Raw genomic sequence first — 115343 nt, 5'->3', positions numbered from 1 at the left:
GCATACGCATAATCGTATTTAATAATTCCTAAATCTAATGGATGTTGAGCTAAACTATCCAAAATTCTTGGTTCGTCTTCTGGCTTACTCGCTAAACGAGCCGCCTCATGCTCTACCTTAGTTGTGTACCATGTATAACTTAATTGTCTGATACACAAGAGACTTAAAATAATTGCAAATGTTGCAATGAGCCATCTTCCTCGCATAATGTTTAATTGATAAATAAATTTTAACGGACAAATATAACAGTCTTAGAAATATTTTCACAATTTTTTAAGAGATATTATATTAAAAAATCCGTATTATAATAGTTTGAATTTTATTTTTTAATCTTGTATTTATATTGATAAATCGTTGCTTTCTTAGAGTCATCATCATTATCTTCACACATATACACGATATACTTTCGTTTATTTTTCTTTTTTAAGGCTAATCCTTCAATTTTTCTATTGTCAACTATTTTTTCCCAACGAACAACATTCATTGTTTCCAAATCTAATTCTCCGATAATAGATCCTTTTATTTCGCCATCATGATAAGTTGTACTGTTCAGTTCTACTGTTGCAGTAAATAGTATTTTTCCATTTACTAAAATAGCATCAGAAAAAGTTGTTAATTCATTTGTAATTTCAGGTAATTCTATTGGAAAAAATTCAACTTTCTTATTTCTTAAATCGTTTATTTTTCCATCAACTCTAAAAATCCCATTTCTCTTAGCTGGTCCATTTCCTCTATTAAAGAAATAAGTTGCATTATCATCAGCTACAATTCCCTCTATATTAAAATCTTTTTCTGATAACTGAGAAACCTCTAAAAACTGACTAAATAGAAATTTATAATTATCATTTTTAATTTCTTTCGTATTTAAATTATATGAAATCAAATCAAAACGATTTTCTTTAGAACCAGAACCTATAACGTAAATATGATCTTCATATTTTGTAATCGCTTCAAAATCGGGTTTATTGCCTTTTGTAATTTCCTGAGATTTAATTTCAGGTTTTAAATCAACATTTTCTACTTTCTTTTTCTTTTTATCGTAGACATATAACGTAGCATCATTATCTGCTATTGTATAAATATATTGCTGATCGATTACTAAACCAGAAGCAGCTCCAGGTCCATTAATTACGAATAAGGTTTTAAGAATTAAATCAAAAAATAACATGGTTATTTATTTTGTATTTATAATGGCTCCAAAAGTAATCAAAAGAATATCAGAAACCTTTATAAACGAAGATTTTTTTGTAAAAAAAGATAGTACCTTTGCAAAAAATTACACCTGAAATAAAATGATGAAAATTCTAAAAATCTACATTGATGCTTATAGCGGTCTTTCTAAGGAATCTTGGATGTTAGCAATTGTAATGTTGTTAAACCGAATGGGATCTATGGTTTTACCTTTTTTAGGTATTTACATGATTTCTGAATTAGGTTTTACATTAGAAAACTCTGGAATTGTTTTAAGCTGCTTTGGTATAGGTTCTGTTGTGGGGTCTTGGCTTGGTGGTTGGATTACAGATAAAATTGGAAATTTTAAAGTGCAAGCAATTAGTTTATTTCTAAGCGCTCCCCTATTCCTTATCTTACCATTATTTAAAACAGTGGAATCTTTTGCTGTAATTATGCTAATTTTAAGTAGTATTAGCGAAATGTTTCGACCTGCGAATTCTGTTGCTATTACTCGTTATGCAAGAAAAGAAAACATAACGCGTGCCTTTTCTTTAAATAGAATGGCTGTTAACCTTGGTTTTTCTATAGGTCCTTCTCTTGGAGGTTTCTTATCTTATTACTCATATGATTTACTTTTTTATTGCAATGCTGGTGCGGCTTTAATTGCAGGAATTGTATTCTTTGTATTTTTTAATGGTCGAAAAGAAAGAAATACTGGAAATACAGAGGAATTAGAATTAGATAAAACTGTAAAAGAAAGAAACGCTTATACAGATGTTCCATTTTTAGTTTTTAATTTATTCTGTATATTATTTTCTATTGCATTCTTTCAAATACTTAACACGTTACCTCTATTTTATAAAGATGTCGTGAAATTAACACAATCAGAAATTGGATTGTTAATGGGATTCAGTGGATTTTTAATTGTTGTTTTCGAAATGTTATTAATTCATTACACAGAGAAAAAATTCACTGTGACACAATTATTAGTTTTCGGATCATTTGTTACGGCAATTAGTTATTTCATCTTTGTATTTAATCATACATTAGGATTTTTATACCTAGGTATTGGATTAATGTCTATTGGAGAAATGTTAGTTTTACCATTAATGTCTACTGTAACAGCATTTCGTTCGCAGAAAAATAATAAAGGAGCCTACATGGGATTGAATGGAATGTCTGTTTCTGTTGCATTTATTGTTTCGCCTTTTTTAGGAACACATGTGGCTACATCTTACGGTTTTAATACACTTTGGGTTATTACTTCTATCATATTATTTGTAGTTGCAATCGGGTATCATTTTTTTACGAAACCTCTTTTACAAAAAAATGTGTAAGATTTTCTTATCTTAGACCTTTATAATAACGCATACACAATGAAAGTATATACAAAAACAGGTGACAAAGGAACAACTGGACTTTATGGAGGAACAAGAGTTTCTAAAAATAGTTTAAAAATAGAGTCTTATGGTACTGTTGATGAATTGAACTCTTATTTAGGTTTAATTCGTTCTTATGAGATTAATCCTGCTTTAGAAGAAGAAATAATTATCATTCAGAAAGATTTATTTAATCTAGGAGCTGAATTGGCAACTCCTGTCAATAAATTATATTTAGCAAACGGTAAACCTCGTATTCCAAAAACAGTTTCCGAAGAAGATATTACACAATTAGAAGATTGGATTGATGATTTAGAAAGTCAATTAGAACAATTAACTCATTTTATTTTACCTGGTGGAGATTTAGCAGCTTCTCACGCACACGTAGCGCGTTGTATTTGTCGCCGTGCAGAACGTTTTACAGTTGGATTAGCTGAAGTTGAAGAAATTCGTCCTGAATTACAAAAATACCTTAATCGTTTATCTGATTATTTATTTGTTTTAGGTAGAAAAATTGCTTTAGACAATAAGCACGAAGAATTAAAATGGATTCCAGGTGAGTAAAAAAGCACTCTTATTTCTGAATGGTGAAGTGCCAACAATTATTCCTATTGTAGAGAATTATGGAAAAGTTTTCTGTACAGATGGGGCATTTCACTATTTAGAAAAATTAAATATACAGCCAGATGTAATTGCTGGTGATTTTGATTCTGTTAATCCAAATGATTTTCCAGAGACAATAGAAATTATTCAAACTCCTGATCAAAATGATACAGACTTTGCTAAAACTTTAGCCATTATCATCTCAAAAGGTTTTGATGCTGTAGATGTTTTTGGAGCAAGCGGACAACAACAAGATCATTTTATAGGTAATTTAAATGCTGCATTTCGTTTTAAGAATCAAATAAAAATTACATTCTACGATAATTACAGCACTTACTTTTTTGCAGATAAAAAAACTACATTAACTGGATATTACGATCAAACAATATCTCTCCTTCCCTTTCCCGAGTGTAAGAATATTGTAACAAAAGGTTTAAAATATCCTCTTTATAAGGAAGATTTAAATTTACTTTCTCGTATCGGAACAAGAAATAAAGCGGATGACGATAGTATCGAAATTGAATTTTCCGAAGGCGATTTAATCATTTTTATCATCAACCCTGATTATCCTATTTTATTGGCATAATTTTTCGTAGATTTATTCTAAATGAACATGTTGTGTTTTTTAATTAAAACTCTTCTATCCTATTCTAATAAAGAATTTTTAGAAGGAAAAAATCATTTCAAAAAAGCACATACAATAAACCAAACGAATTAAATTATGAATAAATTTTCAGCAATTGTTGCAGGTATTTTGGCTATAGGGTTAATTATTGCAGCATGTATTTTAGGCAATGCTTATAAATACAAATTTAGAACCAGCGAATCTATTAATGTTACGGGAAATGCTTTAAAAGATTTTAATGCAGATTTAGTAAAATGGAGAGCAACATATAGTCGTAATGATTTTGATTTAAAAGTTGCATCGGATCAATTAAAAAATGATCAAGAAATGGTGAAAAATTTCCTTTTATCACAAGGAATTAAATCCAATGAAATTGTTTTTAAAGCTGTCAATATTTCTAAAGATATCCGTTATGGAACAGATGCAAATGGAAATTCTACTTCTCAATTCAACGGGTATATTCTTTCGCAAGATGTAACAATAGAATCTACAGATTTAGATAAAATAGAAAAAGCTTCTCGAGAAATTTCAAATTTAATTAGTCAAGGAATTGAGCTTAATTCATCTAATCCGAATTTTTATTATTCGAAATTAGAAGATTTAAAATTAGAATTAATTGCTCAAGCTTCTGAAAATGCCAAACAACGAGCAGAAAACATTGCAACAAAATCTGGTGGAAAATTAGGAAGCCTTAAAAAAGCCGATTTAGGAATTTTTCAGATTACTGGTAAAAATGACAATGAAGAATATTCTTACGGAGGAGCTTTCAACACAACTTCTCGTCAAAAAACAGCACAAATTACAGTAAAAGCTAGTTACGGAGCGAACTAGATTAGTGGTTAGTGGTTAAATAAAACAAATTCTTATCTGTCAGTTCGAGTGTTTTTCGTAGAAAAATGTATCGAGAACTTAGGCAGATAATCTCAAAATATTATTGAAGTTGGTTAAATTAATTATTGACTATATAATTTTATTTTCTGTCATGTTGAGCCTGTCGAAACATTTTATAAAATGCTTTATTATTCTTCGACAAGCTCAGAATGACAAACGGAATAACTTCAAACAAGCAAAGTTCTATCTGTCAGTTCGAGTGTTTTTTGTAGAAAAATGTATCGAGAACTTAGACAGATAACCTCAAAATATCTAATTTCTCGATACAAAATTCTGAACGAATTTCACTCGAAATGACATTTTGAATAATTTCAAACAAACAATTTCTTATCTGTCAGTTCGAGTGTTTTTCATAGAAAAATGTATCGAGAATTTAGACAGATAACCTCAAAATATCTAATTTCTCGATACAAAATTCTGAACGAATTTCACTCGAAATGACATTTTGAATAATTTCAAACAAACAATTTCTTATCTGTCAGTTCGAGTGTTTTTCGCAGAAAAATGTATCGAGAACTTAGACAGATAACCTCAAAATAGTATTACAAAAATTGCTGTAAAGCAATCCTATTCCCTTCACTATCTAAAAATTCTGCAACTAGGAATTTATATTTTTCATTCTTTGTTACTGGATAAATAATTTCTCCTTTTTGTGAAATTACATTTCGTAAAGCTTCGTCAATATCATTAGTTCTAAAATAAATAATAACACCATCGGTTGTTGGTTTGTAAACATCACCTTTTGCTAAAGCACCCGAAATTCCCATCTCATTATCATAAAACGGAAATAATGCCATTTCATATTCATCAATTATCTCTTCTTCAAACTGAAAATTAAATACGTTTTTATAGAATTTCACTGCCCTTTTTAAGTCATTAACAGGAATTTCAAAATAAATAACAGGATTCGATTTTTGCATTGTTTTATGAATTATTTAATCAAGATAAAATTAGTTCTAAATACTTAAATCTTCTTTAACGAAAAGTGAAAAAATAAAATAATACTGCTGAATTCAACGAAATCTACTAATTTTGTGTTATGCTAAACAATGATACAATTTGTGCATTAGCTACGGCTAATGGAATGGGTGCAATTGCGGTGATTCGTATTTCTGGACCAGAAGCAATTACCAAAGTTGCAGAAATCTATCAATCAAAATTTAATTCAACTAAATCTTTGACTGATGCAGCTTCGCATACCATCAATTTAGGTTATATAATGGATGGTGAAACAATTGTTGATGAGGCTTTATTTTCTATTTTTAAAAACCCACATTCTTATACAGGAGAAGATGTTGTAGAGATTTCTACACATGGTTCTATCTATATTCAACAAAAAGTTTTAGAACTTTTAAATAAAATTGGTATTCGAAATGCTAATCCTGGAGAATATACTTTCCGTGCTTTTTGGAATGGTAAAATGGATTTAACACAAGCAGAAGCTGTGGCAGATCTTATTGCATCAGACTCTAAGGCATCCCACGAAATTGCAATTAAACAAATGCGTGGAGGATTCTCTAATCAGATAAAAGATTTAAGAGATCAGATGATTAATTTCGCTGCGCTAATGGAATTGGAATTAGATTTTTCTGAGGAAGATGTAGAGTTCGCAGATCGTACACAATTTTATGCATTACTAAATCAGTTACAAAATATCCTAAAACGTTTAGCAGATTCTTTTGCTTTTGGAAATGTGATAAAAAATGGTGTTCCCGTAGCAATTATTGGTGCGCCAAATGCTGGTAAATCGACTTTATTAAATGCATTATTAAACGAAGAACGTGCTATTGTTTCGGACATAGAAGGAACAACACGCGATACAATAGAAGAAACTATTTACATAGATGGAATTGGATTTCGTTTTATTGATACAGCAGGAATTAGAGAAGCTGGTGATTCGATAGAACGTATTGGAATTGAGAAGACATTCGAAAAAATAGACAATGCTTCAATTATTATTTATTTGTATGATTCGAATATCACAGAAGATAATCAAATTGCGAATCAGTTAGATGATTTACAACGTCGTGGAAAAATTCTATTCAATGTTGCAAATAAGATTGATGTTTCGAACACAGAAGCTGTAATTCCGGCCGCTATTAAAGAAGAATTTAAAGATGTTGTTCATTTAGAAATCTCTGCAAAAGATCAGTTTAACATCGAAGCTTTAAAAGAACAATTAATTCATCAAATAAAGTTAAAAGGAACTAATCAAGACGATACAATTGTTACAAATTCTCGTCATTTGGAGGCTTTACAAAATACGCTATCACAAATCGGAAAAATAAAACAAGGTATGGACATGGGACTTCCTGGAGATTTATTAGCAATGGACATTCGTGAGGCGTTAACTTATTTAGGTCATATTACTGGCGAAATAGATGTTGACCAAGATATATTAGGTACCATCTTCGGAAAGTTTTGTATTGGGAAGTAGAAAATATTTGAAAAAACATATAACAAAAACAGCGGTAAACTTTTAGTTTATCGCTGTTTTTGTTTTTATTATGGTTTTCCATAAGAATATATACTTGGTTATTTCTTTATTTGTATTTTAGTATTAATGTGTTTTTATCAATAATCAATTTAATAAAAAACATAAATTATCTTAATATGAATATTAATTTGTCTTTTCTAAACTTCTTCAATAAAAAAAAAAAGTTGATTCTCAAAAAACAGAATCTATAATAAGTTCTTTGGCTCCTAAAATTTTAAAGGATGAGAAAGATATAGAAAAGATACAACCTTATTTGGATAAACTAAATGAGACAATAGATACTAAAGGTATTAATAATATAGCTCTAACAGGTGGGTATGGTTCGGGAAAAAGTACTATTATTGGAACTTTTAAAGAATTAAATCCTCAATAAGAATTTTTTAAATATATCATTAGCTTCATTTAATAAGAAAAAAAGTGATGATGTATTAACTTCTACTGAAAAAAAATTACAAAAAGAAGAATTAGAAAGATTATTAGAAGTCAGCATATTACAACAAATATTTTATCACGTTAAACCAGATGAAATTCCAGAATCTCGTTTTAAAAGAATTATTAATATTCCTGATTGGAAAATATGGATTATTTCAATTAGTTTTATTCTATGGGTTTCAAGTTCAGTTTTATTGTTGAAGTACGATTATTTGGATAAAATCAATCCGAATAATTGGAATACTAAAGACAGTTTTGATTGGTTTGCTCTCTTCATATTCATCATTGACATTAGATGGCTGTATTTCATTTCTCAAAAGCTCATTCTAATTGTACATAAAACTCTGTAAGATAGAAGATTTTAATCTATGACTTTGCTTAGTTGCTATCTAATAACATTTTCATTTCTTCTATCTTTTGATTGGATATTTTACTTTTATCGTAAGCAAGATAAATTGTATTTTCGGCTTTGGCTTTGCCATTCCAAATCGAAATGACTTTTTTTTCTTTGATATAATCTTTTGCAAGAAAGTCTGAAACAACACTGATACCCGAACCTTCACTCATAGATTTGATAATGGTAATAAGGTTAGGAACAATGTACTTTGGAATCAGGACAGGTCTTTTATTAAAATTCTTAAGCCAAAATCTTCGTATGTAAGCAAGATCTGCGCTATATGCAAACCAATCCTGCTGTAATAGCCATTGTTCTGCTTCGATAAAATTCTCTTGCTCAATATAATCGTTAAATACTTTAATATCCAATGTTTTATCAGCTATAATGATAAAATTTTCCTTCAGGATTTCTTCATAAACAATCTGTTTGTGATCTGCTGTTTTCTGACTGGCAATAATAAAATCAAGGTCTCCATCAATAAGCTGTTGAGTAAGTTCTTTAGCAAGACCAAATGTTGCGTGTATTTGAGAAGTAGTTTTGTTAAGGTTGGGGGTAATTTCAGAATAAAAAAACTCAATGGGTGCACCTAATTTTATAACAGAACGTTTTACTAAGGCTTTCTTCGTAAATAAAGCCTCTATCGATGTCAGATTTTCTACTGAACCGATTACTTGAGTGTACAATTGTCTGCCCGACTCAGTAGGCACCATTTTACGAGGCATTCTGTCAAATAGTTTATCTCCCACATATTGCTCAAGCGCAGCCAGATGAACACTCACGTTAGGTTGTGAAATTAATAATTCTTGTGCAGCTTTCGTTAAATTACCTTTTTGATAAATTGCTACAAAAGTCCGGTACCATTCAAAATTAACCATATACAAATCTATTAAAATTTTAATAGTTATTGCTAATTTTTAATATTATTATTATAAGTGTATTATACAGAAATTTGTACCATAATTAATTCATCAAAAAAATGAAAAATAATACAGCATTAATTGTAGGAGCAAATGGTATCATCGGAAGACATCTTACCGAGCATCTTACAAAATCTGATGATTGGAATGTAATTGCATCAGCACGCCAGTCATTAAACTATGAAAGTACTGCCGACTTTATTGCATTGGATTTGGAAAATAGTGAGCAGATATATTCTTTTTCTGAACAACTGAAGAATGTAACCCATATCTTTTTCAATGCTTATACTGAAAGAAAAGATCCTTATCAACAGGCTGAAGCTAATGTAAATTTACTAAAAATCTTTATCCCTGCTTTGGAGGAAATAGCACCTAATCTCAAGAGAGTATTATTCATTCAGGGAGGTAAAGCATATGGTGCACATTTAGGTATTTATAAAACTCCGGCATACGAAACTGATCCTCGTAGTATGACTCCTAATTTCTACTATGATCAGGAGGATTTTCTTCGCCAGCAATCTCAAGGTAAAAATTGGTCATGGACAGCATTAAGACCAGACATAGTAATTGGATTTACAGTTAATACACCTATGAATTTGGCTAATCTTATTGCAGTTTATGCAACCATCTGTAAAGAAGAAGGAATTCCAATGCGTTTTCCGGGTTCTTATAAGGCTTACAATGCCTTAGTTAATGTAACAGGTGCGGATGTTTTGGCTAAATCACTGGAATGGGCTTCACTTGAAACTAAAGCAGAAGACGGAATATTCAACATCACAAATGGAGATGTTTTCCGCTGGTCACAGATTTGGCCAAAAATAGGAGACTATTTTGGGGTTGAAGTAGCCGAACCACAAACATTTTCTCTTACCGAATATATGCCTGGGAAATCTAAAATTTGGAATGAAATAGTAGAGAAATACAATCTAGATCCGCACAGTTTAGATTCATTGGTTCAATGGGGATTTGGTGACTTTATTTTTAATGTTGAAGTAGATGCTTTTCTTGATGTAAACAAGGCGAGAAGATTTGGCTTCCACGAAATGAATGGAGATACATTAAGTAATTTACTGAGTACATTCCAGAATCTTAAAGATAAAAATATAATTCCTTAATAGCTATGGACAGACAAGAATTATTGAAACAGCATAAAGGATTTTCTCAGGTGTTTCGTCCGGGAAAATTAACTTTTGGTTTTGTTGCCCCAATGGCAGGTTATCCTGATAGTCCCATACCAGATGCAGAAGGTTTTGCAAATACCGTAAAAGCAGCAGATGAAGGTGGTATCGATGCAATTTGGCTGCGTGATGTTCCTTTCTTAGATCCCAATTTCGGAGATACTGGGCAAATTTATGATCCAATGGTTTATGGCGGAATTTTGGCAGCTACAACAAAACGGATAGCGATTGGAACAGCTGGCATAGTTTTACCGCTGAGAGATCCTCTGATTGTTGCAAAGCAAGCAACGACTTTAGATCAGCTTTCTGGAGGACGTTTTATTTTAGGACTAGCTTCAGGAGATCGTTACAATGAATATCCCGCATTCGGAAGCAATTTCGAAAATCGTGTTGAACGTTTCCGCGAAGCTCGCGAAGTTATTCGTAAGGTTACGGAAGAAAGCTTTCCTTCCTTTGATACTGAGTTTTACGGATCATTTAATGGCTCTATTGATTTAATTCCAAAACCGCTTTCCGGTATCATTCCGACAATATCAATAGGCCGTGGAGGACAGGATCTGAGTTGGATTGGGGAGAATATGGATGGATGGCTATGGCACGGAGAGAATGCCAGAAAAGTTTCTTTAAGAAGAGATCTGTGGAACAAGGCCACTAATGGAGTTGATAAACCTTATGGTTATGCTCATTTTTTTGACCTCAATGAAAACCCAGATGCACCAATATTTTTTGCGGGAAATTATGTTCAGGGAGGCCGAAAAGCTTTAATTGAGTTTTGGGAACAACAGCAACAGGAAGGGTTGTCACACGCAGTCTTAAATCCAAAACCGACCCGAAGACCTGCTGAAGAGATGATACAGGAGTTCAGTGAATACATCATACCACAATTCAGATAATTACTTATATAAATGGAAAAACTAACATTATTAAAAGAATTCAATAACAATAATTTAAACCTTAAGAATAAGGTTGTAATGGCACCTTTAACGAGAACAAGGTGTAATAATGAAGAATTAGCACCTGAAGAACTAAATGTCGAATACTACAGACAAAGAGCTTCTGCCGGATTAATAATATCTGAAGGAGCTCCCATAAACAGCAATGCAACAGGGTATATTGATGTACCGGGTATTTACTCCGAAGCACAATTAGAAGGCTGGAAAAAAGTAACCGCAGCTGTCCACGAGAAAGGAGGTAAAATCTTTGCTCAATTATGGCACGTAGGAAGAATTTCGCATCCTGATCTTTTAGATGGAAAGTTGCCGTTAGCTCCATCAGCAATAAACCCAGATTTTCAGTCTTACACTAAAAATGGTTTTACAGATACAGTAACTCCAAAAGAAATGTCTATTGAAGATATAGAACAGACAATTTTAGATTTTCAGCAAGCAGCGGTAAATGCTATAAAAAGTGGTTTTGACGGCGTAGAGATCCATGCGGCCAATGGCTATCTTTTGCATCAGTTTTTTGCGAAATGTTCTAATCAAAGAAAAGATCAATATGGAGGAAGTATAGAAAACAGAGCAAGATTTTTGTTTGATATTTTAGATAGTATAAAAGAAAAAGTTAGTTTAAATAAAGTTGGTGTCAGGATTGCGCCGGATCTTACCAATACTTTTGGTATTGTAAAAGACGATGAAACAGTTGCTTTTTTTGAATATATCTGTAAAAAGCTGAGTGATTATGGATTGGCTTATCTTCATATTTCAGGATTTTCACTTGATCCGGCGAATAAGGAGAAAAATATTATTGAAACGGCGAAATATTACCGTAAGCTATATACAGGAACTTATATGATTAATGGTGGATTCACCAGAGATTCTGCAAATAAAGCATTGGAAGAAGGCTATGCAGATTTAGTCTCTTTCGGTGTTCCATTTATTGCGAACCCCGATTTAGTTGAACGTTTTGAGCAGAATGCTCCGTTAAATCAGGCAGACAGAACAACTTTCTACGGAATGGGTTCGGTAGGATATACTGATTATCCATTTCTTCATCAAACCAAATAAGGTATCGACTTGAAACCTTAGTGTTAATTATTGTGTACAAACAATATAAAAGTATGGAAACGACACGATATCATCGTTCTGATATTGAAATCTTTCTAAAAGATTTTATAAATCATTGGGCAAATTCAGACGAAAACAAAATTGCAGATGATCTTGCTCCTTTTGTGAATTTTAGAAGTAATGTTCATGGGGTAATTAAAGGAAAAGTAAATGTTGCTAAAAATCTGTTTGAAGATAGATCAAACCATTCATTAAGCTTAGCAAGCAGTAATCATTTTATAGCAGGCATCCCTGATGGCAAAGAAAATAAAGTGGTTTTCAGTTTCTATCTATATGGAATAATTAGTGATGAAAATGACAGTATCGCAACTTTTGGAGCGACATCAATCATTGAGATTCTAATGAAAGATTCAGAGACAATGGAAATAACTGATTTCAAATTTTCCGTTAACTGGATTGAAGGTGATGCACATTTACTTCAAAAGTGGTCTCCAATAAGAGGGCAGAGATTTTGGCAACCTGGTGATACTACTCCTGTGATTGTAAGTGAGCTAGATGCACCCTGGAATAAGTACAAAAATTTGATTCCAATAGGAACAGAAAAAGATTGGATTATGGAAGCTTATTCAAGATATTCATGGGCGATTGATCAAAATGATATTGGTTTATTAATAAGTACATTTTCTAGAGCTGCTGAAGGTAATTTAACACCAATGGGAGATTTGAAAGGTTTATCTAATATTATTGGGCAAATAAAGGATTTTAGACAACCGTGGACACAGATGCAGCATTTTGCGGAGCCGATTAAGGTTGCAATTAATGATGACGAAATTAGTGCTCATATGATTGTCGGTAGAATAGTGCCACAGTATTTTGAGAAATTAGAAGAAGAGAAGAATTATGCAGCGTTTTATCCATTAACAATGGTCAAAGAAGATGGTCAGTGGAAAATGGAAAAATTCAATTACATACCACATAACTTCAGAAGTTTTGCAGGTTTAAAAGATTATGCTGATCGATTTATATAATTTTAAAATAAGAAATAGAAATGTTATGACAAAACAAGAATTTAAAGAATCAATTGATTCAGAGATATTGACAGGAATAAAAGCTGGTACAGATGATCATCGTTTTCTAGACATTTGGATGGTAATAGTAGATGATAGAATTTTCGCAAGATCGTGGGGAATAGCTGAACGAAGCTGGTACAATACTTTTTTAAATAATGAAAATGGTAAGATTAAAAGTGGAGATAAAGTATTTAATATAAAAGCGAAAATTCCTGAAGACTTATATGAATTGGAAGAGCCTATCAACAATGCGTATATGAAAACGTACGATTTTGGCACTAATGCTTTTTTTGCGAAAGGTTTAGCCGGGAAAAAGCATGTAGAAAAAACAATGGAGTTTATTTTGGAAGATGAGGTAGTTTGAGTTAAGTTGTGTTAGATCCTCCTAATTTAGGAGGATTTTACTCTCGTTAGTGATAATTATTATTTGTTAAATTGAAGCATATTAACATAATTACATCTAAATAATTTATAGCAACCATATATTTGTATGTACCAAATCAAAAAAATATATACTATACTTCTACAATAATTTTGTTATCTGTAGAAAAGTAGAAAAATATTGAGTAATTAAATGTTAAACTTTAATAAATTTCACTTCACCAAAACTACACCTCACTCCCCTACACTGTTCATTAATAAAGGGATTTACACTTTCTGTATTGGGAAGTAAAAAATATTTGAAAAAACATATAAAAAAAACAGCGGTAAACTTTTAGTTTATCGCTGTTTTTGTTTTTATACTTATTTATAATCACTTTTATTATTTAGGATTACGGTTTTCCTTTAGGATTTATTGGTTCGTATGTTTTTATTTGAGTTTTTATTATGTAAGAATATCAGAAATTAATAAATAGCTAAAAAAGCACAGAAAAAATCTTTTAGGATTCAGCAAACATAATTCCAAATTATGATAAGCAAGTAGTATTCCTATTGATATATAATTACACTAAACTAAAACTCACACAATTGTAAACGTTATTGTTAAGTCATTTGATAACGTTAGAAAGATAAACTAAAATTACTAGAAAACATAGATTATGGAAAGACAAAGAGTATCATCAAGTAATATCCGAAGTATAGGATATCAAAACTCAATTTTAGAAGTGGAATTTAATAACGGAAGAGTTTACCAATATTATAATATTCCTGAGAATATTTATCATGGATTAATGAATGCATCTTCACATGGTTCTTATTTAGCTTCAAATATTGTTAATAAATTTAGATATCAAGAATTGTAATGTATTTAGAAGAGGTAGTAATTATAAATTATAAAAGCTGTAAAATATTAGATATCAAGCTAAAAGAAAATAATCCGAATATTTTTATTGGATTAAACGATTGTGGGAAATCTACTTTGTTAAAAGGGATAGAGTTATTATTCAATAAAGTTAATTGTTCATTTAGTCAAGAAGGAAATAATAAAAGTGATTTATCAAATTCTACATTAGATCAAGAAGAATTTGTTTCTATTTTCGAAGAAAGGAATTTACCTGTTTTTGAAGAATATGATAATACCAGCATATATGTATTAGGTAAATTACGATTACAAGAAAATGAATTAGATTTATTTGAAAGTATAGATTTATCTAACAGCTTAAGTTGGATGTTAGAAAATTTGATTGATAATTCCATTTGGTTAATCAAGAAGATTAATGCTAATACATCAACTGGATATTTAGCTCAAAATTCAAATAATGATTACAAACATATTTATAGTGAGACAGCAGCGAAATTAAATATAATAAAAAGAGAGTTGAATATTACTTCTGACGATATTACTAATTCTAATGCCCTTGGAAGATTTTCTAATTTGGAGTTAATAAGAGCTATTAATAGTAAAATAGAATTAGAAAGATTTTGGATTGAATATAAACCTGCAAAAAGTGATTCTGATATTTTTCCTGAGTATAAATATTTTGATTGGAACTGTTCTATGGAAGAAGTTATTTCTATAGCAACTAGTTTGATGAAAGACAAAATAGAAGAATTTATTCAGCCTATAAAAGTAACAGCTCAAGAAAAAGCACAATTAGCAGAGGAAGCTATAAATGAAGAGTTCAACAGAATTCAAGAAACTATTTCCTCTGTAGCACCAGAAATACAGTCAATTAATAGTAAAATTCATTTTGAAGTTAAAGAAAAAGTTTCTGATATAATGGTACAAAAATTACAAAGTGATGGATTGATACATTTAGATAACCAAGAAGAAGGTTTAAAAAGAAAAATTTGGTTTTCTTTAATTAAGGCAAAAGCTGAAAGATCAGAACAATCAGGAATTAAAAACCATATTTGGGCATTTGACGAACCTGAAACTCATTTGTATCCTGGTGCGCAAAGAGAGTTTTTTGATAATTTAAAAGGGTTATCTCGAGGAAACGTTCAAACTTTAATAAGTACTCACTCAACAATATTTATTGATAAAGCTAATACTAATGATATTTTGAATACATATAAGTTAGAATCAGGATATACAAACTTATCAAGTTGTGAAGATGTAGAAAGTATTTTTGATAGTTTAAAAGTTAAAAATTCTGATTTCTTATTTCATGATAAATTTCTAATTGTGGAAGGAGATACAGAACAATATTTAATACCCGCTTTATATAAAATATATACTGGTAAAACTTTTATTGAAGATAATATTCAATTAATTAATATTGAAGGAAAGGATAAGTGGAGATTAAATAAAGAAGTTTTAAGAGCCATAACACAAGGATTCAATAAAATTGAAAATTCAATGATTCTTCTATTCGATAATGATATGAGTTTTCAAATGGATGCTATTGATAAAACTGAGAATGTCTTTTTTGTTGGAAAACAAGATATTGAAGATTCAATTGCAATTGGTTTGTGGACGGAAATCGTAAATCAGTTTTATGATGAAACGTTAATTATTAACGATAGTTTTATACAAACTATTTTTGACTCTATTCCTGAAGGAGATAATGTTCAAAGTAATAAAAAATTTTTTAAGAAGTTATCATATGCTTTAAAAACTAAATGGCAAGAAGATGGAAATGATATAGATAGTTTTATCTCTATACCAGACAAGGGAAATGAATCTGCCGAATTTATTTTAAATGTAATAAATCATCAAGAACATATTCCTGTCAAAATAAAAGAAGCTTTTGATAAATTAATTTCTTTAAATTAAACAAAATTCGTTGAATATTAACCAGAACAAGTATTCAACATCATGGTTTAAGAAAAAACTAATAATTAGAATTAACTACTACAAGATTATGGACGATGTAAATAATCATAACGGCTTTAAATTAATCGGTATAGTCCCCCTTAAGGATTGTAACCAGAAATTCCGGAAAAATTTAAAAATTGGAACTCCGTATTTACTATATAATAATTATACTGTCGAACTTAATGATAAAAATTCCTCAGTAAATGCCATTACAGTAAATAGATGTAATGTTCCAAATACTATGTACAATCTTGATAATGGAATCAAGATAAATATATCTGCTGTTGTTGGAAAAAACGGTTCAGGTAAAAGTGCGTTAATAGAGCTTTTTTATTATTTTGTGTATGCGATTTCTTCTTTGAAAGAAGATGATGAAATCGGATTACAGAAATATTCAAATATTGTTCAAGATAAATTAAAATTATTAGAGAGAGATATTAAATTTATAAATAGTGAAAAAGAGAATTATTCTCTAGGGATTCAATATCAAGAAAAATATAATATCCAAGTAATTTTAAAAAATAAAAAATCAAATTATAAAAATTCGCTTCTTCAATCTTTAAATGACAAGTTGCATTTAATTAAAAACACCTACAATGAAGCTTTAGAGAATGAAAATCTTATACAAAAGGAGCTTAACATGGCTCTAATTTATGAGTTAGAAAATCATATTTATATATTAGAATTTATAAATGGAAAATTGACTTGTAAGGATTATAAAGGTTTAAATATCAGTTCTAATTTTAAATTTGATAAATTTTTCTACTCAATCAATTTAAACTACTCACATCATTCATTAAATTCAAATATTATAGGGGGATGGATTGACACGTTATTTCATAAAAATGATGGATACAAAACTCCTGTTGTAATAAATCCTATGCGTGATGAAGGTATTTATGATATAAATAATGAGCTAAATTTATCTAAAGAAAGATTAATGTTTAATTTGGCTTATTATCTTGTAAAAAGTCAGAATAACAAAGAAGAATACAAGCTATTAGACAAATATAAAATTAGAACAATTAACTTTTCTATTAAACCTAAAAGCTATCCGGCTTTATTGAACTTTAATAATGATGGATTACAGCAATCAAGTTCTCACTTTTTAATAAAAAACATTGTTAATGAAAATAATTTTGCAAAGATCAAGCACTTTGATATTGCTGTGGGGTATTTAGAGAGAAAACTAAAGAAAATTAGACGGAATTATCATTCTATAATCTTTAAAGAGTTTGATAGTTCATCCCAAAGTGAAGAAGAATATTTTCAAAATTTTATACTTGAAGATAATTCACACATAACAAAAAAAATAAAACAAGTTGTAAATTATATTAGGTACGCAGAAAATTCTAAAAAACTTGACGCTATCTTCCAACTTGAAGTCCTTAAAACATGCTCATTTACTAGCGATGAATTTGTTGCATTCATTCTTGAAAATAAATCTCATTCAGAGGAGGAGAAATCAAATTCATTAAATGTACTAGAATTAATGAATTATTTGCCGCCAAGTATTTTTAATATCGATTTTGAATTATCCATAGTTGATAAAGAACGTATTCTCTTAAGTCAATTAAGCTCAGGTGAACAACAGATGATATTTAACATTAACACTGTCTTGTATCATCTTTATAATCTTCAATCATCATTCTCTTCAAAAAATACAAGATTGGTTTACAAGAATGTAAGCATTATTTTGGACGAAATTGAATTATACTATCATCCTGAAATGCAAAGGCAGATTCTTAAAAATATATTAGATTCATTAGAATTAATTAAAACTAAAGAAAATGAAGGAATAGAATCAATTAACATTTGTTTTCTAACCCACTCACCGTTTATTCTTTCAGATATTCCATCTCAAAATATTTTGAAACTTAATGAAGGAAAACCTGAATCTACTGATAAAATCAATTCCTTTGCAGCTAACATTTATGACTTATTGAAAGATGAATTCTTTCTTGAAAATGGTGCAATTGGTGCTTTTGTATCTAAAAAGATAAATGATATTTTAATAAAAGATCCAATAGAGGAAGAAGATTGGTCTATAATTAATCTTGTAGGAGATCCATTTCTTAAAGGTGTTATCAAAAAGAAAATTGAAGATAAGCTATCTGATGATGCATTAAAAAAAGAGATAGAGAGATTACAAAAAATTAAGCAAAAACGTTCTAAAAATGATACAAATTAATGAAAATAAATTTACTAACCTCGACAAGGACTTGATAAATAGATATAAGAAAATTGATAAAAAAATAAAAAAAAAATTAATAGAGTTAAAAAAATACTCAATAAGTAATTTAACTACTTTTTTTTCGAGTTTAGAAAATGTAATTTCAATTGACGTTAATTCAACGGATTCTTTTGTAATGGCTAATTTAGAAACAGTAAAAAAATTAAATCAAATTTCTCTTGAAAATATATCATTTCAAAGAAAAGAATTGAAAAATGATAAAAAAATAAAAGATTTAGAAAAACAAAAGAATGACACTAATTTAAATTCCAATGAAAAGTCTAAAATAAATAACGAATTGAATGAACTTTTAAATTTAAATACTTATTTAGAATCTGTATTCAATTACTCTGAAAGAAAAGATAGATTGATTTTATATTATTCGAAACGAGAAGCAAGTAATTGCCATTACTGTTTAGCACAATATACTACAATTTATACAGGAAAAATGAAGATGTATTTAAATGGGAATTTAGATCATATATATCCTAAAAGTAAAAATGCCCTAATCAGTGTAAGTTTAAATAATTTAATTCCTGTTTGTTCTCTTTGCAATCAAAGAAAATCAGATGCTACCGATAATAATTTTAATTTTAATCCATTTGATAATCATCAAATTCCAAAGTTTAATTTTAAAAATGTTATTGATATTAGCAATGGAGAAGCGAAACTTAACAAAATGGATGATTTAATCATAGATAATATCAATCCAACATTGGAAAGTAGATTAGAATTAACTTCGTTATATAAAGAATATAAATCACCAATAGTAAATCTATTGGATAGATACAAAAAATTTAATTCTCCATCTTATAAAATGCAAATTTCAAAACTAACTGAAAAAGATATTTCTGATAATTTAGAATCGTTTATTTCTGAAACATCGTATACAGACAAGAATATACAAAATATACCTTTACATAAATTCAAAAGTGATTTTTATAAAGAACTAGAAGAATATAAAAGTAATGGGGATATATAATTCTCATAATCTGAGTTTATAGATGAATTATTTTTAGTTAATTTTTTATAAATATAACTACACCTCACTCCCCTACGCTTTAGATAAATAAAGGAATTCACACTTTCTGTATTAAGAAGTAATCAAATCAAACATATTATAAATATAGATAAAAACCTCATCAAAATAATCTGATGAGGTTTTTATTTCAAATAAATCCATATTCATCAATTTGAAATAGAAAACTAAATTAATATAAATTAAAATTTTATATTTACCGCCTCTACAAACAAGACGAAATAATATAGTATAGAGGTATTGGTTTACAAAAATGGACAACTTCACTTTTAAAGAAATAGCTGCTTTTATAGGAATTTTTCTTGTATTTGTTCTTGCATTGTTTTTGGTAACTGTAAAAACCAAGAACAAACTATCCAATTGGTTGCTTGCTCTTTTTCTTTTTACAACTGCTGCAGATGGATTGAAGTTTTTGATACGTGATTTTCCCATCAATTACATCAACCTCGAGGCATTTCGTTGGAGCACTAACTACATAGTTTCAGCATCATTTTATCTGTATGTAGTATCTGTATGTTACACCAATTTTCGTTTTAAACCGAAACACATCATACATCTTATTCCATTTTTGGTATTCAATGGGTTTATGATGTGGGGAATTTATTTTAATGATAGACCTGCTAAAATAAAATTCATTAATGGCATGAACGATATGCCGTTCTTTCAATTTTTGCTCTACCTTTTCGAAGTCCTGTTTCAAGTCTATTTTATTGCCTCATTTTTGGCAATTAGAAAGGCTAAAAAAGTGTATCTCGAGAATTATACAAACCCAAATATTTCAGCACTTAATGCTCTTTACAAAATTACCATTCTCTATTACGTTTTACATTTTATTGTCTTAACAAGATGGTTGGTTACCTATATTTTTGGATTTGGCGAAATTAGAGCATGGATTGTTACTATTGATGGATTTGCATTTTTGTTTTGCACGTGTTGGTATCTTTTTGTAGCATTAAACAATCCTGATTTTTTCCGAGGAGTTAATTCAGATTTAAAACCGATAGAAGAAGTTGTTTCCGAAGAAAAACCATCTTTAGAGATAGATGAAGAAAAGAATACGCAAATTGAAACGTTAAAAGAGTTTATGATTAAAAATGAACCTTATCTCGATTCTTCATTAACGATTCAGAATTTGGCAGAGCAAGTAGAAATGCCCGTGAAAGAATTATCGGCTTTGATTAATTTATACATGAACAAACATTTCTTTGATTTCATTAATGAATATAGAATCGAAAAAGCCAAAGAAATTTTAAAAAATCCATCTAAAAAAGAACTCACTATTTTAGAAATTCTTTATGAAGTAGGTTTCAATTCTAAATCGTCGTTTAGTACATCATTCAAAAAATATACGGGAACAACTCCCACAGATTTCAGAAAAAATCCAAAATAATTTGTCTTTTTTCCTTACAAATGCGTTCGACTATTTTTAGTCGGTCGCCTATCACAGCTTTTCACAGCATATTTGCAAAAAGTTTTTTAAAAATATCATTCAATCTAAAAAATGTATATGAAAAAAATAATTGCATTTATTTCACTTCTATTATCATTCAACTCATTTGCTCAAAATTTAAGTGATAAAATCAAATTACTCGAAACCAATCTTAATCATTGGGACAAATCCAGAAATAAAAAATCGTCTTTAAAAGAACGTATGTCATTTTACAATGCAAACGCCGTTAGTATAGCACTCATTAAAGATTATAAAATAGAATGGGTAAAAGCCTACGGTTTTGCTGACGTTTCTGAAAAAAGATCAGCAACAGCAGAAACTCTTTTTCAAGCGGCATCTATAAGTAAATCACTTAATAGTCTTGGGATTTTAAAATTAGTGGAGCAAAGAAAATTAAGGTTAGATAATGACATTAATAATTATTTAAAAATTTGGAAATTTCCATATGATTCTATTTCTAAAGGGAAAAAAATTACAATTGAAAATTTGTTAAATCACAAAGCGGGTTTATCTGTTAATGGTTTCGGAGGTTATGAAAGAGAACAAAAATTACCAACAATAATTCAAATTCTTAATGGTGAAAAACCAGCTAATACTCCTGCTGTTCGTTCTATATTTGAACCTAATCTAGAATTTAAATATTCTGGTGGAGGTACTACGATTAGTCAATTAATTCTCGAAAATACAACCAATGAAAAATACGAGGATTATATGTTGAAGAATGTATTAATTCCTTTAGGAATGAAGAGCAGTTTTTTTAATCAACCTCCATTAAAAGATAAAGAAAACTCACTTGCAACAGCCTATATCAATGGAAAAGAAGTTGAAGGAAAGTATCATATTTATCCAGAGCAAGCTGCTGCTGGATTATGGACTACTCCGACAGATTTAGCTCATTACATGATCGAAACACAATTGTCTTTGTTAGGAGAATCTAATAAAATCTTAACCCAAGAAATGTCGCTTCAAAGGCTTGAAAATAATCTTGGGGCATTTACACAGGACTATAAAGGAATAAAATATTTTGGTCATAGCGGCGGGAATTATGGATTTGTTTGTCATTATGTGGGTAGTTTGGAAAACGGAAATGGAATTGCTGTAATGACAAACGGAAACAATATAAATCTTGTTTATGAGATTGTGAATAGTATTGCGAGCATTAATAATTGGGAAAACTTTCCTTTAGAACCTATTAAGGAGTCTATTTATTTAACGATAAGAAAAGTTGCCCAAAATGATGTGAATAAAGGCATTGAACTTTATAAAAAATTAAAGAAAAAGGAACCAGATTTTTATAACTTCTCCAATCAAAATGAATTAAACACCTTAGGATATGAGTTTTTGAAAGATGGCAACATCAACTCAGCTATCAAAATTTTTAACTTAAGTGTGAATGAATTTCCAAATTATGCAAATGCTTATGATAGCCGAGGTGAAGCCTATTTCAACAATAAAGATTACCAATTGTCTATAAAAGATTACCAAAAGGTATTGGAATTAGAACCAACCAATCAAAACGCAAAAGAAATGCTTTCAAAAATTAATCAAATCTTATATTCAAAATAATCTTCAACATGAAAAATCAGTTTTTTTATTTGTTAATAGCCGTTTTATTCACCAATTTTCTTTTAGCTCAAAAGCCGATTGAACAAAAAAATGAAATCAATCAAATTAATGAATTAATGACTAAATCCTACGAAAAAGGTTTATTCAACGGAAATGTTTTGGTTGCTAAAAAAGGAAAAATCATCTATCAAAAATCGTTTGGTTTTACTGATGAAACTAAAAAAACACTATTAACAGAGAATTCAATTTTAAATTTTGGCTCTATTGCAAAGCAGTTTAATGCGGTTGCTATTATGATGTTAGCTGAACGCGGACAGTTAAATCTTGATGATCCTATTTCTAAATATAATTTTGACTTACCAAAATGGTCGGAAAAAGTAACGACAAGACATTTGATTAATTACGTCAGTGGAATTCCCAGATTAGAGAATGGATTAATTGTTCCGAAAAATGATGATGAAGCTTGGAAGATTTTGAAAAAAACGGACACCTTGTTATTTGAACCTGGAAAAGGTTACAGATATGATAATGGTAATGTGTTTTTGCAAAGAAGAATTATTGAAAAGATAACAGAAATGACTTTCCAAGATTTTGTCACTAAAAATATTATCAAACCATTGAAAATGAACAATTCCGTTTTTGATGCAAAATCGGGTTACAAAAACCGAACATCTTGCTACGATATGGATAATGTGCGATGTCCAGAAATGGAATTTATCAGCGGTTGGCTTTGGTTAGATGTTAACGATATGTACAAATGGATTGATGCGATGAATCATAATCGTTTAATTTCTAAAAAATCCTTTGAAACATTATTGAATAATCCATACGCAAAAGATCAGGGCGGATCACTTGGTCGATTCTATGAAGAAGATAAATTTCAACTTCACAATGGTATTTCGTATAAATTTGAATCTATTTTATTAAACGATATTAAAAATGATATCATTGTAATCCTAGCATCAAACAATCGCAATAAAGTTTGGGATTTAGGTCATATAATTCGAGATATTATGCTTGGAAAAGCTTACGAAATTCTTAAAAAATCGGTTGCTCAACTCTTAAAAAAAGAAGCTTTTGTTGATGTAAATAAAGCGATTGAAACTTACTATAAAGTGAAAAAAACTTCTGAAGAAGAATATAGTTTTAATAACCCAAGCGAACTAAATTCATTAGGTTATGAATTACTAAGAGCAGGTAAAATAAATGAGTCCATCGAAATTTTTAAATTAGTGGTAAAAGAATTTCCAGAAAATTCCAATGTAATGGATAGTTTAGCAGAAGCTTACTACACCAATAAACAATATGATTTAGCAATAAATTGTTATAAAAAAGCCATAGAATTGGGTGGAACTAATGGCAACGCAGAAAAAATGATTGAAAAAATACTGCAGGAAACTGAAAAAAATAATGAGTAAAATAATTTCTTAGAACAATTATATGCTAAGATTAATTCTGAAATAAAGAAAACTAATTATTAGAAAAACTAAAAAGCTGAAAGAACTTTTAAACAATAGATTCTTTCAGCTTTTTTCATTAAGGTCTATTACCTGTAATTAATCTGTAAAGTATGGCAATAACTGCTAATACTAAAAGGATGTGGATAAATTGACCTACGGCTTCACCAAAACCAAAATAACCAATAGCCCATAGAATAAGCAAAACAACGGCAACAATTGATATTAAATTTCTCATATTAATGTTTTTTATTTATTATAAGGTTTACAAAATCTATTCCGAAAAATATTTAAATTATTATTTTATAAAGTTTTATTAGTTTTTAAGCATTTAAAATATCATAAAATTGAGCAGTGACATATTCTACTAAACCAGACTTTTCTTTGATGGAATAAAGACCTCCTTCATTATCTTCAGGTTTTCCTCCTTCGCTTAATATCACTCCTTCTCTTGTATCAACTTTACAATCTTCATTAACCTCAGCTTTACCTTCATTATATCCTAATTCGAATACTCTATCATAGAATTGATTCAATATATTTTGAATTTCGTCTCTATTTAAACTATGTACATCAATATGTTTCATGGTTATTGTATTTTGATTAAACAATATTCTTACTATAAATTTAAAATTTTATAAGAGTTGTAATTTATGAGCAGAGCCATAATTTCTTAAATTACATTCTATATATTATTCATTATAAATAATATATAAGCACATTCTATCATTAATTCTTCCCTCCTTTCTTCATCATATATAACCCAAATCCTATCACAACTCCTAAAGTCACTATCCTTTTAGTATTTTTAGAAGGAACAGGCAAACTCGTTTCTCCATAAATTTGATGAGGTTCTCCTGATGGTTTCAAGATATTGCCTTCGTCCTCTTCTCCATGTTTCATTTTCATCATTACACGCATAGCGGTATGGGCTATATTCGTAATTATTTGTGGAAAAAAATCATGAACGGATTTTAATAAGTAAGAACTAGCATCTGGAAAGTTATCATTTTTAGGTTTTTTAGTTAAATTAACCATAAGTTGAGCTGTATCTGTTGGATCTGCTGCAAATGGAGGTATTTTAAAATCTAAACCAGAATATTTTGCAGAATGCATATTTCCTGTAGATTGTTGGACTTGAGGGTAAATATTACAAATATGAATCTCTGGATAAATAGAATACTCACTTTGTAGACCAGCCATTAATCCTTTTATCCCGTATTTTGTAGCAGAATATACCGCACTAAAAGGAGCTGGCATATAACCTGCAATGGAAACATTATTAATAAGAATTCCTTTTTCTTGTTTCTTAAAAACTGGTAAAACATAATATGCACTATGCATATATCCCATTAAATTTGTTTTGATAACTTGTTCGGAAACTTCCATAGGAATTTCTTCGAATTTACCACTTGCCATAACTCCTGCATTGTTTATCCAGAAATCTATTTGACTAAAATGTTTTAATGTGAAGTTAACCAACTCTTCTATTTCTTCTGCATTTGAGGTATCTGTTGTTTTATACACAACAGTAGCTCCTAGATCTTTACATTCTTGTAATGCTTTTTTTAAAGCCTCTTCTCCTCTAGCAGCCAAAACTATTTTACACCCTTCTTTTGCAAACGCAATTGCCGTAGCTAAACCTACACCACTCGATGCACCAGTAATTACAACTACTTTACCACTTATACTTTTTTTTGTTTGAAATAAACTCATAATTTAGGATTTAGGAAAAATTATTAATGGATTACAGGTATAGGTTAATGTATCTTTTTCAACTATAAAAAAAGAATTCCTATTTACATAGGAATTCTCCTAACACAAATACTTCTTTTATCTACTTCTTTTAATAGAATCTACTTTATGAGATATACTATCAACTGGAAGTATAGTACTTGTAGAGTCAGGGTACATTGGGGTCTCTCCTGACATGATACTATCGTGTGGGACAATATCTGTGTTATTTCGTTTCATTTCATTTGTTCTTTTACAGCTAAAAACTATTAAAGCAAATAGAAATGTGATAGTCGCAATAGATTTCATAAATTATCTTTTTGTGGTTAAACAAAGTACATTTATAAATGACATTCATCATATATAGTTTCAAAATTAAAAGTAGAAAAACTATAAGTTTATGATTGAGATCATATTGGATTTTCATATAATATGCTTATAAAGTATTACAGTAAAATTGAATTTTATAAGAGTAATGCTACTTTTTCAACTCAAAAGATTAAGTATAAATATGATTGCACTCATAAAAACAGCAATAATGTAAACGTACTTTAGCTAATACTTCTAAGACAAGATAAATTGTCATTTTTTAACCCCTTATAAAACTTACTATATGTTAATAGACAAAAAATTATTATTTGAATTTGGAGCAATCCAAAAAACATATAAGGAAGGAGATATGATAGTGGAAAAAGGAGATAATGCAAAATTTTATTTTCAACTATCACGTGGAAGCGTAAGAAGAGACAATTTTAATCAGGAAGAAATTATTTTAGAGACCAGCCTTGTAAATGGTCAAAGTTTAGGAGAATCTTTTTTATTCTCGGAAGATTGTTACTCAATAGCTATTCAAGCAATTGAGGATTGCGATGTTATTAGATTAGAAAAAATAAACTTTTTCAATTTATTAGAAATGCATCCTTATTTATATCTTATTCTATGCAAATGTATGGGTGAAAAATTGATTTATCAGTTTATAATGATGCAATATTTCTCTATAAACGCTGTACGAGAAGAAGAAATTTTTGAAGAAGTATAAATTGATTTTGAATAATAAAAACAATACGATATGAAAAAAATAAATCAAGAAAGTCAACAGCAAAAGCGACCAGGTGAAGAAAAAAAAATGAAACCTGTACCAGAAACTTCTCCAATTGATTATCAAAAAGAAGGCAAATTAGCTGGTAAAATTGCTTTAATTACAGGAGGAGATAGTGGAATAGGAAAAGCAACTGCTTTGCTTTTTGCTCAAGAAGGTGCCGATTTAGCTATTGTTTACTTAAGTGAAAAACATGAAGCGTCAAAAACCAAAAAAGAAGTAGAAAAATATAATGTTAAATGTAAACTAATTAAAGTTGATTTATCTATTGAAAAGAACTGTGAGAAAGCTGTAGAGCAAACTATAAAATCGTATCAAAAAATTGATATTTTAATCAACAATGCCGCTTTACATTGGGAAAGTGAAAGTTTAGAGGAAATAAGTACTCAACAACTAGAGAAAACTTTTAAAAACAATGTCTTCTCATGTTTCTGGGTAACAAAATATGCTTTGCCATATATGAAAAAAGGAAGTTCTATTATCAACACAACTTCTGTTACAGCTTACAGAGGAAGTCCAAAGTTAATAGATTATGCTGCAACTAAAGGAGCTATTGTATCTTTTACAAGAAGTTTAGCTGCTAATTTAGTCGAAAAGGAAATTAGAGTGAATGCTGTTGCTCCTGGACCAGTTTGGACTCCATTAATTGTTTCTTCTTTTGAGCCAGAAAAAATTGAAAAATTTGGAACTGATTCTCCTATGGGAAGAGCAGGTATGCCAAATGAAATTGCTCCTGCATTTTTATTTTTAGCGTGTGAAGATTCACGATTTATTAGTGGACAAGTTATTCATCCAAATGGTAGTGAAATAGTTAATGGATAAAAAATAAATTCAAAAATTTGCTATATGAGTATAATTATAAAAATAACCCAAAAAGATCATGAATTTGTAGACTTCATTCATGAGTTTATTTTTGGTTCTACAACAAATCATTTATTGCACGATCTTCCTTTTATTATACAATCTATAGACAAAATGAGCCAATTAACAAATTGCCAAGAAAAGAAGGAATTTTTAACGAATTTAGTAATAGCGTATAAATCTCAAGCAATTGATTTCTTGAAAGCAAATAAACAACATAATCAAGAGTTAAAACCAAATATCACAAAAGAAACATTGATAAATTTATACTCAAAATTTGCTTATTTTAAAGTGCAAAAAGAACAAGAAATTCTCTTTATGTTAAGAGAAAAATTTGAGTGAGACATACTCTGTAGCAGATTTTAAATTAAAACAAAAATCTGCTTCTTGTACATATTAATAAAAAATATCGGAATAAAATAATGTAGTTATTAGTGATATAGCAGTTGAAGAAATTACATCGTAATTAATAAAGTATTTTTCCTTTTTTTAACCTCAACATATTCTGAGATTCCATTAGCTTAACGGTCCTAATTACTGTTTCTACGCACATCCCTGTTAAACCTGCCAATTGTTGGCGTGTTAAATCTATTTTAAATGAAAAAGGAATTGCTGCATCTAAAGTCTCATTCTTTAAATAATCTAGTAATCCTTTTAATCGAATAATTGGACTATTAATCGAATTATTTTGCATTAATAAAAATCTATGATATAACTCTCCAGACATAAATAAACTAAGGTCTTTGTATAAGTAGGGATAGAAATTTAATAGCTCTAAAAATTTTGTTTTACTTAATTTTAAAAGAACTGTTTCTTCTAAAACCTCCGCATTCATAGGATAAAAATTGTCTAAAAATAATAAACACTCTCCTATACTCTGTCCAGGCAATATAATATTCTGAATAGATTCTTTTCCTTCTTCGTTATAATGATTGAGTTTAACTTTTCCAACTACAATCTGATAATAGAAAAATGGACTCATACCTTCATTAAAAATGATATCTCCACTTTTATAGAACATTCTTTCAGCTCCATACTGATATAATAATTTCTCGTCAATTAACATAGCTTGTTTTTTTAGTTTGTTTTTATTTGGTCTGTTACATTTGGTATTTGGTATTTTAAGTCAAAGTAATTTAGCTCAACAAACATACCATAAGCGACAATAAAATGTTAAAAACATTAGTAATTAAACTTTTACTTAAATAAAAAGATCTCTTATTAATATTTTCAGAAATAAAAAATAAAAATAAGAGACCTGATAGAGAACTAATCTTCTTCCTCAGCTTCAAAATTAATTGAAGTCTCAGCAATATCGGTTAGGTTATAATCCGTTTCTTCCTCTTCAAATAATGTTTTTTCAAGTAGATTAGCTATTTTATCATGTTTCATTGTTAGTGCTAATTGAACTAGACCTCCATAAGTCGCAATTTCATAATGTTCAATTTTTTGGGCTGCAATAATTAAAGCTGCATCACGTGTCATTGTACCTTCTTTAGTAGATTTTATAATTTCTTCTGCTTCTTTTATTAAACCTTTAATAGCTTCACATTCCTTTTTTTCTGCTTTTTCATCTAATAATGTAAAAACCTTCTCTAAACGACTAATATGTTTTTTCGTTTGTAATTGATGATCTTCAAAAGCATCTTGTAACTCTTCTGTTGTAGCTGATTTTTGCATTTTATCTAAACCATCAACCAGTGCATGCTCTGCGTAGTAAATATCTTTTAATGCAGCTAAAAAAAACTTATGTAGTTCAGACTTTTTCATGTTCGTATCTACATTTTCTTTTGGCATTTCTGTTGTAACAGTTGTGCTTGAATCTTTCTTTACCATAATTTTACTTTTTTTAGAATAAAATTGCCTCTTCTTGTAGAAGAGGCAATACAAAACAATTAACCATTTCTTCTACCTCCGAATCCTGAACGGCTCGAATTTGAAGATTGGTTACGTCGGTTTGATGAATTACCTCCTCCATGAGATGCTTTTCCTCCCATACGCGCTATACGTATACGTTCAGCTTTACTCAATGAAGCAAAACCTCTTTTTGAAGAGCCTGTTCCACTTCCTGAATTTCTGCTATTCCCGCTTCTCGATGCATTACTGCGAGAATTAGAGCTAGAATTAGAAGAAGATCTTCTGTTATTTGATTGTGATGATGAAGAGCGACCTCCACGACCAGAAGAACGATCATCAGAAGAAACAAATCGCCCTCTATTGTCTCTTTCTGGCATGTTTCTTCTATTGTTTCCTCTTCTATTGTCCTGATAATCGCTTTCATCATAATCATAATCAACGTCATAATTGTCGTCGTCATCATAATCATCGTCGCCGTAGTTATCCTCGTTATAACCACTTGCAAAATTGTCATATTCGTCTTCATAATCAGAAAAATCATCATCATAGTCTTCGTCCTGAGATGCGTCGTTAAAACCATGATCATAACCCAACTGATAGATTTCTTCTAACGTAGACTTTGCATTATGGGAATTGTTGTGTGAATTGCTTTGCGAATTGTGATTGTTTGAATTACTCCTTTTCATAATTGTAGTTTTGTAATTTATCTCATAAATGGACTAGTATTTACTTACGCTATAAATTGGATTAAACTTTTATCGAAATACTAATTAGATTTCTTTGTTTAGCTAAATTATCAAGATAAGCATGCCTTGTTTATGATTAAGATCATAAACACTCTTAAACATTTAAAGCTCTTAAAATTAATGTATTAAAGTACACTAACATTTGCTTGTTAGTATACTTTTAGAATAATAAATAAATGTAATAAGTAAAGTGAAAATAAGTTTTATTTAATTTTTCTTCTTTCTATTAAGAATCAATTGAAAAAAAATTAGTCGATTGGCAGTTTTAAATATACTGGTTAATCGACTAATTAAAGTAACACTACTTTACTCTCTATTCTCTCTGTTCTTTTTATTTCTTTTCTTTTTTCTAAGCCAAAAGAAAAGAAAAAACCATCCACCTATAAGTAAGAGTATATAGGCAAAAATATGTAAGCTAGATAAAAAGAACTCTTCAAATTGTGGAAACATAACGATTAGTTTTAACTGTTATAAGTATTCTATATCTAATAGAGTCTTTAGCTCTAAACCATCATTCAATTAATCTACTTTTAAGATTAATAATTGAATTGCTTTGCTTTATTAAAATTTATAAAGCAATTTGTCTGACATACACAGGTGAAGGTTGTTAATTAAGTAGAGATTATTTTTTATAAAATTATAAACGAACGCTTCGTTATGATTAAGAATATTCAATAAACATACCATATACGGTATAAATGTGTTAAATACAACACAATTAAGAATTCTTATTTACTTCTACTCAATAAAAAAATAGTAGAAACTATGCACAAGCTTCCTATCCAATCTATGATTTGAAAAGGAATATTTAACCAAGTAACAGATAAAACTACAGCAACAAGTGGTTCAACAGAAGCTACTAAACTTGCTTTCTGTGGACCAATTATTTTTGTTGCAGTTAAATAGGAATAAAAGGCTACTAATGTCGCTAAAAAGACAATAAAAATTATTGATAGGAGACTTTCTAAATCCCATTTCCCTTCTATTTGCCAAGGAGCTTTTACAAAACTAAATACTATTCCTCCTATCAGCATTGCCCAACCTACAATAGCTGTTGAATTATATTTTATTAATAATTCTTTTGCTTGTAGGGAATATATTGCCAGTGTAACAGCTGAAGCTAATCCTAAAAATAATGCTAAAGGACTTATAGAAAGACTATTTAATTTTCCGTGAGTTACGAGTAAGAATGTTCCTAAAACAGCTAAAACAATAGCTAGAATTTCTATTTTTTTTGGTAATGTTTTATATTTTATGGCTAAATAAATTGCAATAAGAATTGGACCTATAAATTGTAAAACGGTTGCTGTAGCAGCATTAGAATGTTTTATTGCGGCAAAATAAGTATACTGTACTCCTAGCATTCCAACAATACTAAATACGATTAATTGAACGCTATCTTTTTTATTCGTCCATATTTTAAAAAGATCATTTTTTCTATACTTTGCAAATAACAAAAGGCAAATACCAGAAATCAATAAACGTATTGTTATCAACCATTCAACATTTATTTCTTTTTCTTCGAAAAGAAACTGACCTAATGTTCCAGATATTCCCCATAATGTAGCTGCTAGTATTCCTAAAATAATTCCTTTTTTCATTTAACTCTGATCTTAATTTTATTATATAGCACGCAAAATTATATCAGTTATAGTTGTCTTTTTTATTAAATTTGGATATCATTATGCAATTTTGTTTCGTGTTATGCTTGATATTTTAGATTATAAAATTTTAGATATTCTACAAAAAGATAATTTAACTTCACAACGAGATATTGGTGAAGCAATTGGTCTTTCTGCTCCTGCTGTACAAAGACGTATAAAAAAATTACGTGAAGATGGAATTATTGAAAAAGATGTTTCTGTTATAAATAGAGATAAACTAGGTAATAAGGTTACTATATTGGTAGAGTTATTTCTTGAATGTGAGAAAATAGAACAGATTGATGCCCTAAAAGAACAATTTTCTTTAGTTCCTGAAATTCAACAATATTTTTATGTCACTGGTGAATCAGATTTTTTCTTAGTAATAGTTGTTCCAACGATGAAAGATTATGAAATACTTTCTCGAGAACTATTTTTTAGCAATAAAAACATTAAACGATTTCGTACAGTTGTAGCAATGAGCGTTGATAAAAATAGTTTAGAAATCCCATTGAATTTCAACTTTCTTAATCAATAAAGTGTTATCAATCTAATAATTCTCCTTTTTTAATACGAGAACAAAATTCAGTACCTAAATAAAGAGGATTACCATGTTTTTCTGACCAAAACCCATCTAGAATATCTTTATTAATACAACGATAAACAGCAACACCTTTGTAAATTTTATTGTCTCCAGTTTCGTAATTGAAATTAATCACTAAGATTTGATCTTTATAAAAACCTGTTCCATTTTGTACGGTATCGCCAATTACCCATTGCGCAATGATACGATTGTTCTCATCAAGAGATAAAGTAAGAATACCGTGATAGGTATCGTTTGTTTCGTCTTGATTAGTCCCTTCAATAAAATAATCTCCTATTAAATCTTGTATAGTCATGTGTGTTGTGCGTTGAGTAAATTTATAAAATTTGAAAACTTGTTTAATGAAGATGAATTAGCAAATCAACAAAAGTCGATATTCGTCCTTATTTTCTTTTGGAGCTCTATGTACACAAGGTAAAACCTCTTGGTCTGGATGATCTACAGCTAATCGCCAAAGGTGACCTAATCCTAAATTTACAGATTGTGCATTTGGTTTTGGTTGATAATGTAAATCAAAGTAATTATCTTTTAAAAAATTCTCAAAGTCATCTTCTGTACCTTCATGTAGTTTTTTCAGCGCTGCTCTAACTTCTGGAATTAATATTTTTTGTTCAACCTCATCATTTGGAATAATATCACTCGAAGCGCCATAATATGTACATAAAAACGTATCTGTTCCAATAGGTGAACGATCCACATGAAATGAATAAACATCCGTAGAAATAAAATCAAACTCATCGTCACGGTCATACGCCTTTAATAGATTGAGAGTTGGCATAGCTCCAAAAGCAGTTAAATTAACCAAATCATCTATAATGATTTCTCTTGCTCTATTTCCTTTATCGGATAAATTTAATTGTTTTAAATCTTCAATAGAAATTTCAGTAATATTCTCTTTTAATTGTAGTTGAGAGACTATTTCTTTAAAATCTCCTTCTAAGTTTCTTTGCCAACATAATGCATTTATTTCTCCATGAAAATGTTTTGTGATTAGCTCCGAAAAAGAAGAAACAGTTGCAACTTGTTTATGTGCTGAAAATAGATTTTCCATTGTCTAAAGATAGCATAAGATAAATAAAAAGCTGTTCTTTTCAGAACAGCTTTTTTTGATTATTTAAGTGTAAACTTAATTTTAGTTTTTATATTATCAGAAGAATTTCCAATTAAAGCTTCAAAATCTCCTGGTTCTGCAACCCAAGCATGTTTATCAGCATCAAAATAACTTAATGCAGCTTTATCTACTGTAATTTTAACTTCTTTTTCTTCTCCTGGTTTTAAGTAAACTTTCTCAAAACCTTTTAATTCTTTTGTTGGACGAAGAACAGACGATTTTACATCTGTAATATAAAGTTGAGCAACTTCGGCTCCTGCAACGTTACCAACATTTTTCACAGTAAATGTAAATGTGATTTTATCGTTTTGACTAATTGTTGTTTTATCAGCCTTTACTTTACCAAACTCAAATGTTGTATAGCTTAATCCATGTCCAAAACTGAAAAGAGGTTTAATCTTTTTAGTATCATGCCAACGGTAACCAACTAAGATTCCTTCGTTGTATGTAATGTTAATCGGATTTTGTTGATCTTTACCTTTTCCGGCTGCTAACTCTTCTTTATTCCCAGGATATTCTCCTAATTGATGAGCAGAGTTATCTTCTAATTTAACTGGGAATGTAAATGGTAATTTTCCAGATGGATTTGCATCTCCAGCTAATACAGATGCTAAAGAGTTTCCTGCTTCAGATCCTAAATACCATGTTTGTACAATACTTGGTACATCTTTTATCCAAGGCATTGCAACTGCATTACCAGATACTAAACTTACAACAAGATTTTTATTTGCTTTTGCAAGTTCTTGTATTAACTTGTCTTGATTATATGGTAAGTTATAACTTTTTCTATCATTACCTTCAGAATCCTGAAAATCCGCTTTGTTTAATCCTCCAACAAAAATAACAACATCAGCAGATTTTGCTAAAGCAATTGCCTCGTTAAAAAGTTCTTTTTCTGAACGCTTATCTTCTAAATTTTGACCAGATTTTACACCATTATATTCTCCTCCTGGATCTCCAACATAACCTCTCGCATATTTTACTTCAGTTTGTTTTCCGAAACGAGATTTAATTCCGTCAAGAGGTAAAGTTTCATATTTTGCTTTTAATGAAGAAGAACCTCCACCAACAGTCATCATCTTAATGGCATTCTCTCCAATAACAGCAATAGATTTTACTTTATTTGCATCTATTGGAAGAATATTATTATCATTTTTAAGTAAAACAATTCCCTCCTCACCTATTTGTTTTGCAACAGCTATATGTTCTTCAGATGCTACACTACCAAAAGGTTTATTTTTGTTCATTGTTGTTTTGTAAGCCAAACGTAAAATACGTGTAACTTTATCATCTAATTCTTTTGTTCCTACTTTTCCAGATTTAATTAAATCTAAGTATGGTTTTGCTAAATAATAATTATCATATGCATTGCTTGTACCTGCTGAAAGACCATTTGTCCAGCTTCCGAATTCCATATCAAGACCATTTTTAATAGCCTGCTCGGTATTATTTACAGCTCCCCAATCAGATACAACAACTCCTTTATATCCCCATTCTCCTTTTAGAATGTCATTTAAAAGGTATTGATTTTGACTAGCATATTGGTCTTTGTATTTGTCATAAGCACCCATAATCGTCCAAGAATCTCCTTCTGTTACTGCTGCCTTAAAAGGTGGAAGATAGATTTCATACAACGCTCTGTCATCTAATTTAACATTACTTGTATGACGAAACATTTCTTGGTTATTTAACGCATAGTGTTTTACACTTGTTGCTACTCCATTAGACTGTACACCTTTAATATAAGGAACTACCATGATAGATGTTAAATAAGGATCTTCTCCCATGTATTCGAAGTTTCTACCATTAAGTGGAGTTCTGTAAATATTTACTCCAGGTCCTAATAAAACATCTTTTTTACGGTATCTTGCCTCTTCTCCAATTGCTTTTCCGTAATTCCAAGACATTTGTTTGTTCCAAGTTGCAGATAAAGCTGTTAATGCTGGATAAGCAATAATAGAATCATTTGTCCATCCTGCTTGATCCCATTCGTCCCATTGCACCTCTGCTCTTACTCCATGTGGTCCATCTGTTGTCCAAAATTCTGGAATACCTAATCTTGGAACACCTGCAGAACTAAATTTAGATTGTGCATGTAACATTCTCACTTTTTCCTCAACAGTCATTCGAGATAGAGCGTCTTTAATACGATCTTCGACTGGCTTAGATTCGTCCAAATAGATTGGAGTTGTTTTAGTTTGTGCTATTAAAGCTGTATGTGTAAAGTTTAATAAACCTAGAAAGATAATTTTCTTTAGCATATAAATTGTATTGTAGTTTTCACAAATATAAAAAAAACTTGCTTTTTAACCCTATGTGAAAAATCAAGTTTAATGTTATATTGTAAGCAAAATCATACATCTTTTTAGATAAAGAGTCTGTTCTAAAAAAACGATAACATTTTCAACTATTCAGTTTACAATTTCAACTCCTATTTGTTAAACATAATATAGCAAAACACACGTATTTTTGAATTATCAATTAATTATTTACTTTATTGACAAATATTATATCTCATTTAGAAAATAAATTTTTTCCGCATATTACTTTTGCCTGCAATTAATCGTAATAGAAATGTCAACACAAAACAATTCCGCAGTCAATAATAATAAAAATGTATGGATCATTATTACAATCGCTTCATTAGGCTATTTTGTAGATATCTATGATTTAATTATTTTTTCGATTGTAAGAATTACTTCTTTCCATGATATTGGCGTGCCATTAGATGAAATGAGAACTAAAGGGGAATTTGTTCTTAATATGCAAATGGGAGGTTTATTAATTGGTGGATTAATTTGGGGAATTATTGGTGATAAGATGGGACGAATGAAAGTCTTATTTGGTTCTATCTTAATGTATTCTTTGGCCAATATTGCCAATGGTTTTGTGAATGATGTTACAACTTACGGAATAATTCGTTTTATAGCTGGAATTGGTTTAGCAGGAGAATTAGGCGCAGGAATAACGCTTGTATCGGAAACCATGCATAAATCTAAACGTGGATATGGAACAATGTTAGTTGCTTCTATCGGTGTCTTGGGTGCATTATTAGCGTATTATGTATCAAGTGAATACAATTGGCGAATTGCCTATTTTGTTGGTGGAGGAATGGGTCTTTTACTATTACTTTTACGTTTTGGATCTTTGGAGTCTGGTCTTTTTAAGAAAGAAGAAAATACAAACGTTAAAAAAGGAGATGTAACCATGCTATTCTCTAATAAAGAGCGTTTAAAAAGATATCTTAATTGTTTGTGTATTGGATTACCTATTTGGTTTGTGGTTGGAGTTTTAGTTACACAAGCACCAGAAATAGGTAAAGCACTTGGAGCTGAGGTAGAATTAAATGCTGGTAAAGGTGTAATGTTTACTTACATTGGTATTTCTTTGGGAGATGTTTTAGCAGGTTTATTTGCTCAGGTTTTTAAATCTCGTAAAAAAGTTGTTTTTATTTGTCAAGTTATTATCATCATTAGTTCTACGTGGTATCTTAGTTCTACAGGAATTACAGAAACTAAATTTCTTTGGTTGGCTTTTTTCATGGGACTTGGTGTTGGTTATTGGGCAACTTTCGTTACAATATCTGCCGAACAATTTGGGACAAATCTACGTGCTACTGTAGCAACAACAGCGCCTAACTTTGTTCGTGGAGCATTAATTCCTTCTACAATTTTATATGGATATATTGTAGATCAATTCGGAATTATTACTGCTGCTTTTGTTATGATCTTTTTATTATCTGGAATTGCAATATATTCTCTCACTCAATTAAAGGAGAGTTTTGATAAAGATTTAAATTACATTGAAGAATAAATCCTGATTAAAAATCAACTCCTTTTATTGTAGCATGATGTTCTATTGGGAAACTACAAGAATTGGCTATAAAACAAAGTTGATTAGCCTTTATATGAAGCGATTTTGCTAATTCGGATTGATTAATATCTGCAATTGTAACAACTGGATTTAAAATAACTTTTACAATTTTACCGCTTCCATCTTCATTTACTTCAAGAAAGGCTTCAGAATTATCTGTATAAGCAACAACTTCTATATTATGCTGTGTACAACAGTATAAATAAGACATCATATGGCAAGATGTTACACTACTCAATAATAAATCTTCTGGATTATATAAACTTGGATCTCCTTTAAAAGCTTTTGCAGCAGAAACATCTAAAATTGGTTTTCCTTCAATACTTAATTGATGATTTCTACTGCATTTTTTTGAAGCATTAGTAGAATCCATCTTCCAATCTAATCCTACTTTAAAAAGATGTTTAAAGACCATTTTTATTTCAAAATTAACCAAATACTTTATATAACAAGAATAATTATTTTTAAACAATACTTGTTTTTATTAATATTATTTTTAACTTTATTAAATATTAGTTTAATTTTATTTAAAAATGAATAAAAAATTACCTGTTTTATGTCCAAGTTGTACAGAAGAACTTTCTGTAGAAAAATTAATCTGTAACAGTTGTGAAACGCAAGTTGTAGGAAATTACAAACTCCCTTTATTCTTGAAATTATCTGCGGAAGAGCAAGATTTTATTATGCAATTTTTTCTAAGTTCTGGTAGCTTAAAAGATATGGCAAAACAATTAGATGTAAGTTATCCTACAATGAGAAATAAAGTTGATGACTTAATTAGCAAAATAAATTTAATGAAAGATGAATAAAGTGTTTTAATAAAATTAAAGTCAAACTTAATTTTATTTATTTCATATCACTCAAAAATTAATAACGACACTTATATTAATTGACAATCACTATTAACACTTTAAAAAATGATGAAAAAATTACTTAATCCTCTCGCCTATTATAATGCAAAAACTCTACTATTTATCGGCATTATAACGCATCTACTTTTCTGTTATATTGCTTATGTTACTCATTCATTCTTTCCAGATTTTTTGAGTATTAAAAAATCAACTATCGATTTTAAGTTTATTGATATTCTATATCAAAATACAAGAAGCATAGCTATTGCAATTCTTGTTCTTTTCGCTGTAGGAAAGTTCATCAATTCTAGGACAAGAATTATAGATATTGTAAATGTTGTTTTAATTTCTCGTATTGCTTATTACATGGTTTTTGTAACAGATTTTATTCCTATCATCAATAAAAAAATAGAACATTTAACAGAAGGTGTTGCCTCTAATAACCTAAGTGTATTACAAGATGCCTCTACAATGACAGTTATTGTTATTGTAGCATTTATTGCTATAGCATTCATTGCTTTAATGTTTTATTACTTATACATCAGTTTCAAAACGGTTACCAATCTCAAAACATTACCTCAAGTTTTTGCTTTTATAGCAGCTATTTTATTCATTATAATCTCTACTTCAATTTTATCACTAATAATTCCACAAACAATATGAAAAAAATTATGTTAAGCACATTGTGCATGTTATCTCTAACATCTTTTGCACAAGAGGTAAATAAAAAATCTTTAGATAGTTTATTTACACATCTTAATCAACAAAAAATTGGCGCAGGAAGTGTCTCTATTTTCAAAAATGGAAAAGAAGTATATGCGAATAGTTATGGAAACAGAGATTACGAAAATAGTTTAATCAACAACACAGAAACAAAGTTTAGAATAGGTTCTATTTCAAAAACATTTACAGCAACATTAATCTTAAAATTAATTGAGGAAAACAAATTATCGTTAGATACTAAATTATCTAAATTCTATCCAAAAGTTTTAAATTCAGATAAGATTACTATAAAAGACTTATTGCAGCATACTAGTGGTATTCATAATATTACAGATGATGTTGATTATGATAGTTGGTTATCTACAGATTTTACAAAAGAAGAATTATTATCTAAGATTTATAATTTAAAATCAGATTTTGATCCTTCGTCAGAAGAAGGATATTCAAATCCAAATTATATCTTACTATCCTTTATAATAGAAGATGTTACAAAAAAATCTTACAAAGACGCATTACAAAAATATATTACAACACCATTAGGTTTAAAGAACACAAAAGTTGGTGGAAAAATTTTAGATCAAAAAAATGAGGCTAAATCATATCAATACATTAATAATAATTATGTTTTGCAGCCCGAAACTTCTATGTCAATTCCTTTAGGAGCTGGATTTATTGTTTCCACTTCATCAGATCTAAATAAATTTATGTATAGTTTATTAAGTGGAAAAATTCTAAAAGAAAGTACGCTTCAGTTAATGAAAAAAATTAACGAAACTGCTGGCTTAGGATTATTTAAAGATACAGCGGATAGTTCTATTGGCTTTGGGCACACTGGAGGAATAGATGGTTTTTCATCGTACTCTTTTTGCTTTGACAATAACGAATTCTGTTATTCATTCATTAAAAATGTAGACGAATATTCTACATCAGATTTAAAGAATAATTTATTTAATGCCACACACTCAAAAAATATTTCAATTCCAACAAAATCTACTTCTTTTGCTGTTTCTAATGAAGTTTTAAAACAATACACGAACGACTATTCTTCTGTAGAAATTCCTGTTACAGTAAAGTTTTTTATAGAGAATAATAATCTAATGGCACAGGCTACTGGGCAAAGAGCATTTCCTTTATCTGCAACATCTAATACAGAGTTTGAATTTGCTGCAGCCAAAATAAAAATTGTTTTTGAAGAAAATGGAAACAAGATGAATTTAATTCAGAATGGTAAGACATTCAATTTCAATAAAAATTAAAATCCATTGATATAGATCAATTTATATTAAATTTTTAGGTCATAATTTCGTATATATTTTCTTTTTTATAATAAAGAAATTGAGATTTAAAGTTTGGTTTTGTCTTAATTTTTATTCAAAAATTAAGACGTAAGGTTTAGTTAATATGGTAGAAAAAGAGCGTTTTTTAGACGCTCTTTTTTTCATACATTTACATTGAATTATACAAGAATGAATCAATACAACTCGATTGAGGAAAAATTAAATCAAGATTTTTCTCTCCTAAAATCAAAAAAAAATAAATTAAGTAACATTAGATTTTCTTTATTTTTTGTTTCCCTTATCTTATTTCTAATTTATGTAACAACTAGCAACAATTTATTTCTAGGTTTAGCAATAATTCTGTTTGTTATTTTCTTATTTTTCGTTGTTAAAGCATCAAAAGTTAGTACGCAATTAACATATATTACTCAGGCATTAGAAATTATTCGTGAAATAAAATCAATAACTAAGGTTGATTCTTTCCCAGAAGACAATGCAGATTTTAATAATGTATACAACAAAGATTTAGATATTCTCGAAGGAAATTCAATATTTAATCGTCTTAATAAAACACAAACACGTATTGGAAGTTTACAACTAAAACATTTTCTTTCTAATCTTGTTCTTAATGAAGAAGAAATTTTAGAAAGACAAAAAGCATTCTCCGAAATAGGAAAAAAACATGAATGGATTGTTAAGTTTTTAACCTTTACAAAACGATTAAACATGAATCAAGCTTCTGTTTTCATTTTCGAGAATAGAGTTTTCCATCAACAAAATGTAAAATATATACCAATTGTTATTTCTGTTATCAATGTACTAACGTTTATCCATTTAGCAATAATTGGTTTTCCTAAAGAAATTGTTTTTTATTGGATTCTTGGTGCTGTAGCAATCTCTTTTGTAATAAATCTTATATATAAAAATAAGCTGAGAAAAGTAGCTGCTTATACCAATTTAAAAGCTGATGAATTGGTAAATCTTCACGAAGTTTTCTCGCATATCGAACAAGAAAATTTCGAAGAAAAAATTAATAAAGAAGCGCAACATATTTTTCAAAAACCACAATCTTCATCAGCATTAATAAAAGTTATTTCAGCTAGCAAAGAAACTTTAGATGCTTCAAATTTTCCTCTTGTTGGTTTTATTCTTAATACATTCTTTCTTTGGCGCTTGTATTACTCAATTCAATTTGAAAATGACATTCAAAAAACCGTTACATATATCAAGCCTTGGTTAGATGAATTGGCAAAAATAGAGGCTTTTGTTTCATTTGCTATTTTTAATGATTTGCATCAAAATTTTACTTTTCCAACAATTGTAAATCAACCCAATCAATTAGAAATCTCTAATGCTTTTCACCCATTATTAGATGAAAACATTGCTGTAAAAAATAGTTTCGAAACCAATAGACTAAATAATATAGCAATTATTACGGGAGCAAATATGGCTGGAAAAAGTACATTTTTACGAACTGTGGGTTGTAATTTAGTTTTAGCAATGAATGGCGCAAAAGTGAGTGCAGAAAAAATGATATTTTGCCCAATGGATTTGTTTACAAGTATTAGAACTGTAGATAATCTATCGTCTGGTGATTCTTATTTTAAGAATGAAATAAACAAACTTAAAATCTTAATTGATCGATTAGAAAACAATCAGCCTCAGTTTATTATTTTAGATGAAATACTAAAAGGAACAAACTCTGAGGACAAGTTAATTGGTTCTCAAAAATTCTTAGAAAAGCTAATTAAATTTCCTACTCATTTAACTGGTTTTATTGCGACACACGATTTAGAGTTAACTAAAATGGAAGAAGATTTCCCAGAACATATTATTAATTATTCTTTCGAATTAAAAAATGAAAACAACAATTACTATTCGGATTATAAATTGAGAAAAGGAACTACAAAAATGATGAATGCTATTTTCTTGATGAAACAGTTTAAGATTATAGATTAATCATACTCCAAATAAAAAATAAAACCCAACAGATTTCACTTACTGTTGGGTTTTATTTTTGATATTTTTTAGAAGTTATTTCATCTTATTTAGCAGGCATTTCCTTTGCTGCTTCATATAAGATAGAATCTCTTTGCTCTTGCGTTAAATCATATTTATAATTAAAGATGGCAGATTCCCAATCTCCATAACCAACATTTGGTAATACGATGAAACGTTTCCCGAAATCAGCTTTCAAAGTTTCAACAGCATCTGCTCTCTCCTTTTCTGATTTATGATTGTCAAATAAAGAAGAAAAATCCGTTAAACTATCTCCTAAAAGTAAAACGATATCGTAATCTTTCGCGACGTTTTGGCGACGAGCTTCTTTACTACTTTCTTTACTTCTTAAAATTAAGTTATTTGCGCTTTGCACAGGATATTTATACTTCTCTAAATTAGCTAATGTCCCTGGTCTTTCTACTTCGTAACGATTTGTAATATAAAAAATTTGCACACCTTTACTTGCTGCATAGTTAAAGAAATCTAACGAACCAGCTAATGGTGTTGCAACTCCTTTAGATGTCCAATTTGCCCAAGAATCTTGTGACCAAGTTTTTCCTTGTTTGGCCATTTCTACAGCATAATAAGAATTATCTAAAAATGTTTCATCTATATCTGTTACAATAGCCAAAGGTTTTGCTCCTTTTTTAGCTATCGCCTCATCTAAACGTAACTTGGCAATATTGTAAGCTTGTTGACTTAATGCTTGATATTCTGCTGCACGTTGTTGGTAAAATGCTGCATAAATTTTTCCATCAACCTGTAAACTATGATAATTATTTTTTGTTTGTTGCTGCTCTGTCGCTACTTTAGGTGTTTGACATGCTGTAAATCCTAAAAGGATAGCACTTCCTAGCATCAATTGTAATTGTTTCATAAAATATAAATTCTAGAGCAAAATTAAACAATTATTAAGCAAATAAAAAAACACAGAAACTGCAATTCTACAATTTCTGTGTTAATTAAAGTAAGTATTAAAGTAAATGAGTTGAGATTCTATTTCTTAATTAATTTAGTTTGGATTTTTTGTCCGTCTTTTAATATCACTTCTACTAAATAAACTCCTTTATTTAATGATTGAATATTAATTTGAGATGCATCTGCTCTCGAGAATACTTGCTGTCCAGCTAAATTGTAAACATTAACTTTTACAACCGATTGGTTGGCTTTAATATTTACCACATCACTTGTTGGATTTGGATAAATAGAAATATTTTTCTTTGTAACATCATTCGTAGATAAGCTAGAATAAACTTGTTCTTCCGAACTTAAAGAGTGTACAGCTGAAGCGTCTATTGCTTTTACTGACCAGTAAAAAGTTGATGGCATATTTTCTTTATTTAAAAACCAATTTTTGGTTGTTACAACGTATTTTGCGATATCTGCTTTTCCTGAAGCAGAACCTACAGATAGTTCATATTGTAGTGCATTATTTGGTGTTTTATCGTCCGATGCTCCGTCCCAAGAAAAAGTTATTTTATCGTCAGAAACTTGAGTATCAAAAATTGTTGGCGCATTTGGAGCTTCATTTTTTACAGTTGTTAAGTTTCTGTACAATGAAGTTTTTGGATCATAATTTTCATCCGCACTAACTAAAATTAAATCTAAGTTGTTATCGTTATCATAATCGAATAATCGTAAACTAGCAGATATTACATAATTTGCTAAACCAGAGTTTTCATCCAAATTAAATGTATCAGTAGATGGATCGTATAAAAATACTTTTGATGATGGTGAACCTGTTTCATCCTCTCCTACCATTACAAAATCGTAATAACCATCGTTATTTATATCTCCTTTATCAATTGATTTTACAGAGCTAAAATTCTGCACACCTTGTAACAAGTCATGTGTAATAAAATTTCCTGCACCATCATTTTCTAAATATAAAGTTGTTGGAGCATCTTCTACACTTTTTCCGATACCTGTTACAACAAGGTCCTGAAAACCATCTGCATTAAAATCGGCAGAAACCATAGAACCATATAACATTCCATATAATTCTTGACTTTGTACTAAATTTCCATTTTGATTTGTGTAAACTTTGAAAAATGCACCGTAATCTGTTTCGGTTTCATTTTCTCCATTTAAACCAAAAATAGCAACATCAAGTAATCCATCATTATTAAAATCAGCAATTACAAAATCTCCATTTTGGCTTCCTCCAACTAACTCTGAAGAAGTTAATTTAGCACCTTCGTTTTTATATAAATCTAAAACAGTTCGTCCTTGTTCTCCGTGTGCAGCGTTATCTGCACCGTTAAGAAATAAATCTAACTTACCATCATGATCTAAATCTCCTTCACCTAAACTAGCGTAAATTTTTCCAATGTTACTCGTATTATCTAATTCATAATTAGAGCCATTAAATTTAAATTGATGTGTTTTATAAGCCGTAATATTCTCACGATTCTGACCTGTCATTACAATATCCAACGTATTATCATTTCTAAGGTTTACAAATCGTAAATCTCCAAGATATGTACCTTGTTGCAATCCTTGATAAAATTGAAAAACACCGTTATTGTTTTTATATATATCACATTGCGTATTGCTTAAAAAATCGTCTCCACAAATTAATAAATCTTGGAAACCGTCTGCATCAAAATCTCCAACACTTAAAGAAGCATAACCATAATTTGAAATATCAGTTTGCACTTCTTGAAAAATCTGAGCATTAAGCGATACCGTTATTAAAACGAAAGGGATAAATATTCTTTTCATTATTTTTATTTAGTCTAAATTATTATTGCAAATATTTGACAATAATTTTTAAATAAAATAATTTTCTATAATGATATATGTCTTGTTTACTTCAAAACATATTATAAACAAAAAAAGGATTGAAAAAAAAATTTCAATCCTCTAACCATTTTTGATTAAACAAATAATCCCTACTATTAATTCTCTTTCCACTCTAGGAAATAACTTCCTGTTGCAGCTTGCTGATTCCAAATAATTTGATATTCACCTGATTTTGAAAAATCAACTGTAAAAACCTCTTCCTTAGAATCGTTTAAATTACGTTCAAACAAAACGTTTTCATTTTTATCTATAATCTTAAAATTCAAATCTCCTTTTAGTTTAATAACAGAACGAAACTCTACCGACGTTTTCTTTTTTACATCTAACTTTACATAAGTTGTACCCGTAGATTTTTCAAATTTTGCTTTTGTAGAATTAGAATTGTTAGAATTAGACCATTTCTCATCAGAAAAACCTTCAACAAAATAAGTTCCTTGTACTTTTATATTCGGATTTTCTGCTTTTGTATAATGAGCATTTGGATCTATGTCTGCATTTACACGAACAGAAATACACGATTGTAGTGTAAATATTGCGATAATTAAAACTGCTATTTTCTTCATATTAGTATCTTTTATAGTTTATAGATGCAAAAGATAGAAAAAGGTTACAAAAAATCTTTTTAAAGAGAAATCAACTCAAAGATTCGATGTAAATTGCAGAAAATTGTAAAAATGGATTCGAAAATTATTTCGTTTTTAACACAACATTATTCTCAAGAAGTGGCAGATTCAGTTCAATTATTATCTGGTGGTGGTTCTTCTCGAAAATACTATCGATTTTTTGATCAAAATCACTCTTATATTCTTGCTGAAAGTAGTAATATAGAAGAGAATAAAACATTCTTTTATTATACAGATATCTTGAATAAAATTTTACCAAACATTCCGAAAATTTGGCAAATAAGCGACGATTTCACTTTATATACACAAACAGATTTAGGTGATAAAACATTAATGAATGTTTTAGAAAATGATTTTGAAGAAGCAAAGAAATATTATTTCGACAGCATTAAATTATTAGTAAAAGCGCAAATAGAAGCAGGAAAAGAAATTGACTTCAATCAAGCATTTTCTTATCCAAAATTAGATAAAACATTAATTCTAAGAGATTTATTTCAGTTTAAATTTTACTTTCTTAATGTTATAGGAATCGATTTTAATCAAGGTAAATTAATTAAAGATTTTGATTTATTTGCCTCACAATTCGATCAACTTTCACCAAAAGGTTTTGTTTTTAGAGATTTCCAGTCAAGAAATATCATGGTTAAAAACAATGAACCTTATTTCATTGATTATCAAGGAGGTTTATATGGTCCAATTTTCTACGATTTGGTTTCATTAATTTGGCAAGCAAAAGCTAATTTATCAACTGAATTTAAAAATGATTTGTATAATTTTTACCTTCAAGAATTGCAGGAATTAGACAATACAATTGTTCCAATAGATTGTAAAGTATCTTATGAATATTGTGTTGTCGCAAGACTAATACAAGTATTAGGAGCTTATGGTTTGCGAGGAATTATTGAAAGAAAGCCACATTTTATTGAGAGTATTTCTTTTGGTTTAGAGAATTTAAAAGCAATCGTAGATTATCCTATTTTACAAAATTACCCAGAATTAAAACACATTATAACAGTTTTAATTCAACCAGAAACTATAGAAAAAATAAATAATAAAATAAATGGCTAAATTAAACATTAACGTACGCAGTTTTTCATATAAAAAAGGAATTCCAACAGATCCTACAGGAAACGGAGGAGGATTTGTATTTGATTGTAGAGGAATTTTAAATCCTGGTCGAAAAGAAGAATTTAAAACACAAACTGGTAGAGACGAAGCAGTTATTAAATACCTAGAAACGGAAACTAAAATTGCTCTTTTTTTAGAAGGTGTTTTTCAAGTAATTGATATTTCTATCGAAGATTATATTCAACGTGGATTCGAGAATTTAGAAATTAATTTTGGATGTACTGGAGGACAACATCGTTCTGTTTATTCTGCTGATACAACTGCAAAATACATAGAAAATAAATTTCCAGAAGTACAAGTTACCGTACAGCATGTTGTACAAGAAGAAAAAAATTGGATTAACGAAGCATACTAATTAATGAAAGCAATGCTTTTTGCTGCCGGTTTAGGCACAAGATTAAAACCATTTACAGAAAATCATCCCAAAGCGTTAGCTCCTGTTAATGGAAAACCTTTGTTACAACGTAATATTGAGTATTTAAAATCTTATGGTATTACAGAAATTGTTGTAAATGTTTTCCATTTTGCAGATCAAATTATTGATTTCTTACAAGAGAATAATAATTTCGGAATCACCATTCATATTTCTGATGAACGCCCAGAAGTTCTTGAAACTGGAGGTGGATTGGTAAATGCTCAACACTTTTTTGATGATGATTTTTTAGTAATGAATGTTGATATTTTGACAGATTTAAATTTATCTCATTTCATTAAAGCTCATCAAGAAGAAAATGCAATTGTTTCGTTGGCGGTTTCTGATAGAAACTCTTCTCGTAAATTGTTGTTTGATGAAAAAAATCAATTAAAAGGTTGGAGAAATTTATCTTCTAATGAAGAGATTTTAGCAACAGATAATACCGAGAATTTAAAAGAATTGGCTTTTTCTGGTATTCATCTTATACAACCAAAATTGTTTGAATCTATTCATTTCCAAGGAAAATTTTCTATTATGAAAGTTTACATGGAATTAATGAAAGTTGATACTATTTTAGGCTTTGATCATTCGGGAGGAGTCTTAATTGATGTGGGTCGACCATCTAGTGTTTTAGAAGCAGAAGAAATTTTTAAATAATAAAAAACGCTCAATTCATTGAATTGAGCGTTTTTTATTATTTTATTTTTACAACAATCAACTACTCTATCAATATATCTATTTAAAAACTAAACGTTTATATTGCTTTGTTTTATTAAAAACAAGTTATTTTTGCTCAAATTTTTAAATGAAAATATTATTCTATACTATCATTATTGCTTCATTAGTAAGTTGTGGAGCATCAATTAAAACTAATTTTTCTGAAATAAAACCATCTATTTCTAGAGAACAATCATTTGCTTTTTTAGCTGAAAAACATAAAGTTCCAGCTGGATCTGTTAAAATTGGATCTTCACAAGTAAAAGATTCAGGTTTTTCTACAGATTGTAGTTATAATTCTAATTTAGAAAAGCTTAGAAAAATTGCTCGTGATAATGGTGCAAATATTATTAAAGTAGTTAACTCTAAAGGAGCTGATCTATGGAGCACTTGTACTAGAATGGATATTGATTACTATTACTATGATGGAGATATAAAATCTCTTCAGCAGTATAGACTTACACTTGATTAGAATATTTTACTAAAACTACCTATATGAAAAAATCATTTATGATCCTATTCACTGGATCATTATTAGCCTTTACAAGTTGCGCTACAATTGTATCTGGCTCAAAGCAAACTGTAAATTTTAAAAGTACACCATCACAAGCGACTGTTTACATTAACGAAATTGAAATTGGAACTACTCCAATAGAAAAAAAGTTAGAACGTAAAAAGAATTATGATGTAATGATTAAGTTAGATGGCTATAAAACTTACGAAACTAAAATATCAAGAAAATTTAATGCTTGGTATATTGGAAATATTCTTTTTGGAGGTGTCATCGGTTTAATTGTAGATCCAGTTACTGGAGCTTTGTATAAGTTAACACCAGATCAAATTCAAGCTGAATTACATGAAGGTACGGCTTTCAAAACAAAAGGAGATGATGTTTTTATTGCTGTAAAATTAGAAATTGATCCATCTTGGGAAAAAGTAGGACAGTTATCAAATTAAAATTTTTAGCCTCTATTTTCAGAGGCTTTTATTTTTAAAAATCGAATTTACCATCAACATAAAACCACTTCTCTCCTTCTTTTTTAAAGGTTGATAATTCTTCATGCTCATACACATCGCCCAAAGAATCTTGGTAAAATGCTTTAAAATGAACAAAATTATCCCATGCTTTTACAACATCCAATTTTAACCATTTATTTGACTTTGCCCAATGCTCTATTTCTTTTTTAGAATGATAAGGGCGTTGGCTAACGTGTGTTGTTTCTACTAAATAATCAACCAAATGAAGAGCGAATGCAGTATAACGAGAACGCATTAATTCTTCTGGAAATAATGGTAAAGCTTTATTTAAATGATAAGGTTCACAACAATCTTTGTATTTCTTTTGTGAACAACAAGGACAATTCATCGGATAATTTATTTTCTACAAAGATACAATGTTAAAACTGCTTAAACATTCATCAAAATTAAAAACATAAGTCTTTTTCATTTTAGAAAGTTTTTCTACTTTTAAAATAAAATATCTCTAATGAATGAATCATTTATTATCAACGGAAGCTCTATCAGCAACATTTCAGATTTTTACAATGAAATAAATCGTTTATTAATGAAAAACGAAGATTGGCAATTAGGTGAAAGTCTTGATGCTTTAGATGATGCACTTTATGGAGGTTATGGTGAGTTAATAGGCATCGATTCTCCACATTTTATTTGGTTAGATTCAGAGAAAAGTAGAACTGTTTTAGGAATTGATGCTACAAGAGCTTATTATTTGAATAAAATAAATCAGCCTGAGTACTTTAATGTTAAATTGTTCCAAGAAAAATTAAAAAATTTAGAAGAAGGAACAGGAGAAACTTACTTTGAAATATTGCTTGATGTTTTTAAATCACATGAAAATATTACGTTAGTACTTCGTTAAATATGCGTTAATAGTGATAAACGTATCCCTAATTAAGCTTATTTTTACTTTATAAAACATCAATATGAAAAAGATAAGTTTTGCAATTGGAATAATGCTTTTGCTTGGAGCAACAGCTTGTTCAACAAATAAAACAAACAATAGTCAACAAACAGAAATGAAAACTGCTGCAAGTAAATTAGTATCTAGTTTAAAAGCTACACAAGAAAGTTATTCTTTGAATGATACTATTTCTTTAGAGTTTACTGTAACAAATCCTACTAAGGAAATAATTCGTTTTACACAGTACCACACTCCTTTTGAAGGAATGATGAGTAAATTTCTAGATGTAACAGATAGCAATGGAAATGAAATGAATTACATTGGTGCAATGGCAAAACGTATGATGCCACCACCAGAAAGTTCTTACCATACTTTACAACCAGGAGAAAGCAAAAGTGTAAAATTCTCGTTGAAAAAAGGTTACGAAATTGTGAAACCAGGTGTATATAAAATAAATTACAATCAAGTTTCTATAAACGAAATTAAAGGAAGTAAGACATTAAAAATAACTGTTACAGAATAGTAAAGTTGTTTAATATTTAATGATAATATTATTATGTAGCACAATTTTCTGTCAGTTCGAGTGATTTTTTGAAATGAAATGAAAAAAAATTGTATCGAGAACTTAGACAAGAAAATTAATAAACTGTCTAAGTTCTCGATACAAAATTCTAAACGAATTTCACTCGAACTGACAGTTTCTAGCATAAGGTGTCATAGAAATCAGGATGATATATTAGACTGGTAAACTAGACTAATAAATAGTTTAAAAACACCTCGTGTTATGTTGAAAATTCAACACAATTTTCTGTCAGTTCGAGTGATTTTTTGAAATGAAAATGAAGAAAAATTTTATCGAGAACTTAGATAAGAAAATTAATAAACTGTCTAAGTTCTCGATACAAAATTCTAAACGAATTTCACTCGAACTGACATTTTCTATTATAACGTGTTTATGAAACGACATTTCGATTTAGCTCAGGATGCCATTTCGTATGAATAAAAATTAGATAACTTCAAATAATAAAAAAACCGATTTCTTTGAAATCGGTTTTTTTATTATTTATCTTTATGGTAATGATAATGGTCTTGAATAATAATTTGTATAAAATCAATATTACCTAAGCCATCACTTTTCACATCCATAATTTCTTCTAATTTTCTAGTTAATTTTTGTAAAATATCATAATTATTACGATCTAATGCAATCGTAAAATTCTCTTTTACAATGTTTATATCTCTATCCGAAAGTCTATAAACTTCTGGAAAACGAATGGTATAAGTTTCTGATAATTCTGAAAAAATAGTCTGAGATAAATCTAATCTTGGCTTTAAGTCTATTAAACATGTATTGGCTACAATATCACCTAAACGTTGATGATTTTTACTTGCAATAGCTACAACTAAAGCTATTAAACCAGAAAACATATATAGCTCTACAATTCCAATTACCCAACGTAAAAAGTAATCAAAATTATTTGCTCTGTTACCATCCATTCTAATTACTCTAATTTTAAACAACCACTTTCCAATGGTTTGCCCTTTCATTACTATTTCTAAAATCAAAGGATAAAGTAAAAATATAAAACCAATCAAACTGTAAATCCCCATTACAAACCAACCGTCTTGTTTATTAATTGCACCATACGAGAAATATAAAAGCGCAAAGATTAGAATTACTCTTATAATTAAATCTATAATAAAAGCAAGCATACGTTTTCCAAAAGGAGCAATATTGTATGCAATTTGAACATTTTGTGGTGTATTGACTAAAAGTTTATTCATATATTTGGACTACTAACAACTACTCTACAATGAGAGAAGCGCATTTTATTGATAAAAATAAGGCGAAATGGTCGGAGATTGAATATAATTTGAAAAATAAAATTAATGTTCATCCTGATACATTGGCCAAAAACTATATCGAAATTACGAATGATTTGGCATTTGCTCAAACATATTATTCAAAAAGTAAAACAAAAGACTATTTAAATGAGCTTGCTTTGTTTGCTCATCAATCAATTTATAAAGATCAACGTTCTTCAACTAATCAATTAATTGAATTTTTTAAGAATGATGTTCCCAATACTGTTTATCAAAATCATAGAATGTTTTTATATGCATTTCTAATTTTTAGTTTTGCTGTACTAATTGGAATTTTATCTTCTCATTTCGATGCAGATTTTACGCGTCTTATAATGGGAAATGATTATGTAGAACAAACTTTAGTTAACATAAAAAAGGGAGATCCTGCTGCAATTTATAAATCAGGAAGCCAAACAGGTTCCACGTTAGCCATTACAATCAACAATATAAAAGTTGCCTTTTATGCATTTGCAATGGGCTTATTATTTAGTGTTGGTTCTGGTTACATCTTATTTTCTAATGGAGTTATGTTAGGTGCTTTTCATTATATTTTCTTTAAAGAAGGTGTTTTAGGAAAGGCAATGACAGCAATTTGGATGCATGGAACAATAGAAATTTCCGTTATTATAATTGCTGGTGCTTGTGGCTTAATGTTAGGAAATGGGTTTTTATTTCCTAAAACTTTATCTCGAAGAAAGTCGCTTGTAAAAAAAGCAAAAGAAGCAGTTATGATTCTTTTAAGTACCGTTCCATTGTTTATGGTTGCTGGATTTATAGAAGGATTTGTTACTCGATTATACGATGTAAATCTTTACTTCAGTTTAGCTGTAATTTTTCTGTCTCTAATTTTAATTGTTTGGTATTATATTATTTATCCAATTAGAAAAAATAGAGTATCATCTTTTTCGTTTCATCAAACTTATACAACAAATGAAACAACATAGACTACTTTTTTCTTTTCTATTTTTTACGAATCAATGTCTGCTTTTCGCTCAAGCTAAAACAGAAGAATTTAATCAGTTTAAAGAGAAATATTCTTCTAATAAGTTTGATTATACAGAAAAACCTCCAAAAGAAGTTGAACCAGGTTTCTTTATGAAGATTCTTCAAGTTATATTCCAAGTTCTCGCTAGTTTACCATGGACATTTATTTTTTATGCTGTTATTGGTTTACTCTTAATTATGATTGCTTACAGTATTTACAAAAATGGAAGCTTTCTAAAATCCAATGCAAAGAAAATATATAGCGATAGCGATTTTGATTATATCGAAGAAAATTTAGCTTATATAGATTTAAATCATCTAATTAATAAAGCTGAGAATGAAGGGAATTTCCCTTTAGCAATTCGTTATTTGCATTACCAAAGTTTGCAGATATTAAACGAAAAAGGATTAATTGAATGGGACCCGAAGAAAACAAATCAACAATTAATTAATCAGATAGAAGACGAAAATAATCGAATTACATTCCGTCAAAACACAAAAATATTCAACCAAGTTTGGTTTGGTGAATTTGAAATTGATGCAGAAAAATATCAGACTTTTAAGGGAATGTTTAATCAATTTAATCAAAACTTAAGATAATGAAAAAGAAGTTTTTAATTGTTTTAGGTGTTGTTACTTTAATTGGGCTTACTTTATTTGCTTTTTCTAAATTAACTTTGAATTTACCCAAATCTTGGGATGTAAATTTATTACAAGAAAATACAGATCCTTATGGTTTGTATGTTGCGCATAAGGAAGTTGGTAATTTATCTGGCGGAAAATTAAAAGAAGTAGATAAACTCTCTGATTTAAATATTCCTGCTAAGGATGCTAAAAATTATGTGGTGATTGCCATAGGTTCTGACATTCTTTTTGATTCAATTGCAAAAGATCATTTAAGTAATTTAGCTAAGAACGGAGGAGTTGTTTTCTTAGCCGATTATTACGATAATTTTGGTTCTGATGATACTAAGAAATCTAACATAGACACCGTTAATGTAAAAGAAGAAGAAGATAATATCCTATATACTGAAACAGCTAGCATTAAAAATGATTTTGAATTGGCAACGAAAGACAAATTTAAAATCAAAAAGAAGAAAGAATTTGAACATCATTATTTTAGCGATTTAAAGGACGATGATATAGAAGTTATTGGTACAATTACACATGGGAATAAAACTTATCCCAATTACATTAAAATTGGTATAGAAGATTCTAAAGGATATTATTTATATCACGCAGAACCTATTTATTTTTCTAATTATTATCTCTTAAATGAAGACAGTTACTTCTATGCAAAATCTGTTTTAAAACAATTTAAAGGGAAAAACATTTTGTGGTATAATCCGAACAAAACATATTCTGGTGCAAAAAATACATCTACGATGCGCTTCATTATGTCTCAACCTGCATTAAAAACAGCTTGGATAATCTTACTTGTAATGTTGTTTCTTTTCTTATTATTTAGAAGTAAGCGAGAGCAAAGAATTATTCCAATTCTTGAGAAAGAAGAAAATCATACAGTAGAATTTGCCAAAACAATTTCTTCTCTTTATCAAGAAAGTGGTGAAATAAAAGATATTGTAGAGAAGAAAATTGATTATTTCTTATATAGATTGAGAAAGAATTTTAGAATAGAAACCTCAGATCTTACCAATAAACTATTTATTGAAGTTGTTGCTCACAAAGCGAATATAACCGAAGAAGAAGCATTCAAAAATTTCCAATTCATAAAAAGCATTCAAAATAAAAATAAACCTAATGCACATGATTTAAAACAAGTGCATGAAATTATTGAAAACTATAAACTAAAAGCAAACATCTAATGAGCTACGAACAGACATATCAACCATTCGAAAATAGAATTGATTTTACAGATGTACAAGAAAAAATGTATGCTGTAAAAAATGAGTTAAAAAAAGTTATTGTTGGACAAGATGATGTTATCGATCAATTAATCTTAGCATTATTATCTGACGGACATTCTCTTATAGAAGGTTTACCAGGAGTTGCCAAAACAATGATGGCAAAATTATTAGCAAAAACTATTGATTCTGATTTTAGTAGAATTCAGTTTACACCAGATTTAATGCCATCGGATGTAATTGGAACATCTATTTTAAATTCAAAAATTAATGAGTTTGAGTTTAAAAAAGGTCCAATTTTCGCCAACATTGTTCTTATTGATGAAATTAATCGTTCGCCAGCAAAAACACAAGCTGCTTTATTTGAGTGTATGTCGGAAAGACAAGTTACTGTAGATGGAACTACTTATCCATTACAACCACCGTTTTTAGTTTTTGCAACACAAAATCCTATAGAGCAAGAAGGAACTTATCGTTTACCAGAAGCGCAATTAGACCGTTTTATGTTTAAAATTATTGTTCAATATCCTTCTTTAGAAAATGAAATTGAACTTTTAAAAGAACAACACGAACGTAAAGATCTTGACAAAGAAACATTGGTAGAAAGTGTGATTAATGGTACAGAAATTACAGCATTTCAACACCGTGTAAAATCTATTTATATTCACGAGTCTTTAATTAATTATATTGCAACAATTGTTCATCAAACACGTATTGACCAATCTTTATACATGGGTGCATCACCTAGAGCTTCAATAGCAATTTTAGATGCCTCAAAATCTAATGCTGCAATTAATGGTAGAGACTTTGTTATTCCAGAAGATATTAAACAAGTTGCTTATGCAATTTTAGGACATCGTGTGGTGTTAATTCCAGAAAAGGAAATGGAAGGTTTCTCAACTCATCACATTATTCAGCAAATTATTGATCGTGTAGAAATTCCTCGTTAATGAAATTTTTCAGAAGTATTTTTCTTACAGATAGACTGTTCTACGCAGGTTTTTTAGTTGCATTTTGTTTTGTGATTGGATTTTTCCTATCACCATTTCTCATTGTGGCTAAAATTCTTTTATTTGCATTATGTATTTCGGTTATACTGGACTCTTTTTTAATTTTTTTAACCAAAATTTCAATTGATGTTACACGAAATTATCCAGAACGTTTTTCTAATGGAGACGATAATGAATTAGAACTTTTAGTAACTAATCATTATCAATTTCCTATTTATGTAAGAATTATTGAGGAGTTGCCTATTCAATTTCAAATTAGAAATTTGCAATTCTTTAAACATTTCAAACAAAATCAATCAACCAAATTTGGTTATAAATTACGTCCTACAGATCGTGGTTCTTATCAGTTTGGGATTATAAATATTTATATTTCTGTTTTTGGATTAATTGAAAAAAGAATTAAAACAAACGAGCCTTTGACAATAGCTTCCTACCCTTCTTATTTACAATTAAAACAATTCCAATTGTATTCAACTGCTCAGCATCATAATCAGTTTGGAATGAAACGTATTCGAAAAATTGGTACCAATACCGAATTCGAAAATATAAAAAATTATACCATTGGCGATGAATATCGTTTAATTAACTGGAAAGCGACAGCAAAAGCAAGTCGATTAATGGTAAATCAATATCAAGAAGAAAAATCGCAACCCGTTTATTCTATTATTGATGTTGGACGAACAATGCGAATGCCTTTTGATGGTTTAAAATTATTAGACTATGCGATAAACTCTAGTTTAGTAATTGCAAATATTTCTTTACAAAAGAACGAAAAAGCAGGTTTAATCACGTTTAATAAGAACATACAAGATTTTGTAGTTGCTGATAGAAAAAATCATCAAATGCAATTAATTTTAGAAAAATTGTACAATGTTGAAACGAATTTTTTAGAAACTGATTTTGGGCAATTGTATGTTTATCTGAAACGTAAATTAACACAACGTTCTTTATTATTTATTTACACAAATTTTGAAACGATTGATGGTTTAGAAAGACAATTACCTTATCTAAAATTGATTAAAAAATCGCACGTTGTTGTATTAATTTCTTTCAAAAATTCTGAATTAAAAACGCTAACAACACAAAAAGCAACTTCTACAACGGATATCTATAACCAGACAATTGCAGAAAAATTTAGCTATGATAAAGAATTAATTATTCAGAGATTACATCAAATAGGAATTTTAACAATTTATTGCGAGCCAAAAGATTTATCTATAAACTTAATTAATAAATACTTAGAAATAAAAGCAAGAGGACTATTTTAATTTTTTTAGTGAAGCATAGAATTTCAAAAAAAAATGCACAGTTATTGCTTTTGTTCTGAAAATAATTAATTAAAAATGAAAAATCTTTTTGCTATTACTCTTCTGTTCATCATAGGTAATGTATATGGTCAAACAACAACATTAGACTCTATCCCAACAAAAAAACGAATTATACTATTAGACGCAGGTCATGGAGGAACAGACACAGGTGTAAAAGAAGATGGTTTTGAGGAAAAAAATATTGTTCTTAAAATAGCAAAAGTAATTAAAGACGAAAATCCATTTAGTGATATTGATTTTGTTTTATTACGCGAAGATGACGAACAAATTATTAATACCAATCGTGCTAATTTAATTAATGAAATAAAACCAGACTTGGTTTTATCTATACATGCAAATTACAATGTAAAAAATACTAAAAAGGGTACTGAAGTACATATTTCGCCTATGAATCCTCACTTTGAAGAATCTAAAAAATTAGGAGAAATAATAGAAGCTAATATTACAGCTTTAGGACTAGAAAATTTAGGAATAATAGAAACAAATTCTAAAATTCTAAGAGATTCTAAAGTTCCAATTATCATGTTAGAAATTGGTTATTTAACAAATAACGATGATCGAAAATTTTTAATTGATGAAAACAATTATCCAAAAATTGCTCAGAAAATATATCAATCTTTAAGATAAAAAAAGCACCTCGATCGAGGTGCTTTTTTATTTATTAATTATTTAATTCTTAATATTCTCTTAACATTTAATTAACGTTCTATATTTACCTTTGCTGTCCTTTCTCGATATGATTAACGAGAAGGTAGATAGAAATTTGAATGATGATAGGACAGATTGTAGAGATACCAAAAGATTCTTCTATTTATATCCATGAAAAACCGTTCTTCTCTTCTAAAAAAGAAGAACTTACATGGAATGCTTCCCAAAGAGAATATTCTCTTTTTGATGGCTTTCTTGTAGGTGGACATGATGGTGTAGAAAATTTTATCTTAGGACAAAGCAAAGGTCTAAACATTAGTGGAAAAGCAGAATCTGTTTATATTATTGCAATTGATAAACACGATAATCGCTTATTTGTAGGACAAGGAAAAAATCATCCAGGATTATTTTCTACTATTTTTAAATTCTCTTCTAATGATATTACTTGGATAAAAGATTTAAATTTAAGTGATGAATTTCAACTTAAAGTTAATTGTAAATTATTCAATTCAGAACAACCCGCACATCTTTACAAATTTGGAAATGACATTTTTCTAGAATTTGACACAGAGATTTCAATACATTTCAGAAATTACTTAATCGAGCTTTTTTATGAAAATGAAAAAGTTGCAACAATCAATAAATATTAAAACAAATTAGAGCATGAAACTAAGATTTACATTCTTCAGTTTATTTTTAGCATTGTTTATATATGCGCAAACTGCACCAGCATATTATAACGGCGTTAATTTTAGCAAAACAAGAAACGACTTAAAAGAAGATTTAGTCTCTTTAATTACAAGAACTCATACAAATAAAACAACTTATGATGAGTTAAGACAGCTTTTACCTAAAAGTGATGCTGATCCACAAAATCCTAAAAATATGTTACTCATCTATGGTTATTCTGATAGTTCAGGAAAATACCAAAGAAGTAGAGCTAGCTCTCCTGTAAGTAACTGGAACAGAGAACACGTTTTTGCTAAATCTCAAGCTAGTCCAAATTTAGGAACTGCTGGACCTGGTGCAGATGGACACCACTTACGCCCTGCAGATATTTCTTTTAACAGTGAAAGAAGTAATATACATTTTACTGATGGTAGAGGAAATGCTGGTAAAACTGGTGGAGGATGGTATCCTGGTGACGAATGGAAAGGTGATGTAGCAAGAATCTTAATGTACATGTACCTTAGATATGGAAACCAATGTGCTCCTGACAGAATCGCAATGGGAACAAGTACATATTCTTCTGATATTCCTGACGTTTTAATTAAATGGAATGTTGAAGATCCTGTTTCTGATTTTGAAAGACAAAGAAATAATGTGGTTGCAGATTTCCAAGGAAATAGAAACCCATTTATTGATAACCCATATTTAGCTACAGTTATTTGGGGAGGACCAGCTGCTCAAAATACTTGGCCAAGTTCATTTAACGGTGGTGGAGAAGCAGATACTGAAAAACCTTCTACTCCAACAGACTTAAAAACGACAGCTGTTGAAGCAAATAGTGTATCATTATCTTGGACAGCTTCTACAGATAACAACGGTATCGGAGCTTATGACGTTTACGTAAATAATGTATACAATACGACATCTTACAGTAATAGTGCTACTGTAAACGGATTAAACCCTGCTACAACTTATTCTTTCTATGTAGTTGCAAAAGATTTTTCAGGAAATGAATCTGATAATAGTTTAGCTATAGAAGCAACAACTAAAGATGGTAGTAACCCAAACCCAGGAAATCCAGATCCAGGACAAGGAACAAGCTGTGGTACTGAAGATTTTGAAAATATGCCAAATGCTAACTCTTCTTACACACAAAGAGAATGGACTAACAGAGGAATTACATGGAAAGCTACAGATGCAAGAACAGACCAAACAATGGATGGTAGAGCAATCATAATTAGAAATGGTTCTCTTACTTCTTCTACAATTACTAGTGGAATTGGTTCTTTAAGCGTTAGATTATCTTTAATTTACAGTGGAACTTCAGGAACTTTTACATTAAAAGTTAACGGAGTAGAAAAAGGAAAATTAGCTTATTCTGCTGATGCTAAAACAGTAGAAATTAACGATATTAATGTTGAAGGAAATGTTATTATTGAATTAACGAATGATAGTACATCTAATCGTGTATTAATGGATAATGTTTCTTGGACTTGTTATGAAAAAGAATTAGGAACAGATGATTTATCAAACAATAAAAATACATTAACTGTTTATCCTAATCCTATTACAAACAGTGAGTTTTACATTAAAGGACTAGAAAAAAATGAAACAATTGATATTTACAATTTAAGTGGTCAATTGGTACAAACTATTCGTAATGTTAACACAGATAGCAAAGTAAGATTAAACAAATTACCTAAAGGTGTTTATATTGTTAAAACAAAAAAACAATCAACTAAGGTTATTATAAACTAAGAATATTTTATTCTTGCAGAGAAAGGTCAGAGGTTAACTTCTGACCTTTTTTTTATTCCCATATTGGTATTGAGTAAAAATATATTTTACCTAATATTATTATTGTATTAATTTTTTACCTAACTTTATAACTATATATCAACCATTTAAATAATATGCATCATGAAAAACAAATTTATAAGTTATGAAGAGATTTATTATTTTTTTAGTTTTAGGATTATTTTTTCATCCTATTAACGCTCAGGTAGGGATTGGTACTGATAATCCTCAAGCTACATTAGATGTTAGAGGAAACCTTAAAGTTTCTACAGTTCCAACATCAACTACGATGACAAATTATCACGTTCTTGCAATTAACGATGGTACTACAGAAGTTACAATGGTAACACCAGCAACCTTATTCACTACACTCCCAACAACAACAAACACGACAGTTTATGCTGCAAAAAAGACTAGTGGAATGTCTTTATTATCTTTAGGATTATTTCCTTCTGGTTTTAGGGCTGTAAACTTTTTAGCTGCAGAAAGATCTTTGGGTGCTGCAACCTTATTTAGCGATACAGATAATACGTATATTATTCCATCAGATGGTATTTATGCAGTTAATTTTACTTTTAAATATGGTACAGGTTTGCAAGCCTCTTTATTAGCTAACTCTCCAGGAATTGGTATTGTTCGTACCAGGGCTGGTGTAGCAACAACTATAGATAACAGGCCTTTTTCTGGTGCCAATTTAGTTTTATTAAGTTTAACTATTTCTGAAACGGGTATAAGTTCTATATACTCTTTCCAAGCAAATGATAGAATATCATTTGGTTTAACTGGTTCTACGGCATTAGACGTAGGGTTACTCGGTGCTAGTACAGCCTCTTTCTCTATATACAAAATATCAAACTAATTTGAATAACAACTTATAAAGACTATTCTTAAACCTATTATATTTTAGTCGCAGTGATTAACCTATAATCAACTTAAGAGATAAAAAGAGTAATAACCTATTTTATAGTTTATTACTCTTTTTAATTCTAAGCTATCATCATTCAAATAATTCTATGATCTCTTCTGTAGTTACTTTCCCAAAATAGGTTGTCAAATCTTGTTTAAGTAAGACATCTTTTATAACTTTAGTTTCATGTTTAGTATCTATTAATAGACTTTCTAACTCTTCGATAGGTGCTGAAGCAAAGAAGTCTCCAAAGATTTTTGCTTTTTTAATAATTCCTTTTTCAACATCTAAATGAACTTCAATGAAACCAGCCGGTATTTTTTTAGCATTTTTAAAATTATAGTTAGGCGAAAAACCAAAATTCCAATCCCATGTTTGATATTTTGTTTTTATCAACTCTTCTACTCCAACTAAATCTTGATCTGTTAATGTGTAAAAAATAGATTGCTCATCTGATTTAGCAATTTCATCTATCAATAAGCTTTTTAAATCTTCTGTAGTCATTTCAGCTGGCAGATAATCAATTAAATTCGTAACACGAGAACGATTAGATTTTATTGCTTTATCTACATATTTAAGTGGATTAATCTTTAGAGCATCTCCCAATACAGACATATCCGAATTAAATAATATGGTTCCATGCTGAATCATTTTTCCATTCTTTGCTAGTTTCGCATTTCCACTAAATTTTTTACCCTCAATTAATAAATCATTTCTGCCTTCTAATTTAGCTGGCACATTTAATTCATTTAGTAATTTAACGACTGGAGATGTAAATTGTGAAAAATCCATGAAGTCATTTTTACCTAATAAGGTATGAAAGGAAAAATTTAGATTACCTAAATCATGATAAACTGATCCTCCACCAGACATTCTACGAACAACTTTTATATGTTGTTCTTTTACATAATCTAAGTTAATCTCTGCCAATGTATTTTGAAATTTTCCTACAATAATAGAAGGTGCATTTACATATAACAAGAATATATCTTCTGTCGGATATTGATATAATAAATATTCCTCTAATGCAATATTAAAATAAGCATCATGAGAAGGAGAGTCTATAATTAGCATTTGTATTTTATTTAAGTATTAATCCAAAAATAATTATAAACGATTATCTATTTTATGATTTTCTATTTAAATAGATAATCGTTGAATTGAATAACTTTATTCTAATGGAAATTTTGGTCGATCCATTTTAAATTTCGAACCATTCATTGCTTCTAAAAAAGATTTTAAAGCAGCCTTTTCATCTCTTGTTAATGAAAGAGGTTTAAGAAGTGGATCCGTATAAGGATAAAGTGGATCTTTTGCTTTTTCTTCTGCTGTAGGATCTATCATGTGCATTCCACTATTGTACAGATTAATTAATCCGTCTAAATCGTCAAAGAAGCCATTGTGCATCCAAGGACTTGTGTTTAATAAATCTCTTAAAGATGGCGTTTTAAACCTTCCTACATCTTCTGCTTTCTTCGTGATTTCGTAACGTCCTAAATCCTCAAACTTACGCTTGTAATAAGTTAATCCAATATTATGAAAAGACTCATCTGTTAAATATTTTCCGTTATGACAGTTCATACATCTCGCCTTAGTACGAAACAAATGCATTCCATAAATTTCTTGATCTGTTAATTTGTTATAATCTCCATCAATAAACTTATCAAAACGACTTGGTTGACTTTTAATAGATTTTTGGAAAGCTGCCAAAGCATTATTAATTCTTTTATTGGTTACTTTTTCGTCTCCAAAAGCATCTTTAAATAATTTTTTATACCCTTTGTATTGGCTTAATTTTTCTGGCAATTTATTCACGTCCATATCCATTTCATGCAAAGCAGAAAGTGGTCCATTGGCTTGATCTTCTAAAGTAGAAGCTCTACCATCCCAGAAAAAAGAAGTTCTTTCTGCAATGTTGTAAAGTGACTGTGTATTTCTAGTTCCTTCTAAATGATTATTTCCTAAAGAAACTTTTCTTCTGTCTGTCCATCCCATTTCTGGATCATGGCAAGAACTACACGAAATCTGATTAGATCCTGAAAGTTTTGGGTCGAAAAAAAGCATCTTTCCTAATATAACTTCTGGTCTATCATGTGTTGTAAAATAAGCTGTATCTCTTTGTATAGAAGCAAATTCTTTCCATTCAACACCTTTATCAATTGTAGGTTTTGGCCAAAGAGAAATATTTTTCTTGTAACTATTAATAATTTCTTGAATAGTTGGATCTTCTATATTGTTTAAATCATTTTTTACTACTGGAGCAAAACTTACTAAAAAGTAAGCACTGATAATTAAAAAAAGAACAACGACTTTATTTTTCATTTTATTTTAAAAGATAATTCCTACAGATAGTGAGGAATAATTATTATTTTTTGATTGAATTTTTGACTGAATAAAATTTCCACTAACAAACATTGTTGGTAATTTTTCCAATTTTATATCATAGCGCAAGTTAGCACCTATTGTTGTAATATCACTTGCTAAGTAATTAAAGTCATTTAAAATCCATGTATTAATAGATGCCTCATTTGGTCTGCTTAATGCATTTTTTGCTGATGAAACGGACTTATAATCAAAAAAAGGTCGGAAAGAAAGTGTTTGATTTGTTGCGATTTGTTGCACATAATCTATACTTGCTCCTATATTATTGTACTGGAATTTTTGTCCACTGTTAGGATAAACTCTCTGTTCTGTAATTTCCTGAAAGCTATAGTAAGGAATAAATGATAATCTAAACTTTTCTTTATTAAGAGAATAAAACAATGAAAAAGTAGTCGCTTCCTCGTCTCTTTTGTAAGATAAGCGTTTGTAAATAAGCGAGATTAACTGTGTATTATTAGAATAACCATATTCTATTCCTTTCGTTTTTCGAGAAAAATAATTTACTTTTAAACCAACACGGTTCTGATTAAATTGAAAGAATTTTGCTCCTTCAACCTCAACTAAATCTTTGTCTAAGTCTCCAACATAGAAAAAGCGATTTCCACTTCCTCTATAACTTCTCTCCATAGCAGATTGACCAAATTGAGCTAGAATATAAAAATCTTGAGAATTTCTATTACTAATCTTTCCTCCTACTTTATAACTATATTCTTCATTTACTGTACTTAATATAGATGATCCTCCACTAAAAAGATTATTATAAATCCCAAGTCCAGTCATTTGATAAACCAAAGGTTGACCTAATTGACTAACAAAACGTGTTGAACTATTTTGTTGGTATTTATATCCTTCTACAAAAGCACCTAAAGCTAAATTTTTATAAAAATTATAACCTAAACCTAATTGAGCTTTTAACTCAGATGTTGTATTATTTAATCTTGGATCTCGAGATCTAGAACCAAGTTGAGATTGATAACCTATTTGTGCTCCAAAAGATAATTTGTTAAATCTTTGCGCATATCCTCCTAAAAACTGATAACGTTCAACGTCGATATCTCCACCAACAGAATCTGATGAAATATAAGGTGCTACTCGATCAAAATCTAAATTTTCGTTCCATTTTACCTGTTTAAGTTTTAGATTTTCATAAGAAGCATTTCCCCAGATTACTTTTCTGTCATTTAGTTTTTGAAAAGAATTGGTAAAAACACCAAATCCCTTTTCTCCAGAGCCTTTCTGCTGACGATATACTTTATCTTTTTGAGAAAAAGTGGTTGCATTTAATTCGGAAAAAGAAGAAGAACTATAATCCAGCATATTTGCTGGATTATAGTAAATCTGTTGTTTAAAATCTCTTTCAGCATCATATTGATTTTTGAAATTTTGAAAAAGTGATAGACTATCTTGTGCCTTTGTTATTGAACAAAAACACAACGTAATCAAAAAAATTTGAAAGATTTTTAATGTTTTCAACATCAGTTATTTTTATTAATGAACGATACCATTTTTTAAACTAGGCTCAGCACTTCTGATAAAATCTACAGTAGAGTTGTTTGTATCTTTATAAACATTTTTACCATTTTCCATTTTACCTAACGTGTGACGACGTACTGATTTCCCTAAACGATCTGCACTATTCCATGTACCAACACTTGCCCAACCTGCATCTATTGAAGATCCTAATAATAATTGAGCAAAACGATCTGTTACACTATTATTCATTCCATCTACAATCCAAGTATTTGGAATTTCATACGTACTTTTCTTTGTGATATTACCCGCAGAGTTTACATACTCATAGCTGTATTTGTATTTCTCTAAGAAAGTTGTTGAAGTTTCTCCTTCTGGAAAACGAGCAAGTACATAAGATTCTACTCCACTACTGTGTAGGAAAAACATATTAAAATTCATTTGAGAATATATAACTGTTACATTTGGTACTGCTGGATTATCAACTTGACCTAAAGATGGATTTTCTGATGGAAATTCAAAATCTGCTTTACTCAAATCAAATGCTGTACTAGTAACTGAATTATGATTAATTGCATTATCAGCAATTACAATAAAGTCTCCTGGTTGTACTGGGTAATCTGTTCCATTACCTGGTAATACCATAACTCCTTTTACTGCAAAAGCTTTGTCTCTGTTGTAAGGAGTTACATTATTATCTACTTGAGATACAAATTCTGATTGTCCTAAAATTAATTTATCAGCGTATAATACTTTATCTGTATTGTTTGTGATTTTAAAATAACGACTTGAATTGTAGTTCTTTCCTTCTGGTGTTTTTACTCCTGTATAGAAAGCCTCTTCAATAATAAAATCTTCGTTAAATTGTTTAATATATAAAGAAACAGAAAGATTTGCAGTAGCAGCTGTAATGTCTACAGAAGCACTACCTCCTATTTTAACTTCTTCATTTTCTGTTGTAACAACTGTTCCATTAATAGTAATTTTATAAGATCCTTTAGGAAGCTCTAAACTATATGCATTCGCATCTTGAACTGTGTTAGTTGTTTTTGCTCCTGTATTTAATTCTACAGCTTCAATCTCTAATAATTTATATGTTTTGATATTATCTCCTTTGAAAGAAACTGTTAAAGTACTTTTCTGAACAACTTCTGTCCCAAAATCATCATCATTAGAACATGATACTAATGTATAAGTAGCAGATAAAGCTAAAAAGCTTAGTAATAAAATTCTTTTCTTCATATTGTTATTTATTTGTTGTTATTAAAAATTATAGTTTAATTCCATTCCAAAATATGGAGCTGGCTTTCTTTCTTGTTCAACTCTTACATTATTGTAGTAGTAAGGATTTTCGTAATTATATATGCGAGTAACAAACATTGAGGCTCTTAAAGCTTTATATATACTTTTTGTTACTTTAAGATTTACATTTAGTGTGTAACTTGCTTTACGTGAAAGTGGATTTGTAGTTGCCACGTTTCTTATTAACCATTGCTTATATAAATCGCTCTCATCAGCAATTGTATAAGCATGTGTTTGTCCTTCTAAATCTATATATCCCGTTGGTTTACCAATTATTTTTTCTCTTATATTGTGATTAAAGATTGAACCCTGAACAGAAGCTGAAAACGTTAAATCTAAACTTGGTACATACGTATCCATCATTAAATTGTAGTTTAAATTTGAGTTTTTGTAAGAATCATCGTTTTCATAAATTCCTATATAAGGAAATGATCCTATAGCTCCACCAATAGAAACACTTGGTTTTTCGTAAACTGGTATATCATTGTAATACTTTGTTTCGAACCATGCTCCACTTAATGTGAAACGAGTATTTATTCCTTTAAAACGAGGAGAACTATATTGGAACTCGATACCTTGTTTTTTTGTTACACTTCCATTTGCTGTTTGAGAATAAGCAGAATGTTCTGTAACAATACTATAAGGCACATTAGATAAATCTGGTCCGTTTGCTGTCCAATTATTAATATCTACTTTTGTTGCATCATATCTTCTATAAGAGTTAACGGTATATTGGTTAACTGAACGGAAACCATTTCTCATCCCTTCATTGTAATATGACACGAAAAAATTATGATGATTGTAAGTAAAATCTACTCTTATCTCTTTCTTAATATTTTTTGCAGCAGTTAATTCTTTGTTTTCTACAGACTGCACATAAGTCATATAGTTTACATAGCGGTATTGCTCATCATTATGATAATAGTTCAACTGCACATAATCTCTAAACTGCTTATTTGGATATAAATAATAAGTTGTTGGTTGTTTATAAAACTGTCCGTATCCTAACGTTACATCTACTTGAAGAGGTTTACCAGCAATCATAAATTGAGGTAGTCCATATTGGAAATTTAAACGTGGTTCTGCAAAAACTTGTTTGCTTATTTTATAAGATTTATCTACGCCTAATAATTTGCTTACACGTAAACCAGCATACAATGTAAAAGCATGATTGTTTATTTTATAATCTATTTTATCTCCTACAAAAGCTGCTAAATTCTGTGTAGCTGGAATGTCTTTAAAAGCTCTTGGTCGAGTAGTCATTGTAGGACTCGGTGGTTGTGTTACATCATATACATCTCCTCTACCATTATTTTTACTGTATCTCCAATCAGAACCAAGTTCATACGCATGAGTCATTCCTAGCAATACTCTCTTTCCACTTGTACGAAATCTAGCATTTATATCCAGAGGCTTACCATCTGTCATGTAATTTGCTATAAAAGTTGGTTTAGCATAAATTCCTACACTTTCTCCTGCTTCTGTTGAAGTAGGCAAAGCTCGTGGCCCCGAATATTGTACAAATTGTGTTTGCTCTATTCTATCTAACCCTTGCTGTATAGACGTATTAAATGTTACATCGTTGAAAAAGTATTTTTTAGGTAAAGTGTAGATAAAGTTATTTGCTACACTTACTCTTCTCGAGTATGATTTGTAAGAATCTATTCCTGCTAAAGAGTTATCTGGATCTAATTTTACATTATCTAAATTTCCTGCAAAATCTAAATTCGTTTTCCATCTTAATGGATAATTAAATAATTTTAATTTTAAATCTGAACGTATAGAAGCAGAAATACGCTGATAGTTTTGTGTATCATCGCTAGGATCCGATTGTGCATCTAAAAAATCAAAAGACGTATTTAAACTCCAATTGTCTTTTACTTTAAAACCTTTACCTATATAATATTGCTTACTAAATCCATCTACTTTTAGACGTGCTTGTAAAGGTGTTTTTCCTAATTTACGCTCTATTTTTATTAAACCTGTTGTTAAATCTCCATATTCTGCAGAAGGAATACCTCTAACAATTTCCACACTTTCTATATCATTTGTAGATAATGAACGCATATCAACTCCAGTAGCTATTTTATTATGAGCACTTGGTGCATATCCCATTTGTGATTGGTTAATTGATCGTTGCATATCCGAATTGGTATTTAGGATATTATCATCTACCATAAACTGAATTCCTAAAGATGAAGTCGCATAACCAGTTGGAACGCCTGAATTCTCTCTAATTAAAGCACGATTAGTAGAACTAAGATTTGGTGTTTTTGCCAATCCTCCTGGTAGCAATTCCATTAAATCTGAAAAGCTTGATGGTTGTAAATGCTCCATTGCTTTCCTATTAATAATAGATTTTGTTGTTAATCCTTTATCTTCTCTTGCAGTTAAAATAACCTCTTGCAATGCTATGTTATTTGATTGCAATACAATTATGAAAGATTGATCTTTAGTAAGAATTGGATTTATTTCTTTTGAGTGATAGTTATCGTACGATAAATTAATAATATGATGACCTTGTAATAATTCAAGATTTATCTCACCATTTATATCTGTATTAATTTTAGAAGTTTTGTCAATTAATATATTTACATTTTTTAATGCAATACTATCTTCATCAACAACTTGTATATTTATTTTATATTTATTTTCTTGCGCATTTACAGCAACAAAACAACAAATTGTACCTACAAACATTACGCTCTTCACCAACCGACTCACCATCATTAAAATAATTAGGAAGGCAAATTTAAGTTAACATTTTCGTAACATGTTATTTATTTAGACCAAATTTAAATAAAATTGATATAAATCATAATTTAGTCTAATTATAAATAATCTGATTTCTAATTCATTTTTAGGTAATTAAATTATTCTCAGTCGCTATCCTTACCAATTCAATCATATTCTTTGCAGCAAATTTTTGTAGTAAGTTTCTACGATGTGTTTCAACTGTAACAATAGAAATAAAAAGCTTTTCTGCAATTTCTGCAGATGTAAATCCTTGTGCAATAGCTTGTAGAATTTGTTGTTCTCTTTTTGTTATTCGTGGTACTTCGAAATTATTTATTGCAGGTTTTAGCATAATCTCATGTACTTCCCTACTCAAAGCAAGGTCTCCATTAATCGAATTTTCTATACATTTAATAATCTCTTCTGCATCTGCATTTTTCAAAATATATCCATTTCCTCCATTTTCTAAGAATCGAAAAATAATGCTTCTTTCAGCTTGATTACTTATTGCAATTACAATAGTTTGTGGAGATTTTTGCTTAATCGTTTTACAGAAATCCAATCCACTTCCATCGCTTAAAACAATATCAAGTAAGACTATATCAATTTCATTTTCTTGAATAAAATCGACTATAGCAGCTCCTTTTGTAAAAGAGAAAATTGTATAATTTGTATGTTGTAGAAAAAGAGATTTTAATCCTTCTAAGATCATTGGATGATCGTCTACAATAGCTAATTTCATTTTACTATACATAACATTCAACATTTATAGTCGTTCCTTCTCCTTTGGCTGTAATAATATCAACAGTTCCATTTATCAATCGTCCTCTGTTTTCTATATTTTTTAATCCTAAACCTAACACAACCTCATCTTTATTAAACCCAATTCCATCATCTTCTATTGTAAGATTTAATAGATTATCATTCTGACTAATTTGGACAATAACATTACTTGCATGTGCATATTTTATAACATTACTAATTGCTTCTTGTGTAATTCGATAAAGTGCTAATTGTGTCTGAAATGGAATATCATTCGATAAATTAAAAGATTCGAACTGAATAAAAAAGTTTTTATAACTCATCGATTCACAAAGTTCTTTTAGTGCGATTTCTAATCCTAGATTTTTTAATGTTTCGGGCATTAAATTTCTAGAGATTCTTCTCATCTCCGCAATAGACTGATCTATTTTTTCTAACAAATAGATTGATTTTTTTCCTTGAGAAGAAGAAATAGACATTCTTATATTCGCTAACATCCCACCCATGCTATCATGTAAATCTTGTGCTATACGTTGCCTCTCTTGTTCTTCTCCTTGTAAAATAGCTTGTGTTGCTTCGTATTTACGTTCATTATCAATATGCAATAATTTTTGTTGATGGCTAATATTAATCTGTTTATTCAGTTTTTGTTGTTTTTTATAGTTAAGATAAATTAAACAAGCAATTATTAAAGCTAAACAAAGTGCAATACCTAAAAACATAACACGTAAATTTCTATTCTTAACAAGTAGTTGATTGGCCTTTTTATCTTGTTCTAATTGATTAATCGTTTGCTCTTTAACAGATGTTTGATGTAGCATCTCAAACTCATTCATTTTTTCAAGAAGTTTCTCTTGTTGTAAACTATCATTTAATGCACTCGATTTTTTCAACCAATCATAAGCTTGTTTGTAATCTCCTAAAACCTCATTAACAGAAGCTAATTGTGTATATGTAATTTTTCTATTTACAGATTCTTTGCTTAATACATTCTCCTTTAAAATTTTCTCTAATTGTAGACGTGCTTTTTCGTAATCCTTTTGCATTAGATAAACATTATACATTCTAAAATATAACATATGTAATAATTTATCTTGCTTTTTTCCTTGTGCTAATAATGCACCTTTTCTCAAACTAGTTAAAGCTTCATCATAATTTTGCTTTGTTGTATAATACAATCCTTCTTGATAAAAATAATTTGGATAATGTTGTGAATTTGGATAATCTTGAATAAGATTTTTAGCTTTATCTAAATATTTTTTAGCCGTCTGGCTATCTGGTTTATAACAATAGTTACTTACCAAATTGTGGTAAACAATTAAATGAATTGTTTTATCAGTAGGAATTTTATCCAATAATTGTATTGCCTTGGTATGATATTCTTCTGCTGTTTCTAATTGTCCCACAGACATAAATGTTATACCTAACTGTGTATAACTATAGGTAAGTAATTCTATATTTCTAGATTTTTCGGCTAATGGAATACATTTCTCTGTTAATGCTTTTACAAAAAAATCATATCCTTTTTTCTCTATCTGTATATAAGCATCATAATAGATTGCTTTTATTAAATACGCTGTGTTTTTAGGATCTTTTTCAAGTAGCGTTATAGCTTTTTCTAAATACTTCTTTCCTTCTACTTTATTTCCTTGGTTTGCATAAAATATTCCCTGATAATATGCTATAATTCCTTTCGGAATAACATTTTTTTTAGTTGATTGTAAAACCACATTAAGTGCTCTACTACTTTTTACTGGATCTGTTTGTGACCAATATTCTGATAATAAAAGATAGTTTTGTAGTTTAATTCTTTCATCAGTAGAAGAAATATTTGTAGTAATCTCATCTAAATATTTGTCCTCATCTAATGGTACTAATTGTTGTGCTTTAACAACTGTATTAAAAAGCAGAACAATCAACATTAAAAAAATATGCTTAATCATTTTATTGTATAATTAAACGTTAAATATCTGAATAAAAAATATTTTATTGAATGTTGTTTTTAAAAATTCATGGTAAACCATTAGAAAAAAATCATTGTTTACGATTATTGTATTAAAATGCTGGTTTTTTGAAATTTGTTTTATAAATAACTATAAAAACAACAATATGAAAAAAATGAACAAAAGATTTGCTTTCTTAGGAGTATTATCAGTTTTAGCATTTGGAACATTAACAAGCTGTAGTAGCGATGACAATAGTGGTGATATCTCTACTCCAGAAGGAACTAATTATAGAATAACAGTTACATTGGATAACGTTAATCCTGACGAAGATTTTGTTTCTGTTGTTGTATCTGGAGGAACTTTAAATGGAAAAACAGATGTATGGAAAGTTAACCAAGTTGTAAGACCTGGTGAATCTGCAATTGGTTTAAACAAAAATGATTTTGCTGGTGCAACAAAAACTTATGTAATAGAAACAACTCAACCAATTAGAGCTTTTGCTGGTGGAGTACAAATTATTAACTACGGTCCAAGTTTACCAATAAAATATAAAATTGAAAAAGGAAATGAAGTTATCGTAAACGAAGATTTAACGCTTTCTGGAGACGGTGCTGACTTTTCTAAACAATATTCTTTATAAATTGAATATTTAATAAATACGGTATTTAAAACGATTACTATACAATTTAAGTACTATAAAGACAATAGATTATTGACAAGTTTATCAAAAAAAGGTGTTTACAATTGTAAACACCTTTTTTGAATTAAGTTTCTTTAAACTAATTTATTTTATTCAATAATTTTTAATAAAAATCTTGTTTTTACAACGCTCTGTCATGTTGAGGCTCTCGAAACATTTTATAAAATATTATTCTAGCAATTTCCGTCTACATCACAAGAAGCACCATTATTATCAGCATTATCTTGTAAATGATCTTTTTCGTATGCTTGTGTTAATGCAGAAACAAAATATTCTACTGGTTGTGCACCAGACATTGCATATTTTCTATCTACAACAAAAAATGGAACGCCAGAAACTCCAATGTTACGAGCATCTAAAATATCAGAAGCAACATCAAAAACATAAGCATCAGAATTTAACATCTCTAAAATTTCTGTTTTATTTAGACCTATTTCTTCTCCTATTTCTGATAAAGTATTATAATCAGCTACATTTTTTCCATCTGTAAAATAAGCCTTAAATAAAGCTTCTTCTATCTCATTCCCTTTTCCTTTAGATTGAGCAAAATGAATTAATCTATGTGCATCACTGGTATTAACAACTTTAGAATTTTCTTGATTAAAATCTATTCCAACAGTTTTTCCCATTTCTGCAATCTGATTATTCATTCCAACAACCTGTTCTTCAGAAACACCTTTCGACTCTATTAAATACTCCTTAACCGAAGTTACTTCTGTTTTTGATAAATCGGGATTTAACTGAAAGCTTTTCCATTCTACTTCGATTTTATCTTTATATGGAATGTTTTCTAAAGCAGTTTCAAAATGTTTTTTTCCTATATAGCAAAACGGACACATTACATCCGACCAAATTTCTATTTTCATACACAAAATTTTAGGTGTAAAAGTCTGTAAAAATACGTCAATTATTTTAATGCTCTTGGTTATTTTTTACTTAATTTAAACTTTAAAATTTATTAACATTCTTTTGAAAAATAATTGTGCTAATTTGATTATAAAATTTGTTTAAGACGAGGTTTGAGTTACCTTTGCATAGAACCAAAAGAATGAAGTTATCATTTTTATTTCAAAACAAATAACGAAAAAAATAATATGTCAACACACGTAGTAGTCGGTCTTCAATGGGGTGACGAGGGAAAAGGAAAAATTACAGATGTATTAGCCGAAAAATCAGATTACGTTGTACGCTACCAAGGTGGTAACAATGCTGGTCATACGGTTTATGTAGGTGATGATAAATTTGTATTACACTTATTACCTTCTGGTGTTTTACAATGTAAAGGAAAATGTATTATAGCAAATGGAGTTGTAGTAAATCCGGAAGCTTTTTTTAATGAAATTGGAACATTAGAAGCAAAAGGTTTATCTACAGATCATGTGTTTATCTCTAGAAGAGCACATATCATTATGCCTTACCACATTTTATTAGACGAATACCGTGAGGAATTTGCAGGAAAAGATAATCAAATTGGAACAACTAAACGTGGAATTGGTCCTTGTTATGAGGATAAAGTTGCGCGTGTTGGTATTAGAGCAATTGATTTATTAAATCCTGAAGTTTTAGCAGAAAAAATTAAAGAAAATTTAGTGGTTAAAAATGCTTTATTCGAAAAATTATTTGATAAAGAACCATTAAAATTCGAAGATATTTACGAGAAATATTTAGAATATGGTGAGCGTTTAAAAGAGCGTATCTTAGATTCTGAATTAGAAATTAACCAAGCAATAGACGAAGGTAAAAATGTATTATTCGAAGGTGCTCAAGCATTAATGTTAGACATCGACTTTGGTACATATCCATTTGTTACTTCATCTTCTCCAACAACTGGTGGAGTTTGTGTTGGTGCTGGTGTTCCTCCAACTAAATTACAAAATTTAATCGGAGTTTCTAAAGCGTATTGTACACGTGTAGGAAATGGACCATTCCCTACAGAGTTAGATAACGAATTAGGAGAACAAATTCGTAAAGTTGGTCACGAATTTGGTGCATCTACTGGTCGTCCTCGTCGTACAGGATGGTTAGATTTAGTTGCTTTAAAACATGCTTGTATGATTAATGGTATTACACATTTAGTAATTACTAAATTAGATGTATTATCTAATATTGATACAATAAAAGTTTGTACTGCTTACAAAACTGAAGATGATAAAATTATTGATTACTTTACTTCTTCAACTACAAAATTAGAGCAATACGAAGCACAATACGAAGAATTACCAGGATGGACAGAGGACATTTCTGATGTAAAATCTTTTGAAGAGTTACCTCAAACTGCACAAGAATATATTCATTATATTGAACAATATCTTGGTATCGAGGTTTACTTAGTTTCTGTTGGACCAGAGCGTTCTCAGAACATTATTAGAACAACTTTATTTTAATAAATTATAGTTTATAGCCTAACTTTGTTGGGCTATAACTTTTTTGATATATTTTTTATGAATGAAATTTTAGAACGATTAAAGCAATTAGATTTAGGCATAGAAACTATAGTCCCAATAAAAGGCGGCGATATTAACGATGCTTTTCGACTTGAATCGTTTGATAAAAAATATTTCTTAAAAGTAAATTCATCTGCAAACTTTCCTAATCTTCTTAAAAAAGAAGCAAGAGGTTTAGATGCATTAAACAAAACCAATACTTTTTCTACTCCGAAAATTTTAAACATCGGAGAAATAGGAAAAGATTTCCAGTATTTACTTTTAGAATGGATAGAAACTTCTACTCCTACTATTATCGACTGGGAAAATTTTGGAAGAAACTTAGCGAAATTACATCAAAATACAGCGAAACAATTCGGTTGGAATGAAGACAATTATATGGCAATTGTTCTTCAACCTAATAAACAGACAGATTCTTGGAGCGAATTTTATGCAAATAACCGCATTATGCCAATGATGAAGTTGTTGCAAAACAAACAACTTATTACTTCTAAACAAGTAAAATCTGCTGAAAATATGTGTAAACAACTTGGTTCTATTTTTCCTAAAGAAAAACCATCGCTTATACATGGCGATTTTTGGAATGGAAATATTTTAGCTAATCAAGAAGGTGATTTTACCATTATAGATCCTGCCATATATTACGGACATCGAGAAATGGATATTGCACTTGCTAAACTTTTTGGTGGTTTTGATGATGCTTTTTTTGATGCTTATCAAGAAGCATTTCCATTAGAAAAAAATAGTGAAGAACGTTTACCAATTGCACAATTGTTTCCATTATTAATTCATGCATATCTTTTCGAAGGTTATTACGTGAAAGATGTACAAACTATTTTAAAGAAATTTTAAACAAAACAAACAACAATACAATGAACAAATATCAAAATCCTTTAGAATCTAGATATTGTAGCGACGAAATGCTATATATCTTTTCTCCTGACAAGAAATTTTCAACATGGAGACAACTTTGGATTGCTTTAGCTGAGATTGAAAAAGAACTTGGCTTAGATATTACTGATGAACAAATTCAGGAACTAAAAGATAACGCAACAAATATAGATTACGAAGTTGCAGCAGCATACGAGAAAAAATTTCGTCATGATGTTATGGCTCACGTACATGCTTATGGTGATGTTGCTCCAAGTGCAAAAGCGATTATCCACTTAGGAGCTACTTCTGCATTTGTTGGTGATAACACAGATTTAATTCAGATTCGTGACGGATTTCAACATATCAAAGGACAATTAATTAATGTAATTGATGGTTTAGGAAAGTTTGCTCGCGAATACAAAGATTTACCAACATTAGGTTTCACTCATTTTCAGCCAGCACAGTTAACAACTGTTGGTAAACGTGCAACTTTATGGTTACAATCTGTTTTATTAGATTTAGAAGAATTAGAATTTAGAATAGAAACTTTACGTTTTCGTGGTGTTAAAGGAACAACTGGTACAGCTGCTTCTTTTAAAGAATTATTCGACGGAGATTATTCTAAAGTAAAAGCATTAGATAAAAAATTATCAGAACGTTTTGGTTTCAAAAATGTATTTGCAGTTTCTGGACAAACTTATGATCGTAAGGTTGATGCACAAGCATTAGAATTATTATCAAACATTGCACAATCTGCACATAAGTTTACAAACGATTTACGTTTACTTCAAAATTTAAAAGAGATTGAAGAGCCTTTCGAGAAAAACCAAATTGGTTCTTCTGCAATGGCATACAAACGTAATCCTATGCGTTCGGAGCGTATATCGTCTTTAGCTAAATATGTAATGTCTTTGGCTTCTTCTCCTGCTATGGTTGCTGCAACACAATGGTTTGAAAGAACGTTAGATGATTCTGCGAATAAGCGTCTAGCTATTCCGCAAGCATTCTTAGCAATAGATGCTATTTTAATTATCTGGAATAACATTTTAGATGGATTAGTTGTTTATCCTAAAATCATCGAAAAACATATCGCAGAGGAATTACCATTTATGGCAACTGAATATATTATTATGGAAGGTGTTAAAAATGGTGGAGACCGTCAAGAGTTACACGAAATTATCAGAACACATTCTATGGAAGCTGCTAGACAAGTTAAAATGGAAGGAAAAGCAAATGATTTAATTGAAAGAATTATTGCAGACGATAATGTAAAAATTGACAAAGAAAAGTTAGTTGAATTATTAGATCCTAAAAACTTTACTGGTTTTGCATCTGAGCAAACAGAAGAATTTTTAAAAGATTTAGTAGATCCAATTATCGAAGAAAACAAAGCTCTTTTAGGTGCTCATACAGATTTAAAAGTATAAGTTTTAAACTTTTTAAAATATTGAAAATGCTTCCAATAAATTGGAAGCATTTTTTGTTTTATATACCATTGTTTTATCACATTAAGCTTGTCGAAATTTTCAGAATCACATTTTACTCCGATGAAAAGTTAAAAATGTATTGAAATGATAGACAAATTTTTATTTAGTATTCTTTTTATTTTTAAAATATTTGTACGTAATTTTGTACATAAATAAATTATTATGCTAATAGCAAGTGTTTCAGATTTCAGAAAAGATATAAAATCTTATTTAGATAAAGTTTCAAAAAATTTTGAAACCTTAATTATCAACCGTGGAAAAGATTCTGGTATTGTTATAATGTCACTTGAAGAGTATAACTCTCTAATGGCAACAAACTATGAATTATCTTCTCGTATTAACGAATTAAGACTTGATTCAGCCATTGAAAAATTAAAGAGTAATGAATCTTTTGAAAAAGAGTTAATCGAAGAATAAATGAAATACATATTTGTAGATGAACCTTGGGAAGATTATTTGTTTTGGCAAAAAACAGACAAGAAAAAAGTAAAACGAATCAATGATCTCTTAAAAGATATATCTAGAACCCCTTTCACAGGAATAGGTAAACCAGAACCTCTAAAACATAAATATTCAGGTTTTTGGTCTCGAAGAATAGATGATGAACATCGTTTAATATACAAATATGAAGAAGGGCAAATACTTATTGCTAAATGCCGTTTTCATTATGATTAAAAATCTATGCTAACTAGCATAGCCTCATAATTATTTAGGACTTTAAAATGCGACAGCGATTGTAATGGAAATCCTTTTTACGATGCGTGCTAGCGAAGTAAAAAGATTGGAATAAAAAGCGCGGTTGTCGCCCAAAAAGAATTCACATTAAACCATATTTAAATATTATGATTTATTAATTAAAAATTGTTTCTATTTTAGACAAGCAATTTTCAATAATCATAAAATGAAAAAAAATAAAACATATTCTATTCTTTTTAGTCTATTTGTAATGAGTTTATCAATAAACTCTACCGTTGCTTTTGCTCAAACTACTGTTCAAAAATCAACTACTACTAAAGAAATAACGAAAAGTAAATTAACCGAAATTCTTGAGAAAAATAGAACTGCTTACACGAAAGGAAAAGTTGCCGATTATATTCCAGAATTAGGGAAAATGGATGCAAAAGCAATTGCTTTTTCTGTAGTAACAGAAAAAGGAAAAGTGATTAGCGTTGGTGACACGAATAAAAAATTTACGATACAAAGTATTTCAAAACTTATTGCATTGATGGTTGCGGTTAATGAAAAGGGAGAAAAAAATGTATTCGACAAAATGGGTTATTACGGAACAGATAAACCGTTTAATCATTTTGCTAATTTAGAATCAGGGAAACCTCTTAATCCGTTAATGAATGCTGGAGCTATCTTAACTACATCTTTAATAGAAGGTGAAGGTGAAGTTGGATTTCAGAAAATATTGAAAATGATTCGATACATTACAAAGAATGATTTAATTGACTATAGTAAATCTGTTTACGAGTCTGAAAAAGAAACTGGTCATCGTAATCGTGGAATGTTTTACATCATGAAAAATAGTGGTTTAATTGAAGCAAATGATGAAGAAAAATTGAACAATTATTTTAAACAATGTTCTATAGAAGTTACTGCAGAGGATTTAGCTAAAATAGGTTATTTCTTTGCGCATCAATGTACTCGTTTTGATGGTGACACAACCTACAAAAATTCTGAAATATCTACGTTAGTACAATCGCAAATGTTAATTGCTGGAATGTATGAATATAGTGGCGAATATGCCCGTAGAGTTGGTTTACCAAGTAAATCTGGTGTTGGTGGAGGAATTACTGTTGCAGTGCCTAATAAGATGGGAATTGGCGTATTTAACCCATCATTAGATACACACGGAAATTCTGTAGCTGGCTATCAAATGATTTTAGATTTAGTAAATGAATATCATTTAAATTTATTTGAATAAGAAAATATAAAAGCTCAAAATCAAGATTGATTTTGAGCTTTTATATTTAAGCATTTTCATCTAAGATTTCGACAAGCTCAATCTGACAGATTTACTATAAAGTACGAGACTTATACTGCATAATCCTAATTAATTATTTAGTTTTGTCATAGAAATCAATGTAATAAAAACGTAAACACTTATAACTGAACAACAGAAACATAAGTGTCTTAATTCTTACTTTCCTAATCTACTTGCATTACAAAAATTGCAGGACGTTTATGAAAATCATATTTTTCTGTACTCCATTCTTTTGCAGTTAATGTTCTTATATCCTCATCCTCTAATGTGATATGGCAAGCAACACAAATCTTAGTATCTGATTTAAGAATATTTGTTAAATCTTCCACCATTTGATTATTTCGATAGGGTGTTTCCATAAAAATTTGAGCTATCCCTGTTTTAGAACTTTCATTTTCTAAATAGCTTAATCTTTTTTTACGCTCAGTTTTATCTATTGGTAAATAACCATGAAATGCAAAATTTTGACCATTCATTCCAGAAGCCATTAACGCCAACATAATAGATGATGGTCCTACCAATGGAACAACCTGAATTCTTTTACTTTGTGCAATATTCACTAATTGTGCCCCAGGATCTGCTACAGCAGGTAAACCAGCCTCAGAAATAATACCAAGGGAAATTCCTTTGTCTAATAATTTCATTAATTCGAATATCTCTTCTGGTTCTGTATCTTTATTTAAGATATAAATATCTAATTCAGACTGAACTTTTTCTGGACATACTTGCTTAATAAACTTTCGAGCAGATTTCTCATTTTCAACAACAAAAGTTGTCAAAGATTTTATGACATCTAAATTATATAAAGGCAATACTCTACTGTGTTCACTTTCACCTAAAAGTGAAGGAATTAAATATACTTTAGCGGTATTCATGGGAATTTTATTAAAGATTGTATTTTTCGACGATTGCATCTGTTGCATCATCTAGTAATTGATAAACATGCTCAAACGCTTCCTCTCCATCGTAGTAAGGATCTGGAACATTATCTGCATTATTCGTAGCATCTTCTAAGATTAATTTCACCTTATTTTTTTCTTCTTCTGTTCTTGCTAATTGCTTAATATCAAGCAAGTTTTGTTTATCCATTGCAAAAATCAAGTCAAATTCTTCGAAAAAAATTGGATTAAAATGCATCGCACGTTGGTCAGAAATATCAACACCGTATTTTTTTGCTACAGCAATTGATCTTCTGTCTGGTTGTTCGCCAACATGCCAATCTCCTGTTCCAGCAGAATCTATCAAATGTTGTTCACCAACTTTTGATTGTAAAATTCCTTCTGCTAATGGAGAACGACAAATGTTTCCTAAACAAACCATTAATATTTTCATCAGAAAAATAATTTAAATTAATCAGCTATTTTACGAGAAATATCTTCTATATAACCTCGGAAAGCCTTATCTGTTTCTTGTAAGTTTTTAACGGTTTTACACGCATGTAAAACTGTTGCATGATCTCGTTTACCAATTTGTGTTCCAATACTTGCCAAAGAAGCCTTTGTGTATTGCTTTGCAAAGAACATAGCCAATTGACGAGCTTGAACAACATCTCTTTTACGAGTCTTAGATTGAATATCTTCTATTTTTACTTTAAAGTATTCACAAACAGTTTTCTGAATATAATCTATAGAAATTTCTTTACGTGCTGTTTGAACTAATTTAGATAAAGTACGAGCCGTAAGATCTAATGTTATTTCTCTTTTATTTAAAGTTGCTTGTGCAATTATAGAGTTTAAAGACCCTTCTAATTCACGCACATTTGTATCTATGTTTTGAGCAATATAATCCATTACTTCGTCAGGAAATTCAATTCCATCATTTTCTAATTTTTGTTTTAAAATAGAAAGTCGAGTATTGTAATCTGGATTTTGCAAGTCTGCTGATAATCCCCATTTAAAACGAGAGATTAAACGATCTTCCATGTCTTGGATTTCCGCAGGAGACTTATCAGAAGTCAAAATAATTTGATTTCCTCTTTGGTGTAAATGATTAAATATATGGAAGAATACTTCTTGTGTTTTTGTTTTTCCAGATAAAAACTGAATATCATCCATAATTAATACATCTATCATTTGATAGAAATGTATAAAATCATTTTGGTTATTATTTTTTACAGCTTCTATAAACTGTTGTGTAAATTTCTCTGTAGAAACATACAAAACTGTTTTTTCTGGATGCAATTCTTTTACTTCTAAACCAATTGCATGTACTAAATGCGTTTTTCCTAATCCTACCCCTCCGTAAATAAACAGTGGGTTAAAAGAAGTTCCTCCAGGGCGTTTTGCAATAGCTCTACCTGCTGCACGAGCCAATCTGTTAGATTCTCCTTCTATAAAATTATTAAATGTATAATTGTGGTTTAATTGCGAATCAATTTTAAGTTTCTGTAATCCTGGGATAATAAAAGGATTCATCATCTTACCTGCTTGCAAGTTTAGCGGAGCTTCAATTTCTTGAGGCTTTAACTTTTCTTTATTAGAACTAGGGATACGTACAGTAAATGGTTCTCTTCCTTCAGATTTCTGATCCATTAAAATACTGTAAACTAATTTTGCATCAGCTCCTAATTCTTTTTGTAAGGCACTTTTTAAAATTTTAATATAATGCTCTTCTAACCACTCATAAAAAAATTTACTTGGTACTTGTATTGTTAATACATTATTAATTAGTTTACCAGGACGAATAGGTAAAAACCAAGTATTGTATGCGTCTTCTGCAATGTTGTCTTTTATAAAAGACAGACATTTATCCCACACAGAATTTGCAGTTATAGTAGTTATATTATCCAAAAGTGCTAAAATTTAAAGTATAAGTTATTGATTAACAAGCAAGACTTTTTCAGGAGCCTCGTTTACAAAATTGTGAACAAATTTTTAATAAAAAAAATGAAAAGGGTATTGATATTTTAAAAAATACTTTGTATATCGAAAAAAAAGTGACAATTTTTTATATCGCAAAAAGTTGATACAAATGTAATATTTTTAATTAAAATATTTAGTGTAAAACGAATAATTACTACTTTTGTTATATGATGGATATTACACAAGAAAAAATAGATTTAGCACAGCAAAAAATAGAAAATCATTTAAAAGATTTAGGAATTAAAAATAATTTCTCTCTTTTAGAAATTCTGAAAAATGAAAAAGATACTAGTTGGACATTTTGTTATGAAATTGCTAATCCATCTTTCAAGACAATTATTCAAATAGCATACGACTTTGTAAAAGAAGAACAGAAAGATTCTTCTCAAACATCTTTTAGTTGGATGGATTACAAAAAAATTACTGAATAGACTTTTTTATTTTTTTACAGAAAATGAAAAAGTCTTTTTTTTGTTTTCTACTTTTGAACAGAATTTAGAGGCATTGATAAAATGATAGAAAAAACTGAACAAAAAGAATCACTTAATACATTTCGAACAAAAACTAGAATTTTATATAAGCATACCGATCAAATGAAAGTTGTTTATTATGGTAATTATCCTGAATTCTATGAAATTGGTCGTGTAGAATTAATGCGAGAAAGAGGTTTTCCTTATGCTGAATTAGAAGCTATGGGAATTATGATGCCTATTATAGAAATGCATACTAAGTATTTAGGAAGCGCTTTATATGATGAATTAATAGAAATTGAAGCGACAGTAAAAGAACGCGACAAAGGTGTAAAGATTCGTTTTGATTATAACATTTACAATGAAGCTGGTAAAATAATTAACCAAGGTTATACTGTTTTATGTTGTGTGGATGCAGAAACGCGTAGACCAGTTAGAATACCCGAACGTATTTGGGAAAGCTTAGGTTTATAAATACTTTTCTTAATAATTTACTGAAACTAGAATTAAAGAATTATTTCTAGTTAACTTTGCACCTTAACAAAACAGTTTAAAATGTCGACACTTCAAGAAAAAATCAATGATACTATTGTAGATGTAATCGATTTTCCTAAAGAAGGAATTGTTTATAAAGATATCACACCTTTATTTTTAGATGCTACTCTTTCTGGTGAAATTGTAGATGAGTTTGTGAAACAAGCAAAAGGAAAAGTAGATGTTGTCTGCGGAATAGAAAGTCGTGGATTTTTATATGGAATACAAATTGCCCAAAAATTAAACGTTCCTTTCGTTTTAATTCGTAAAGCAGGTAAATTACCTCCTCCTACTATTAATGAATCTTATGATTTAGAATATGGACAGGCAACGATAGAGATTAATCCTAATTATATAAAAGAAGGAGATAGAGTACTTATCCATGATGATGTTTTAGCTACTGGCGGAACAGCAGAAGCTTGTGCTAAATTAATCAACAAATGTGGTGGTAAAATTTCTCAGTTTTCTTTTATAGTTGATCTTACATTTTTAAATGGTAAAGACAAGCTAACACCATTTACAGAAGAAATAATATCCCTAACAGAATATTAATAAAAAAATCCACTTTTCAGTGGATTTTTTTTATTCTTTCTTAGGCTCTATAATTATTTCTGGCGCCCTATCACTTCTAATATCTAATAATGCTTTAATGTTAGCCAAAACCTCTCTAAAACTTTGTTTACCTTCTGTTTTATATGGTCCGCTATCTGCATTGTACCCTACACAATCCAAACCAAACACTTTTCCCAAGAATAACGCTCGCTTTAAATGATAGGATTGTGAGATTAATATTACTTTTTTAAATTTATAAATATTCTTTGTTCTGTAAATAGTACTGTAGGTATCTAATCCTGCACCGTCTAAATAAGTGTCTTCTATTTTAACTCCTCTGTCTAATAAGTATTTCTCCATGACATCAATTTCATTAAAATTTTCATGAATTTTTTCTCCAGAAAGTAAAATAACATCAATTTGATCTTCTTTATATAACCTAATTGCAGCATCTAAACGATCTTTAAGAAATCGTGTTGGATTTCTGTCCGATTGTACTTTTGCTCCAAAAACAACCGCAATTCTATAATCTTGCGGAATATTCCCTTGATAATTATAAATGAAATAGGATGTATATATTTGTATGATAAGTGCTACTAACAATGTAAAAGCTATAACTAACCCTACAAGTAGAAGACTCTTTCTAATAATAAATTTTCTTATTTTGACGAACTTACCCAAAATCTATTTTTTCTATCAGCAAAAATCTGCAAGTTTAATGAGACTAAAAAAAAAATGATGTAAAAGTTATTTTAATTTTTCATCGTAATTTTAGAAAATGAATAATCTAGATTTAAGAACAGTTACTGTGGAACGATATTTACAGCCTTTACGAGAAGGAGGTTCTTTACCAGCATTGGCAGATGCGGATGATGGTTTTAAATATGTTTTAAAGTTTAAAGGAGCAGGACATGGTCCGAGAATGTTAATTTCTGAACTATTAGGTGGAGAAATCGCACGTGTGTTAGGATTTAAAGTTCCAGAATTAGTTTTTGCTTTATTAGATGAATATTTTGGTCAGTCGGAAGCTGATGAAGAAATCCAAGACTTATTAAAGTTTAGTGAAGGAACTAACTTGGCTTTACATTATCTTTCTGGATCTATTAATTATGATCCTGCTGTAATGAAAGTTGATGATAAGTTATCTTCTCAAATCGTATGGCTAGATGCTTTCCTAACAAATGTAGATCGTACTTTTCGTAATACAAATATGCTAATGTGGCACAAAGAATTATGGTTAATAGATCATGGTGCATCTTTCTACTTTCACCACACATGGGATAATTGGGAAAAGTCTGCATTAACACCTTTTCAGCCAATAAAAGATCATGTGCTATTAAAAAATGCTACAAAATTAAATGAGGTTGATACTGAGTTTAAAGCAATTTTAAACGATGATATTATTGATAGTATTGTAGATCTTATTCCAGACGAATGGTTAGAAACAGAAGCTTATAACTCGACAGAAGATGAGATGAGAAATGTTTACAAGACATTTATTAAAACTAGATTACAACATACAGAACTTTTTATAAACGAAGCAAACAATGCAAGAAAAAATCTTATATGAGTATGCAATTCTTCGTTTAGTTCCTAAAGTTGAACGTGAAGAATTTATCAATATTGGCGTAATTCTCTTCTCAAAGAAAGAAAATTATTTAAAAGTAAAATATTTTATAAATGACTATAGAATTAATGCATTCTGTCATGAATTAGATTTAAATTTTATTGATAGTAATTTAAATGCATTGTCAAAAATTGCAGAAGGAATTTACACTGAATCTGCCATTTCTAATTTTGATGTTGCCGAACGTTTTAGATGGTTAACAGCTACTCGTAGTTCATCTATCCAAAGTTCTCGACCACATCCAGGAATGACAAAAAATCTTGATAAAACACTAGAAAAATTATTTAAAGAACATGTTTTATAAAACTTAAGTGTTTAAAATTGAGTAAATTAATTTTAAATTAATAACTTCGTTGTATTAAAGTTTAAAATTATTTATTGCCATGAACACATTAAGAAACAGTGTACGATTAATAGGGAATGTAGGAAACGACCCTGAAATTAGAACATTTGAAGACGACAAAAAGTTTGCTAAATTTAGTCTAGCTACAAATGAGAGTTATACAAATAACAAAAGTGAAAAAATTAAACAAACTACATGGCACAACATTGTTGCATACGGTTCTATTGTTGATGTTATTGAAAACCATGTAGAAAAAGGAAAACAACTCGCTGTTGAGGGTAAGTTAACTTATCGAGAGTATCAAGATAAGGATGGAGTTACTCAAAATATTACTGAAATTGTAATAGACCAAATTATACTTTTGTAGCGTTTCAAATTTAAAAGGGGGATAAATATAATTTATCCCCCTTTTATTATCTTTTAAAATATTATTATCCTAACATTCTTATTGCAGTTTTTAAACCTTCAATAAAAATATCAACCTCTTCTTTTGTATTATAAACAGCAAACGAAGCACGAACAGTTCCAGGTATATTAAAATGTTGCATAATTGGTTGTGCACAATGATGTCCTGTACGAACTGCAATTCCTTTTTTATCTAAAATCATTCCTACGTCTGAAGAATGTACTCCATCTAATTTTAAATTAAAAGAAACGGCTCCAGAGTGCTCTGCATCTTTCGCATATATTTCTACTTCTTCAAACTCAGATAAACGTTGAATCGTATAATCTACCAACTCTTTTTCATAATTATGGATAGTTTCTATACCGATAGAATTAATAAAATCCACCGCAGCTCCTAAACCTATAATACCTGCGATATCTGGTGTTCCAGCTTCAAATTTAAATGGTAAACAAGCATAAGTAGAAACTTCCATAGAAACATCTTTTATCATCTCTCCTCCTCCATGAAAAGGTGGTAAAGAATTCAAGATATCTTCTTTTCCATATAAAACTCCAATACCAGTTGGTCCGTACATTTTATGTCCAGAAAAAACTAAGAAATCACAATCCATTGCTTGTACATCTACTTTTGTATGTGGCGCAGATTGTGCAGCATCAATTAAAACCCAAGCTCCTTTTTGATGTGCTTTTTCAATAATTGTTTCTATTGGGTTTACAACTCCCAATGCATTCGAAACTTGATTAACACAAACTAGCTTTGTTTTATCTGTCAATAAATTATCCAATTGATCAATATCCAATACACCTTCTTTAGTTAATGGAATATATTTCAACTTTGCTCCAGTTCTTTGACATAAAATTTGCCAAGGAACAATGTTTGAATGATGTTCTATTTCTGTAATAATAATTTCATCCTCAGCAGTCAAAACTTCTCTTAGAACATTAGAAATTAAATTAATTCCTTCTGTTGTTCCTCTCGTAAAAATAACTTCGTAATCATTTTTTGCATTGATAAACTGTTGAACCTTACGACGTGCTTCCTCCATTTTATCTGTTGCTTCTTGACTTAATGTGTGAATTCCACGATGTACATTTGCATTGTACTTTTCGTAATACTCATCCAATACATCTAAAACAAATTTTGGTTTTTGAGAGGTAGCTCCATTGTCTAAATAAACTAATGGCTTACCATTAACTTCTCTTGTTAAAACGGGAAATTGACTTCTTATTTCTTGAATATTTATTGACATTTTGCTGTATTTTGTATCAAATAATGTTAGTTCTATTTTAGAAGTACATTATTAAAATTTTATATTTAATAATTTTGTTTTACTAGCTCTGTCATGTTGAGCTTGTCGAAACATTATATAGAAAATTTATTATTCTTCGACAGGCTCAGAATGACATTTAGTATTCATCAAAACTGAGTTTAATAAAAAAGTAAGCATTCAAAAAATTAAATACTTACTTTATATTTTAAAATAAGTTCAATTTAAAAACTTATTACGATTACTCTAAATGAGATCTTATAATTCGAAATCTAAACTAACACCTAATTTTTTAGCAATTAAGGCATTTACTCTATTAGAAATCTGTGGAATTTCTACATGTCTTAAAGCATCAGATGCGAAAGCATATAATAACATTGCTCTTGCTTCTTTTTTAGGAATACCTCTTTGTTGCATGTAAAATAAAGAATCTTCTCCTAATTGTCCTACAGTACATCCATGAGAACATTTTACATCATCAGCAAAAATTTCTAATTGCGGTTTTGTATAAATTGAAGCTCCATCTGATAATAACACATTATTATTTTGTTGGAATGCATTTAATTTTTGTGCTTCTTTATGTACATAGATTTTTCCGTTGAAAACTCCTTGTGCTTTTTCATCATAAATTCCTTTATATAACTCATGAGATTCACAATTCGGGAAGTTATGCTCAACAAATGTATGATGATCTACATGTTGTTTTCCATCAATCACAGTAATACCGTCCATAACAGAATTACAATTTTCTCCATTTTGGTAGAAGTTTAAATTGTTACGAACAATTTTTCCTCCAAACGCAAATGTAAATACATTCGCACGAGAATCTCTTTCTTGATTAATGTAAGTATTATCGATTAATGAAGTTTCGTCTGTATCATTTTGGAATTTATACCAATGTAATTCAGCATTTCTTCCAACATTAACTTCTGTTACAACATTTGTTAAATTTGCTTTAGCATCTAATGTTTGATGTCTTTCGATAATTTGTGCTTGCGCATTATCTCCAATTACAACTAAATTTCTTGGCTGGTACATTGCTTCTTGTGAAGCTCCAGTAGAGAAATACATAATTTGAATTGGCTTAGATAAAATAACATTATTAGGTACATAAATATAAGCACCATCTTTAGCAAAAGCTGTATTTAATGCCACTAAACTTTCATCTTTTTTTGCAATTTTACCGTAATAGTTTTCAATTACACCTTGATGATTTGTTTTGTGAATTGCACTAGAAAGTACGCAAATATCAGCTTCATCATGCGTTGTATTCGATAAAAAAGCTGAGTATTTACCATTAATGAAAACAATAGTATATGTATCGATTTCATTAATTAAATACTTCTTAATGTCTTTGTATTCTACTGCTACTTCATCTTCTGGGAATAGTTTATAATCCACCTTTAATAAAGGAGCAAGATTTGTATATTTCCATTCCTCATCTTTACGTGTTGGAAAACCTTTTTGATTAAAGATTTCGATGGCTTCTTGTCGCATACCTTCGATTCCTTTATTCACTTTATTTTTTTCGTTAAACACCAAATGACGAGAAACTAAATTTTCTTTTAAATCAATCATCTTTTTTTAGATTTTAGACTTTAGATTTTAGATTATAGATTTTGATTCTTAGATTTCGACTTTTAGATTATAGATATATTTCTAGTTTTCTAATCTTCTTTCTCTAACTTCTCATTTCTAATCTCTAATATCTAAATTATTAGATTCCTGCTTCTTCTTTAACCCAGTCGTAACCTTTCGCTTCTAATTCTAAAGCTAATTCTTTACCTCCAGATTTAATGATTTTTCCGTCCGCTAAGACGTGTACAAAATCAGGAACGATATAATCTAATAAACGTTGGTAGTGCGTAATAACTAACACACCATTGTTTTCATTTTTAAATTCGTTTACACCATCAGCAACAATACGTAATGCATCGATATCTAACCCCGAATCTGTTTCATCTAAAATTGCTAATGTTGGATTTAACATTAACATTTGAAAAATCTCATTACGTTTTTTCTCACCACCAGAGAAACCTTCGTTTAAAGAACGAGATAAGAAATCTTTTTTAATTCCTAATAAATCTGCTTTCTCACGAATTAATTTTAACATTTCAGAAGCTCCCATTTCTTCTAAACCTTGTGCTTTACGTGTCTCATTAATTGATGTTTTAATGAAATTAGTAACAGAAACACCTGGAATTTCTATTGGGTATTGAAAAGACATAAAAATCCCTTGTTGAGCTCTTTCTTCTGGAGCCATCTCTAGGATAGATTCATTTTTAAATTCGATATCACCATCTGTTACTTCGTATTCTTCTTTACCTGTAATAACATTAGATAAAGTAGATTTTCCAGCTCCATTAGGTCCCATAATCGCATGAACTTCACCTGGATTAATTTGAAGGTTTAAACCTTTTAAAATTTCGCGCTCTTCTATACGAGCGTGTAAGTCTTTTATATTTAATAACATAATCTAATTTGTAAATTAGTTAATGTGATAATTTGATAATCACTTTGTTTTTGATGTACTTATAATCTTGTTTACTATTTTAGAAATATTAACCAACTTATCGGTTAACATTTCTGAATTTGGATAATTTTCAGATAATTGACATAATTCTAACCAATAATTGGTTTCATCAATTTCTTTTGCTGCAATTTTAAACTTATGAATAAAATCATTCAAACTTTCAGCATTCTGAGCTTCTCTTATATTAGCACCAATAGAAGTTCCTGATTTTAATAATTGATTAGAAATAACAAATTTTCTATTCAATTCAAGTTCTTCACAGTATGCTATAATCAAAAGTGAAAATTCTAAAGTTAATGTCAAAATAATATTCTCTTTCTTCATCATTAACTCATTAAAAAATTATCACATCAACTCATTAAATTCTTATCCTACAGAACCTTCTAATGAGATTTCTAATAATTTTTTAGCCTCTACAGCAAATTCCATTGGTAATTTATCTAATACCTCGCGGCTAAATCCATTTACAATTAAAGCAATTGCTTTTTCTGTATCTATACCACGTTGGTTACAATAGAACAATTGATCTTCACCAATTTTAGAAGTTGTTGCTTCGTGCTCTAACTGTGCTGATTTATTATCTATTTCGATATAAGGAAAAGTATGAGCTCCACATTCGTTACCCATTAATAATGAATCACACTGAGAGAAATTTCTTGCACCCTCTGCTCCTTTCATTACTTTTACTAATCCACGATAAGAATTTTGAGATTTACCAGCAGAAATACCTTTCGAAATAATTGTCGATTTTGTATTCTTACCAATATGAATCATTTTAGTTCCTGTATCTGCTTGCTGATAATTATTTGTTACTGCAATAGAATAAAATTCTCCTACAGCATTATCTCCTTTTAAGATACAAGATGGGTATTTCCATGTAACAGCAGAACCTGTCTCAACTTGTGTCCAAGAAACTTTTGCGTTCTTTTCACAAACTGCACGTTTAGTTACAAAGTTAAATACACCTCCTAAACCTTCTTCATTACCTGGATACCAGTTTTGTACTGTAGAATATTTAATCTCAGCATCGTCCATAATAATTAACTCAACAACCGCAGCATGTAATTGATTTTCATCACGCATTGGTGCAGTACAACCCTCTAAATAAGAAACGTAAGAACCTTCATCCGCAACTAATAAAGTACGCTCGAACTGTCCTGTTCCTGCAGAGTTAATACGGAAGTATGTTGATAATTCCATTGGACAACGAACACCTTTTGGTATATAACAGAATGATCCGTCCGAGAAAACCGCAGAGTTTAAAGCTGCATAAAAGTTATCTGTCGGAGGAACAACACGTCCGATATATTTTTTCACCAATTCAGGATGTTCTTTAATCGCTTCAGAGATTGACATGAAAATAATTCCTTTCTCCATTAATGTCTCTCTAAATGTAGTTTTAACAGAAACAGAATCTATCACGGCATCAATTGCCACTCCAGATAAACGTTTTTGCTCATCTAAAGAAATTCCTAACTTCTCAAAAGTCTTTAATAATTCCGGATCAACTTCGTCTAAACTAGCTAATTCCTTTTTTATTTTTGGAGCTGCGTAATAACGAATAGCCTGAAAATCTGGTTTTTCATAAGTTACATTTGCCCATTCTGGTTCTTCCATCTTTTGCCAAGCACGGAAAGCCTCTAAACGCCATTCGGTCATCCATTCTGGCTCCTCTTTTTTGGCTGAAATAGCACGTACGATATCTTCATTCAATCCAACTGGGAAATCTTCATATTCCATCTCAGTCGACCAACCAAATTCATATTGCTTTTGGCTCGCAAGATCTTCACGTAAATCGTCTTCTGTATATTTTGTGTTACTCATCTTATTATTTATAAAATGTATAGGTAAAATCAAATTGCATTGGTTGTTGTTTATCTGATTTATTACCTAAAAATTTAAACTTCTTTAACCTTTGATTTTGATCTAACTCAACTTCAAATTGAGGTTGATTGTTTTTCAAAATTTGGTACTTATTAGATGAAACCAATTTAATTTCTGACCAAGAGCCTTCTATCAAATTAATTTTCTCTGTTTTTGGATCAACATCTGGTGTAAATTCCTTTACTTTAAATGGCACCTTAAATGCTGAATTGCTATAACAAATCTTGTTAATATCCTGTCCTAATGATTTTGTAATTCTACAATCGTGCATTAATCTATCTTCGAAACCTATTTTTTGTTCTAAATACGTTTTCTTCATCATAACATCTCCTTCTAACCAAATTACATCAAAAAGCTGATTAGCATTTTTTATGTACATTTTATCTTGGTTATAAAAAAACTGATTTACTTTTTTTTCAGCTCCCTTTTTCTCGATTGTTTCTGATGAGATTACACCATCTCTATAGACATAAATTACTTTAGTTGGTTTTGCAACCTCCTCTGTTAATTCTAAATTAACTAGATTGTTCATTTCATCATAGTCTGCTTTATAAGCGACTTTCTTAGTTGATGAATTCGTAATTGTAAGTGTTTTAATTTTTGATTCGTTTGGATGAAGCGCTTTAATAAAAGGTTTCACTCCAAACAAACCAAAAAACATATTTTCTGAATAGGCTTTATTCAATTTTGTAGATGATTCTGATGGTTGGTAAACCATTAAATCTTTTTCTACTATTGTTTGCTGAGCATATGTAAATGCACAACTAAGAAATATAAAAAATAAAGCGATTCTTTTCATGAAATTATATTGCAAAACTTTCTCCACAACCACATGTGCGAGTGGCATTTGGATTATTAAAAACGAAACCTTTTCCGTTTAATCCTCCTGAATATTCTAATGTCATTCCAACTAAGTATAAAAATGATTTTTTATCAACTAATATTCTTACACCATTATCTTCAAACATTTTATCTTCCGATTTTTCTTCTTTATCAAATACTAAATTATATGATAAACCTGAACAACCTCCACTTGTCACTCCTACTCTAACAAAAGATTCTTCTATTGATGAACCTTCTTCTTGCATTAGTGAATTTATTTTTGATTTTGCTGATTCTGATACTTTAATCATAACGATATCTATTTAATGTTACAAAGTTACTTATTTAAAGTGAGATTAAATAAACTACAATATAAATATTAACAATAGCTTGACTAATTCTATCTATAAGGTTATTTTAAACCTAATTTAGTACGTGTTCTTTTTAAAACTTTCTGTGCAACAACTCTTGCTTTTAATGCTCCGTTTTCTAAGAACGCATCTAAAGTTTCTTTGTCATTCATTAATTCATCAAAACGAATACGAGCATCTGCATATTTTTCCATTATTAGTTCAAATAATGCTTGTTTAGCATGACCGTAACCATAACCACCGTTTAAATAATTTTGGCGCATTTCCTCTACTTTTTCTGGAGTTGCTAATAATTTATATAAAGCAAAAACATTATCAGTATCTGGATTTTTAGGCTCTTCTAACGGAGTTGAGTCAGTTTCGATAGACATTACTTGTTTACGTAACTGTTTTTCTGGTAAGAAAATATTAATAAAATTATTTCTTGATTTTGACATTTTGTTTCCATCTGTACCAGGAATCAACATAATATCTTCGTCGATTGCTGCTTGTGGTAAAACAAATGTTTCTCCCATTTGGTGATTAAATCTTTCTGCAACATTTCTTGTAATTTCTAAATGTTGTAATTGATCTTTTCCTACAGGAACAACCTCAGCATCGTATAACAAGATATCTGCTGCCATTAAAATTGGATACGTAAATAATCCTGCATTAACATCTGCTAAATAATCTTGTTTATCTTTAAAAGAATGTGCTAAAGTTAAACGTTGAAATGGGAAGAAATTTAATAAATACCATGTTAATTCTGTTGTTTCTGTAACATCTGACTGACGATAAAAAACAACTTTTGATGGATCTAAACCTAATGCCAGCCAAGTTGCTGCAACTTCGTACGTATTTTGTTTTAAAACTTCTGCTTCTTTAATCTGAGTTAAAGCGTGTAAGTCTGCAATAAAGATAAACGAATCATTTCCTTCTTTTTGAGTTAATTCGATTGCTGGCGATATTGCTCCTAAAATATTTCCTAAGTGCGGAGTTCCAGTCGCTTGAACTCCTGTAAGTATTCTTGGCATTTTATTTAAAAATTTGAACGACAAATATAAACCATAAAGATGATATGGGCTAAAGTATCTTTACTTTTTTCCTTTGCATAGAGAACTATTAAAGCAGTTTATAAAAATTTTGTATAAAATTTAGAAAATATAATTACACAATTCAAATATGTAATTATATTTGAAAACTCTATTAAAACTATAGAGTTAATATATTTAAATACCAACCCGAGTAAAATTTACTCTTTATTTAGAAAAATTACATTCAATATGAAAAAAGCTATTTTCAAGATTAGTTTATTACTTAGTGTTACAGTCACAAACATCAAATTTATTCACGCACAAGAAACAACACCCAAGCCTATTATTAATGATTCTATTATCGGAACTGTAATTGATACCAATACAAAAGAGCCTTTAGTAGGTGTAAAAATTCAATTAGAAGGTGTTACACATCAAACAAAAACAGATACGAATGGTGAATTTAAATTTATAACGGGTCAAAAACTACCAATTAATATTATTGTTTCTCATCAAGATTATGAAAAAAGAACAATAACAGTACAATCAAATGAAACTATTATTGAATTATCTCCTCCATTTGAAAATCTAAACCAAGTCCTTGTAACATCTCGTCGTCGTAAAGAAAAAATACAAGAAGTTCCCATTCCTATTTCTACAATAAAAGGCGCTGCTTTAGAAGAAGCGGGAGCATTTAATGTTAATCGACTAAAAGAAATTGTTCCAACAGTACAATTGTATTCTTCTAACGCTAGAAATACTACTTTAAATATCAGAGGATTAGGCTCTACTTATGGGTTAACAAACGATGGAATAGATCCTGGAGTTGGGTTTTATTTAGATGGTGTGTACATCGCTAGACCGGCAGCTACATGGTTAGATTTTATAGATATTGAACAAATTGAAGTTTTAAGAGGACCGCAAGGAACTCTTTTCGGGAAAAATACTACTGCAGGAGCATTTAATATCACTTCTCGTTTACCTAAATTTTCTCCAGAAGCTAATGTAGAAGTTAGTTATGGAAATTTAGGATTTATTCAAGCAAAAACATCTGTTACTGGTCCATTAGCAAAAAATTTAGCAGGTAGAATTTCTTTTTCTGGAACACAAAGAGATGGAAATCTTTATAATGTTTATACAAATAGAAAAATAAATGACATTAATAATTTAGGTTTTAGAGGTCAATTGTTATTTACTCCTACAAAAGATATAAAACTTGTTTTATCGGGAGATTATTCTGCTCAAAAACCAGATGGTTACGGATGGGCAGTTGCTGGAGTTGTAAAAACACAACGAGCAGACTACAGACAATTTGATGCTATTATAAAAGATTTGGGATATGAAATTCCCTATAAGAATGCTTTTGAACGTAAAATTGATCTTGATACACAATCAAAGGCAGATAATAAACTTGGTGGAATTGCTTTAAATGCGGATATAAAAATTGGAAATGGAACGTTAACTTCTACATCTGCATGGCGTCATTGGAAATGGGATCCTTTAAATGATAGAGATTATTTAGGTATTCCTGTTTACACGGTATCTTCGGGTAATTCAGTACACGATCAATGGTCTCAAGAGTTTAGATATTCTGGAAAAATAAATGAGAAAATAACTGGTGTAGTAGGTGTATATGGTTTATGGCAAGATTTACGAACTGATCCTGTACATATAGAAGAAGCTGGTTCTGCATTATGGCGATTTCAACAAAATAGCGATAGTCCTTTATGGCAAACTCCTAGATTATTTGATGGTTTTGGAATTAAAACAAAATACGGTATTAAAAGTACCAGCTTAGCTGTTTACACACAAATTGATTGGAATCCTTTATCTAAACTTCACATACTTCCTGGTATACGTTATAATTATGACAAAAAAACTGCAAATTATGATCGTCAAACGTATGGTGGTTTAGAGACGAATGATCCTGCATTAATAGCTCTAAAAAACGGAGTATACACCAATCAAACATTTAATGTGAATGCGGATGCAGACAATTGGTCTGGTCAACTTTCTGTTCAATATAAATTTACATCAAATTGGAATGCGTATGCAACCTATTCTATCAGTTATAAACCAATTGGAGTTAATGTTGGTGGATTACCAACAAGTAATGGACAAGTTATGTTAGACTTGGCACAAGTAAAACCTGAAACAGTTAATCATTTCGAAGCAGGTTTTAAATCAAATCCTACACGAAATAGTTTATTAAATGTTACATTTTATCAATCGAATATTAATGATTATCAAACACAAGTTCAAACTCCCGAACCTGGTGTAAATAGAGGTTATCTTGCTAATGCGGAAAAAGTTCGAGTTCGAGGAATTGAATTAGATGGAAATATTTCACTTTATAAATTTTTAAAGATAAATGGAGCAATAGCCTACACAGATGCAAAATATGTAAAATTTACTAACGCGCCAGTCCCATTAGAAGAAGTTGGAGGTTCACAAGCATTTAAAGATGTATCTGGTGGTGTATTACCTGGTGTTTCTAAGTGGTCTTGGTCTTTAGGAACAGAAGCAACAAAACGCGGAAAGTTAATTGGTCTTAATGGATCATATTTTATTGGAGCAGATGTATTTCATCGTTCAGATTTTTCATCAAGTTCATCTCCTTCAAAATACTTAAACATTGATGGATATACTTTATTAAATGCTCGATTAGGATTTAGAGGATCTAATGGTATTTCTATTTTTATTTGGAGTAGAAATTTAACAAACAAAGATTATTACGAACAGTTATTAGCTGCTCCTGGAAGCTATGGACAATATGCAGGAGTAATTGCTGACCCTAGAACTTACGGCATTACTTTTAGATATAATTTTAAGCAATAAGAGATGATGTAACTTGTTGTGCATTTTGATAATTTAAATTTAAAATGCACAACAATTATATTTATCTCATTCAGAAAACACTAGCAACTTGTTTAAACGGCCAAGCGATTGTCCTTCCTACTTTTCTAAAAAATACTTTTCTTTTATAATGCTTAACTATTGCGACCTCCCCAATTAAAGGAAAAGCTTCATCAGACATATTATAATTACTTTTTATTACAATCAATTCACTTGCAACAGAATTAATAACTGTAAATGATTGTTTATTCTCTTTAACAATGCCAAACTCTAATTCATAATTTGATTCATTCTTAGGAATTTTCAATTCAAATTCCCCATTTTCATCTGTATAAACGGTAAATTCGCTTCCTTTTAAATTTACAAATACATCTGCTTCAGGAAAATCATTTACATCATTAATAACTCCTTTTAATACGATAGAATCATTTTCTTTTATTCCTTGAGCATTTGTAATCGATGAAAAACTTAAAAATCCTAATAAAGAAGATAGTTGAAACCACTTTTTTGTTTGATGAGAAATAGATTGAGAGTTTTCAAAAGAATTAAATTGATTTAAATTTCTTCTTTCAATTTTTACGCATGCAGATGAATTAGATTTCATAAAGGTTTTTAACTCTTTAAAAGAATAATTATCCAAATCATGTACAGATTTCGCACACAATTCGCAAAATTTTTCTTGGTTACTAATTAATCCCATTTCCTCCCAGTTTTGCTGGCATTTCTCATCTATTTTCAGTTGCATAAAAAACAATATTATCATCAAAATTACAAAAATTTAAAAAAAATCTCAATCATCAACCAACCTTTTTGCAACATTCGGAATCTATAAAGAAAAATACAATATTAACCCTAATTTTTTATGCTATGAGTAACAAACTATTTTTAGACATTGTATTCGAATCTCGAAACAAAGAATACGGCGCTTATCAATTAAGACAAATCGCCAATTATGACCTTATGCGATCTCTGTTTATTGGAGTTGGAATTGTTGCCTTAATAACAGGAGGTACATTGTATGCAAATTATAAATCAGAAACTATTGTTACATCAAATAATGAACGAAAAGTTATTGTAGATGTTATAGATGTTGAAAAACCACCAATAGAAAAAGAAAAAGAAAAAGAAATAGAAAAACCTGTTGAACCACCAGTAGAAAAAGCACCTACTGAAGTAAAAACAATTCAGGCACCAACAGAGCAAGTGGAGTATATTATGCCTACTCCAAAAGAAAATCCAGAGGTTGAAAAAACGATAAGACCTAAAGAAGATTTAGTAGACAAGGATTTGGGTGGTTTTGATCGCCGTGGTGATAAAAGTCCTGGACAAACTGGAGGTGGTGAAGTTAGTGATACAGGAAATAAAGTTGGTGGACAAAATACAGATGCAAAAGAAGGTCCGAAAGAAACTAAACCTGTGGAGAAAGTAACTAAGACAATTACTGGAAAATATGCTGCTGTTATGGCTATTTATCCTGGATGTGAAAGCGAAAGTAAAAAAGGAAATGAAGCTTTAACAAGATGTATGAGTGATAAAATCTCAAAAGAATTAAGTTATGAGTTAACTGATTTTGCAGAAAGTGCTGCACAAAACAATGTAAATTCTGCAGTTGCAAAAATGCAGTTTATTGTTAATAAAGATGGCGAAATTTCTCAGATTAAACCTTTAGACGGAAGTCACCAAAGTTTAGGAAAAGAAGCTAAAATAGCATTAGAAAGAATCAACAAACAATTAATTAGAAGAGGTAAAAAAATTAAACCTGCTCTATTACAAGATGGTTCTGAAGCGAATTTAATTTTCTCTATTCCAGTTAAATTTCAAACAGGTCAATAATTTTTTTAATATTAAAAGCGTTGTATTTATCGTGAATAAATACAACGCTTTTATCTATTATCAGAATAGGAAAAATAAAAAAATAGTACTCCTATTTTAATTATAAAACTTTTGTAATGAAAGATATTTTTGTTTTAAACTTTTCTTCACGCAATAAAATTGTAACTTCGTATCGAATTATGAATAAGAATATTGTTTACGGATTAATTGGTTTCGGTTATCTTTTAATCGGAATTTTAACGTGGAAGTACGAGTTTTTTGGGGTGAAATTAGATCCCACACAAGCGATGTTGTTTGGAATTTTATTCATTATTTATGGAGCTTTTCGTGTTTATCGAGCAATAAAACTTTATAAAGATGATCAAAAAAATTAGTTTAGTATCAATTGCAATTTTAATTGGTTTGACAACTTTTAATTGCAAAGACAAAAAAGAGACGCTTACAAAAGCTGAGCAAAAAACACCTGTTAAAAGAGCTTTACATGAATATGGAAATCTAACAATTACTGTTGATCCTAGTTTTAAAAATTTAGCGCAATCTTTAGCAAATACATATGTTACGGATTATCCTGATGTGAAAATTTCTATAAAAGAAGAAATTGAAGAAAAGGCGATTAAAGATTTTTACGAAGGTAAAATCCCTTTGTTAATGGTAAGTAAACCTTTAACAAAAGCGCAACAACAACATTTGTATGATTTGACTACAACGAAGTACATTGATTCTAAAATTGCTTTAGATGCAACTATCTTTATAACTTCGGTAGATAACCCTATCAATGCTATTACAAAACAAGAAATAAAGGATAATTTATACAAACAAAATCCTTCTACAACTTTTGTTTACGATCATCCTAATTCTGCTAATTTTAATACATTAAATGAAAAATTAAAATTAAATGTAGATGCTGGCTCAAAAGTTACTGCAATGGGAACTGCTGAAAAGGTTATTGATTATGTACAGCAAAATAAAAAAGCAATTGGAATTATTGGCTTAAACGTACTAAGTGATAAAATAGATCCTAAAGTTGAAAAATACTTAGAGAAAGTTAAAATATTAGCTATTCTTGATGACAAAGGAAATGAAATTAAACCCACTATTCCTAATTTGAAATATGGTGTTTATCCTTTTTACAGAGAAATCTATATTCTTAAAAATGAAGTAGGTTTCGGGATTGGAGCTGGATTCTCAAGATTTGCTGGTTCGCAACGTGGACAGAAAATTGTAACAAGAGAAAGTCTTCAACCTTATTTTATTTATAAAAGAGATGTTCAAATAAATCAATTACAACAACCTTTACAATAAAAGTAAAGGTTGTTTATTTTTTAAGTATATCCTTCTTCAATTTAGGTTTTGTTTTCATTATCGATGAATAAGAAGACGTAAAAGCAGAAAGACTTTGATAACCTACTTGATATGCAATTTCACTTAATGTATATTGCTGACTATCTATTAATTCTATACTCTTCAAAATTCGAATTAATTGCACATACTTTTGTAATGTTATACCCGTTTCATGTTTAAATATTCTCTGTAATGTGCGAACAGACATTTTTGCTTTTGTAGCCAAATCATCACTATCAAAACTATATCTGTAATTCGTATTAATATAATTACAAATTGGTATTAAGCGACTATCTGTAGGTACAGGTATTTGTAAACCATTATTCTCTTCACAAAAGTTAGGTAAACTATGAAGCATTGCTTTTAAAAAAAGCTGTTGTTCTTTATCTTCAACTAATAATTTATTCCATTTTGCGGTATATAAAAGCATTTCTTTTAAAACACTTGGTGCAAGAGAAACATGTACATTTTTATAAAAATCATCATCGGGAACAGAATTAAAAAGTACCACCATAAGGTGAACCATTTTTGCTTCCGAAGTTGTACGATGTTCTTTGCCTGTAGGTATCCAAATAATATGATTTTGTGGAACCAAATATATCTTCTTTTCAATATGAAAATATTGGTATCCTTCTGCGACATAAGTTAATTGATAACGAGTGTGTTTATGCTCATATTCATCGTGTTCCCAATTTTCTTCGAACCAAACATAGGCATCTATAGGAATATCATCAATATACTTTCCTTCTTTAATTTCTGTTAAACCACATTTCACCTTGTCGTTTTGCATATACTTTTTGGCAAATATAATAAAAACGACATTACTAATTTTGTTTATAAATTTAATAACAATAGATTATGAAAAGATTTTATAGCTTTTTAACAGCTTTTATTTTATTCGTTACAACTTGTAATGTTACTGCACAAGAACAATCAGCAAAAGTTTTAGTGCTTATCCATTCAGATAATGGTGGAACGTATGAGTTAGCTAAAGAAGTAAAGAAAGGAATAGAGAGTTACAAGAATGTTGAAGCAATTATTAAACAAGTTAAAAAATCTGACAATCCTAAACTAAAAAATATTCCCATTGCAAGCGTAGAAGAATTAATTACCTATGATGGTATTGCTTTTGGTTCACCTATTTATTTTGGTAATATTAGTACAGGTATGAGCGAATTTTTAGCAAAAACAACTAATCTGTGGTCAAAACATGCATTAGAAGGTACACCTGCAACAGTTTTTATGTCTGCTGGAAGCGGAGCCGGAAAAGAGCTTGCTCTACAATCTTTTTGGAATAGTCTTGCTGTTCATGGAATGATTTTAGTACCCAATGGAATTAGCGGAATGGAAAATATTGATAAAACAATTCCGCAAGGAAACGCTGTATTAGGAACAACAAGTCTCGTATCATTAAACAATGTAGAAAGACCGAGTAAAAGTGAGCGTTATTTAGCCGAATTACAAGGTAAAAAGTTTGCAAAAGTTGCTTTAGCTCTTAGAAAAAACAAAGTGATAGAAAATGATAATAAAACAATTATTAAAGAAAGTAAAATCGATATTAATCAGATTCTAAAACAAAAGAATATAGAATTACCTTCTTTACCTCAACCTGTTGGAAATTATCAACTTTTCAAAAAATCAGGTAATTTAGTATACATCAATCAAGTAGCTTTAAAAGATGGAAAAATTGTAAATCCGGGAAAACTAGGTATTGATGTAAACGAAGAACAAGTAAAAGAAGCTACAAGAGTAACCATGTTAAATATCATTTCTATATTAAAAGAAGCAACTGGAGGTGATCTTAATCGAGTAAAACAATGTGTACAACTTATAGGAACGTTTAATACGGTAGACAGCTTTACTAAACATGCAGATCTTATGAATACAGCATCTGATCTTACAGTAGAAATATTTGGAGAAAAAGGTAAACATACAAGAAATACACAAGGAGCATATTCATTACCAGTTGGCTCTTCGGTTTCTATCTCTGCTATTTTTGAAATTGAATAAACAATAAAAAAAACATACAAAATGATAAAAGTATTTGTCGCAGGAGCTACCGGATGGGCAGGTTCTGCAATTAGTAAAGGAATTTTTAATCATGACGGAATGCAATTGATTGGAGGATTATCACGCTCTAATAAAGGAAAAAACTTAGCTGATATTTTACAAATAGAAAATGCTACTATTCCTTTGTTTGACACGATAGATAATGCATTAGAAAAAATTGATTTTGATGTTTTAGTTGAATTCACTAAACCAGATATTGCTAAAAAAAATATTATTACTGCTTTAGAAAAAGGAAAAAATGTTATTATCGGTACATCTGGATTATCAAATGAAGATTATAATGAAATAGAATCTATTGCGAATAAAAATAATGCTTCTGTACTTGCTGCTGGTAACTTTGCGATTACGGCAGTATTATTATTTAAATTCGCAGCTATTGCAGCAAAATACATCCCTAATTATGAACTTATAGATTACGCAAGTCAAAATAAGGTAGACGCTCCAAGTGGTTCTGTTGCAGAACTAGCTCATCGTTTATCTGCTGTACAAAAATCTACTATAGAAGTACCTATCGAAGATACGATTGGAGTAAAAGAAACTCGCGGTGCAACTATAGATGATGTACAAGTACATTCGGTAAGACTTCCTGGTCACGTATTAGGTATTGAAGCTATTTTTGGTATGCAAGATGAAAAATTAATTTTAAGACATGATGCAGGAAATGGAGCAGAACCTTATGTTAATGGTGTTATACTTGCTATTGAAAAAGTAAACAGTTTTAAAGGATTAAAAAGAGGTTTAGATACAGTAATGGATTTATAAAAGAAAAATGAGTAATAAAGTTAAAATATCTATACTTAGTATTGTAGTCGTTATATTAGTTGGTGGAGGCTTACGTTCTCCTATTACTTCAGTTAGTCCTGTATTAAGTGAAATTATAGCTGTATTTAATTTAAATAATTTTGAAGGTAGTTTACTTACTTCTATTCCATTAATCGTATTTGCAAGTTGTTCTGTATTGGTTAGTAAAATTGCTATCAAATCTAACATTCATTATACTTTAATCTATTCGCTTTTATTTCTTATAATAGGTCTTTATTTAAGAGTTTATGGAAATATAACAATGTTATACATAGGTTCCTTATTAATTGGTTTGGGGATTTGCATTGGGAATGTTACAACTCCTGCTTACATAAAAAATATATTTCCCGAAAAAATTGGACTAGTTACAGGTATCTTTTCTGTAGCGATGAATTTAGTTGCTGCTCTAGCTTCGGGTTTTAGTATTGCTATTGGAAAATGGACAAATATGCAATGGAAAGGATCTTTATCTATATGGATTGTTTGGGCTATACTTGCACTTATTGCTGTAAGTGCAGATACACTTATAGGAAAGAAAAAAACTAAAAATAAAACGACAATAGAGGCACCAACAAATAGCTTTAATGTCTTTCGCTCTAAACAAGCTTGGTATATTAGTATTTTTATGGGAATACAATCTTTGGTATATTACTGTTTAGTCGCTTTGCTACCAATCGTTTTACTTGATTATGGTATGGTTAAAGAACAAACAGGATTGGTTCTTTTAGTTATTCAACTATCTATGCTACCAGTTATGTTTATTAGTCCTATTATAGCAACCAAAATTCAGGATCAAAAATGGATGGTATATAGTGTTGGATTTTTAATGTTTACTGGAATAACAGTCTTATTCTTTTTTAAAGCACAATTCATTTATTTAGCCGCAGTTTTAATTGGAGCTTCAAGTGGATTAGCTTTTAGTCTTTCTATCTTATTTTTCTCTCTTAAAAGTAAAACAATGCATGGAACGATTAAAATTTCTGGTAAAGCACAATCTGTAGGTTATTTAATTGCTGCTTTTGGACCTCCTATTTTTGGAGTTTTACATGATTGGGATAGTTCATGGCAAAGCTCTTTTTATTTTTTAATTGTAATGATTATTATAATGACAGTCTTCGGAAGAAAAGCTGCTAAACCAAGATATATTGAGGAACATTAATGTTTTATTATGATATTTAGGTTACTAGTTAGTTTTTACTTATAAAAAAATCATGACTTGTTTTAATTAAACAAAGTCATGATTTTTTGTATTCTATTTTCTCATAAAAATTAAAAAAGAAAAAGAGGTAGTAGAAATAGGTAGTAGAATTTCTTTTTCAATTTTCAACCATATTAACAAACGGTATGCCAAACTAAATATTTAAATAAAAAAAAGATTTTTACATTATTTTTAATGTAAAAACCTTTATAATTTTAGAATTAGCTAATAATTTTTTAAGTAAAATTATTTCTTAAATACAGGTATGCTATACACGAAACCTACATTAAATGGTATTAAAAATTCCTTATTAGTTGCAATTCCAACTTCTGCAAAAAATGAAAAATTTTCATCAAGGTTTGTTTTAGTACCCCACATAAAATTAGGAATAAATACATTGTTATTAATATAGTAGTTTGCTCCTACTTTAATATAGTTACCCGCATTATTTTCTAAACTTTTATTTTTTTCTGCCCTTCTCTCTCTATTATAGATATATTTAAGATTACTTGTTAAGCCAAAACTTGTTTTTTTATTCTCATTTTGATCTAAATAAAATCCATTAAGAGAAGTTCCAACATCCCATATCACTTTTTTAGATATTGGTTGTTCATAATTGATATTCGCATAATACTGGCCAATTGCTAATTTTAATTCTAAGTTTTTGGTTAAACTTGGGGCTTCTTGTGAAAAACCAAAAAATGGTATTAACAAGAAAAAAATAAAATTTGAGTATTTCATAATATATAGGTTGTTGTTAGGTTGTATAAAATAAGCTAAGTCAAAATTAAATTAGCTTATTTATAATGTAATTATTAAATTATTTCTTAAAAACAGGAATACTATAAGTAAATCCTAAATTCATTGGAACTAATAATGCATGATTGGCTCCGAAACCAATTTCTGCAAAAAAAGAAAAATTATCGTCTAAATTTGTTTTAGTGCCCCACATAATATTAGGTATAAATATATTTTTATTAATATTATAGGTAACACCTCCTTTTATATAATTTCCTGCATTATTTTTTAGATTTTTATTTTTTCTAGCTCTTGTTTCTCTATTATAGATATATTTTATATTACTAGTTAAACCAAAATCTACTTTTTCTTCATCTCTGAGAGTTAAATAATAACCATTAACAGATGTTCCGAAATCTACTATCACTTTTTTCGATATTGGTTGTTCGTAATTTATATGCGCTAAATATTGACCAACTCCAGCTTTTAATTCTAAGTTTTTAGTTAAACTTGGGGCTTCTTGTGAAAAACCAAAAATTGGTATTAACAAGAAAAAAATAAAATTTGAGTATTTCATAATATATAGGTTGTTGTTAGTACTTCTCATTTATAAAAAATCATGACTTGTTTTAATTAAACAAAGTCATGATTTTTATATATTTTATTTTATTATAAAAAAAATTAAAAAAGAAAAGAGGTAGTAGAAAAATTAGGTAGTAGATATTTCTTTTTTAATTTTCAACCATATTAACAAACGGTATGCCAAACTCAATTTTTAAATAAAAAAAAAGGTTTTTACATCATTTTAATGTAAAAACCCTCTATATTTAGTTTATATCAATCTATATTTTTTGTCTCTGATTAAAAGAATAAATTAAGTAAAATAAAAATGGAAGAATAAAAACTGATCCTAATAGCAATGCCCAAGCCAACATATTAATGGTACTTTCTGCTCCAAAATCTTTCAATAAGGATAATTTAGTTCCATCTTTAAATAAAATTAGATTTGGAAAATGGGAATATGAAACAGCAAATAAAATCATAACAACAATAAGTCCTGCATAGACTTTTGTTAACTGATCTTTCTTTTTATTTAGTGAATAGATAAGCGCTATAATAGAAATTGTAGCCAAAGAAACTGCAATGTATCCATAAATTTGTTTCGTAATCCATTCTAACAATGGGATATTTTTCCAAACTGAAACAGCAAAAACAATTCCTCCTGCAACAAAAATTAAGGTCGTATAAATTTTGGCTCTCTTTCTTAATTTTGTTTTATCTTCTTGGTTATTTACCGATTGAATAGAATAAACAGAAGCTAAAAAAGAACAAATTACGACTGTAAATAAGCCAACTGAAACATTAAACCAACTTAGCCAAGAGAAAATATAAGCGTCTTGAAAAGATGTTGCCTGATTATCAATACTTCCAGAAACTATAGACCCTGAAATAATTCCCAAAAATAACGGTGTAACAACACTAGAATAAGTAAAAATTACATCGTATAAATTGTGCCATTTATCGTTAACTGCATCATAATTTCTGAATGTAAAAGATGTCCCTCTCGCAATAATCCCTAATAACATTATAACCAAAGGAATGTGCAAATAATTGGAAACATCTGCATACATTTTAGGAAAGCCTACAAAAAGTATAACAATAGCAATAATTAACCACATATGATTGGCTTCCCAAATAGGACCAATCGAATTATACATGATTTTCTTCGTCTGATTTTTATACTTTTTCTCTGAAAATAACTCGACAATTCCTGCTCCAAAATCTGCTCCACCCAAAATTAAATATAAACAAGTGGAAACCCACAAAAATGCTGTAACTACGTATATCATATTTAATGTTTTTCAGGGTTAAAGTTTGGATCTTCTGGATCATAAAGTTTTGCTACGTTCTGTATTTGACGATTCATTAAAAACACCAAAATAATAGACAAAGTAATAAATACAAATGTAAAAATATAGAAAGAGTATTGTATTCCTGGCATTGGCGTTACAGCATCTACAGTTCGCATAATCCCATAAATAATCCACGGTTGTCTACCAACTTCAGTAACTGTCCAACCTGCTTCTAAGGCTATATATCCAAATGGCGTAGCTATCATAAATAACTTATAATACCAACGTTTATTTTTCCACTCTTTTTTAAGAAATTGTGCAATTAAGTAAATCAATGCAATACCCATCATTAACATTCCGAAAGAAATCATCGTCTGAAAAGCATAATGAACAATTGGAACTGGTGGCCATTCATCTTCAGGAAATTCTTCCAATCCTTTTACTTCTTTATTAAAGTCTGAATGCACTAAAAAACTTAAAACACCTGGTACTTTTATCGCATAATCTACTTTTTTATTTTCTTGATCTACAATTCCACCTAAAACAAAAGGAGCACTTTCTTCTGTTTCAAAATGCGCTTCCATTGCAGCCAATTTTATTGGTTGTCGTTTTGCAACATCTTTTGCAGAAATATCTCCACTTAATGGTGCTAATAATGCTGCAACAATTGCCAATAAAGAACTTATTTTAAATGCTTCTTTATGGAAATTGATATTTTTTCCTTTTAATATTAAATAAGCGTGTAAACCAGCAACAGCAAATCCCGTTGCACAGAAAGCTGCAATTGTCATATGCAATGCTTGTGAAAACCAAGCTTCATTTAACATCGCTTTTATAGGATCTATATTAAGGTATTCACCATTTATATAATCAAATCCAGAAGGAGAATTCATCCACGCATTGGCTGCAACAACTAAAATACCAGAAGCTAAACCACTAATACCAACAATAACTCCGCAAATCCAATGAAACCATTTATTAAATTTATCCCATCCGTAAAGAAAAAATCCAAGTGCTATGGCTTCTATAAAAAAAGCTGTCCCTTCTAACGAAAAAGGCATTCCGAAAATTGGTCCTGCATGTTCCATAAATTTCGGAAAAAGTAAACCTAATTCAAAAGATAGCATTGTTCCAGAAACTGCACCTGTTGCAAAAAGTATAGCCACACCTTTACTCCAAGCCTTGGTAAGCCCTTTGTATATTTCTTTTTTAGTTTTGAGATATTTGTAATGAGCAATAGCCATCATAAACGGCATAACCATTCCTACACACGAGAAAACGATGTGAAATGCGAGGGACATTGCCATTTGACTTCTTGCAGCAATAAAATCGTCCATATAAGTTTTTTTTTGAATCTTTGTTAGGTTAAAGTTAGTGAATAAAAAAAGGCAATTCGAAACTGAATTGCCTTTTTTAGTATGATTTAAATTAGATTATTTTGTTGCTGGAATTAACCATTTAAATTGTGGTCCACTTTCCGGAATTACAATTCTTTGAGAGATACGATCCATTCTCTCTGGTAATTTCATAATAAAATCTCTTGCCTTCTCTCCTTCTGCATTCAATCCAGCTATTTTATCTATTCCCCACGTCTCAATTAACTTTCTCATGATATCAATATAATCAAAAGCTGTGTAAACACCTATACGTTGAGCTGCATCAGAAAAAGAATCAAATAAAGTTCCTCTTTCTTCACCAGAAGCACGTAAGAAATGAGCAGGCATTACAATTTTTAGTTTAAACATATGTTGAACAGCCAACATCATTTCTGATGGATCTGTTTCGAAAATACGACGAACAAACTCTGTATAAGCTAAATGGTGACGCATTTCATCTCCTGCAATAATCTTACACATACGAGATAATTTTTTAGCACCATGTTGTTTAGCAATTGCTGAAACATTGTTATGAGATACATATGTTGCTAACTCTTGAAAACTTGTATAAACAAAGTTTTTATAAGGATCGTGAGCTGTTCCAATATCAAAACCATCACTAATTAAGTGTTGAGTCGTAATTTCTACTTCTCGCATATTAATACGTCCAGATAAGTATAAAAATTTATTTAAAACATCTCCGTGGCGATTTTCTTCTCCTGTCCAATGACGAATCCATTTAGACCATCCATTTTCAATATATTCTCCAGACTCATCAACAACACCTTCCATTTGCATTAACCAAGATTCGTATGTTGGTAAAGCTTCTTCAGTAATTGTATCTCCAATTAATGTAATCCAAAAATCATCTGGTAAATCTTTCGAAAGCTCTTGTAATTCTTTTATTTCATCAAAAAAAGAATCATTTTGAGAATTCGGTAAAAAGTCTGTTGGTTGCCAAATTTTATCGGCTGGAACTAAGAATTTTTCCATGTAAGCATCAATATCTTTTTCGATAAATTGCATGACTTCCAGACGAACATTTTTTATTGACATAATTATATTTTATGCGGTTATACTATTCTTTACAGTTTGTTCTGTAAGTGCTAAAAGTTCATCAAATTTATAATCACTTACTTTTAAAGGTTTGTGATAATGTAAATTTACTTTTGCTCCTACATACAATGGAAAAGATCCATTTTGCGTAATTTGCCAAGTATTATTAATTGTTACAGGAACAATATAAGCGTCTTTGGCATATTTTGTTAAAACCTTTAAACCATTTTCTTTAAATGGTTTTGGCTTTCCATCTTTACTTCTAGTTCCTTCTGGATAAATAATCGCAGAATAATTATTTTCTTGAATATAAAGTGCTAATTTCTTAATCTCTTCTATGGCTTGTTTCCCATTTTTACGATCAATTAAAGCTGAACCTCCATGTCGTAAATTATAAGAAACACTAGGTATACCCGAACCTAATTCTATTTTAGATATAAATTTTGGATGATATTCTGATAAATCATATTCCATTGGAGAAACATCGTACATACTTTGGTGATTACTCACAAAAATTAAAGGAACTCCTTTTATTAAATTTTCACGACCAGAATAAGTATAAGATGTTCCAAATATTTTTGTTAAATCAACTAAAATCCTATTCAATAACTTTACACTCTTGTGATGAGCTTTATATCCTCCAATATTGTAACACAACCATTGTATTACATGCATTATAACTAATGTTAATCCATAACCTAAATAAAATATAATGGATAACGGGTAACTTAAAATTTTCTTCAACTTTAAAAATTTAGACAAATTTAATAAAAAATTATGCTAAGCATAATAAATTTTAAATAATCATTTATTTTACAATATTCAACTTCATTTTTTCTTGATGAGTATCATCATAAAAAGTAATACTATTTGATGAATTTAACTTGAAATACACCGTTTTTTGAAGGCTTTTCATTAATTCTTGAGGAATTTCGCAATCCGAATTTAATTGTTTTAATTGATTAAAAATTATTGCTTGTTTCATTCTTGTATAATTTCCTGTAATAATTCCACAAGATGTTTTTAAAACCATTTTTTGCGTTGCATCTTCAAAAATAATATAATCTGATTGATTGTTTACAGACCATTTACCCGAAAACTCTTTCAATTCTCCCATTTCACCTTTTGGTTCAGAAGTAACTTTACTAGGTAAACAACTTCCTAAACTAAAGAATAAAATTCCCAAAAACACTTTATAAATCCATTTCATAAATAGCGATCACTTTCAACGAAGGTAAGAAGAAAAAAGACTTTAATACAGAGTTTTATTTAATTTTAACTGTTTATATTTTCTAAAAAATCGAATTAATATTTAATAGTCAAAATATAATTTGTTAGAGGTTAGAGGTTAGAGGTTAGAGGTTAGACTAGAAAATAAATTAATCCTTACTTATTTCTCGATACAAAATTCTAAACGAATTTCACTCGAAATGACGGATTGGAAATAATCAAAAAACTATTTTCTGTCTGTTCGAGTGGTTTTTCGAAATGAAATAAAGAAAAATTGTATCGAGAACTTAGACTAGAAAATAAAATCATTCTTCAAGAAAACTGAAAATGAGTAATATAATCATCAAAACCAGTAAAAACACGTATATTTGATTTTTACAATAATATGAGCTCAATTACCATCAAAGAATTTTATGAAAATATTTTAGGCGATTCATGCCCAGATATTGATCTATTTCTAACTGAAAATCTTCATAAAGATGTTGGACATGTAAATGTTTTCGACATCTCTGAAATTCATAGTTCGTGCAAGTACAAAACAGAAATGCCTTATGATAGAAGAACTTATTATAAAATAAGTTTAATAAAAGGTAACAATAAAGTGGAATATGCAGATAAAACAATTATGATTGAAGATGCTGCTATTCTTTTTGCTTCTCCAAAAATTCCTTATAATTATACCAATTTAGACAGAGATCAATCTGGACATTTTTGTGTGTTTACAAAGGATTTTTTACCTGTTTCTAAAACTGGATTAGAATTAGATTTTCTTCCTGTATTTTCACCAAAAAGTGATTTTATTTATAAAATTTCTCAAGATCAGTTTACAGAGCTTGAAGCTATTTTTAAAAGAATTCATGTTGAGATAAAATCTGACTATCAATATAAATACGATTTATTGAGGAATTATATAATGGAATTGATTCACTTTGGACAAAAGTTACAACCAATTCTACCTCAAGATAATAATAAGACTGCTTCTTCTAGAACAACAACTTTATTTATAGAATTATTAGAAAGACAATTTCCTATAGAGAACATAGATCAACTTTTACAATTAAAAACGCCTGCAGATTATGCAGAAACGCTTGGCGTACATGTTAATCATCTTAATAAAGTATTAAAAGAGATAACAGGAAGAACAACAGGAGAAATAATTGGGAATAGAATTTATCAAGAAGCGAAGATTTTATTAGATCAAACGAAATGGAATATTTCTGAAATCGCCTTCTCATTAGGCTTTGAAGAGGTTTCTCATTTTTCTAATTTTTTCAAAAAATATAATTCACAATCACCATTACATTACAGAGAATCTCAAATTGTTTGATTTTTACAAATATCAATTTGATTTATACAAATACACCCTGTCAGATTATATTCACCTTTGTATTACTAAAAAAACAATAAAAATTATGACAAGCAATTTAAGTAAAATAGTATTACTAACAGGAGGAAGCCGTGGACTAGGTAAAGATTCTGCATTACAATTAGCAAAAAAAGGATTTGATATTATATTAACTTATCAATCAAAAAAAGAAGCTGCTGACGAAGTTGTTTCTGAAATAGAAAAATTAGGTCAAAAAGCATTTGCATTAAAATTAGATATTTCTACAACAGATGGTTTTGATGCATTTGTAGATGAAGTGAAAAATACATTAGAAAAAAACTTTTCATCTGCTAAATTAGATGCATTAGTTAACAATGCAGGAATTGGATTACATGCAAGTTTCGAAGAAACAACTGAAGATATTTTAGATGCAATGACAAATATTCATTTTAAAGGACCTTTCTTTTTAACGCAAAAATTATTGCCTTTATTAAATGACGGAAGTAGCGTTGTAAACACATCTTCTGGTTTAGCACGTTTTTCTTTCCCTGGTTATTCTGCTTATGGAGCTATGAAAGCTGCAATTGATGCTTTATCTAGATACCAAGCGATAGAATTAGGAAATAGAAAAATTAGAGTAAATTCTGTTGCTCCTGGAGCTATTGAAACAGATTTTGGAGGAGGAGTTGTTCGTGATAATGCAGATTTCAACAGTTTAATCGCTTCTCAAACAGCATTAGGAAGAGTTGGTTTACCAGATGATATTGGAAGTGTAGTTGCTTTCCTTTGTTCTGATGATTCTAAATGGATTAATGCACAAAGAATAGAAGTTTCTGGAGGATTCAGAGCTTAAAAATATGCTATAAGAAATAATAAAGGGTTATCTCAATTTTGAGATAACCCTTTATTTTATTAAAGTGAAGCCATATCGATAACAAATCGATATTTTACATCTCCTTTTTCTAATCTTTCGAACGCATGATTTACTTCTTGTATAGAAATTATTTCACTTTCTGCTGTGATAGTGTGTTCAAAACAAAAGTCTAACATTTCTTGTGTTTCTGCAATTCCTCCAATATTAGATCCAGCAAAACTTCGTCTTCCAATTACAACATTAAAAGATGCAACTTCTAAAGGTTCTGGTGGTAAACCAACCAAAACTACCGTACCATCGTGACGTAATAAATTAAGATAAACATTTACATCATGTTTAGCAGAAACAGTATCGATAATAAAATGTAATTGACGAGCATATTTTGCCATAGTTTCTGCATCCGAAGACAAAACAGCTTCATCAGCACCTAATCTTTTAGCATCTTCTACTTTAGATGGTGATGTTGTAAAAACAACAACCTCCGCTCCCATTGCTTTAGCAATTTTTATAGCTAAATGTCCTAATCCTCCTATTCCTAAAATTCCAACTTTTTTTCCTGGTCCTGCTTGCCAATGTTTTAAAGGAGAATAAACTGTAATACCTGCACAAAGTAGAGGTGCTGCAGCTGCCAAATCTTTAAAAGGAGGCATTTTTAAGACATACTTTTCGTGGCAAACATAGGTTTTAGAGAAACCTCCTAATGTATGACCTCCAGAAATTTTATCTTCACTGTTAAATGAGAATGTTACGCCTTCATCGCAAAACTGTTCTATTCCATCTTCACAATATTCGCAGTTACCACAACTGTCTACAATACAACCCACCGCTGCTAAATCTCCTATTTTGAAATTTTTCACATGATCGCCAATTGCTGTTACACGACCTACTATCTCGTGCCCAGGAACTATTGGAAATAGCGTTCCTCCAAAATCATTCTTTATTTGATGTAAATCTGAATGGCAAATACCACAATATAAAATTTCAAACTCTACATCGTGTGCTTGTAATGCTCTACGATTTATTTTTATTTCTTGTAATGGAGCATCTGCTGATGCTGTTCCATACGCTTTTACTTCTGTACTCATTTTTAAATTTTTATTTTTGGTTTGGTAAAATTTCATTTAAACAATTTATAGCATTTAATATTCTAGGATATCCCACATAAGGAAGTAATTGCGTCATTAAATCGATTAATGTTTCCCTATTATTTCCTACATTTAAATTTCCTTGTATATGTCCTTTTATTTGATTTTCTGTTCCTCCTAAAGCGATTAGAAAACTTAAGGTTACCATTTCTCTTGTTTTTACATCTAGTCCTGTTCTAGTAACAAAATCACCAAAACAATTTGAAGAAAGGTATTCTTGTAGATGTAATAAATCTTTCGGAGAATTTTTATACATCGTATCTATTCTATCTCCAAAAATTTCTTTTTGAATTGCTAATCCTTTCTCTTTTCTTGTTTCTGTAGTTGTTGTAGATTGACTTTCTAAAGGCATTGAAATACCTCGCTCTTTGAAAATCTCATTTGTTTCATGAATAAAATCTATCACTTTTGTTATTCCAACGTATGGGACAGATTGATATAAAACCTCTTTAATTTCTATAGGTGAAACACCTACATTTAAAGCTGCATGTACAAACATTTTATATTCTGTTAATCCTTGACTAGCAATTGTAGAAGCCATAATTAACAATACGCGAAGTTTTACATCCATTTTATCGTGACTAATTACCTCATCAAAAGCAAAATTGTCAAAGATTTCTATTAAATCTGGATCTGTCTCTTTCACTTTAGAAATATATTCTGGCCATAGTTCTTCATGGTTTGTTATTGCAATAGGAGATAATCTATTTTCTACTTCGTAAAAAGGAGCTTTAAACGCATTATAATCCTTATCATTTACAGGTTCAAACCATTCTGTTTTATCTGTATCAACCTCAGTTATCATAGCAATATGTCTCATAGATTTTTGATGTGATGCACCATGCCAATGCTTTACGTTTTTAGGAATTTTTACTACATCTCCTTCTTGTATAAGCTGTATTGGTTTTCCTTCTTCCTGATAATAACCTATCCCTTCTACAACAAATAAGATTTGTCCATTTGTATGACTATGCCAATTTGTTCTAGCTTTAGATTCAAAACTTACCGTTCCTATATTTACATTATACTCCTCTTCTGGTTTCACATTCATGTTTAACCAAACTGTTCCTGTAAACCATTCTTTTGGAGCTAAAACTCCTTTATCTGAAAATGATGCCATAGTGTAATTTGATATTTTTTGTGCATTTGCCTTTTGGCAATCTAGTATTGAAAGAATGATTGAAATAAAAAAAATTACTCTATTCATTTTGATTCTTTTACTTTTTCAAATTTCAATTATCTAGTAAAGAAAAGAGTATACCGATTACGGTATTCCTTACCATTTTTACTGATTATATTAAAAACAAAAAAGAGTTATCTGTGTTTTACAGATAACTCCTTTAATATTCATTTTAAATCAGTGGAAATAACACTCATTTTTAGTTTATTCTTTTTCCTTTGGTAAGTCTATCCAAGAATAGCTTTTGTGCACAATTTTCCAAGAACCTTTGTATTTAAGCAATAAAAAATAATCTGTAAAAGTACGCTGGTTTGGAATTACAATTTCTGCTTTGGCAATGGCTGCATCCTTTTCAATATCAATAGAAATAATTTTTCCAATTCTATTTACTTTTTCTCCAGTTTTTATATTCGAAATATATTCTTCTCCAGAACGTATCCATAATGAATTTTCGGAAACAGTGTATAAATTAAAATCTGGATGAAATGCTTTTCGAAGTCTTTCAGGTTCAC

118 protein-coding genes and 1 pseudogene (2 of these 119 running past the window's edge) are annotated in these 115343 nt (G+C 29.5%); 65 read left to right on the top strand and 54 right to left on the bottom strand.

Annotated elements, in window-relative coordinates:
* Positions 1–206 carry the beginning of a protein translocase subunit SecDF gene (locus tag BUA86_RS04390; RefSeq protein ID WP_072930227.1) on the bottom strand. The gene continues 2710 nt to the left of window position 1, outside the view, so the window shows 206 of its 2916 coding nt (coding positions 1–206); the start codon lies at positions 204–206; its stop codon lies off the left edge, out of view.
* 113 nt (positions 207–319) lie between these two features.
* A complete protein-coding gene (locus BUA86_RS04385; protein ID WP_072930223.1) occupies positions 320–1168 on the bottom strand; it encodes a DUF6929 family protein in 849 nt (282 codons plus the stop codon).
* A 124-nt stretch (positions 1169–1292) separates the two neighbouring features.
* Between BUA86_RS04385 and BUA86_RS04380 the strand changes: the two genes are divergently transcribed.
* The 4 genes from BUA86_RS04380 to BUA86_RS04365 all read left to right on the top strand — a co-directional run bounded on the left by BUA86_RS04380 (position 1293) and on the right by BUA86_RS04365 (position 4611).
* Positions 1293–2510 carry an MFS transporter gene (locus tag BUA86_RS04380; protein WP_072930221.1) on the top strand — a complete coding sequence of 406 codons (1218 nt, stop codon included), beginning with the start codon at positions 1293–1295 and terminating at the stop codon, positions 2508–2510.
* A gap of 39 nt (positions 2511–2549) precedes the next feature.
* Entirely contained in the window at positions 2550–3116 is a 567-nt protein-coding gene (locus BUA86_RS04375) for a cob(I)yrinic acid a,c-diamide adenosyltransferase (RefSeq protein WP_072930220.1), read from the top strand.
* Complete coding sequence (locus tag BUA86_RS04370; RefSeq protein ID WP_072930218.1) at positions 3109–3741, top strand: thiamine diphosphokinase; 633 nt, start codon at positions 3109–3111, stop codon at positions 3739–3741. Before BUA86_RS04375 ends, BUA86_RS04370 begins: the two co-directional genes overlap by 8 nt.
* A 135-nt stretch (positions 3742–3876) precedes the next feature.
* Positions 3877–4611: an SIMPL domain-containing protein gene (locus BUA86_RS04365; protein ID WP_072930216.1), complete on the top strand. Its 735-nt coding sequence runs from the start codon at positions 3877–3879 to the stop codon at positions 4609–4611.
* 602 nt (positions 4612–5213) lie between these two features.
* Here the strand turns inward: BUA86_RS04365 and BUA86_RS04360 are convergent.
* A complete protein-coding gene (locus tag BUA86_RS04360) occupies positions 5214–5591 on the bottom strand; it encodes a VOC family protein (RefSeq protein ID WP_072930214.1) in 378 nt (125 codons plus the stop codon).
* 119 nt (positions 5592–5710) lie between these two features.
* Between BUA86_RS04360 and mnmE the strand changes: the two genes are divergently transcribed.
* Entirely contained in the window at positions 5711–7108 is a 1398-nt protein-coding gene (gene mnmE, locus BUA86_RS04355; protein ID WP_072930212.1) for a tRNA uridine-5-carboxymethylaminomethyl(34) synthesis GTPase MnmE, read from the top strand.
* Positions 7109–7355: 247 nt separating this feature from the next.
* Positions 7356–7926 (top strand): annotated as a pseudogene (locus tag BUA86_RS16390) (YobI family P-loop NTPase); the annotation flags it as partial.
* Positions 7927–7978: 52 nt separating this feature from the next.
* On the opposite strand, the gene BUA86_RS04350 reads toward BUA86_RS16390, so the two are convergent.
* Positions 7979–8872 carry a LysR family transcriptional regulator gene (locus tag BUA86_RS04350; RefSeq protein WP_072930210.1) on the bottom strand — a complete coding sequence of 298 codons (894 nt, stop codon included), beginning with the start codon at positions 8870–8872 and terminating at the stop codon, positions 7979–7981.
* Positions 8873–8973: 101 nt separating this feature from the next.
* On the opposite strand from BUA86_RS04350, the gene BUA86_RS04345 reads away from it, so the two are divergent.
* From BUA86_RS04345 to BUA86_RS04305, 9 genes are all read left to right on the top strand, one after another.
* A complete protein-coding gene (locus tag BUA86_RS04345) occupies positions 8974–10029 on the top strand; it encodes an SDR family oxidoreductase (RefSeq protein WP_072930209.1) in 1056 nt (351 codons plus the stop codon).
* Between the two features lie 5 nt (positions 10030–10034).
* Positions 10035–10985 (top strand): TIGR03571 family LLM class oxidoreductase, encoded by a 951-nt coding sequence (locus BUA86_RS04340; RefSeq protein ID WP_072930207.1) that lies wholly within the window; start codon positions 10035–10037, stop codon positions 10983–10985.
* A gap of 12 nt (positions 10986–10997) precedes the next feature.
* A complete protein-coding gene (locus BUA86_RS04335; RefSeq protein WP_072930205.1) occupies positions 10998–12098 on the top strand; it encodes an alkene reductase in 1101 nt (366 codons plus the stop codon).
* A gap of 53 nt (positions 12099–12151) precedes the next feature.
* On the top strand, positions 12152–13126 hold the full coding sequence (locus BUA86_RS04330) for a nuclear transport factor 2 family protein (protein WP_072930203.1): 975 nt from the start codon (positions 12152–12154) through the stop codon (positions 13124–13126).
* A gap of 25 nt (positions 13127–13151) precedes the next feature.
* Positions 13152–13532, top strand: coding sequence for a DUF2255 family protein (locus BUA86_RS04325; protein ID WP_178300398.1), 381 nt, complete (start codon positions 13152–13154; stop codon positions 13530–13532).
* Positions 13533–14208: 676 nt separating this feature from the next.
* Positions 14209–14412 carry a KTSC domain-containing protein gene (locus tag BUA86_RS04320; protein ID WP_072930198.1) on the top strand — a complete coding sequence of 68 codons (204 nt, stop codon included), beginning with the start codon at positions 14209–14211 and terminating at the stop codon, positions 14410–14412.
* Positions 14412–16328 carry an AAA family ATPase gene (locus BUA86_RS04315; RefSeq protein WP_072930194.1) on the top strand — a complete coding sequence of 639 codons (1917 nt, stop codon included), beginning with the start codon at positions 14412–14414 and terminating at the stop codon, positions 16326–16328. The genes BUA86_RS04320 and BUA86_RS04315 overlap by 1 nt, the downstream gene beginning before the upstream one ends.
* An 88-nt stretch (positions 16329–16416) precedes the next feature.
* On the top strand, positions 16417–18561 hold the full coding sequence (locus BUA86_RS04310) for an AAA family ATPase (protein WP_072930193.1): 2145 nt from the start codon (positions 16417–16419) through the stop codon (positions 18559–18561).
* A 178-nt stretch (positions 18562–18739) separates the two neighbouring features.
* On the top strand, positions 18740–19585 hold the full coding sequence (locus BUA86_RS04305) for an HNH endonuclease (protein ID WP_188435014.1): 846 nt from the start codon (positions 18740–18742) through the stop codon (positions 19583–19585).
* A 111-nt stretch (positions 19586–19696) separates the two neighbouring features.
* On the opposite strand, the gene BUA86_RS16245 is transcribed toward BUA86_RS04305, so the two are convergent.
* A complete protein-coding gene (locus BUA86_RS16245) occupies positions 19697–20074 on the bottom strand; it encodes a hypothetical protein (RefSeq protein ID WP_229731859.1) in 378 nt (125 codons plus the stop codon).
* A 154-nt stretch (positions 20075–20228) separates the two neighbouring features.
* Between BUA86_RS16245 and BUA86_RS04300 the strand changes: the two genes are divergently transcribed.
* The 3 genes from BUA86_RS04300 (at position 20229) to BUA86_RS04290 (ending at position 24076) form a co-directional block, all read left to right on the top strand.
* Positions 20229–21032: a helix-turn-helix domain-containing protein gene (locus BUA86_RS04300; RefSeq protein WP_229731861.1), complete on the top strand. Its 804-nt coding sequence runs from the start codon at positions 20229–20231 to the stop codon at positions 21030–21032.
* Between the two features lie 117 nt (positions 21033–21149).
* Positions 21150–22658: a serine hydrolase gene (locus BUA86_RS04295; RefSeq protein WP_178300397.1), complete on the top strand. Its 1509-nt coding sequence runs from the start codon at positions 21150–21152 to the stop codon at positions 22656–22658.
* Positions 22659–22666: 8 nt separating this feature from the next.
* Positions 22667–24076, top strand: a complete 1410-nt coding sequence (locus tag BUA86_RS04290) for a serine hydrolase (protein WP_072930188.1) — start codon at positions 22667–22669, stop codon at positions 24074–24076.
* A 118-nt stretch (positions 24077–24194) separates the two neighbouring features.
* Here the strand turns inward: BUA86_RS04290 and BUA86_RS16040 are convergent, their stop codons facing one another.
* The 4 genes from BUA86_RS16040 to BUA86_RS04275 all read right to left on the bottom strand — a co-directional run bounded on the left by BUA86_RS16040 (position 24195) and on the right by BUA86_RS04275 (position 26158).
* Positions 24195–24353 (bottom strand): lmo0937 family membrane protein, encoded by a 159-nt coding sequence (locus tag BUA86_RS16040; RefSeq protein ID WP_143147237.1) that lies wholly within the window; start codon positions 24351–24353, stop codon positions 24195–24197.
* Between the two features lie 85 nt (positions 24354–24438).
* On the bottom strand, positions 24439–24702 hold the full coding sequence (locus tag BUA86_RS04285) for a hypothetical protein (protein ID WP_072930187.1): 264 nt from the start codon (positions 24700–24702) through the stop codon (positions 24439–24441).
* 142 nt (positions 24703–24844) lie between these two features.
* On the bottom strand, positions 24845–25831 hold the full coding sequence (locus BUA86_RS04280) for an SDR family NAD(P)-dependent oxidoreductase (RefSeq protein WP_072930186.1): 987 nt from the start codon (positions 25829–25831) through the stop codon (positions 24845–24847).
* Between the two features lie 117 nt (positions 25832–25948).
* Positions 25949–26158 (bottom strand): hypothetical protein, encoded by a 210-nt coding sequence (locus BUA86_RS04275; protein WP_072930185.1) that lies wholly within the window; start codon positions 26156–26158, stop codon positions 25949–25951.
* Between the two features lie 304 nt (positions 26159–26462).
* Here BUA86_RS04275 and BUA86_RS04270 point away from each other — a divergent pair, with 304 nt between their 5' ends.
* Genes BUA86_RS04270 through BUA86_RS04260 form a run of 3 tightly spaced genes read left to right on the top strand, consistent with a single transcriptional unit; the run spans position 26463 to position 28151 of the window.
* The gene (locus tag BUA86_RS04270) at positions 26463–26888 is read left to right on the top strand and encodes a Crp/Fnr family transcriptional regulator (RefSeq protein ID WP_072930184.1); all 426 of its coding nucleotides are present in this window, start codon (positions 26463–26465) and stop codon (positions 26886–26888) included.
* A gap of 30 nt (positions 26889–26918) precedes the next feature.
* A complete protein-coding gene (locus tag BUA86_RS04265) occupies positions 26919–27770 on the top strand; it encodes an SDR family oxidoreductase (protein WP_072930183.1) in 852 nt (283 codons plus the stop codon).
* A gap of 24 nt (positions 27771–27794) precedes the next feature.
* A complete protein-coding gene (locus BUA86_RS04260; protein WP_072930174.1) occupies positions 27795–28151 on the top strand; it encodes a hypothetical protein in 357 nt (118 codons plus the stop codon).
* A gap of 124 nt (positions 28152–28275) precedes the next feature.
* Here BUA86_RS04260 and BUA86_RS04255 read toward each other — a convergent pair whose 3' ends face one another.
* The 4 genes from BUA86_RS04255 to BUA86_RS04240 all read right to left on the bottom strand — a co-directional run bounded on the left by BUA86_RS04255 (position 28276) and on the right by BUA86_RS04240 (position 32013).
* A complete protein-coding gene (locus tag BUA86_RS04255) occupies positions 28276–28875 on the bottom strand; it encodes a Crp/Fnr family transcriptional regulator (RefSeq protein WP_072930173.1) in 600 nt (199 codons plus the stop codon).
* A gap of 203 nt (positions 28876–29078) precedes the next feature.
* On the bottom strand, positions 29079–29645 hold the full coding sequence (locus BUA86_RS04250) for a ferritin-like domain-containing protein (RefSeq protein ID WP_143147236.1): 567 nt from the start codon (positions 29643–29645) through the stop codon (positions 29079–29081).
* Positions 29646–29704: 59 nt separating this feature from the next.
* Positions 29705–30352, bottom strand: a complete 648-nt coding sequence (locus BUA86_RS04245) for a KGG domain-containing protein (RefSeq protein ID WP_072930171.1) — start codon at positions 30350–30352, stop codon at positions 29705–29707.
* A 788-nt stretch (positions 30353–31140) separates the two neighbouring features.
* The gene (locus BUA86_RS04240) at positions 31141–32013 is read right to left on the bottom strand and encodes a DMT family transporter (RefSeq protein ID WP_072930168.1); all 873 of its coding nucleotides are present in this window, start codon (positions 32011–32013) and stop codon (positions 31141–31143) included.
* 103 nt (positions 32014–32116) lie between these two features.
* On the opposite strand from BUA86_RS04240, the gene BUA86_RS04235 reads away from it, so the two are divergent.
* Positions 32117–32593, top strand: coding sequence for an Lrp/AsnC family transcriptional regulator (locus tag BUA86_RS04235; protein ID WP_072930166.1), 477 nt, complete (start codon positions 32117–32119; stop codon positions 32591–32593).
* Positions 32594–32600: 7 nt separating this feature from the next.
* Here BUA86_RS04235 and BUA86_RS04230 read toward each other — a convergent pair whose 3' ends face one another.
* Genes BUA86_RS04230 through BUA86_RS04220 form a run of 3 tightly spaced genes read right to left on the bottom strand, consistent with a single transcriptional unit; the run spans position 32601 to position 36031 of the window.
* Complete coding sequence (locus tag BUA86_RS04230) at positions 32601–32954, bottom strand: hypothetical protein (RefSeq protein WP_072930165.1); 354 nt, start codon at positions 32952–32954, stop codon at positions 32601–32603.
* 57 nt (positions 32955–33011) lie between these two features.
* Complete coding sequence (locus BUA86_RS04225; protein WP_072930163.1) at positions 33012–33710, bottom strand: DUF1826 domain-containing protein; 699 nt, start codon at positions 33708–33710, stop codon at positions 33012–33014.
* Positions 33711–33769: 59 nt separating this feature from the next.
* Positions 33770–36031 carry a glycoside hydrolase family 3 C-terminal domain-containing protein gene (locus BUA86_RS04220; RefSeq protein ID WP_072930161.1) on the bottom strand — a complete coding sequence of 754 codons (2262 nt, stop codon included), beginning with the start codon at positions 36029–36031 and terminating at the stop codon, positions 33770–33772.
* A 313-nt stretch (positions 36032–36344) separates the two neighbouring features.
* On the opposite strand from BUA86_RS04220, the gene BUA86_RS04215 reads away from it, so the two are divergent.
* On the top strand, positions 36345–37583 hold the full coding sequence (locus BUA86_RS04215) for an MFS transporter (protein WP_072930159.1): 1239 nt from the start codon (positions 36345–36347) through the stop codon (positions 37581–37583).
* A gap of 7 nt (positions 37584–37590) precedes the next feature.
* On the opposite strand, the gene BUA86_RS04210 is transcribed toward BUA86_RS04215, so the two are convergent.
* Positions 37591–38058, bottom strand: coding sequence for an OsmC family protein (locus BUA86_RS04210; protein ID WP_072930157.1), 468 nt, complete (start codon positions 38056–38058; stop codon positions 37591–37593).
* Between the two features lie 118 nt (positions 38059–38176).
* Here BUA86_RS04210 and BUA86_RS04205 point away from each other — a divergent pair, with 118 nt between their 5' ends.
* The 4 genes from BUA86_RS04205 (at position 38177) to BUA86_RS04190 (ending at position 42453) form a co-directional block, all read left to right on the top strand.
* Complete coding sequence (locus tag BUA86_RS04205; RefSeq protein WP_072930145.1) at positions 38177–38452, top strand: DUF2089 family protein; 276 nt, start codon at positions 38177–38179, stop codon at positions 38450–38452.
* A 108-nt stretch (positions 38453–38560) separates the two neighbouring features.
* Positions 38561–39157, top strand: a complete 597-nt coding sequence (locus BUA86_RS04200) for a hypothetical protein (RefSeq protein WP_143147235.1) — start codon at positions 38561–38563, stop codon at positions 39155–39157.
* Entirely contained in the window at positions 39154–40473 is a 1320-nt protein-coding gene (locus tag BUA86_RS04195; protein ID WP_072930141.1) for a serine hydrolase domain-containing protein, read from the top strand. Before BUA86_RS04200 ends, BUA86_RS04195 begins: the two co-directional genes overlap by 4 nt.
* Before the next feature lie 210 nt (positions 40474–40683).
* A complete protein-coding gene (locus BUA86_RS04190; protein WP_072930139.1) occupies positions 40684–42453 on the top strand; it encodes a MutS-related protein in 1770 nt (589 codons plus the stop codon).
* 85 nt (positions 42454–42538) lie between these two features.
* On the opposite strand, the gene BUA86_RS04185 is transcribed toward BUA86_RS04190, so the two are convergent.
* From BUA86_RS04185 to BUA86_RS04175, 3 genes are all read right to left on the bottom strand, one after another.
* Positions 42539–43372, bottom strand: coding sequence for a 5'-nucleotidase, lipoprotein e(P4) family (locus BUA86_RS04185; RefSeq protein ID WP_072930138.1), 834 nt, complete (start codon positions 43370–43372; stop codon positions 42539–42541).
* Positions 43373–43491: 119 nt separating this feature from the next.
* Positions 43492–45219 carry a T9SS type A sorting domain-containing protein gene (locus tag BUA86_RS04180; RefSeq protein ID WP_072930136.1) on the bottom strand — a complete coding sequence of 576 codons (1728 nt, stop codon included), beginning with the start codon at positions 45217–45219 and terminating at the stop codon, positions 43492–43494.
* A 176-nt stretch (positions 45220–45395) separates the two neighbouring features.
* Positions 45396–45863 carry a hypothetical protein gene (locus BUA86_RS04175; RefSeq protein WP_072930134.1) on the bottom strand — a complete coding sequence of 156 codons (468 nt, stop codon included), beginning with the start codon at positions 45861–45863 and terminating at the stop codon, positions 45396–45398.
* A 111-nt stretch (positions 45864–45974) separates the two neighbouring features.
* On the opposite strand from BUA86_RS04175, the gene BUA86_RS04170 reads away from it, so the two are divergent.
* The 5 genes from BUA86_RS04170 to BUA86_RS04150 all read left to right on the top strand — a co-directional run bounded on the left by BUA86_RS04170 (position 45975) and on the right by BUA86_RS04150 (position 49140).
* Complete coding sequence (locus BUA86_RS04170; protein ID WP_072930132.1) at positions 45975–46991, top strand: aminoglycoside phosphotransferase family protein; 1017 nt, start codon at positions 45975–45977, stop codon at positions 46989–46991.
* Positions 46984–47406: a RapZ C-terminal domain-containing protein gene (locus tag BUA86_RS04165; RefSeq protein WP_072930130.1), complete on the top strand. Its 423-nt coding sequence runs from the start codon at positions 46984–46986 to the stop codon at positions 47404–47406. Before BUA86_RS04170 ends, BUA86_RS04165 begins: the two co-directional genes overlap by 8 nt.
* 3 nt (positions 47407–47409) lie before the next feature.
* Positions 47410–48123, top strand: coding sequence for a nucleotidyltransferase family protein (locus BUA86_RS04160; RefSeq protein WP_072930128.1), 714 nt, complete (start codon positions 47410–47412; stop codon positions 48121–48123).
* A gap of 148 nt (positions 48124–48271) precedes the next feature.
* Positions 48272–48655, top strand: a complete 384-nt coding sequence (locus BUA86_RS04155) for a hypothetical protein (RefSeq protein ID WP_072930126.1) — start codon at positions 48272–48274, stop codon at positions 48653–48655.
* Positions 48656–48678: 23 nt separating this feature from the next.
* Complete coding sequence (locus BUA86_RS04150) at positions 48679–49140, top strand: PEGA domain-containing protein (protein WP_072930124.1); 462 nt, start codon at positions 48679–48681, stop codon at positions 49138–49140.
* Between the two features lie 34 nt (positions 49141–49174).
* Here the strand turns inward: BUA86_RS04150 and BUA86_RS04145 are convergent, their stop codons facing one another.
* Positions 49175–49549, bottom strand: a complete 375-nt coding sequence (locus BUA86_RS04145) for a YchJ family protein (protein WP_072930122.1) — start codon at positions 49547–49549, stop codon at positions 49175–49177.
* Between the two features lie 120 nt (positions 49550–49669).
* Between BUA86_RS04145 and BUA86_RS04140 the strand changes: the two genes are divergently transcribed.
* Entirely contained in the window at positions 49670–50062 is a 393-nt protein-coding gene (locus BUA86_RS04140; RefSeq protein ID WP_072930121.1) for a barstar family protein, read from the top strand.
* A gap of 64 nt (positions 50063–50126) precedes the next feature.
* Positions 50127–50627 carry a hypothetical protein gene (locus BUA86_RS04135; protein ID WP_072930119.1) on the top strand — a complete coding sequence of 167 codons (501 nt, stop codon included), beginning with the start codon at positions 50127–50129 and terminating at the stop codon, positions 50625–50627.
* Between the two features lie 536 nt (positions 50628–51163).
* Here the strand turns inward: BUA86_RS04135 and BUA86_RS04130 are convergent.
* Positions 51164–51889, bottom strand: coding sequence for an RDD family protein (locus BUA86_RS04130; protein WP_072930117.1), 726 nt, complete (start codon positions 51887–51889; stop codon positions 51164–51166).
* A 29-nt stretch (positions 51890–51918) separates the two neighbouring features.
* Here BUA86_RS04130 and BUA86_RS04125 point away from each other — a divergent pair, with 29 nt between their 5' ends.
* The 9 genes from BUA86_RS04125 (at position 51919) to BUA86_RS04085 (ending at position 61130) form a co-directional block, all read left to right on the top strand.
* The gene (locus tag BUA86_RS04125) at positions 51919–52914 is read left to right on the top strand and encodes a stage II sporulation protein M (protein WP_072930115.1); all 996 of its coding nucleotides are present in this window, start codon (positions 51919–51921) and stop codon (positions 52912–52914) included.
* Positions 52901–53554 carry a hypothetical protein gene (locus tag BUA86_RS04120; protein ID WP_072930113.1) on the top strand — a complete coding sequence of 218 codons (654 nt, stop codon included), beginning with the start codon at positions 52901–52903 and terminating at the stop codon, positions 53552–53554. Before BUA86_RS04125 ends, BUA86_RS04120 begins: the two co-directional genes overlap by 14 nt.
* A complete protein-coding gene (locus BUA86_RS04115; RefSeq protein WP_072930111.1) occupies positions 53554–54780 on the top strand; it encodes a hypothetical protein in 1227 nt (408 codons plus the stop codon). Before BUA86_RS04120 ends, BUA86_RS04115 begins: the two co-directional genes overlap by 1 nt.
* Positions 54780–55769, top strand: coding sequence for an AAA family ATPase (locus BUA86_RS04110; protein ID WP_072930109.1), 990 nt, complete (start codon positions 54780–54782; stop codon positions 55767–55769). The genes BUA86_RS04115 and BUA86_RS04110 overlap by 1 nt, the downstream gene beginning before the upstream one ends.
* Positions 55769–57097: a DUF58 domain-containing protein gene (locus BUA86_RS04105; RefSeq protein WP_072930108.1), complete on the top strand. Its 1329-nt coding sequence runs from the start codon at positions 55769–55771 to the stop codon at positions 57095–57097. The genes BUA86_RS04110 and BUA86_RS04105 overlap by 1 nt, the downstream gene beginning before the upstream one ends.
* 75 nt (positions 57098–57172) lie before the next feature.
* Positions 57173–57784, top strand: coding sequence for an N-acetylmuramoyl-L-alanine amidase family protein (locus BUA86_RS04100; RefSeq protein WP_072930106.1), 612 nt, complete (start codon positions 57173–57175; stop codon positions 57782–57784).
* A 140-nt stretch (positions 57785–57924) separates the two neighbouring features.
* A complete protein-coding gene (locus BUA86_RS04095; RefSeq protein ID WP_083580296.1) occupies positions 57925–58455 on the top strand; it encodes a tRNA methyl transferase PRC-barrel domain-containing protein in 531 nt (176 codons plus the stop codon).
* 13 nt (positions 58456–58468) lie between these two features.
* A complete protein-coding gene (locus BUA86_RS04090) occupies positions 58469–60232 on the top strand; it encodes an endonuclease (RefSeq protein WP_072930102.1) in 1764 nt (587 codons plus the stop codon).
* 184 nt (positions 60233–60416) lie between these two features.
* Positions 60417–61130, top strand: a complete 714-nt coding sequence (locus BUA86_RS04085; RefSeq protein ID WP_072930100.1) for a hypothetical protein — start codon at positions 60417–60419, stop codon at positions 61128–61130.
* Positions 61131–61268: 138 nt separating this feature from the next.
* On the opposite strand, the gene lplA is transcribed toward BUA86_RS04085, so the two are convergent.
* The 7 genes from lplA to BUA86_RS04050 all read right to left on the bottom strand — a co-directional run bounded on the left by lplA (position 61269) and on the right by BUA86_RS04050 (position 71773).
* Positions 61269–62252 (bottom strand): lipoate--protein ligase, encoded by a 984-nt coding sequence (lplA, locus tag BUA86_RS04080; RefSeq protein WP_072930097.1) that lies wholly within the window; start codon positions 62250–62252, stop codon positions 61269–61271.
* Between the two features lie 96 nt (positions 62253–62348).
* Complete coding sequence (locus BUA86_RS04075) at positions 62349–63500, bottom strand: cytochrome-c peroxidase (RefSeq protein WP_072930095.1); 1152 nt, start codon at positions 63498–63500, stop codon at positions 62349–62351.
* 6 nt (positions 63501–63506) lie between these two features.
* Positions 63507–65036 (bottom strand): DUF6850 family outer membrane beta-barrel protein, encoded by a 1530-nt coding sequence (locus tag BUA86_RS04070; protein WP_072930093.1) that lies wholly within the window; start codon positions 65034–65036, stop codon positions 63507–63509.
* Positions 65037–65048: 12 nt separating this feature from the next.
* Entirely contained in the window at positions 65049–66272 is a 1224-nt protein-coding gene (locus BUA86_RS04065) for a DUF4876 domain-containing protein (protein WP_072930092.1), read from the bottom strand.
* 21 nt (positions 66273–66293) lie between these two features.
* Positions 66294–69032 (bottom strand): TonB-dependent receptor plug domain-containing protein, encoded by a 2739-nt coding sequence (locus BUA86_RS04060; protein WP_178300396.1) that lies wholly within the window; start codon positions 69030–69032, stop codon positions 66294–66296.
* A 160-nt stretch (positions 69033–69192) separates the two neighbouring features.
* A complete protein-coding gene (locus BUA86_RS04055; RefSeq protein WP_229731863.1) occupies positions 69193–69810 on the bottom strand; it encodes a response regulator in 618 nt (205 codons plus the stop codon).
* 4 nt (positions 69811–69814) lie between these two features.
* A complete protein-coding gene (locus BUA86_RS04050; protein ID WP_072930090.1) occupies positions 69815–71773 on the bottom strand; it encodes a tetratricopeptide repeat-containing sensor histidine kinase in 1959 nt (652 codons plus the stop codon).
* A gap of 175 nt (positions 71774–71948) precedes the next feature.
* Between BUA86_RS04050 and BUA86_RS04045 the strand changes: the two genes are divergently transcribed.
* Entirely contained in the window at positions 71949–72416 is a 468-nt protein-coding gene (locus BUA86_RS04045) for a hypothetical protein (protein WP_229731864.1), read from the top strand.
* 233 nt (positions 72417–72649) lie between these two features.
* Here BUA86_RS04045 and BUA86_RS04040 read toward each other — a convergent pair whose 3' ends face one another.
* Positions 72650–73342 carry a DsbA family oxidoreductase gene (locus BUA86_RS04040; RefSeq protein WP_072930088.1) on the bottom strand — a complete coding sequence of 231 codons (693 nt, stop codon included), beginning with the start codon at positions 73340–73342 and terminating at the stop codon, positions 72650–72652.
* A gap of 228 nt (positions 73343–73570) precedes the next feature.
* Here BUA86_RS04040 and BUA86_RS04035 point away from each other — a divergent pair, with 228 nt between their 5' ends.
* From BUA86_RS04035 to glsA, 6 genes are all read left to right on the top strand, one after another.
* The gene (locus BUA86_RS04035; RefSeq protein WP_072930087.1) at positions 73571–74860 is read left to right on the top strand and encodes an adenylosuccinate synthase; all 1290 of its coding nucleotides are present in this window, start codon (positions 73571–73573) and stop codon (positions 74858–74860) included.
* 57 nt (positions 74861–74917) lie between these two features.
* On the top strand, positions 74918–75772 hold the full coding sequence (locus BUA86_RS04030; RefSeq protein ID WP_072930086.1) for a fructosamine kinase family protein: 855 nt from the start codon (positions 74918–74920) through the stop codon (positions 75770–75772).
* Between the two features lie 20 nt (positions 75773–75792).
* A complete protein-coding gene (gene purB / locus BUA86_RS04025; RefSeq protein ID WP_072930085.1) occupies positions 75793–77220 on the top strand; it encodes an adenylosuccinate lyase in 1428 nt (475 codons plus the stop codon).
* A 222-nt stretch (positions 77221–77442) separates the two neighbouring features.
* Positions 77443–77697, top strand: a complete 255-nt coding sequence (locus BUA86_RS04020) for a type II toxin-antitoxin system Phd/YefM family antitoxin (RefSeq protein WP_072930083.1) — start codon at positions 77443–77445, stop codon at positions 77695–77697.
* On the top strand, positions 77698–77955 hold the full coding sequence (locus tag BUA86_RS04015; RefSeq protein WP_072930081.1) for a Txe/YoeB family addiction module toxin: 258 nt from the start codon (positions 77698–77700) through the stop codon (positions 77953–77955).
* 226 nt (positions 77956–78181) lie between these two features.
* Positions 78182–79210: a glutaminase A gene (gene glsA, locus BUA86_RS04010; protein WP_072930079.1), complete on the top strand. Its 1029-nt coding sequence runs from the start codon at positions 78182–78184 to the stop codon at positions 79208–79210.
* A gap of 224 nt (positions 79211–79434) precedes the next feature.
* Here the strand turns inward: glsA and BUA86_RS04005 are convergent, their stop codons facing one another.
* Genes BUA86_RS04005 through dnaA form a run of 3 tightly spaced genes read right to left on the bottom strand, consistent with a single transcriptional unit; the run spans position 79435 to position 82059 of the window.
* Positions 79435–80145 (bottom strand): SAM-dependent methyltransferase, encoded by a 711-nt coding sequence (locus BUA86_RS04005; protein WP_072930361.1) that lies wholly within the window; start codon positions 80143–80145, stop codon positions 79435–79437.
* 10 nt (positions 80146–80155) lie between these two features.
* Positions 80156–80602, bottom strand: coding sequence for a low molecular weight protein-tyrosine-phosphatase (locus BUA86_RS04000; RefSeq protein WP_178300395.1), 447 nt, complete (start codon positions 80600–80602; stop codon positions 80156–80158).
* A gap of 17 nt (positions 80603–80619) precedes the next feature.
* Positions 80620–82059, bottom strand: a complete 1440-nt coding sequence (gene dnaA / locus BUA86_RS03995) for a chromosomal replication initiator protein DnaA (RefSeq protein ID WP_229731865.1) — start codon at positions 82057–82059, stop codon at positions 80620–80622.
* A gap of 239 nt (positions 82060–82298) precedes the next feature.
* Here dnaA and BUA86_RS03990 point away from each other — a divergent pair, with 239 nt between their 5' ends.
* The 3 genes from BUA86_RS03990 to BUA86_RS03980 all read left to right on the top strand — a co-directional run bounded on the left by BUA86_RS03990 (position 82299) and on the right by BUA86_RS03980 (position 83687).
* Positions 82299–82562 (top strand): hypothetical protein, encoded by a 264-nt coding sequence (locus BUA86_RS03990; protein WP_072930076.1) that lies wholly within the window; start codon positions 82299–82301, stop codon positions 82560–82562.
* Positions 82563–82643: 81 nt separating this feature from the next.
* On the top strand, positions 82644–83075 hold the full coding sequence (locus BUA86_RS03985; RefSeq protein WP_072930074.1) for an acyl-CoA thioesterase: 432 nt from the start codon (positions 82644–82646) through the stop codon (positions 83073–83075).
* Positions 83076–83156: 81 nt separating this feature from the next.
* A complete protein-coding gene (locus BUA86_RS03980; RefSeq protein WP_072930072.1) occupies positions 83157–83687 on the top strand; it encodes an adenine phosphoribosyltransferase in 531 nt (176 codons plus the stop codon).
* Positions 83688–83717: 30 nt separating this feature from the next.
* On the opposite strand, the gene BUA86_RS03975 is transcribed toward BUA86_RS03980, so the two are convergent.
* Positions 83718–84290, bottom strand: a complete 573-nt coding sequence (locus BUA86_RS03975; protein WP_072930070.1) for a SanA/YdcF family protein — start codon at positions 84288–84290, stop codon at positions 83718–83720.
* A gap of 175 nt (positions 84291–84465) precedes the next feature.
* On the opposite strand from BUA86_RS03975, the gene BUA86_RS03970 reads away from it, so the two are divergent.
* The 3 genes from BUA86_RS03970 (at position 84466) to BUA86_RS03960 (ending at position 86024) form a co-directional block, all read left to right on the top strand.
* On the top strand, positions 84466–85257 hold the full coding sequence (locus tag BUA86_RS03970) for a HipA family kinase (protein WP_072930068.1): 792 nt from the start codon (positions 84466–84468) through the stop codon (positions 85255–85257).
* A complete protein-coding gene (locus tag BUA86_RS03965) occupies positions 85235–85618 on the top strand; it encodes a DUF3037 domain-containing protein (protein ID WP_072930067.1) in 384 nt (127 codons plus the stop codon). The genes BUA86_RS03970 and BUA86_RS03965 overlap by 23 nt, the downstream gene beginning before the upstream one ends.
* A 79-nt stretch (positions 85619–85697) precedes the next feature.
* Positions 85698–86024, top strand: a complete 327-nt coding sequence (locus tag BUA86_RS03960; protein ID WP_072930065.1) for a single-stranded DNA-binding protein — start codon at positions 85698–85700, stop codon at positions 86022–86024.
* Between the two features lie 64 nt (positions 86025–86088).
* Here BUA86_RS03960 and BUA86_RS03955 read toward each other — a convergent pair whose 3' ends face one another.
* The 8 genes from BUA86_RS03955 to trpS all read right to left on the bottom strand — a co-directional run bounded on the left by BUA86_RS03955 (position 86089) and on the right by trpS (position 93953).
* Complete coding sequence (locus BUA86_RS03955) at positions 86089–87312, bottom strand: aminotransferase class V-fold PLP-dependent enzyme (protein ID WP_072930063.1); 1224 nt, start codon at positions 87310–87312, stop codon at positions 86089–86091.
* 276 nt (positions 87313–87588) lie between these two features.
* Complete coding sequence (sufD, locus tag BUA86_RS03950) at positions 87589–88908, bottom strand: Fe-S cluster assembly protein SufD (protein ID WP_178300393.1); 1320 nt, start codon at positions 88906–88908, stop codon at positions 87589–87591.
* Positions 88909–89047: 139 nt separating this feature from the next.
* Positions 89048–89803 (bottom strand): Fe-S cluster assembly ATPase SufC, encoded by a 756-nt coding sequence (gene sufC, locus BUA86_RS03945; protein WP_072930061.1) that lies wholly within the window; start codon positions 89801–89803, stop codon positions 89048–89050.
* 39 nt (positions 89804–89842) lie between these two features.
* On the bottom strand, positions 89843–90187 hold the full coding sequence (locus BUA86_RS03940; RefSeq protein WP_072930355.1) for a four helix bundle protein: 345 nt from the start codon (positions 90185–90187) through the stop codon (positions 89843–89845).
* Between the two features lie 42 nt (positions 90188–90229).
* Complete coding sequence (sufB, locus tag BUA86_RS03935) at positions 90230–91687, bottom strand: Fe-S cluster assembly protein SufB (RefSeq protein ID WP_072930353.1); 1458 nt, start codon at positions 91685–91687, stop codon at positions 90230–90232.
* A gap of 4 nt (positions 91688–91691) precedes the next feature.
* The gene (locus BUA86_RS03930; RefSeq protein WP_072930059.1) at positions 91692–92546 is read right to left on the bottom strand and encodes a hypothetical protein; all 855 of its coding nucleotides are present in this window, start codon (positions 92544–92546) and stop codon (positions 91692–91694) included.
* Between the two features lie 4 nt (positions 92547–92550).
* Positions 92551–92880 (bottom strand): HesB/IscA family protein, encoded by a 330-nt coding sequence (locus tag BUA86_RS03925; protein WP_072930057.1) that lies wholly within the window; start codon positions 92878–92880, stop codon positions 92551–92553.
* A gap of 101 nt (positions 92881–92981) precedes the next feature.
* Complete coding sequence (gene trpS / locus BUA86_RS03920; RefSeq protein WP_072930055.1) at positions 92982–93953, bottom strand: tryptophan--tRNA ligase; 972 nt, start codon at positions 93951–93953, stop codon at positions 92982–92984.
* Positions 93954–94202: 249 nt separating this feature from the next.
* Between trpS and BUA86_RS03915 the strand changes: the two genes are divergently transcribed.
* A complete protein-coding gene (locus BUA86_RS03915; RefSeq protein WP_072930053.1) occupies positions 94203–96791 on the top strand; it encodes a TonB-dependent receptor in 2589 nt (862 codons plus the stop codon).
* Between the two features lie 70 nt (positions 96792–96861).
* On the opposite strand, the gene BUA86_RS03910 is transcribed toward BUA86_RS03915, so the two are convergent.
* Positions 96862–97554: a hypothetical protein gene (locus BUA86_RS03910; RefSeq protein ID WP_072930051.1), complete on the bottom strand. Its 693-nt coding sequence runs from the start codon at positions 97552–97554 to the stop codon at positions 96862–96864.
* 122 nt (positions 97555–97676) lie between these two features.
* Between BUA86_RS03910 and BUA86_RS03905 the strand changes: the two genes are divergently transcribed.
* The 3 genes from BUA86_RS03905 to BUA86_RS03895 all read left to right on the top strand — a co-directional run bounded on the left by BUA86_RS03905 (position 97677) and on the right by BUA86_RS03895 (position 99944).
* Positions 97677–98642, top strand: a complete 966-nt coding sequence (locus BUA86_RS03905; RefSeq protein WP_072930049.1) for a hypothetical protein — start codon at positions 97677–97679, stop codon at positions 98640–98642.
* 116 nt (positions 98643–98758) lie between these two features.
* Complete coding sequence (locus BUA86_RS03900; RefSeq protein ID WP_072930047.1) at positions 98759–99016, top strand: hypothetical protein; 258 nt, start codon at positions 98759–98761, stop codon at positions 99014–99016.
* Positions 99000–99944 (top strand): PstS family phosphate ABC transporter substrate-binding protein, encoded by a 945-nt coding sequence (locus tag BUA86_RS03895; RefSeq protein ID WP_072930045.1) that lies wholly within the window; start codon positions 99000–99002, stop codon positions 99942–99944. Before BUA86_RS03900 ends, BUA86_RS03895 begins: the two co-directional genes overlap by 17 nt.
* Positions 99945–99957: 13 nt before the next feature.
* Here BUA86_RS03895 and BUA86_RS03890 read toward each other — a convergent pair whose 3' ends face one another.
* Positions 99958–100773 (bottom strand): AraC family transcriptional regulator, encoded by an 816-nt coding sequence (locus tag BUA86_RS03890; protein WP_072930044.1) that lies wholly within the window; start codon positions 100771–100773, stop codon positions 99958–99960.
* Between the two features lie 68 nt (positions 100774–100841).
* On the opposite strand from BUA86_RS03890, the gene BUA86_RS03885 reads away from it, so the two are divergent.
* The 3 genes from BUA86_RS03885 to BUA86_RS03875 are packed head-to-tail and all read left to right on the top strand — an operon-like array spanning position 100842 to position 104013.
* The gene (locus BUA86_RS03885; RefSeq protein ID WP_072930043.1) at positions 100842–101993 is read left to right on the top strand and encodes an Atu1372/SO_1960 family protein; all 1152 of its coding nucleotides are present in this window, start codon (positions 100842–100844) and stop codon (positions 101991–101993) included.
* A 21-nt stretch (positions 101994–102014) separates the two neighbouring features.
* Positions 102015–102815, top strand: a complete 801-nt coding sequence (gene dapB, locus BUA86_RS03880) for a 4-hydroxy-tetrahydrodipicolinate reductase (protein WP_072930042.1) — start codon at positions 102015–102017, stop codon at positions 102813–102815.
* Between the two features lie 7 nt (positions 102816–102822).
* Positions 102823–104013: an MFS transporter gene (locus BUA86_RS03875; RefSeq protein ID WP_072930041.1), complete on the top strand. Its 1191-nt coding sequence runs from the start codon at positions 102823–102825 to the stop codon at positions 104011–104013.
* 285 nt (positions 104014–104298) lie between these two features.
* Here the strand turns inward: BUA86_RS03875 and BUA86_RS03870 are convergent, their stop codons facing one another.
* From BUA86_RS03870 to BUA86_RS03840, 7 genes are all read right to left on the bottom strand, one after another.
* Positions 104299–104793: a hypothetical protein gene (locus tag BUA86_RS03870; RefSeq protein WP_072930040.1), complete on the bottom strand. Its 495-nt coding sequence runs from the start codon at positions 104791–104793 to the stop codon at positions 104299–104301.
* 79 nt (positions 104794–104872) lie between these two features.
* Entirely contained in the window at positions 104873–105367 is a 495-nt protein-coding gene (locus BUA86_RS03865; RefSeq protein ID WP_072930039.1) for a hypothetical protein, read from the bottom strand.
* Positions 105368–105632: 265 nt separating this feature from the next.
* The gene (locus BUA86_RS03860) at positions 105633–106640 is read right to left on the bottom strand and encodes a cytochrome d ubiquinol oxidase subunit II (RefSeq protein WP_072930038.1); all 1008 of its coding nucleotides are present in this window, start codon (positions 106638–106640) and stop codon (positions 105633–105635) included.
* Between the two features lie 2 nt (positions 106641–106642).
* Positions 106643–107980 carry a cytochrome ubiquinol oxidase subunit I gene (locus BUA86_RS03855; RefSeq protein WP_072930037.1) on the bottom strand — a complete coding sequence of 446 codons (1338 nt, stop codon included), beginning with the start codon at positions 107978–107980 and terminating at the stop codon, positions 106643–106645.
* 96 nt (positions 107981–108076) lie between these two features.
* Positions 108077–109075 (bottom strand): acyl-ACP desaturase, encoded by a 999-nt coding sequence (locus BUA86_RS03850; RefSeq protein WP_072930036.1) that lies wholly within the window; start codon positions 109073–109075, stop codon positions 108077–108079.
* 9 nt (positions 109076–109084) lie between these two features.
* Positions 109085–109819 (bottom strand): lysophospholipid acyltransferase family protein, encoded by a 735-nt coding sequence (locus BUA86_RS03845; protein ID WP_072930352.1) that lies wholly within the window; start codon positions 109817–109819, stop codon positions 109085–109087.
* 64 nt (positions 109820–109883) lie between these two features.
* Positions 109884–110285 (bottom strand): hypothetical protein, encoded by a 402-nt coding sequence (locus BUA86_RS03840; RefSeq protein WP_072930034.1) that lies wholly within the window; start codon positions 110283–110285, stop codon positions 109884–109886.
* A gap of 405 nt (positions 110286–110690) precedes the next feature.
* On the opposite strand from BUA86_RS03840, the gene BUA86_RS03835 reads away from it, so the two are divergent.
* Positions 110691–111632 carry a helix-turn-helix domain-containing protein gene (locus tag BUA86_RS03835; protein WP_072930032.1) on the top strand — a complete coding sequence of 314 codons (942 nt, stop codon included), beginning with the start codon at positions 110691–110693 and terminating at the stop codon, positions 111630–111632.
* A gap of 85 nt (positions 111633–111717) precedes the next feature.
* Positions 111718–112485, top strand: a complete 768-nt coding sequence (locus BUA86_RS03830) for an SDR family NAD(P)-dependent oxidoreductase (protein ID WP_072930030.1) — start codon at positions 111718–111720, stop codon at positions 112483–112485.
* 59 nt (positions 112486–112544) lie between these two features.
* On the opposite strand, the gene BUA86_RS03825 is transcribed toward BUA86_RS03830, so the two are convergent.
* The 3 genes from BUA86_RS03825 to BUA86_RS15935 all read right to left on the bottom strand — a co-directional run.
* Entirely contained in the window at positions 112545–113591 is a 1047-nt protein-coding gene (locus BUA86_RS03825) for an NAD(P)-dependent alcohol dehydrogenase (RefSeq protein WP_072930351.1), read from the bottom strand.
* Positions 113592–113601: 10 nt separating this feature from the next.
* Entirely contained in the window at positions 113602–114771 is a 1170-nt protein-coding gene (locus BUA86_RS03820; RefSeq protein WP_072930349.1) for a (R)-mandelonitrile lyase, read from the bottom strand.
* 264 nt (positions 114772–115035) lie between these two features.
* A protein-coding gene (locus tag BUA86_RS15935; RefSeq protein ID WP_083580294.1) for a nuclear transport factor 2 family protein crosses the window boundary here: on the bottom strand, positions 115036–115343 show its 3' portion. It continues 817 nt past the right edge of the window; only the last 308 of its 1125 coding nucleotides appear in the window; the start codon falls outside the window, past its right edge; its stop codon occupies positions 115036–115038.

This window comes from Chishuiella changwenlii, assembly GCF_900142565.1.
In the GTDB taxonomy this organism is placed as follows: Bacteria; Bacteroidota; Bacteroidia; order Flavobacteriales; family Weeksellaceae; genus Empedobacter; species Empedobacter changwenlii.
This window is presented reverse-complemented; position numbering and strand designations above follow the sequence as displayed.

Bases quoted from the DNA above. Each gene is read 5' to 3' on its own strand.
- BUA86_RS04015 (WP_072930081.1), top strand. From the start codon at position 77,698: ATGAAATACATATTTGTAGATGAACCTTGGGAAGATTATTTGTTTTGG.
- BUA86_RS04090 (WP_072930102.1), top strand. From the start codon at position 58,469: ATGAAACTAAGATTTACATTCTTCAGTTTATTTTTAGCATTGTTTATA.
- BUA86_RS03835 (WP_072930032.1), top strand. From the start codon at position 110,691: ATGAGCTCAATTACCATCAAAGAATTTTATGAAAATATTTTAGGCGAT.
- BUA86_RS04045 (WP_229731864.1), top strand. From the start codon at position 71,949: ATGAACAAAAGATTTGCTTTCTTAGGAGTATTATCAGTTTTAGCATTT.
- BUA86_RS04065 (WP_072930092.1), bottom strand. From the start codon at position 66,272: ATGAAGAAAAGAATTTTATTACTAAGCTTTTTAGCTTTATCTGCTACT.
- BUA86_RS04345 (WP_072930209.1), top strand. From the start codon at position 8,974: ATGAAAAATAATACAGCATTAATTGTAGGAGCAAATGGTATCATCGGA.
- BUA86_RS04265 (WP_072930183.1), top strand. From the start codon at position 26,919: ATGAAAAAAATAAATCAAGAAAGTCAACAGCAAAAGCGACCAGGTGAA.
- BUA86_RS04360 (WP_072930214.1), bottom strand. From the start codon at position 5,591: ATGCAAAAATCGAATCCTGTTATTTATTTTGAAATTCCTGTTAATGAC.
- BUA86_RS03990 (WP_072930076.1), top strand. From the start codon at position 82,299: ATGATGGATATTACACAAGAAAAAATAGATTTAGCACAGCAAAAAATA.
- BUA86_RS03900 (WP_072930047.1), top strand. From the start codon at position 98,759: ATGAAAGATATTTTTGTTTTAAACTTTTCTTCACGCAATAAAATTGTA.
- BUA86_RS04270 (WP_072930184.1), top strand. From the start codon at position 26,463: ATGTTAATAGACAAAAAATTATTATTTGAATTTGGAGCAATCCAAAAA.
- BUA86_RS03925 (WP_072930057.1), bottom strand. From the start codon at position 92,880: ATGATTAAAGTATCAGAATCAGCAAAATCAAAAATAAATTCACTAATG.
- dapB (WP_072930042.1), top strand. From the start codon at position 102,015: ATGATAAAAGTATTTGTCGCAGGAGCTACCGGATGGGCAGGTTCTGCA.
- trpS (WP_072930055.1), bottom strand. From the start codon at position 93,953: ATGCCAAGAATACTTACAGGAGTTCAAGCGACTGGAACTCCGCACTTA.
- lplA (WP_072930097.1), bottom strand. From the start codon at position 62,252: ATGCTAATTATAGACTCTCCTTCTCATGATGCTTATTTTAATATTGCA.
- BUA86_RS04205 (WP_072930145.1), top strand. From the start codon at position 38,177: ATGAATAAAAAATTACCTGTTTTATGTCCAAGTTGTACAGAAGAACTT.
- BUA86_RS04285 (WP_072930187.1), bottom strand. From the start codon at position 24,702: ATGAAACATATTGATGTACATAGTTTAAATAGAGACGAAATTCAAAAT.
- BUA86_RS16040 (WP_143147237.1), bottom strand. From the start codon at position 24,353: ATGAGAAATTTAATATCAATTGTTGCCGTTGTTTTGCTTATTCTATGG.
- BUA86_RS04230 (WP_072930165.1), bottom strand. From the start codon at position 32,954: ATGACTATACAAGATTTAATAGGAGATTATTTTATTGAAGGGACTAAT.
- BUA86_RS04290 (WP_072930188.1), top strand. From the start codon at position 22,667: ATGAAAAATCAGTTTTTTTATTTGTTAATAGCCGTTTTATTCACCAAT.
- BUA86_RS04165 (WP_072930130.1), top strand. From the start codon at position 46,984: ATGGCTAAATTAAACATTAACGTACGCAGTTTTTCATATAAAAAAGGA.
- BUA86_RS04180 (WP_072930136.1), bottom strand. From the start codon at position 45,219: ATGAAAAGAATATTTATCCCTTTCGTTTTAATAACGGTATCGCTTAAT.
- BUA86_RS04305 (WP_188435014.1), top strand. From the start codon at position 18,740: ATGGCTAATTTAGAAACAGTAAAAAAATTAAATCAAATTTCTCTTGAA.
- BUA86_RS04185 (WP_072930138.1), bottom strand. From the start codon at position 43,372: ATGAAACAATTACAATTGATGCTAGGAAGTGCTATCCTTTTAGGATTT.
- BUA86_RS04315 (WP_072930194.1), top strand. From the start codon at position 14,412: ATGTATTTAGAAGAGGTAGTAATTATAAATTATAAAAGCTGTAAAATA.
- BUA86_RS04135 (WP_072930119.1), top strand. From the start codon at position 50,127: ATGAAAAAGATAAGTTTTGCAATTGGAATAATGCTTTTGCTTGGAGCA.
- BUA86_RS03895 (WP_072930045.1), top strand. From the start codon at position 99,000: ATGATCAAAAAAATTAGTTTAGTATCAATTGCAATTTTAATTGGTTTG.
- purB (WP_072930085.1), top strand. From the start codon at position 75,793: ATGAACAAATATCAAAATCCTTTAGAATCTAGATATTGTAGCGACGAA.
- BUA86_RS03865 (WP_072930039.1), bottom strand. From the start codon at position 105,367: ATGAAATACTCAAATTTTATTTTTTTCTTGTTAATACCAATTTTTGGT.
- BUA86_RS04145 (WP_072930122.1), bottom strand. From the start codon at position 49,549: ATGAATTGTCCTTGTTGTTCACAAAAGAAATACAAAGATTGTTGTGAA.
- BUA86_RS03960 (WP_072930065.1), top strand. From the start codon at position 85,698: ATGAACACATTAAGAAACAGTGTACGATTAATAGGGAATGTAGGAAAC.
- BUA86_RS04050 (WP_072930090.1), bottom strand. From the start codon at position 71,773: ATGATTAAGCATATTTTTTTAATGTTGATTGTTCTGCTTTTTAATACA.
- BUA86_RS04115 (WP_072930111.1), top strand. From the start codon at position 53,554: ATGAAAAAGAAGTTTTTAATTGTTTTAGGTGTTGTTACTTTAATTGGG.
- BUA86_RS03870 (WP_072930040.1), bottom strand. From the start codon at position 104,793: ATGAAATACTCAAATTTTATTTTTTTCTTGTTAATACCATTTTTTGGT.
- BUA86_RS04105 (WP_072930108.1), top strand. From the start codon at position 55,769: ATGAAATTTTTCAGAAGTATTTTTCTTACAGATAGACTGTTCTACGCA.
- BUA86_RS04200 (WP_143147235.1), top strand. From the start codon at position 38,561: ATGATGAAAAAATTACTTAATCCTCTCGCCTATTATAATGCAAAAACT.
- BUA86_RS03830 (WP_072930030.1), top strand. From the start codon at position 111,718: ATGACAAGCAATTTAAGTAAAATAGTATTACTAACAGGAGGAAGCCGT.
- BUA86_RS04215 (WP_072930159.1), top strand. From the start codon at position 36,345: ATGTCAACACAAAACAATTCCGCAGTCAATAATAATAAAAATGTATGG.
- BUA86_RS04280 (WP_072930186.1), bottom strand. From the start codon at position 25,831: ATGAGTTTATTTCAAACAAAAAAAAGTATAAGTGGTAAAGTAGTTGTA.
- BUA86_RS04195 (WP_072930141.1), top strand. From the start codon at position 39,154: ATGAAAAAAATTATGTTAAGCACATTGTGCATGTTATCTCTAACATCT.
- BUA86_RS03875 (WP_072930041.1), top strand. From the start codon at position 102,823: ATGAGTAATAAAGTTAAAATATCTATACTTAGTATTGTAGTCGTTATA.
- BUA86_RS03910 (WP_072930051.1), bottom strand. From the start codon at position 97,554: ATGCAACTGAAAATAGATGAGAAATGCCAGCAAAACTGGGAGGAAATG.
- BUA86_RS04350 (WP_072930210.1), bottom strand. From the start codon at position 8,872: ATGGTTAATTTTGAATGGTACCGGACTTTTGTAGCAATTTATCAAAAA.
- BUA86_RS04125 (WP_072930115.1), top strand. From the start codon at position 51,919: ATGAGAGAAGCGCATTTTATTGATAAAAATAAGGCGAAATGGTCGGAG.
- BUA86_RS04340 (WP_072930207.1), top strand. From the start codon at position 10,035: ATGGACAGACAAGAATTATTGAAACAGCATAAAGGATTTTCTCAGGTG.
- BUA86_RS04110 (WP_072930109.1), top strand. From the start codon at position 54,780: ATGAGCTACGAACAGACATATCAACCATTCGAAAATAGAATTGATTTT.
- BUA86_RS04000 (WP_178300395.1), bottom strand. From the start codon at position 80,602: ATGAAAATATTAATGGTTTGTTTAGGAAACATTTGTCGTTCTCCATTA.
- BUA86_RS04335 (WP_072930205.1), top strand. From the start codon at position 10,998: ATGGAAAAACTAACATTATTAAAAGAATTCAATAACAATAATTTAAAC.
- BUA86_RS04330 (WP_072930203.1), top strand. From the start codon at position 12,152: ATGGAAACGACACGATATCATCGTTCTGATATTGAAATCTTTCTAAAA.
- BUA86_RS03980 (WP_072930072.1), top strand. From the start codon at position 83,157: ATGTCGACACTTCAAGAAAAAATCAATGATACTATTGTAGATGTAATC.
- BUA86_RS04310 (WP_072930193.1), top strand. From the start codon at position 16,417: ATGGACGATGTAAATAATCATAACGGCTTTAAATTAATCGGTATAGTC.
- glsA (WP_072930079.1), top strand. From the start codon at position 78,182: ATGAAAAAAAATAAAACATATTCTATTCTTTTTAGTCTATTTGTAATG.
- BUA86_RS03915 (WP_072930053.1), top strand. From the start codon at position 94,203: ATGAAAAAAGCTATTTTCAAGATTAGTTTATTACTTAGTGTTACAGTC.
- BUA86_RS03965 (WP_072930067.1), top strand. From the start codon at position 85,235: ATGCAAGAAAAAATCTTATATGAGTATGCAATTCTTCGTTTAGTTCCT.
- sufD (WP_178300393.1), bottom strand. From the start codon at position 88,908: ATGATTGATTTAAAAGAAAATTTAGTTTCTCGTCATTTGGTGTTTAAC.
- BUA86_RS04020 (WP_072930083.1), top strand. From the start codon at position 77,443: ATGCTAATAGCAAGTGTTTCAGATTTCAGAAAAGATATAAAATCTTAT.
- BUA86_RS04255 (WP_072930173.1), bottom strand. From the start codon at position 28,875: ATGTTAATTGACGAGAAATTATTATATCAGTATGGAGCTGAAAGAATG.
- BUA86_RS04275 (WP_072930185.1), bottom strand. From the start codon at position 26,158: ATGAAATCTATTGCGACTATCACATTTCTATTTGCTTTAATAGTTTTT.
- BUA86_RS03905 (WP_072930049.1), top strand. From the start codon at position 97,677: ATGAGTAACAAACTATTTTTAGACATTGTATTCGAATCTCGAAACAAA.
- BUA86_RS03890 (WP_072930044.1), bottom strand. From the start codon at position 100,773: ATGCAAAACGACAAGGTGAAATGTGGTTTAACAGAAATTAAAGAAGGA.
- BUA86_RS04035 (WP_072930087.1), top strand. From the start codon at position 73,571: ATGTCAACACACGTAGTAGTCGGTCTTCAATGGGGTGACGAGGGAAAA.
- BUA86_RS04085 (WP_072930100.1), top strand. From the start codon at position 60,417: ATGAAGAGATTTATTATTTTTTTAGTTTTAGGATTATTTTTTCATCCT.
- BUA86_RS03930 (WP_072930059.1), bottom strand. From the start codon at position 92,546: ATGAAAAGAATCGCTTTATTTTTTATATTTCTTAGTTGTGCATTTACA.
- BUA86_RS04375 (WP_072930220.1), top strand. From the start codon at position 2,550: ATGAAAGTATATACAAAAACAGGTGACAAAGGAACAACTGGACTTTAT.
- BUA86_RS03955 (WP_072930063.1), bottom strand. From the start codon at position 87,312: ATGTCAATAAATATTCAAGAAATAAGAAGTCAATTTCCCGTTTTAACA.
- BUA86_RS04170 (WP_072930132.1), top strand. From the start codon at position 45,975: ATGGATTCGAAAATTATTTCGTTTTTAACACAACATTATTCTCAAGAA.
- sufB (WP_072930353.1), bottom strand. From the start codon at position 91,687: ATGAGTAACACAAAATATACAGAAGACGATTTACGTGAAGATCTTGCG.
- BUA86_RS04190 (WP_072930139.1), top strand. From the start codon at position 40,684: ATGAATCAATACAACTCGATTGAGGAAAAATTAAATCAAGATTTTTCT.
- BUA86_RS04320 (WP_072930198.1), top strand. From the start codon at position 14,209: ATGGAAAGACAAAGAGTATCATCAAGTAATATCCGAAGTATAGGATAT.
- BUA86_RS03840 (WP_072930034.1), bottom strand. From the start codon at position 110,285: ATGAAATGGATTTATAAAGTGTTTTTGGGAATTTTATTCTTTAGTTTA.
- BUA86_RS04060 (WP_178300396.1), bottom strand. From the start codon at position 69,032: ATGTTTGTAGGTACAATTTGTTGTTTTGTTGCTGTAAATGCGCAAGAA.
- BUA86_RS04100 (WP_072930106.1), top strand. From the start codon at position 57,173: ATGAAAAATCTTTTTGCTATTACTCTTCTGTTCATCATAGGTAATGTA.
- BUA86_RS03825 (WP_072930351.1), bottom strand. From the start codon at position 113,591: ATGAGTACAGAAGTAAAAGCGTATGGAACAGCATCAGCAGATGCTCCA.
- BUA86_RS03860 (WP_072930038.1), bottom strand. From the start codon at position 106,640: ATGATATACGTAGTTACAGCATTTTTGTGGGTTTCCACTTGTTTATAT.
- BUA86_RS04120 (WP_072930113.1), top strand. From the start codon at position 52,901: ATGAAACAACATAGACTACTTTTTTCTTTTCTATTTTTTACGAATCAA.
- BUA86_RS04250 (WP_143147236.1), bottom strand. From the start codon at position 29,645: ATGGTAAAGAAAGATTCAAGCACAACTGTTACAACAGAAATGCCAAAA.
- BUA86_RS04075 (WP_072930095.1), bottom strand. From the start codon at position 63,500: ATGAAAAATAAAGTCGTTGTTCTTTTTTTAATTATCAGTGCTTACTTT.
- BUA86_RS03985 (WP_072930074.1), top strand. From the start codon at position 82,644: ATGATAGAAAAAACTGAACAAAAAGAATCACTTAATACATTTCGAACA.
- BUA86_RS04130 (WP_072930117.1), bottom strand. From the start codon at position 51,889: ATGAATAAACTTTTAGTCAATACACCACAAAATGTTCAAATTGCATAC.
- BUA86_RS03855 (WP_072930037.1), bottom strand. From the start codon at position 107,980: ATGGACGATTTTATTGCTGCAAGAAGTCAAATGGCAATGTCCCTCGCA.
- BUA86_RS04055 (WP_229731863.1), bottom strand. From the start codon at position 69,810: ATGAAATTAGCTATTGTAGACGATCATCCAATGATCTTAGAAGGATTA.
- sufC (WP_072930061.1), bottom strand. From the start codon at position 89,803: ATGTTATTAAATATAAAAGACTTACACGCTCGTATAGAAGAGCGCGAA.
- BUA86_RS04325 (WP_178300398.1), top strand. From the start codon at position 13,152: ATGACAAAACAAGAATTTAAAGAATCAATTGATTCAGAGATATTGACA.
- BUA86_RS04240 (WP_072930168.1), bottom strand. From the start codon at position 32,013: ATGAAAAAAGGAATTATTTTAGGAATACTAGCAGCTACATTATGGGGA.
- BUA86_RS03885 (WP_072930043.1), top strand. From the start codon at position 100,842: ATGAAAAGATTTTATAGCTTTTTAACAGCTTTTATTTTATTCGTTACA.
- BUA86_RS04160 (WP_072930128.1), top strand. From the start codon at position 47,410: ATGAAAGCAATGCTTTTTGCTGCCGGTTTAGGCACAAGATTAAAACCA.
- BUA86_RS16245 (WP_229731859.1), bottom strand. From the start codon at position 20,074: ATGGGAAAATCACGTATCAAAAACTTCAATCCATCTGCAGCAGTTGTA.
- BUA86_RS04040 (WP_072930088.1), bottom strand. From the start codon at position 73,342: ATGAAAATAGAAATTTGGTCGGATGTAATGTGTCCGTTTTGCTATATA.
- BUA86_RS04150 (WP_072930124.1), top strand. From the start codon at position 48,679: ATGAAAAAATCATTTATGATCCTATTCACTGGATCATTATTAGCCTTT.
- BUA86_RS04140 (WP_072930121.1), top strand. From the start codon at position 49,670: ATGAATGAATCATTTATTATCAACGGAAGCTCTATCAGCAACATTTCA.
- BUA86_RS03850 (WP_072930036.1), bottom strand. From the start codon at position 109,075: ATGTCAATAAAAAATGTTCGTCTGGAAGTCATGCAATTTATCGAAAAA.
- BUA86_RS04220 (WP_072930161.1), bottom strand. From the start codon at position 36,031: ATGCTAAAGAAAATTATCTTTCTAGGTTTATTAAACTTTACACATACA.
- BUA86_RS04235 (WP_072930166.1), top strand. From the start codon at position 32,117: ATGCTTGATATTTTAGATTATAAAATTTTAGATATTCTACAAAAAGAT.
- BUA86_RS04005 (WP_072930361.1), bottom strand. From the start codon at position 80,145: ATGAATACCGCTAAAGTATATTTAATTCCTTCACTTTTAGGTGAAAGT.
- BUA86_RS03970 (WP_072930068.1), top strand. From the start codon at position 84,466: ATGAATAATCTAGATTTAAGAACAGTTACTGTGGAACGATATTTACAG.
- BUA86_RS04210 (WP_072930157.1), bottom strand. From the start codon at position 38,058: ATGGTCTTTAAACATCTTTTTAAAGTAGGATTAGATTGGAAGATGGAT.
- BUA86_RS03820 (WP_072930349.1), bottom strand. From the start codon at position 114,771: ATGGCATCATTTTCAGATAAAGGAGTTTTAGCTCCAAAAGAATGGTTT.
- BUA86_RS04365 (WP_072930216.1), top strand. From the start codon at position 3,877: ATGAATAAATTTTCAGCAATTGTTGCAGGTATTTTGGCTATAGGGTTA.
- BUA86_RS04175 (WP_072930134.1), bottom strand. From the start codon at position 45,863: ATGAAGAAAATAGCAGTTTTAATTATCGCAATATTTACACTACAATCG.
- BUA86_RS04030 (WP_072930086.1), top strand. From the start codon at position 74,918: ATGAATGAAATTTTAGAACGATTAAAGCAATTAGATTTAGGCATAGAA.
- BUA86_RS04385 (WP_072930223.1), bottom strand. From the start codon at position 1,168: ATGTTATTTTTTGATTTAATTCTTAAAACCTTATTCGTAATTAATGGA.
- BUA86_RS04260 (WP_072930174.1), top strand. From the start codon at position 27,795: ATGAGTATAATTATAAAAATAACCCAAAAAGATCATGAATTTGTAGAC.
- BUA86_RS04380 (WP_072930221.1), top strand. From the start codon at position 1,293: ATGATGAAAATTCTAAAAATCTACATTGATGCTTATAGCGGTCTTTCT.
- BUA86_RS03940 (WP_072930355.1), bottom strand. From the start codon at position 90,187: ATGAAGAAAGAGAATATTATTTTGACATTAACTTTAGAATTTTCACTT.
- BUA86_RS04295 (WP_178300397.1), top strand. From the start codon at position 21,150: ATGAAAAAAATAATTGCATTTATTTCACTTCTATTATCATTCAACTCA.
- mnmE (WP_072930212.1), top strand. From the start codon at position 5,711: ATGCTAAACAATGATACAATTTGTGCATTAGCTACGGCTAATGGAATG.
- BUA86_RS04155 (WP_072930126.1), top strand. From the start codon at position 48,272: ATGAAAATATTATTCTATACTATCATTATTGCTTCATTAGTAAGTTGT.
- BUA86_RS04095 (WP_083580296.1), top strand. From the start codon at position 57,925: ATGATGATAGGACAGATTGTAGAGATACCAAAAGATTCTTCTATTTAT.
- BUA86_RS04245 (WP_072930171.1), bottom strand. From the start codon at position 30,352: ATGAAAAGGAGTAATTCAAACAATCACAATTCGCAAAGCAATTCACAC.
- BUA86_RS04225 (WP_072930163.1), bottom strand. From the start codon at position 33,710: ATGGAAAATCTATTTTCAGCACATAAACAAGTTGCAACTGTTTCTTCT.
- BUA86_RS04300 (WP_229731861.1), top strand. From the start codon at position 20,229: ATGATGTGGGGAATTTATTTTAATGATAGACCTGCTAAAATAAAATTC.
- BUA86_RS04070 (WP_072930093.1), bottom strand. From the start codon at position 65,036: ATGTTGAAAACATTAAAAATCTTTCAAATTTTTTTGATTACGTTGTGT.